General features: G+C 37.1%; 100 protein-coding genes, 1 pseudogene, 2 riboswitches and 1 other annotated feature (2 of these 104 cut by a window edge). Of the genes and pseudogenes, 82 read left to right on the forward strand and 19 right to left on the reverse strand.

Going from position 1 to position 115,343, the window contains the following annotated elements:
* Positions 1 to 160, forward strand: partial view of a transaldolase gene (locus ACSBRB_RS00375; protein ID WP_107391642.1) — the 3' portion only. It extends 560 nt beyond the left edge of the window; 160 of the gene's 720 nt are visible here — the last part of the coding sequence; its start codon lies beyond the left edge, outside the window; it ends in the stop codon at positions 158 to 160.
* A 234-nt stretch (positions 161 to 394) separates the two neighbouring features.
* A complete protein-coding gene (locus tag ACSBRB_RS00380; protein ID WP_435031110.1) occupies positions 395 to 850 on the forward strand; it encodes a hypothetical protein in 456 nt (151 codons plus the stop codon).
* Between the two features lie 8 nt (positions 851 to 858).
* On the opposite strand, the gene ACSBRB_RS00385 is transcribed toward ACSBRB_RS00380, so the two are convergent.
* Complete coding sequence (locus ACSBRB_RS00385; protein ID WP_435031111.1) at positions 859 to 1,296, reverse strand: competence protein ComK; 438 nt, start codon at positions 1,294 to 1,296, stop codon at positions 859 to 861.
* A gap of 1 nt (position 1,297) precedes the next feature.
* Positions 1,298 to 1,864 carry a sigma-70 family RNA polymerase sigma factor gene (locus ACSBRB_RS00390; protein ID WP_435031112.1) on the reverse strand — a complete coding sequence of 189 codons (567 nt, stop codon included), beginning with the start codon at positions 1,862 to 1,864 and terminating at the stop codon, positions 1,298 to 1,300.
* Positions 1,865 to 2,001: 137 nt separating this feature from the next.
* Between ACSBRB_RS00390 and ACSBRB_RS00395 the strand changes: the two genes are divergently transcribed.
* The 7 genes from ACSBRB_RS00395 to ribH all read left to right on the forward strand — a co-directional run bounded on the left by ACSBRB_RS00395 (position 2,002) and on the right by ribH (position 8,905).
* Positions 2,002 to 2,226: a hypothetical protein gene (locus tag ACSBRB_RS00395; protein WP_435031113.1), complete on the forward strand. Its 225-nt coding sequence runs from the start codon at positions 2,002 to 2,004 to the stop codon at positions 2,224 to 2,226.
* Between the two features lie 264 nt (positions 2,227 to 2,490).
* Entirely contained in the window at positions 2,491 to 3,336 is an 846-nt protein-coding gene (gene sagB / locus ACSBRB_RS00400) for a peptidoglycan release complex glucosaminidase SagB (protein WP_435031114.1), read from the forward strand.
* 235 nt (positions 3,337 to 3,571) lie between these two features.
* Positions 3,572 to 5,056 (forward strand): FAD/NAD(P)-binding protein, encoded by a 1,485-nt coding sequence (locus ACSBRB_RS00405; protein WP_435031115.1) that lies wholly within the window; start codon positions 3,572 to 3,574, stop codon positions 5,054 to 5,056.
* A 169-nt stretch (positions 5,057 to 5,225) separates the two neighbouring features.
* Positions 5,226 to 5,361, forward strand: a riboswitch (FMN riboswitch).
* 149 nt (positions 5,362 to 5,510) lie between these two features.
* Complete coding sequence (gene ribD, locus ACSBRB_RS00410; RefSeq protein WP_435031116.1) at positions 5,511 to 6,551, forward strand: bifunctional diaminohydroxyphosphoribosylaminopyrimidine deaminase/5-amino-6-(5-phosphoribosylamino)uracil reductase RibD; 1,041 nt, start codon at positions 5,511 to 5,513, stop codon at positions 6,549 to 6,551.
* A 6-nt stretch (positions 6,552 to 6,557) separates the two neighbouring features.
* Complete coding sequence (locus ACSBRB_RS00415) at positions 6,558 to 7,202, forward strand: riboflavin synthase (RefSeq protein ID WP_435031117.1); 645 nt, start codon at positions 6,558 to 6,560, stop codon at positions 7,200 to 7,202.
* Between the two features lie 11 nt (positions 7,203 to 7,213).
* Positions 7,214 to 8,425, forward strand: coding sequence for a 3,4-dihydroxy-2-butanone-4-phosphate synthase (gene ribB, locus ACSBRB_RS00420; RefSeq protein WP_435031118.1), 1,212 nt, complete (start codon positions 7,214 to 7,216; stop codon positions 8,423 to 8,425).
* A gap of 12 nt (positions 8,426 to 8,437) precedes the next feature.
* Positions 8,438 to 8,905 (forward strand): 6,7-dimethyl-8-ribityllumazine synthase, encoded by a 468-nt coding sequence (gene ribH, locus ACSBRB_RS00425; RefSeq protein ID WP_435031119.1) that lies wholly within the window; start codon positions 8,438 to 8,440, stop codon positions 8,903 to 8,905.
* A 93-nt stretch (positions 8,906 to 8,998) separates the two neighbouring features.
* Here ribH and ACSBRB_RS00430 read toward each other — a convergent pair whose 3' ends face one another.
* Entirely contained in the window at positions 8,999 to 9,997 is a 999-nt protein-coding gene (locus ACSBRB_RS00430; protein WP_435031120.1) for a proline dehydrogenase family protein, read from the reverse strand.
* A 283-nt stretch (positions 9,998 to 10,280) separates the two neighbouring features.
* Here ACSBRB_RS00430 and ACSBRB_RS00435 point away from each other — a divergent pair, with 283 nt between their 5' ends.
* From ACSBRB_RS00435 to ACSBRB_RS00445, 3 genes are all read left to right on the forward strand, one after another.
* Complete coding sequence (locus tag ACSBRB_RS00435) at positions 10,281 to 11,108, forward strand: alpha/beta fold hydrolase (protein WP_435031774.1); 828 nt, start codon at positions 10,281 to 10,283, stop codon at positions 11,106 to 11,108.
* Positions 11,109 to 11,426: 318 nt separating this feature from the next.
* Positions 11,427 to 12,389: an L-lactate dehydrogenase gene (locus ACSBRB_RS00440; protein WP_435031121.1), complete on the forward strand. Its 963-nt coding sequence runs from the start codon at positions 11,427 to 11,429 to the stop codon at positions 12,387 to 12,389.
* Positions 12,390 to 12,449: 60 nt separating this feature from the next.
* The gene (locus tag ACSBRB_RS00445) at positions 12,450 to 12,851 is read left to right on the forward strand and encodes a transcriptional regulator, SarA/Rot family (RefSeq protein WP_435031122.1); all 402 of its coding nucleotides are present in this window, start codon (positions 12,450 to 12,452) and stop codon (positions 12,849 to 12,851) included.
* Between the two features lie 117 nt (positions 12,852 to 12,968).
* On the opposite strand, the gene mnmM is transcribed toward ACSBRB_RS00445, so the two are convergent.
* Together mnmM and mnmL are read right to left on the reverse strand one after the other, a co-directional pair.
* Positions 12,969 to 13,529, reverse strand: coding sequence for a tRNA 5-(aminomethyl)-2-thiouridylate-methyltransferase MnmM (gene mnmM / locus ACSBRB_RS00450; protein ID WP_435031123.1), 561 nt, complete (start codon positions 13,527 to 13,529; stop codon positions 12,969 to 12,971).
* Complete coding sequence (gene mnmL / locus ACSBRB_RS00455; RefSeq protein WP_435031124.1) at positions 13,526 to 14,479, reverse strand: tRNA modification radical SAM protein MnmL/YtqA; 954 nt, start codon at positions 14,477 to 14,479, stop codon at positions 13,526 to 13,528. Before mnmL ends, mnmM begins: the two co-directional genes overlap by 4 nt.
* A 107-nt stretch (positions 14,480 to 14,586) precedes the next feature.
* Between mnmL and ACSBRB_RS00460 the strand changes: the two genes are divergently transcribed.
* The 4 genes from ACSBRB_RS00460 (at position 14,587) to ACSBRB_RS00475 (ending at position 19,263) form a co-directional block, all read left to right on the forward strand.
* Positions 14,587 to 15,765 carry an MDR family MFS transporter gene (locus tag ACSBRB_RS00460; RefSeq protein WP_435031125.1) on the forward strand — a complete coding sequence of 393 codons (1,179 nt, stop codon included), beginning with the start codon at positions 14,587 to 14,589 and terminating at the stop codon, positions 15,763 to 15,765.
* 305 nt (positions 15,766 to 16,070) lie between these two features.
* On the forward strand, positions 16,071 to 18,485 hold the full coding sequence (gene leuS, locus ACSBRB_RS00465; RefSeq protein WP_435031126.1) for a leucine--tRNA ligase: 2,415 nt from the start codon (positions 16,071 to 16,073) through the stop codon (positions 18,483 to 18,485).
* 19 nt (positions 18,486 to 18,504) lie between these two features.
* Entirely contained in the window at positions 18,505 to 18,816 is a 312-nt protein-coding gene (locus tag ACSBRB_RS00470) for a rhodanese-like domain-containing protein (protein WP_435031127.1), read from the forward strand.
* Positions 18,817 to 19,056: 240 nt separating this feature from the next.
* Complete coding sequence (locus ACSBRB_RS00475) at positions 19,057 to 19,263, forward strand: hypothetical protein (protein WP_435031128.1); 207 nt, start codon at positions 19,057 to 19,059, stop codon at positions 19,261 to 19,263.
* Positions 19,264 to 19,313: 50 nt separating this feature from the next.
* Here the strand turns inward: ACSBRB_RS00475 and ACSBRB_RS00480 are convergent, their stop codons facing one another.
* Positions 19,314 to 20,591 carry a BaiN/RdsA family NAD(P)/FAD-dependent oxidoreductase gene (locus ACSBRB_RS00480; protein WP_435031775.1) on the reverse strand — a complete coding sequence of 426 codons (1,278 nt, stop codon included), beginning with the start codon at positions 20,589 to 20,591 and terminating at the stop codon, positions 19,314 to 19,316.
* Between the two features lie 394 nt (positions 20,592 to 20,985).
* Here ACSBRB_RS00480 and ACSBRB_RS00485 point away from each other — a divergent pair, with 394 nt between their 5' ends.
* From ACSBRB_RS00485 to ACSBRB_RS00520, 8 genes are all read left to right on the forward strand, one after another.
* Positions 20,986 to 22,626, forward strand: a complete 1,641-nt coding sequence (locus ACSBRB_RS00485; RefSeq protein WP_435031129.1) for a putative polysaccharide biosynthesis protein — start codon at positions 20,986 to 20,988, stop codon at positions 22,624 to 22,626.
* Entirely contained in the window at positions 22,623 to 23,321 is a 699-nt protein-coding gene (locus tag ACSBRB_RS00490; protein ID WP_435031130.1) for a pseudouridine synthase, read from the forward strand. Before ACSBRB_RS00485 ends, ACSBRB_RS00490 begins: the two co-directional genes overlap by 4 nt.
* Positions 23,322 to 23,336: 15 nt before the next feature.
* Positions 23,337 to 23,738 carry a YtxH domain-containing protein gene (locus tag ACSBRB_RS00495; RefSeq protein WP_435031131.1) on the forward strand — a complete coding sequence of 134 codons (402 nt, stop codon included), beginning with the start codon at positions 23,337 to 23,339 and terminating at the stop codon, positions 23,736 to 23,738.
* A 325-nt stretch (positions 23,739 to 24,063) separates the two neighbouring features.
* Entirely contained in the window at positions 24,064 to 25,482 is a 1,419-nt protein-coding gene (gene pepV / locus ACSBRB_RS00500; protein ID WP_435031132.1) for a dipeptidase PepV, read from the forward strand.
* Between the two features lie 3 nt (positions 25,483 to 25,485).
* Positions 25,486 to 26,337: a D-amino-acid transaminase gene (gene dat / locus ACSBRB_RS00505; protein ID WP_435031133.1), complete on the forward strand. Its 852-nt coding sequence runs from the start codon at positions 25,486 to 25,488 to the stop codon at positions 26,335 to 26,337.
* 445 nt (positions 26,338 to 26,782) lie between these two features.
* Entirely contained in the window at positions 26,783 to 27,574 is a 792-nt protein-coding gene (locus ACSBRB_RS00510; protein ID WP_435031776.1) for a phosphotransferase, read from the forward strand.
* Between the two features lie 16 nt (positions 27,575 to 27,590).
* Positions 27,591 to 28,229: a tRNA (guanosine(46)-N7)-methyltransferase TrmB gene (gene trmB / locus ACSBRB_RS00515; protein ID WP_435031134.1), complete on the forward strand. Its 639-nt coding sequence runs from the start codon at positions 27,591 to 27,593 to the stop codon at positions 28,227 to 28,229.
* A gap of 155 nt (positions 28,230 to 28,384) precedes the next feature.
* Positions 28,385 to 29,215, forward strand: coding sequence for a YtnP family quorum-quenching lactonase (locus ACSBRB_RS00520; RefSeq protein WP_435031135.1), 831 nt, complete (start codon positions 28,385 to 28,387; stop codon positions 29,213 to 29,215).
* Between the two features lie 56 nt (positions 29,216 to 29,271).
* On the opposite strand, the gene ACSBRB_RS00525 is transcribed toward ACSBRB_RS00520, so the two are convergent.
* On the reverse strand, positions 29,272 to 29,601 hold the full coding sequence (locus tag ACSBRB_RS00525; RefSeq protein WP_435031136.1) for a hypothetical protein: 330 nt from the start codon (positions 29,599 to 29,601) through the stop codon (positions 29,272 to 29,274).
* A 79-nt stretch (positions 29,602 to 29,680) separates the two neighbouring features.
* Between ACSBRB_RS00525 and ACSBRB_RS00530 the strand changes: the two genes are divergently transcribed.
* From ACSBRB_RS00530 to ccpA, 10 genes are all read left to right on the forward strand, one after another.
* Entirely contained in the window at positions 29,681 to 30,760 is a 1,080-nt protein-coding gene (locus ACSBRB_RS00530; RefSeq protein ID WP_435031137.1) for a M42 family metallopeptidase, read from the forward strand.
* A gap of 12 nt (positions 30,761 to 30,772) precedes the next feature.
* Positions 30,773 to 31,081 carry a thioredoxin family protein gene (locus tag ACSBRB_RS00535; RefSeq protein ID WP_435031138.1) on the forward strand — a complete coding sequence of 103 codons (309 nt, stop codon included), beginning with the start codon at positions 30,773 to 30,775 and terminating at the stop codon, positions 31,079 to 31,081.
* A gap of 129 nt (positions 31,082 to 31,210) precedes the next feature.
* On the forward strand, positions 31,211 to 32,086 hold the full coding sequence (locus tag ACSBRB_RS00540) for a DUF1444 domain-containing protein (protein ID WP_435031139.1): 876 nt from the start codon (positions 31,211 to 31,213) through the stop codon (positions 32,084 to 32,086).
* Between the two features lie 12 nt (positions 32,087 to 32,098).
* Positions 32,099 to 32,698, forward strand: a complete 600-nt coding sequence (gene ytpR / locus ACSBRB_RS00545; protein ID WP_435031140.1) for a YtpR family tRNA-binding protein — start codon at positions 32,099 to 32,101, stop codon at positions 32,696 to 32,698.
* Positions 32,699 to 32,716: 18 nt separating this feature from the next.
* On the forward strand, positions 32,717 to 36,484 hold the full coding sequence (locus tag ACSBRB_RS00550) for a DNA translocase FtsK (RefSeq protein ID WP_435031141.1): 3,768 nt from the start codon (positions 32,717 to 32,719) through the stop codon (positions 36,482 to 36,484).
* A 23-nt stretch (positions 36,485 to 36,507) separates the two neighbouring features.
* On the forward strand, positions 36,508 to 37,821 hold the full coding sequence (gene murC, locus ACSBRB_RS00555; RefSeq protein ID WP_435031142.1) for a UDP-N-acetylmuramate--L-alanine ligase: 1,314 nt from the start codon (positions 36,508 to 36,510) through the stop codon (positions 37,819 to 37,821).
* Between the two features lie 67 nt (positions 37,822 to 37,888).
* Entirely contained in the window at positions 37,889 to 38,383 is a 495-nt protein-coding gene (locus tag ACSBRB_RS00560) for a DUF948 domain-containing protein (protein ID WP_435031143.1), read from the forward strand.
* A gap of 72 nt (positions 38,384 to 38,455) precedes the next feature.
* Entirely contained in the window at positions 38,456 to 39,814 is a 1,359-nt protein-coding gene (locus ACSBRB_RS00565; RefSeq protein WP_435031144.1) for a prolipoprotein diacylglyceryl transferase, read from the forward strand.
* Positions 39,815 to 40,143: 329 nt separating this feature from the next.
* On the forward strand, positions 40,144 to 41,235 hold the full coding sequence (locus ACSBRB_RS00570; protein ID WP_435031145.1) for a bifunctional 3-deoxy-7-phosphoheptulonate synthase/chorismate mutase: 1,092 nt from the start codon (positions 40,144 to 40,146) through the stop codon (positions 41,233 to 41,235).
* Positions 41,236 to 41,454: 219 nt separating this feature from the next.
* Positions 41,455 to 42,447 (forward strand): catabolite control protein A, encoded by a 993-nt coding sequence (gene ccpA, locus ACSBRB_RS00575; RefSeq protein WP_435031146.1) that lies wholly within the window; start codon positions 41,455 to 41,457, stop codon positions 42,445 to 42,447.
* Positions 42,448 to 42,504: 57 nt separating this feature from the next.
* Here ccpA and ACSBRB_RS00580 read toward each other — a convergent pair whose 3' ends face one another.
* Together ACSBRB_RS00580 and ACSBRB_RS00585 are read right to left on the reverse strand one after the other, a co-directional pair.
* Positions 42,505 to 43,662 carry an acetoin utilization protein AcuC gene (locus ACSBRB_RS00580; protein WP_435031147.1) on the reverse strand — a complete coding sequence of 386 codons (1,158 nt, stop codon included), beginning with the start codon at positions 43,660 to 43,662 and terminating at the stop codon, positions 42,505 to 42,507.
* A 13-nt stretch (positions 43,663 to 43,675) separates the two neighbouring features.
* A complete protein-coding gene (locus ACSBRB_RS00585) occupies positions 43,676 to 44,308 on the reverse strand; it encodes a GNAT family N-acetyltransferase (protein WP_435031148.1) in 633 nt (210 codons plus the stop codon).
* A gap of 268 nt (positions 44,309 to 44,576) precedes the next feature.
* Between ACSBRB_RS00585 and acsA the strand changes: the two are divergent.
* The 3 genes and pseudogenes from acsA to tyrS all read left to right on the forward strand — a co-directional run bounded on the left by acsA (position 44,577) and on the right by tyrS (position 50,030).
* A pseudogene (acsA, locus tag ACSBRB_RS00590) lies at positions 44,577 to 46,288 on the forward strand (acetate--CoA ligase).
* Between the two features lie 333 nt (positions 46,289 to 46,621).
* A complete protein-coding gene (locus ACSBRB_RS00595; protein ID WP_059107133.1) occupies positions 46,622 to 48,289 on the forward strand; it encodes a formate--tetrahydrofolate ligase in 1,668 nt (555 codons plus the stop codon).
* A 478-nt stretch (positions 48,290 to 48,767) separates the two neighbouring features.
* Complete coding sequence (gene tyrS, locus ACSBRB_RS00600; RefSeq protein WP_435031149.1) at positions 48,768 to 50,030, forward strand: tyrosine--tRNA ligase; 1,263 nt, start codon at positions 48,768 to 48,770, stop codon at positions 50,028 to 50,030.
* A gap of 68 nt (positions 50,031 to 50,098) precedes the next feature.
* Here tyrS and ACSBRB_RS00605 read toward each other — a convergent pair whose 3' ends face one another.
* On the reverse strand, positions 50,099 to 51,331 hold the full coding sequence (locus tag ACSBRB_RS00605) for a S1C family serine protease (RefSeq protein ID WP_435031777.1): 1,233 nt from the start codon (positions 51,329 to 51,331) through the stop codon (positions 50,099 to 50,101).
* 227 nt (positions 51,332 to 51,558) lie between these two features.
* Here ACSBRB_RS00605 and ACSBRB_RS00610 point away from each other — a divergent pair, with 227 nt between their 5' ends.
* The 4 genes from ACSBRB_RS00610 (at position 51,559) to ACSBRB_RS00625 (ending at position 55,520) form a co-directional block, all read left to right on the forward strand.
* Positions 51,559 to 52,182: a lysophospholipid acyltransferase family protein gene (locus tag ACSBRB_RS00610; RefSeq protein ID WP_435031150.1), complete on the forward strand. Its 624-nt coding sequence runs from the start codon at positions 51,559 to 51,561 to the stop codon at positions 52,180 to 52,182.
* A 228-nt stretch (positions 52,183 to 52,410) separates the two neighbouring features.
* Complete coding sequence (gene nagE, locus ACSBRB_RS00615) at positions 52,411 to 53,901, forward strand: N-acetylglucosamine-specific PTS transporter subunit IIBC (protein ID WP_435031151.1); 1,491 nt, start codon at positions 52,411 to 52,413, stop codon at positions 53,899 to 53,901.
* Between the two features lie 97 nt (positions 53,902 to 53,998).
* The gene (locus ACSBRB_RS00620; RefSeq protein ID WP_435031152.1) at positions 53,999 to 55,120 is read left to right on the forward strand and encodes an HAD family hydrolase; all 1,122 of its coding nucleotides are present in this window, start codon (positions 53,999 to 54,001) and stop codon (positions 55,118 to 55,120) included.
* A 142-nt stretch (positions 55,121 to 55,262) separates the two neighbouring features.
* Positions 55,263 to 55,520 (forward strand): DUF3923 family protein, encoded by a 258-nt coding sequence (locus tag ACSBRB_RS00625; protein WP_435031153.1) that lies wholly within the window; start codon positions 55,263 to 55,265, stop codon positions 55,518 to 55,520.
* 268 nt (positions 55,521 to 55,788) lie between these two features.
* Here ACSBRB_RS00625 and serA read toward each other — a convergent pair whose 3' ends face one another.
* From serA to ACSBRB_RS00640, 3 genes are all read right to left on the reverse strand, one after another.
* Positions 55,789 to 57,384 (reverse strand): phosphoglycerate dehydrogenase, encoded by a 1,596-nt coding sequence (gene serA / locus ACSBRB_RS00630; protein WP_435031154.1) that lies wholly within the window; start codon positions 57,382 to 57,384, stop codon positions 55,789 to 55,791.
* Positions 57,377 to 58,537: a pyridoxal-phosphate-dependent aminotransferase family protein gene (locus ACSBRB_RS00635; RefSeq protein WP_435031155.1), complete on the reverse strand. Its 1,161-nt coding sequence runs from the start codon at positions 58,535 to 58,537 to the stop codon at positions 57,377 to 57,379. Before ACSBRB_RS00635 ends, serA begins: the two co-directional genes overlap by 8 nt.
* A gap of 165 nt (positions 58,538 to 58,702) precedes the next feature.
* Positions 58,703 to 59,146 (reverse strand): SACOL1771 family peroxiredoxin, encoded by a 444-nt coding sequence (locus ACSBRB_RS00640; protein WP_435031156.1) that lies wholly within the window; start codon positions 59,144 to 59,146, stop codon positions 58,703 to 58,705.
* Positions 59,147 to 59,227: 81 nt separating this feature from the next.
* On the opposite strand from ACSBRB_RS00640, the gene ACSBRB_RS00645 reads away from it, so the two are divergent.
* Complete coding sequence (locus tag ACSBRB_RS00645; RefSeq protein ID WP_435031157.1) at positions 59,228 to 59,974, forward strand: glycerophosphodiester phosphodiesterase; 747 nt, start codon at positions 59,228 to 59,230, stop codon at positions 59,972 to 59,974.
* 49 nt (positions 59,975 to 60,023) lie between these two features.
* On the opposite strand, the gene rpsD is transcribed toward ACSBRB_RS00645, so the two are convergent.
* Both rpsD and ACSBRB_RS00655 read right to left on the reverse strand, forming a co-directional pair.
* On the reverse strand, positions 60,024 to 60,626 hold the full coding sequence (rpsD, locus tag ACSBRB_RS00650) for a 30S ribosomal protein S4 (RefSeq protein WP_059107143.1): 603 nt from the start codon (positions 60,624 to 60,626) through the stop codon (positions 60,024 to 60,026).
* A 271-nt stretch (positions 60,627 to 60,897) separates the two neighbouring features.
* Entirely contained in the window at positions 60,898 to 61,353 is a 456-nt protein-coding gene (locus tag ACSBRB_RS00655; RefSeq protein ID WP_435031158.1) for a GAF domain-containing protein, read from the reverse strand.
* Between the two features lie 379 nt (positions 61,354 to 61,732).
* Here ACSBRB_RS00655 and ezrA point away from each other — a divergent pair, with 379 nt between their 5' ends.
* The 9 genes from ezrA (at position 61,733) to ACSBRB_RS00700 (ending at position 71,683) form a co-directional block, all read left to right on the forward strand.
* The gene (gene ezrA / locus ACSBRB_RS00660; protein WP_435031159.1) at positions 61,733 to 63,433 is read left to right on the forward strand and encodes a septation ring formation regulator EzrA; all 1,701 of its coding nucleotides are present in this window, start codon (positions 61,733 to 61,735) and stop codon (positions 63,431 to 63,433) included.
* A 235-nt stretch (positions 63,434 to 63,668) separates the two neighbouring features.
* Positions 63,669 to 64,808: a cysteine desulfurase family protein gene (locus ACSBRB_RS00665; protein ID WP_435031160.1), complete on the forward strand. Its 1,140-nt coding sequence runs from the start codon at positions 63,669 to 63,671 to the stop codon at positions 64,806 to 64,808.
* On the forward strand, positions 64,805 to 66,028 hold the full coding sequence (gene thiI, locus ACSBRB_RS00670; RefSeq protein ID WP_435031161.1) for a tRNA uracil 4-sulfurtransferase ThiI: 1,224 nt from the start codon (positions 64,805 to 64,807) through the stop codon (positions 66,026 to 66,028). The genes ACSBRB_RS00665 and thiI overlap by 4 nt, the downstream gene beginning before the upstream one ends.
* A 170-nt stretch (positions 66,029 to 66,198) precedes the next feature.
* The gene (locus ACSBRB_RS00675) at positions 66,199 to 66,969 is read left to right on the forward strand and encodes a TSUP family transporter (RefSeq protein WP_435031162.1); all 771 of its coding nucleotides are present in this window, start codon (positions 66,199 to 66,201) and stop codon (positions 66,967 to 66,969) included.
* 216 nt (positions 66,970 to 67,185) lie between these two features.
* On the forward strand, positions 67,186 to 68,160 hold the full coding sequence (gene sppA, locus ACSBRB_RS00680; protein ID WP_435031163.1) for a signal peptide peptidase SppA: 975 nt from the start codon (positions 67,186 to 67,188) through the stop codon (positions 68,158 to 68,160).
* Between the two features lie 9 nt (positions 68,161 to 68,169).
* Positions 68,170 to 68,724: an RDD family protein gene (locus ACSBRB_RS00685; protein WP_435031164.1), complete on the forward strand. Its 555-nt coding sequence runs from the start codon at positions 68,170 to 68,172 to the stop codon at positions 68,722 to 68,724.
* A 98-nt stretch (positions 68,725 to 68,822) separates the two neighbouring features.
* Entirely contained in the window at positions 68,823 to 69,317 is a 495-nt protein-coding gene (gene tpx / locus ACSBRB_RS00690) for a thiol peroxidase (protein WP_435031165.1), read from the forward strand.
* A 135-nt stretch (positions 69,318 to 69,452) separates the two neighbouring features.
* Entirely contained in the window at positions 69,453 to 70,400 is a 948-nt protein-coding gene (locus ACSBRB_RS00695) for a class I SAM-dependent methyltransferase (protein WP_435031166.1), read from the forward strand.
* Between the two features lie 83 nt (positions 70,401 to 70,483).
* Positions 70,484 to 71,683, forward strand: coding sequence for an acetate kinase (locus tag ACSBRB_RS00700; protein WP_059107152.1), 1,200 nt, complete (start codon positions 70,484 to 70,486; stop codon positions 71,681 to 71,683).
* A gap of 259 nt (positions 71,684 to 71,942) precedes the next feature.
* Here ACSBRB_RS00700 and ACSBRB_RS00705 read toward each other — a convergent pair whose 3' ends face one another.
* Positions 71,943 to 72,446, reverse strand: coding sequence for a universal stress protein (locus tag ACSBRB_RS00705; protein ID WP_435031167.1), 504 nt, complete (start codon positions 72,444 to 72,446; stop codon positions 71,943 to 71,945).
* A gap of 140 nt (positions 72,447 to 72,586) precedes the next feature.
* On the opposite strand from ACSBRB_RS00705, the gene ald reads away from it, so the two are divergent.
* Entirely contained in the window at positions 72,587 to 73,702 is a 1,116-nt protein-coding gene (gene ald, locus ACSBRB_RS00710; protein ID WP_435031168.1) for an alanine dehydrogenase, read from the forward strand.
* Between the two features lie 89 nt (positions 73,703 to 73,791).
* Here ald and ACSBRB_RS00715 read toward each other — a convergent pair whose 3' ends face one another.
* Positions 73,792 to 74,844: a M24 family metallopeptidase gene (locus ACSBRB_RS00715; RefSeq protein ID WP_435031169.1), complete on the reverse strand. Its 1,053-nt coding sequence runs from the start codon at positions 74,842 to 74,844 to the stop codon at positions 73,792 to 73,794.
* A 174-nt stretch (positions 74,845 to 75,018) separates the two neighbouring features.
* Between ACSBRB_RS00715 and ACSBRB_RS00720 the strand changes: the two genes are divergently transcribed.
* A complete protein-coding gene (locus ACSBRB_RS00720; protein ID WP_435031170.1) occupies positions 75,019 to 75,708 on the forward strand; it encodes a metal-dependent hydrolase in 690 nt (229 codons plus the stop codon).
* A gap of 118 nt (positions 75,709 to 75,826) precedes the next feature.
* On the opposite strand, the gene ACSBRB_RS00725 is transcribed toward ACSBRB_RS00720, so the two are convergent.
* Positions 75,827 to 76,240 (reverse strand): universal stress protein, encoded by a 414-nt coding sequence (locus ACSBRB_RS00725; RefSeq protein ID WP_435031171.1) that lies wholly within the window; start codon positions 76,238 to 76,240, stop codon positions 75,827 to 75,829.
* 213 nt (positions 76,241 to 76,453) lie between these two features.
* On the opposite strand from ACSBRB_RS00725, the gene ACSBRB_RS00730 reads away from it, so the two are divergent.
* The 7 genes from ACSBRB_RS00730 (at position 76,454) to pyk (ending at position 87,206) form a co-directional block, all read left to right on the forward strand.
* Positions 76,454 to 77,746 carry a DRTGG domain-containing protein gene (locus tag ACSBRB_RS00730; RefSeq protein ID WP_435031172.1) on the forward strand — a complete coding sequence of 431 codons (1,293 nt, stop codon included), beginning with the start codon at positions 76,454 to 76,456 and terminating at the stop codon, positions 77,744 to 77,746.
* 42 nt (positions 77,747 to 77,788) lie between these two features.
* Positions 77,789 to 78,724 carry a DHH family phosphoesterase gene (locus tag ACSBRB_RS00735; protein ID WP_435031173.1) on the forward strand — a complete coding sequence of 312 codons (936 nt, stop codon included), beginning with the start codon at positions 77,789 to 77,791 and terminating at the stop codon, positions 78,722 to 78,724.
* A gap of 24 nt (positions 78,725 to 78,748) precedes the next feature.
* A complete protein-coding gene (locus ACSBRB_RS00740; protein WP_435031174.1) occupies positions 78,749 to 81,940 on the forward strand; it encodes a DNA polymerase III subunit alpha in 3,192 nt (1,063 codons plus the stop codon).
* Between the two features lie 331 nt (positions 81,941 to 82,271).
* Positions 82,272 to 83,138 (forward strand): acetyl-CoA carboxylase, carboxyltransferase subunit beta, encoded by an 867-nt coding sequence (accD, locus tag ACSBRB_RS00745; RefSeq protein WP_059107161.1) that lies wholly within the window; start codon positions 82,272 to 82,274, stop codon positions 83,136 to 83,138.
* Positions 83,131 to 84,081 carry an acetyl-CoA carboxylase carboxyltransferase subunit alpha gene (locus ACSBRB_RS00750; protein WP_435031175.1) on the forward strand — a complete coding sequence of 317 codons (951 nt, stop codon included), beginning with the start codon at positions 83,131 to 83,133 and terminating at the stop codon, positions 84,079 to 84,081. Before accD ends, ACSBRB_RS00750 begins: the two co-directional genes overlap by 8 nt.
* A gap of 375 nt (positions 84,082 to 84,456) precedes the next feature.
* Positions 84,457 to 85,425 carry a 6-phosphofructokinase gene (pfkA, locus tag ACSBRB_RS00755; protein WP_435031176.1) on the forward strand — a complete coding sequence of 323 codons (969 nt, stop codon included), beginning with the start codon at positions 84,457 to 84,459 and terminating at the stop codon, positions 85,423 to 85,425.
* Positions 85,426 to 85,445: 20 nt separating this feature from the next.
* Positions 85,446 to 87,206, forward strand: a complete 1,761-nt coding sequence (gene pyk / locus ACSBRB_RS00760; protein ID WP_435031177.1) for a pyruvate kinase — start codon at positions 85,446 to 85,448, stop codon at positions 87,204 to 87,206.
* A gap of 67 nt (positions 87,207 to 87,273) precedes the next feature.
* Here pyk and ACSBRB_RS00765 read toward each other — a convergent pair whose 3' ends face one another.
* Positions 87,274 to 88,638 carry an amino acid permease gene (locus ACSBRB_RS00765; RefSeq protein WP_435031178.1) on the reverse strand — a complete coding sequence of 455 codons (1,365 nt, stop codon included), beginning with the start codon at positions 88,636 to 88,638 and terminating at the stop codon, positions 87,274 to 87,276.
* Between the two features lie 503 nt (positions 88,639 to 89,141).
* On the opposite strand from ACSBRB_RS00765, the gene ACSBRB_RS00770 reads away from it, so the two are divergent.
* The 22 genes from ACSBRB_RS00770 to hemA all read left to right on the forward strand — a co-directional run.
* Entirely contained in the window at positions 89,142 to 90,260 is a 1,119-nt protein-coding gene (locus tag ACSBRB_RS00770) for a citrate synthase (RefSeq protein WP_435031179.1), read from the forward strand.
* A gap of 51 nt (positions 90,261 to 90,311) precedes the next feature.
* Positions 90,312 to 91,583 (forward strand): NADP-dependent isocitrate dehydrogenase, encoded by a 1,272-nt coding sequence (icd, locus tag ACSBRB_RS00775; protein WP_435031180.1) that lies wholly within the window; start codon positions 90,312 to 90,314, stop codon positions 91,581 to 91,583.
* 269 nt (positions 91,584 to 91,852) lie between these two features.
* Entirely contained in the window at positions 91,853 to 92,563 is a 711-nt protein-coding gene (locus tag ACSBRB_RS00780; protein ID WP_059107168.1) for a response regulator transcription factor, read from the forward strand.
* Complete coding sequence (gene pnpS, locus ACSBRB_RS00785; protein WP_435031181.1) at positions 92,563 to 94,251, forward strand: two-component system histidine kinase PnpS; 1,689 nt, start codon at positions 92,563 to 92,565, stop codon at positions 94,249 to 94,251. Before ACSBRB_RS00780 ends, pnpS begins: the two co-directional genes overlap by 1 nt.
* A gap of 158 nt (positions 94,252 to 94,409) precedes the next feature.
* Positions 94,410 to 97,040, forward strand: coding sequence for a DNA polymerase I (polA, locus tag ACSBRB_RS00790; RefSeq protein ID WP_435031182.1), 2,631 nt, complete (start codon positions 94,410 to 94,412; stop codon positions 97,038 to 97,040).
* A 15-nt stretch (positions 97,041 to 97,055) separates the two neighbouring features.
* Positions 97,056 to 97,928: a bifunctional DNA-formamidopyrimidine glycosylase/DNA-(apurinic or apyrimidinic site) lyase gene (gene mutM / locus ACSBRB_RS00795; RefSeq protein ID WP_435031183.1), complete on the forward strand. Its 873-nt coding sequence runs from the start codon at positions 97,056 to 97,058 to the stop codon at positions 97,926 to 97,928.
* A 15-nt stretch (positions 97,929 to 97,943) separates the two neighbouring features.
* Positions 97,944 to 98,579 (forward strand): dephospho-CoA kinase, encoded by a 636-nt coding sequence (gene coaE / locus ACSBRB_RS00800; RefSeq protein ID WP_435031184.1) that lies wholly within the window; start codon positions 97,944 to 97,946, stop codon positions 98,577 to 98,579.
* A 166-nt stretch (positions 98,580 to 98,745) separates the two neighbouring features.
* On the forward strand, positions 98,746 to 99,777 hold the full coding sequence (locus ACSBRB_RS00805; protein ID WP_435031185.1) for a glyceraldehyde-3-phosphate dehydrogenase: 1,032 nt from the start codon (positions 98,746 to 98,748) through the stop codon (positions 99,775 to 99,777).
* A gap of 504 nt (positions 99,778 to 100,281) precedes the next feature.
* The gene (nrdR, locus tag ACSBRB_RS00810) at positions 100,282 to 100,752 is read left to right on the forward strand and encodes a transcriptional regulator NrdR (RefSeq protein ID WP_435031186.1); all 471 of its coding nucleotides are present in this window, start codon (positions 100,282 to 100,284) and stop codon (positions 100,750 to 100,752) included.
* Positions 100,753 to 102,162, forward strand: coding sequence for a replicative helicase loading/DNA remodeling protein DnaB (gene dnaB, locus ACSBRB_RS00815; RefSeq protein ID WP_435031187.1), 1,410 nt, complete (start codon positions 100,753 to 100,755; stop codon positions 102,160 to 102,162).
* 7 nt (positions 102,163 to 102,169) lie between these two features.
* Positions 102,170 to 103,093: a primosomal protein DnaI gene (gene dnaI / locus ACSBRB_RS00820; RefSeq protein WP_435031188.1), complete on the forward strand. Its 924-nt coding sequence runs from the start codon at positions 102,170 to 102,172 to the stop codon at positions 103,091 to 103,093.
* Between the two features lie 352 nt (positions 103,094 to 103,445).
* Positions 103,446 to 105,386, forward strand: coding sequence for a threonine--tRNA ligase (thrS, locus tag ACSBRB_RS00825; RefSeq protein ID WP_435031189.1), 1,941 nt, complete (start codon positions 103,446 to 103,448; stop codon positions 105,384 to 105,386).
* A gap of 66 nt (positions 105,387 to 105,452) precedes the next feature.
* Positions 105,453 to 105,625: riboswitch (Lysine riboswitch) on the forward strand.
* Between the two features lie 193 nt (positions 105,626 to 105,818).
* Positions 105,819 to 107,324: an amino acid permease gene (locus ACSBRB_RS00830; RefSeq protein WP_435031190.1), complete on the forward strand. Its 1,506-nt coding sequence runs from the start codon at positions 105,819 to 105,821 to the stop codon at positions 107,322 to 107,324.
* A gap of 61 nt (positions 107,325 to 107,385) precedes the next feature.
* Positions 107,386 to 107,515: a sequence feature (ribosomal protein L20 leader region), on the forward strand.
* 22 nt (positions 107,516 to 107,537) lie between these two features.
* Positions 107,538 to 108,065 carry a translation initiation factor IF-3 gene (gene infC, locus ACSBRB_RS00835; protein ID WP_083498176.1) on the forward strand — a complete coding sequence of 176 codons (528 nt, stop codon included), beginning with the start codon at positions 107,538 to 107,540 and terminating at the stop codon, positions 108,063 to 108,065.
* Between the two features lie 26 nt (positions 108,066 to 108,091).
* Complete coding sequence (gene rpmI / locus ACSBRB_RS00840; protein WP_059107180.1) at positions 108,092 to 108,292, forward strand: 50S ribosomal protein L35; 201 nt, start codon at positions 108,092 to 108,094, stop codon at positions 108,290 to 108,292.
* 83 nt (positions 108,293 to 108,375) lie between these two features.
* Positions 108,376 to 108,732, forward strand: coding sequence for a 50S ribosomal protein L20 (rplT, locus tag ACSBRB_RS00845; RefSeq protein WP_059107181.1), 357 nt, complete (start codon positions 108,376 to 108,378; stop codon positions 108,730 to 108,732).
* A 127-nt stretch (positions 108,733 to 108,859) separates the two neighbouring features.
* Entirely contained in the window at positions 108,860 to 109,471 is a 612-nt protein-coding gene (locus ACSBRB_RS00850; RefSeq protein ID WP_435031191.1) for an NUDIX domain-containing protein, read from the forward strand.
* A gap of 10 nt (positions 109,472 to 109,481) precedes the next feature.
* Complete coding sequence (locus tag ACSBRB_RS00855) at positions 109,482 to 110,417, forward strand: hypothetical protein (protein ID WP_435031192.1); 936 nt, start codon at positions 109,482 to 109,484, stop codon at positions 110,415 to 110,417.
* 134 nt (positions 110,418 to 110,551) lie between these two features.
* Complete coding sequence (gene tig / locus ACSBRB_RS00860; protein WP_435031193.1) at positions 110,552 to 111,862, forward strand: trigger factor; 1,311 nt, start codon at positions 110,552 to 110,554, stop codon at positions 111,860 to 111,862.
* A 175-nt stretch (positions 111,863 to 112,037) separates the two neighbouring features.
* Complete coding sequence (gene clpX, locus ACSBRB_RS00865; RefSeq protein WP_107391565.1) at positions 112,038 to 113,303, forward strand: ATP-dependent Clp protease ATP-binding subunit ClpX; 1,266 nt, start codon at positions 112,038 to 112,040, stop codon at positions 113,301 to 113,303.
* A 571-nt stretch (positions 113,304 to 113,874) separates the two neighbouring features.
* Positions 113,875 to 114,462, forward strand: coding sequence for a ribosome biogenesis GTP-binding protein YihA/YsxC (gene yihA / locus ACSBRB_RS00870; RefSeq protein WP_435031194.1), 588 nt, complete (start codon positions 113,875 to 113,877; stop codon positions 114,460 to 114,462).
* A 161-nt stretch (positions 114,463 to 114,623) separates the two neighbouring features.
* A protein-coding gene (hemA, locus tag ACSBRB_RS00875) for a glutamyl-tRNA reductase (protein WP_435031195.1) crosses the window boundary here: on the forward strand, positions 114,624 to 115,343 show its 5' portion. The gene runs 636 nt beyond the window's last position; 720 of the gene's 1,356 nt are visible here — the first part of the coding sequence; its start codon is at positions 114,624 to 114,626; its stop codon lies beyond the right edge, outside the window.

Below are 115,343 nucleotides of genomic sequence, written 5' to 3' on the forward strand. Positions count from 1 at the left end.
GATTCAAGCGGATGAAATTGGTGCAGATATCATTACATGTCCTGCAGACGTTGTTAAAAAAGTAAACAATAATCTTGGTAAAGATATTAATGAATTATCTGTTGATACAGTGAAAGGCTTTGCGAAAGATATCCAAGCTTCAGGTCTTTCTATTCTGTAAAATACCTATTAGTTAAAAAGTAAGACATAATGAAAGAGGGGACGAGCCAAAGGATGTTGAACTCGTCTCCTCTTTTTACATACGTGATACAATTGTGTTGCTTGTAAAACAGCAGTTTTAACTTCATTAAATAGAACCAAATCCAACAACTCATAGAGAACCATTGCGTGATGGTTTGACTTTAGCTATCATTTAAACATGTAGATAGGGTTAAAATAAAAGGAGCAAAGATATATGTCATTAGACACATTTAAACAACAAGTCCGCAAACAACTATGGTTTTTGAATAAGAAAGAAAAAGCACAACTAGAGTCAGTTTTCAGCAACTTAGAACAATCCTCTACAGAGATAGATATGAAAAAACCCATCCGTTTCGCTAATTCATTTTTAAAAACATATGTCTTTAAAGAAAAACAGCCTTCTACAGGTCAATTCTTTCTATTATTGTTCTGTATGATATTTGTTTACGTGATACTTCTCGGATTATTTCTATTTGGGTTACTCACAAGTTTGGCAGCAGTGCAATCCTTTGTAAATCCTGAGGTGCAGCGTTCAATGCTTGTCGTTATCCTAACATTGATCGGTGCAATCTTGTTGATTGTGCTTAGTATTTTCTTTATTAAACAACTCACGGGTTATTTCACGAAAAAATTATTGGAATATAAAATGAATCGTTTAAGACATGAGTAATGGTTTAACTAAATGAAACAGTGGAGTTTAATGAAGTGGATGAGTGCGATGCTTTCTTTCCATTTTCTATATATCAATGTGTAAGGTTCATCAATCATTAGCGTATGCGCGTTCACGAAGTGTATTTTCGTGCGGTCGCCGTGATGCTCAATATGATGGATATTAATCGCATTCACATAATATTGAATCGTAGCACGTTGGGGTTTGAGTGGCAGTAATACAAGTTGATCACAGACATAAAGTGGGACGCGTTTATTGATGTTAAGTAGGCGTTTCGGCGTTTCTCGCTGTAATTTAATATCTCGTAAGTATAGTTTTAAAATGGAATTCAGTACATGGGGTAAGGTGCGTGTGCTGAATTCTTTTTTATCTGGCCACTGTATCATCGTTTGGCTATTGGAATCTGTTGAGGTTTGTAGATAGAGTAAATCATGATACTGATGCAAGTTATACCTCCTGTGATTGAAGAAATTGAAGATATTTCCTCTTAATGGCTTGCTTATAATATTTGATCGAACTAATAGAACAGCCGAGTTTGTGCGCAATTTCTTTATGGGTATAACCGGCTAATTTTAACCGCAAAACGTGACGTTCGCGTGAGTTCAACTGTCTCAAAAATTGAACATAACATAATGAAGTTTCCGATGACTGCAAATCAGTCGTCATGGTTCTGTGCGTCAATTCTTGAGCAATCATTTCGTTATGATTAGACTGGGTTGATTGTTTACGGAATAGGTCGATGAGGTGAAAATTTAAGCGGGTAAAAAGATATTGCGGAAGTGAGTTAGATTTTTGAGGATGATAATGTTGAAGTAGTTCCCAAAATTTAATAAGCAGTTGTTGATAATACTCGTCATAATTATAGTTGATTCTATATTTTTTTAGCAAGTAATGTATGATTTTGTGATGCTTTTCATAGTAATATTCGAAATTCATTGCATGACTCCAAAAGTTGCATATACAACGTGTATTTCCGGATATCTTCAATTTACTCGATAGGCTGATTAATTTCATTTGCCAAATGAAGCCATAAGGTGTTAAATAGTAATGATAGATATTGTATTTAAGATGGAATATAAATGCTTTGAGGACCTAATAACAAGATTCGACATAATAGCATAACTTACCTAAAAAAGGTTAAGGAGGTAATTATGGATTACGCACACTTGAATTTAGAACATTTCTTCGCGCGACACGACGATTTAGATGCGATCAAAGATAAATCAGACTTCGTTATGATTAATAATGTGTCCAAAGAAATGTTTTATCGTGAAGGAGATACAGAAGGCCACATAGACTTAACACCTTACTTTTACAGAAATAAATCACAAGCTGTCAGTTTTATCATGATGGACTACCATAAAAATCAAGAGTAATGAAATTACAGTTTCATTACTTTTTTTTAATGAATTGGTAACAAGCAAGGGATTAAATTGTACTGGTAAACGTTTAATGTTAAACTTTAAAATCAGATAGTATAAACTATACATAATCATGACTTAAATTAATGCAGGATAGACGTGAAATCAAGTTGAAGCATTGTTATTACGGGCATAACAAGCACTGAGTTGATCACGATGATATAGACTTAATGAAGGTTCATCCTCAGTTAATTTAAAACAAACCTAGAGGTGTAAGATATGACAAAACGTAAGAAAGGCACAGTGTTATCGATTATAGGCTTGTTTATTGTCTTAATTGTTGTCGCAGGTATTGCTTTTTCTATGCTATCTGATCAAATTTTCTTTAAGGAAGTCAATAAAGAAGAACGTGTCGATCATTTAGATGTTTCTCTAGAAAAAGCTTCTAAGAAACAAATTGACAATTATACAAGTCAACAAGTGTCTAATAAAAACAATAATTGGCGTGATGCTTCATCTAATGAGATCAAAGCTGCCATGGATAGTAAACGTTTTATAGATGATGATAAACAGAAATATCAATTTTTAGAATTAGATAAATATCAAGGTATTGATAAGAATCGTATCAAACGCATGTTAATTGATAATGAAACACTGTTAGAACATGCGGACGAATTTGTGAAAGCAGCGAAACAAGAGCATGTGAATGAGGTTTACTTAATTTCACACGCGTTACTTGAAACAGGTTCTGCAAGCAGTGAACTCGCTAATGGAGTTGACGTAGATGGTAAGAAATATTATAACTTCTTCGGTGTCGGCGCGTTAGATAAAGACCCAGTCGGCACAGGTGCAGATTATGCGAAAAAACATGGTTGGGATACACCACAAAAAGCCATCACTGGCGGTGCTCATTTCATCCATAACCATTTCTTATCTTCAAAAGATCAAAACACACTTTATGGTATGCGTTGGAACCCTGAGAATCCAGGTGAACACCAATATGCGACAGATATTAAATGGGCAGAAAGTAATGCTGGTTTAATGGCTGATTTCTACAAAGAAATGAAAACTGAAGGTAAATACTTCAAATATTACGTATACAAAGATGATAAGGAACATCAATAATCATTACCTTTGAGAGACCTCGTCATTGTGTTTAATCATTAAGATTAAGTACAGTAACGAGGTTTTTTGGTCTGAAAATAGATCTAAATTTCTTTGAGTGTTTTTCAAAGACTGATGAAAGATTGGAAGATTAAAATCACATGCAATGATATCTGAAAGAAGGCTAAGGCTCTGTTTTAAAAATGCTTGAAAGTGTTATATAGAAAGAGGTAATAGGAAATTAAGGGGGGATAGCATGCGCATCGCAATCGTAGGTAGTGGAACAGCAGGAGTCAGTGTGCTAAAAGAATTAGTGAAGTACCCTGCATTTAACGAAATGGAAGTTGATCTTTACGATAATCCGACAAATATGGGGCAAGGCGTCCCATTTCAAGATGATAGTGACCAGCTGCTCATCAATTTACCAGCTGATCAAATGTCTCTCAATATCGATCATCCCCAAGAGTTTTACGAATGGGCTAATTCACAAAATCATAACACAATGGGTGAAGATAAATATTTGCCACGTTATGTGTTTGGTCATTACATGAGAGACTATCTAGAACATTATGACAAAGTGTTTGATCATGTCCACGTAATCAAAAAAGAAGTAACCGAGATTTATGTCGATGAACCTGTAGGCGAAACACAGTTTACATATCATGTATGTACGTCAACGGATATGAGAAGTTGCAAAGAATACGAGGTCGTATTTCTAACGATAGGAACATTATCCTATCACGATCCTTATCACTTAAAAGGAAAGCAAGGTTTTATAGCTTCGCCGTATCCTACATATAAAACGTTAGATAAAGTGAATGGTAATGATCGTATTGCGATCGTAGGTACAGGGCTAGCAAGTTTGGATGTCATTCGACACGTCATCGTAAACCATGAACAATTACCTATACGCGTCGTCAGTCGAAATGGTGCATTTCCTAGTGTGCGTGGACATATGCCTAAAGTCACGTTCCACCATATGACGCCCGAAGCTTTTAATGAGATTAAGCATCAAAACTTCGGGAATGTCCCACTTGATAAAGCGTTAGAGTTATTCTTAGCGGATTGCAAAGACTATGATGTTCCAGTTAATGAAATGATTCATCGAAAACAAGGAGATTATATAACTGATTTGACTTACGATTTGGAACGTCCAGACGTATTAGGACGCTTTCAAAGCTTGTTAGAACATGCGAAAGAGAATATGAACTGGATATGGAATAGTTTGAGTCATCAAGATCAAGTGCAGTTTTTAAAACGCTATCACAAAATCTTGAAAGCCAATTCTAATCCTATGCCACCTGAGACAGCGAAGTTATTGATACAACTTATACAAGATGGCAAACTCGACGTCTCAGGTGGATTGAGTCATATTGCTCACGAAGATGGACATTATGTAATGACATTTGAAGATGAGGACAAAGCGGAAGAACATTACGACATCATTATTAATGCGACAGGTTCCAAAACACAGCTGAAAGATTTAGATCATGATGATCAACTCGTCATCAATTTAGAAAACAGACAATTGATTCAAGCGCATCCGCTAGGTGGTATCCAAATCGTACCTGAAACGAATCAAGTCGTCAGCCCACGTTTTGGTACTTTACAACATATGTATGCGATTGGACAACTGACGAATGGTGTTAATCAGTCACGTAACGGTGTAAATATGTTAGTGAAACAAGCAGTGAGTATTGTCGAACATTTAATGCAGGAATATGACACAGTGAAATTATGAGAAAAGTGCAGCGTCGAAAATTCACTTTGACGTTGCTTTATTATGTTCCATTGTTCTTGTTTGTTGCGAAAGCTTAAAACACTAAAAATTTGTTTTTTCAAAAGGTCTATAGTAGTATGAGTTTTGTAACGAGCAGTTACTTGACTCAAATAACTATAACAATTTTATACAATTCTTTCGGGGCAGGGTGTAATTCCCAACCGGCAGTAAATCAAGCCTGCGACCTGCGCTTATATCTTTTAAGCGTGGCTGATCTAGTGAAAATCTAGAGCCGACAGTGAAAGTCTGGATGGGAGAAAGAATGACGAACATATTAAAAAACACGTTTGATCGTGTTTATTTGGCATACTTAAATTTAAGCCGATATGAAGTGAATTTATCACTTTTATACTGTTATATAATCCCGCACCCGAAACCTAATCGTTTCGGGTGTTTTTGTTTAAGAGGTGATTTTTTGAGTCAATATTTATCCTATGCCATTCAGTTAGCACAAATGGTCGAGGGACAAACTGGTATTAATCCGCCAGTGGGAGCTGTCGTCGTCAAAGATGGCAGAATCATTGGGTTAGGTGCACATTTGAAACAAGGCGATAAACACGCAGAAGTACAAGCATTAGATATGGGACAGTCATCTGCGAAAGATGCTACGATTTATATCTCATTAGAACCTTGTACTCATTATGGTTCAACACCGCCTTGTGTGAATAAAATTATCGATTGCGGTATAGCAAAAGTCGTTTATGCTGTGAAGGATACGACATTACCTTCAGAAGGTGATGAAATTTTAATGCAAGCTGGAATCGAAGTCGAACATCGACCTATGCCAGAAGCGGAGACATTATATCAAGATTTCTTTCAAGCTAAACGACAATCGATGCCACAAGTGACAGTGAAAGTATCTTGTAGCTTAGATGGAAAGCAAGCTACAGATGAAGATCAGAGTCAATGGATTACAAATCAAGCCGTTAAACAGGATGTGTTTCAACTCCGCCATCAGCATGATGCTGTATTAACAGGCAGAGGTACAGTAGAAGCAGACAATCCACAATATACGACACGGTTTGAAAATGGCAAAGATCCAGTGAGAGTGATTTTGTCACGAAGTGGTGAAATTGATTTTGAACTCGATATGTTCAAACAGTCACAACCGATTTGGATTTATACTGAAAACAAACAACTCAGAACAGACCTTGGTCATGTTACAGTGATTCATTTAGAAACATGCCAAGTTGAAACAATATTAAAAGATTTATACGAACGCGGGATTGGTCGCTTACTTGTCGAAGCGGGCCCACGCGTAACTTCTGAATTTCTTCAACATCATTCTTTCAATGAACTCATCCTTTATTATGCCCCGAAATTAATTGGTGGTTCTGGTAAGCATCAATTTTACCAAACGACTGATGTATTGAATTTATCCAATATTCCAGAATTAGAAATTGTTGATACAACGTTACTTGAGCAAAATATTAAATTACAGTTGCGAAAGAAGTGAGCGCACATGTTTACAGGTATCGTTGAAGAAGTAGGTACAGTCAAACAAATACGTACAGAACAATCCGTGATGACACTCACAATTCAGTGCGAGTTAATCTTAGAAGATATGCACGTAGGTGATTCCATCAGTGTGAACGGCGCATGTTTAACCGTCGTGGACTTCACTCAACATACATTTTCTGTTCAAGTCATTCACGGTACAGAAGATAAGACCTATTTAAACACTTTATCAGAAGGTGCCAAAGTGAATTTAGAACGTGCTATGCACGCACAAGGTCGCTTTGGAGGACACTTTGTATTAGGTCATGTGGACGAAGTCGGTCGCATTATCCACATTAGGAAAAATAGTAATTCAACTATTCTCACAATCACGGCTTCACCAAAACTTATCAAACAGTTAGTGCCACAAGGGTCTATCGCAGTGGATGGCGTCAGTTTAACGATATTTTCGCTTTATGAAAATGCGTTTGATATTCATCTTATTCCTGAAACGCGTCACGCGACTATTTTAAATGATAAGCAACGTAACGGACACGTCCATTTAGAAATAGATATGCTTTTTAAATACGTTGATCGTTTGATGACACAACAACCTGAAGGTAAGCAAACAACATTAACGCAGGATAAACTTCAATCATTAGGTTTCTAGGAGGCATGACAATGCAATTTGATCATATTGATACAGCAATAGAAGCATTGAAACAAGGAGAGATCGTTATCGTAGTAGATGATGAAGATAGAGAAAATGAAGGCGACCTTGTCGCGATAACGGAATTTATGAAAGATGATGCGATTAATTTTATGGCTAAATATGGACGAGGATTAATATGCGCGCCAATCAGTCGTTCAATCGCGTCTCAATTACAGTTATCTCCGATGATCGAACATAATACAGACGCTTACGGAACTTGTTTTACTGTTAGCGTCGATCACAAAGCAACCACAACAGGTATTAGTGCACATGAACGTACGCTGACAGCACGACAACTGATAGATCCTTTAAGCACAAGCGATGACTTTCATAAACCAGGTCATTTGTTCCCACTCATCGCCTACGATGACGGCGTTTTAGCTCGTACGGGTCATACAGAAGCTTCAATAGACCTCGCAAAATTAGCTGGCGCGAAACCAGCTGCTGTCATTTGCGAAATTATGAACGATGATGGAACGATGGCTAAAGGTGATGACTTACAACGTTTTAAGGAAACACATCAGTTACCTATGATTACGATTGAAGACCTTGTTCAGTATCGTCAGAAACATGAAAAGGAGCTTGAACAAAGCGAAGATCGTACGTCTTCCATAGAAGCGAAAGCCAAAGTAAAAATGCCTACAGAATTTGGTCAATTTGATATGTATGGCTTTACTAGTCGTCAAAACGGTAACGAAATCGTAGCTATTGTCAAAGGACCAATTGAGGAAACTGCGAATGTGAGAATCCATTCATCTTGCTTAACAGGTGATATTTTCCATAGTGAGCGTTGTGATTGCGGTGAACAACTCCATGCTGCATTAAAATATATTAATAAACACGGTGGTATGGTTATTTATTTACCTCAAGAAGGGCGCGGTATCGGACTCATCAATAAATTAAAAGCCTATGAATTAATCGAACAAGGTTATGACACCGTGACTGCCAATCATGCATTAGGATTCAAAGATGATTTGAGAGAATATCATGAAGCGGTTGATATACTCAAATATTTTGGTGTAAAACATGTCAATTTACTCAGTAATAATCCGAGAAAATTTGAAGGATTAACGCAAGAAGGCATTGATATAAACCAACGTATTGAATTAATTGTGCCAGTGAATGAACACAGTGCACATTACATGACGACTAAAAAAGAAAAAATGGGTCATTTAATATAGGAGGCAAAACAAATGAACTTTGAAGGCAATTTAGTAGGAACAAATTTAAAAATCGGGATTGTTGTCAGTCGTTTTAATGACTTTATAACTAATCGTTTATTAGAAGGTGCAAAAGATACACTGATTCGACATGGTGTAGACGAAACACACATTGATGTCGCTTATGTACCTGGTGCGTTTGAAATTCCATTACTTGCGAGAAAATTAGTACAAAAAGGAAGTTATGATGCGGTCATCACATTAGGTTGTGTGATCCGAGGTTCTACATCTCATTATGATTATGTATGTAATGAAGTTTCAAAAGGTGTGGCAAAAGCAAATGAACTCAGCGATACACCTGTCATTTTCGGTATTGTTACAACTGAAAATATTGAACAAGCAGTGGAACGTGCCGGTACGAAAGCAGGCAATAAAGGTGCAGATGCAGCAGTAAGCGCGATCGAAATGGCTAATTTAATGCGCACCATTGATGAACAATAATCAAAATTAACCCGTCTTAAGGCTTTGAGGTTCCTAACCTTTAATAAGGTAATGGATCTCGATCTTTAAGACGGGCTTTTCATTTAATAAATTTTATTTTCCACGTTTAGATAGATATTTTAGCGCTAATCCGGCTACAACTAATGAACCGGTAAAGAGACTCGCTTTTTTCACAAACTGTGGTTTAATGAATTCTTTAATGGCTAAGTTGATGTTTTGCGGTCGTTCGGCAAGTCTACGCATGAAGTAACCGAACCAATCGTCTCCATATGGGACATAAATACAGAATTGGTAACCTTCTTTCGCAATCGCTTCAGCGAGTTCAGAGCGGAAACCATACAACATTTGGAATTCAAAACGATCTCGTTCGATCTTGTTGTCTCTTACAAACTGTTTAACATGATTGATGATGCGATCATCGTGTGTCGCAATCGATGTCAGGTGTTTCGCATTTTTTAATCGTTTTTCAACAAGATGGATATAATTCTTATCAATTTCTTCTTTTGTTTGATATGCAATATCTTCTTCCTCTTTATATGCACCTTTAACCATGCGTAACCGTAACTCTGGATATTTATCGACTAGTGCATCTGCTTTATATAAGTAAGCTTGAATCACCGTACCCACATTTTTAAATTCACCTTTAAGTCGATCCAGTGTTTGTGTGATGGTAAATAAGCTATCATATTTTTCCGTATCGATATTGATATGCATATTGTCATACTCGTGTGCTTTTAATAAGATTTCTCTTAAGTTGTCATAGGCGAGTTCGATATCAAATTCTGCACCGAGCTGACTGAGTTTGACTGACATATGTGCGTCTAACTGATGATCATAAATGGCAGCCATAATTTCTAAAATTTGTTCTTTAGCTTTAAGTGCTTCCCCTTTAGTGGCTACAAATTCGCCCAAATTGTCGACTGTCACGCGAATGCCTTTAGCGTTTAACGTTTCAATCGTTTCGAGTAGTTTTGGAATTTTGTTACCAGCAACCACCTTATTTGCACCTAAGACTGGGCCTATGTTTTTAGCTGCATTGTTTAAAAATGTATTATTAGACAATGCGATGAAAAAATCTTTAACAATCGGCATATATATTCCTCCCATTCCGCAAGTGTATGATATTATTCATTAGTGTATCACGAAATGAATCGTTAAGAAAACGTTTACAAGAAGAATAGTTACACTTAAACGCCATACTTTCATTAAAAAGTCACAAATTTTAATAATAAATTTAAGGGAATGAGTGATTGTAACGAAGCAATTAATGTTACGTAATATTTATTTTATTCAACAGTATTAACAATGGTAAAAGGTTAAACAATTTTGATACAATATAGAATATAATTCGATGGAAGAAAGGATCGTCGTAAAAATGTGGAAGTGGGAAACAGAGAGCCAAGCTAAAGGGATTATCGTCATTGCACATAACTTACTAGAACATACAGGAAGATATGCTTATGTGATTACGATGTTGCGCCGTAATGGTTATCATGTGATCATGGGTGATCTACCAGGTCAAGGCCAAACCTCTCGTTCTAATAAAGGACAAATAGAAGAATTTAAAGTATATCATGAAAGTTTATTAGAGTGGTTAAGAATCGCAAATGAATATAAATTGCCTACCTATATTTTAGGTGTTGGCTTAGGCGGTCTCATTGCATTAAATCTGTTAGAAAAAGTTGAACTTCCTATTGAAGGATTACTATTAATTTCACCGTTATTAGAATTTAAAAATTCTCAAAAGACGCGCAAAGATAAAATCGCTTCAAACGTCGGTCGTGTCGCTAAGGATACACGGTTTAAGCTAGGAATTACAGCAGAAGATTTAACGCGTAATCCTGAAATTATTCAAGAAACAAATGAAGATAAGATGATGTTACACAAAGTAACTTATAGCTGGTATAAAGAAGTCGTAGAAACGATGCGTGAAACCGTCCAACACTTAACTGATATTAAACCATTACCGATCTTATTGATGGGCGGTAGTGAAGATAAAGTAGCGGATACGAGCGCTATGCGATTGGTTAAAGATAAAGTGAATACCGATGAATTGTACTTTAAAATGTGGCAAGGACTATATCATGAGATTCACAATGAGCCTGAACGTAACGAAGTGATGCGATATATACTCGCATTTTTAAATAATAGTGCAAACAGTATTGGCTTTGTCGTCGAAGATGAAAATCAAGTTTCCGAATAACAGACGTGCTATCGTAAATCAGTAAGGCATAATAGCTGAAACATTTGAGAAAAGTAAATAATGATGGTTATCCAAATGAGGTTGGTTCATAGACCAGCCTCATTTTTTATTTAACAGAAGGGAAGTTCTCAGTTTGTTTAGTTAAGTGAGCTCAAAAATACATTTATAGCCGTGTCTATGACACACGTTAAAGTGTAAAATAAATTTGTGATTATTTTCACAAATAATATTGTAGGTTGGCGAGATATCTGTTATATTTAATTTGTGAAAAAACTTCACAATAAAATATAGGTTTCAGCACATGAGGAGTGTACAAACATGAAGAAGAAAATAAGTAATAAAGTGGTTTTAGTAGGTGATGGTGCTGTCGGTTCAAGTTACGCATTTGCGATGGTCGCATTAGGCGTAGTAGATGAACTCTTCATACTTGATCTTGATGAGAAGAAAGTCAAAGGTGATGTGATGGATTTAAATCACGGTGCACCTTATGGTTCTTCAACTGTAAAGGTCAAAGCGGGCACATATGAAGACTGTTCAGATGCCGATGTCGTAGTTATCACTGCAGGTGCTGCACAAAAACCAGGAGAAACGCGTTTAGATCTCGTTGAGAAAAACACTAAAATTTTTAAAGATATCGTGTCTCAAATTATGACGACAGGCTTCGATGGTATTTTTCTTATCGCGACGAATCCAGTTGATATTTTAAGTTATGTAACACAAAAAGTCTCTGGTTTGCCTAAAGAAAAAGTGATCGGTTCAGGTACAATCTTAGATACAGCGCGTTTCAAATACGAACTCGCAGAAGAATTTGGGGTTGCACCGGGTAGTGTCCATGGTCAAATTATTGGAGAGCATGGTGATTCGGAACTCGCTGTATGGTCTCAAGCGAATATCGCCGGTCAATCACTTTATGATTTATTGAAGGAACATCCAGAAAAAGAGAAACGTATTGAGGAAATTTTCGTAAATACTCGAGATGCTGCTTATGACATTATCCAAGCGAAAGGCGCAACATACTATGGTATTGCGATGGGACTCGTACACATCTCTAAAGCAATTTTCCGCAATCAAAATCTCATATTAACTATTTCTAGTTTACTTGAAGGTGAATATGGTCATGAAGATGTTTATATCGGTGTGCCAACTCAAGTAAACAGAGAAGGGGCTGCTAGAGTCTACGAAACACCACTTAACGACGAAGAAAAGGCTTTATTTGCGAGTTCTGTTAATGTATTAAAAGATATGCAAGATAAAATACATGATATTATCGCTGATAAATAGAACTGTCATCTTCATTATTTAGATCAATCATCTTACAAAGGGGAAAGAAGAACGAGGCATATGAAAAGTGACATCATTCAATCTGTTGATAACATTCTCTCACTGGAAGCTATGTTATTAAATATAGAATATATTTTCGATCGTGTGAATGAGAAGTATCAATTGAGTAAAGAAGAGATACTGATATTATTAAATTTATGGCACAAAGGGCCGATGACATTAAAAGAAATGGATCAATATGTATCGATTAAAACATATAAACGAACAACGATATATCATCGTCTCGTGAAAAATAAATGGATTTATAAAGAACGTCCTACTGGAGACGAAAGAGTAGTAAAGATTTATTTTAATCCGTTACAACAAGCGAAACAAATCGAGCTAATCGAATTTATTACTAAAGAAGTTTCACACCAACGCAATCAGCTCATACAAGCTTACCAATCATTCATACAGTTATAATGAATCACACGATAAAAATCAAGACAGTCCACTCAAGTTGAGCAGACTGTCTTTTTATTTGGTATTCATTTTTATCGACCGTTTTAATTCAATTTTTCTTAATGAAAATGCGTTGTTTTATCGCTTTTCTATCGCACAAATAAATGGAGGGTTATTTTGTTGATTGATGAATTCATACTGTAAAACATGTGCGCGTTGTTGATCGAGTTGTTTTAAGTAATTCAACAGTGCATCGCGTTCGACCTTTCCTTCTTCATGACCATGATAAATGACGAGCACGATGATGCCTTCTGTTGCGAGTAGGTCGAAGATTGATTCAATCGCTTGAATCGTACTTTCTGGCTTCGTCACAATGGATTTATCTCCTTTAGGCAAGTAGCCTAAATTAAAGATAGCAGCATCGATATGACCGACATGCTCAGCATCAATATACTGTTTCACTTCACTGTGGCTCGCATGGATTGTTTGAACATTTGAATAGGCTTCAGTACGTTGATTGGTTGCTTCAATCGCTGCTTGTTGAATATCAAAACCGTACACGTGGCCATCAGGAACGCTTTCTGCTAAAAAAGCAGTATCAAAGCCATTCCCGCACGTTGCATCGATGACGATGCTGTCAGGACTAATATGCGTTTGAATCAAAGTTTTAGCAAAGGTTAGGATGCGTTCAAGTTTCATGATTTCACTTTGCTTTCAAACTTTTTACCTTGATAAGAATTGCGGCGTGCGAGTTCGTCATCGATTGCATTGAGGACTTCCCATTTATTGACACTCCACATAGGTCCAATCATTAAATCAATCGGACCATCACCTGTAATACGATGGATAATCATCTCAGGAGGTAACACTTCCAATTGATCACAGACTAAATTGGTGTAGTCTTCTTGAGACATGAATTGCAGCATGCCTTTTTCATAATGTTTAACCATAGGGGTTCCTTTAAGCAGATGCATGAGATGGATTTTAATACCTTGTACATCCATTTGTGCTACAGTTTCGGCGGTTTCCATCATCATATCGTAATCCTCACCAGGCAAGCCATTAATGATATGTGTACAAACATTAATATTGTGTTTACGTAGTTTAGCGACCCCATCATAATAGGTTTGCATATCATGTGCACGATTAATAAGGTCAGATGTTTTTTGATGTACCGTTTGAAGACCGAGCTCAACCCATAGATAGGTTCTTTCGTTTAAATCAGCTAAATATTCGACGACATCATCGGGTAAGCAGTCGGGTCTTGTACCAATCGATAAACCTACGACGCCATCCTCTTTCAATGCCGGTTCGAATTTTTCTTTTAATACTTCTACAGGTGCGTGTGTATTCGTAAAGGCTTGGAAATAAGCGATATATTTACCTTCATGCCATTTTTCATGCATGCGATCTTTAATTTGTTGAAATTGAACTTCAATCGGATCCGCACGATTACCAGCAAAGTCACCACTGCCTGCAGCTGAACAGAATGTACAACCACCATGCGCAACGGTACCATCACGGTTTGGACAGTCGAAACCGCCATCGAGTGCTACTTTAAAAATCTTTTGGCCGAATTTATTTTTCAAATGATAATTCCAAGTATGATAACGTTTGTTTTCAAATGCGTAGGGAAAATATTGCCCCATAAAACATTTTCCTTTCTTAATTCTTTATAGTTACAGATTTTAACACAGCTTAATGTTATAGTGTTTAGAGTAAACCATGAAAAAATAGAAAAGGGGGAGCTTTAAGCATGAACATACCTAAATCAGTGTGGTGGCTCGTTATTGGTATGGCGTTAAATATCACAGGCGCGAGTTTCTTGTGGCCATTAAATACGATATACATGAATGAAGTGTTACATAAAAGTTTAACTATGGCTGGTATTGTATTGATGATCAATTCTGCTGGTATGGTCGTAGGTAACTTATTAGGTGGCACTCTTTTTGATAAACTCGGCGGTTATCGTACGATTTTAATTGGGACATTTACATGCTTAGCGAGTACTACATTACTGAACTTCTTCCACGGCTGGCCCTGGTATGCGGTGTGGCTCGTCTGCTTAGGTTTTGGTGGCGGTATTATCGTACCTGCTATATATGCGATGGCTGGTGCAGTGTGGCCAAATGGGGGAAGACAAACATTTAATGCCATTTACTTAGCACAAAACATTGGGGTTTCTATCGGTGCAGCTGCAGGTGGTTTCGTCGCAGAATTCAGTTTTAATTTCATTTTCATGGCTAATCTTGTGATGTATATTTTATTTGCGATTGTATCGATTACACAATTTAATTTAAAAATTGATATTAAAGTGAAACCGAGTGAAACATTAGGGCTTTTCTCACGTGAAAATATGCCACGATTTATTTCACTCCTCTTGTTATGTGTCATGTTTAGTATTTGTTGGATTACCTATATTCAATGGGAAACAACGATTGCATCATTCACACAAGAAATTGATATTTCAATGGGACAATACAGTTTACTTTGGACAGTGAACGGTATTTTAATCTTAGTTGCCCAACCATTAATCCAACCTGTGATCCGTTTATTAAAAGGTGACTTGAAGAAACAAATGCTTGTCGGCGTCTTGATCTTCATGTTATCTTTCTTCGTCACAAGTTTTGCCCAACAATTTAGTATCTTTATGGTAGGTATGATCATTCTTACATTTGGTGAAATGTTCGTTTGGCCAGCCATACCTACCATTGCTAGCAAATTGGCACCTAGAGGAAAAGAAGGACAATTCCAAGGCTATGTCAATTCTGCATCAACAGTAGGGAAAGCACTTGGACCATTCATCGGTGGTGTGATCGTAGATACTTTTGACATGTCTGCCATGTTCATCAGTATGATCGGCTTATTAGCCATTTCACTTGTCTTCTTAGGCGTCTTTGATAAAGTACTTCCAAGAGAGAAAAAAGAAGAATAACTTTTAAGCTAAACGCAAATACTTTTTAAGACCTTACTTGAAAATTTGAATCAATTCCAATATGATAGAAATAAATAGGAGTAGTAACTTAACTACATTTCTACAGAGAGTTAGCGTAGGTGCGAGCTAATGTTATTGTATTAAGTGAACTTACCGACAATACATTATGAATGAACAAACATCTCAACTATTTAATAGAGAGCACGTAAGCGTGAATGAGGGTGGTACCGCGGCAAATGTCGTCCCTTTGTGAACAAGTGTTAAATAGTTTGAGATGTTTTTTTCTGAAAAGGAGGAGCAAGTCAGTGAGTTATAATCACAAAGAAGTGGAACAAAAATGGCAACAATATTGGGAAGAACATAAGACATTTAAAGCTTCTGACAATCTCGGTCAAAAGAAATTTTATGCACTTGATATGTTCCCATATCCTTCTGGTGCTGGCTTACATGTGGGTCACCCTGAAGGTTATACAGCAACAGATATCATCTCTCGTTATAAACGTATGCAAGGCTACAACGTGTTGCATCCAATGGGTTGGGACGCGTTCGGTTTACCAGCTGAACAATATGCGTTAGATACAGGAAATAATCCAAGAGAATTCACAAAACAAAACATCGAGACATTTAAACGCCAAATTAAAGAACTTGGTTTCAGCTATGATTGGGATAGAGAAATCAATACAACAGATCCTGAATACTACAAATGGACACAATGGATTTTTATCCAGTTGTATAATAAAGGTTTAGCGTATGTAGATGAAGTTGCGGTTAACTGGTGCCCTGCGTTAGGTACAGTATTATCTAACGAAGAAGTGGTTGATGGTGTTTCTGAACGTGGCGGTCATCCTGTATACCGTCGTCCGATGAAACAATGGGTACTTAAAATTACTGAATATGCAGATCGTTTACTTGAAGATTTAGATGACTTAGATTGGCCAGAATCTATTAAAGATATGCAGCGTAACTGGATTGGCCGTTCAGAAGGCGCGAAAGTTAAATTCAGTGTCGAAGGCCACGATGCCCAAATAGAAGTCTTTACCACTAGACCTGATACGATCTTTGGTACAACGTTCTTAGTCTTAAGTCCTGAACATTCTTTAGTAAATGAAATTACAACTGATGAACAAGCTGAAGCGGTGAAAGCTTATCAAGAAGAAGCTGCTAAGAAATCAGATTTAGAGCGTACAGGTTTAGCTAAAGAAAAATCAGGTGTATTTACGGGCGCTTATGCCGTGAATCCATTGAGCGGTGAAAACATTCCAGTGTGGATCGCAGACTATGTATTATCTACATATGGTACAGGCGCAGTCATGGCCGTTCCTGCTGGAGATGAACGAGACTATGAATTTGCGAAAGCATTTGATTTACCAATTAAAGCAATCATTGAAGACAGTGATTTATCTGAAACTGCGTATACAGGTGATGGCGCGCATATCAATTCAGGTCAATTAGATGGCTTACATAATGACGAAGCAATTCAAAAAGCGATCGAGTTATTAGAAGAGAGCGGCGCAGGTCAACACGAAGTGAACTACAAACTCAGAGATTGGCTCTTTAGTCGTCAAAGATATTGGGGTGAACCGATTCCAATCATTCATTGGGAAGATGGTACGATGACGACAGTACCTGAAGATGAATTACCATTACTCTTACCTGAAACAGATGAAATCAAGCCTTCTGGTACAGGTGAATCACCATTAGCGAATATCGATGAGTTTGTAAATGTAGTGGATGAAGAAACAGGTATGAAAGGCCGTCGTGAAACAAATACGATGCCACAATGGGCAGGCAGCTGTTGGTACTACTTAAGATATATTGATCCACATAATGAAAATATGATTGCAGATCAAGAAAAACTTAAACATTGGCTTCCTGTTGACTTATATATTGGTGGAGTCGAGCATGCTGTGTTACATTTATTATACGCTCGATTTTGGCACAAAGTATTATACGATTTAGGCGTCGTGCCGACGAAAGAACCATTCCAACGACTTTATAATCAAGGTATGATTCTTGGTGAAGGTAATGAAAAAATGAGTAAATCTAAAGGCAATGTGATCAATCCTGACGACATCGTCCAATCTCACGGTGCTGACACATTACGTCTTTACGAAATGTTCATGGGCCCACTTGATGCAGCAATTGCATGGAGTGAAAAAGGTCTAGACGGATCAAGACGTTTCTTAGATCGCGTTTGGCGTCTACTCATCAATGAAGATGGTACATTAACAGACAAAGTGGTTGATGACAATGATGAATCACTCGATAAAAGTTATCATCAAACCGTGAAAAAAGTCACTGAAGACTTTGATACGTTGAGCTTCAATACTGCTATCAGCCAATTGATGGTCTTCATTAACGACTGCTATAAAGCAGATCAATTGTACCGTCCATACATGGAAGGTTTCGTGAAAATGTTAGCACCAATCGCACCACATATTGGTGAAGAATTATGGTCACGATTAGGTCACACAGAAACGATTACTTATGAACCTTGGCCATCCTACGATGAATCATTACTCGTGGATGATGAAATTGAAATCGTCGTGCAAGTGAATGGTAAAGTACGTGCGAAAGCTCAAGTACCGAAAGACATTTCGAAAGAAGACATGCAAGAAATTGCTTTAGCCAATGATCACGTGAAAGCTTCACTTGAAGGTAAAGACGTTAAAAAAGTCATCGCTGTGCCACAAAAACTTGTTAACATTGTTGCAAAATAATTCAGGAGGAGATTGTGTTATGAAATCTATTTCAATTGACGAATTAAAAACTAAAATTTTAGATTCTAATCCGGTTAATATCGTGGATGTTCGCTCAAAAGAAGAAACTGCGATGGGTATCATTCCAGGAGTTGAAACAATCCCTAGTGATGAAATTGAAGATAACTTAAATCACTTCAATGAAAACGATACTTACTACATCATCTGCAAAAAAGGCGGAAGAAGTGCCCAAGTTGTTAAAAACTTAGAATCTCAAGGTATCGACGCTGTCAACGTTGAAGGCGGCATGGATGCTTGGGGCGACGAAGGATTACAAATCGATAGCATCTAAGCAGTTGCTAGAGAAATATAACGTCTGAAGTTCAAAAGCCGATTGAAATGTAAAAGTTTCAATCGGCTTTTTTATGTGGACTAAATGATTTGATCAGACTGATGAGTTTATTTAATTTAGCCTATTGTAAATTTATAAAAACTTTCCATTATAAATGAAGTTATGATATTTTATAAATAGAGTTAATTCAAATTTGAAATATTTTAAAACCAAAAATTGCATTCAAAGGGGATTGTGCTTATGAAGGACATCATATTATTTCTTGGATTTATTATCATATGTGTCGCAGCAGGTGATTTAGTGTATCACTTCTTCATAATTATGCCATTGAGTTCGAATATTTGGATCGCTAGAATAGGCGGTATGATCGGCGCGGGATTAACCGGATTGATTGTCTATCAATGTTATCAAAAATGGTTGAAAGCAAAATTGAAAACAAAACAGTGACATAAAAAACAAGGTTAGAACATGTGCGTTCTAACCTTGTTTTTGTTTGATTACGTTTCTAAATTTTTATCTTCTATCTTAAACTGCCCTGCGTTTTGGCCTGCAACGTGGCCTGTGACGAGTGCACTAGTAATATTATAGCCACCAGTGTAACCGTGAATATCAAGCACTTCGCCACTGAAAAATAAACCAGGTACGAATTTAGACATCATTGTTTTCGGTTGGATTTCTTTTAACTGTACGCCGCCGCCAGTAACGAAGGCTTTGTCTATAGGCAATGTACCATTAACAGTAAACGTAAATGATTTCAATAATGTCACGAGCTGTGTGATTTGATTGTTTGAAATGTGATGTCCTGTTGTTTCGTTATCAATATCAGCTTGTTCTAACAGGAATAATAAATAACGTTCTTCGATTAAACCATGCAAACTGTTTTTAACGGCTTTGTCTGGATGTTGTTGGATGCGTTGGCGTATATCTTGTTCGACCTCATGTTGTTTCAATTCTGGAAAGACGTCGAGCTGCATTTGAATGTGGCTACGTTTCTGATTCTTTTGTTCTTTATAGACAAATTGACTACAACGTAATGTTGCTGGGCCACTAATACCGAAGTGAGTGAACAGCATATCCATTTGGTGTGTAATACGTGGTTTGCCGTTTTTCTTCAACACTGATAGAGCGACATCTTTTAAACTTAATCCTTTCAATCGTTTACTCGTAATAAAAGGTTCATCCGAAGTAATAGGGACCTCGGTAGGGAAGAGTTCAGTAATCGTATGATCAAAGTGTTCAGCGAATTTGTAACCATCGCCTGTTGAACCGGTTTGAGGCACGCTCGTACCTCCAGTCGCAATGACAACAGTTTGAGCTTCTACGGTTTGATCTGTATCTAATGTCACAATGAAATGTTGGTTCTCATATTTAATAGATTGTACCGTCGTTTTTTCTTTCACTTCTACATGATTTTCATCAAGTGTTCGTGTCAGTGCATCAACGACGTCTTGGGATTTGTTTGAAACAGGAAACATCCGTCCGTGATCTTCTTCTTTTAATTTCACACCTCTAGATTCGAAAAAAGCGATGATGGATTCATTATCAAAAACGGAGAATGGACTATAGAGGAATTTACCATTCCCTGGAATATTTTTAATGATTTCAGCATAAGGTAGACGATTCGTAACATTGCAGCGTCCACCGCCTGAGATTTTCAATTTTCGACCGAGTCCTTTTTTCTTTTCAATTAATAATACACGGTGATCATTTTCACTAGCCGCAACAGCTGCCATTAAACCACTGGGGCCACCACCGATGACTATGGTTTGATACATCATTGATTATTTTCCTTTCATTGTATCGCTTATGTATATTAAATTTAATTGTTTTACTAGGTATTAATCAGTAAAAACCTTTATTCGCTATGTTAAAACCATAACAAGAATAACTTAAGTCCATGTTAAACACAAGCTACGGAAGACTGCACTCCAAATGATTCAACAAGTTGTCGTTAAACCGTTTGAAATTGAAAGAATGAGTGATAGAATAAGAGCTTGAAATTTTATTTGTGAGCTTTAACACAAAGCCTTTAATAAAGCAAAATTTAAAAAGACATTCGCAAATACGACAAAAGCATGAAATGTAGTAACATTATTTTGCTAAATTGCACTGATATCGTTAATATTAACGGTGTGTGGATATAAATTACATAAAGATAGGAAGATAGGAATGAGTGAAAGTAAAGCTTTAGTACGCGGGACCTTTTTGATCACGCTCAGTATTTTAATTACTAAAATCTTAGGCGTTCTCTATGTTATCCCTTTTTATTCAATCATGGGGAATGAAACGAACTTAGCGCCGTTCAACTATGCTTATACACCTTACAATATCGCAATTGCGGTTGCGACAGCAGGTGTACCGTTAGCTGCTTCTAAATATGTAGCTAAATACAATGCGATAGGGGCATACAGTGTCAGTCAGAAGCTGTATCGGTCAAGCTTCATCGTTATGACCGTCACAGGTATTATTGGTTTTGCTATATTATTCTTCTTAGCACCAACAATCGCGACATTTACATTAGCGCAAGAGGGACAAAGTCAAGCAGGCGCATGGTCTGTTGATGAAGTGACTTGGATTATTAGAATCATCAGTACGGTCATTATATTTATTCCATTGCTTGCGACATGGCGTGGGGTGTTCCAAGGTTATGAATCTATGGGACCTACCGCTGTTTCAGAAGTCACAGAGCAAATCGCTCGTATTTTATTCATTTTAATCGGTAGTTACTTAGTCCTTTATGTATTCGATGGGGACATCCTTACAGCAAATGGTATTGCAGTATTTGGTGCTGCTATCGGTGCCATCGTTGCATTGCTCACATTATGGTATTATTGGCGAAAACGAAAAAACAATATCCAAACGATGGTCGCATCCGATTCAACTGGCATCACGGTCGGTTACGGAAAAATGTATAAAGAAATCATTTCTTACAGTATTCCATTCGTCATTGTCAGCTTGAACTTCCCATTATTTAACTTAGTCGACCAATTTACACATAACTACGCATTAGGCCTAGCCAATGTACCGCAAGCGTTACACGACGGTTTCTTCTCAATGTTGAACTTTACAACAAACAAAATCGTGATGATTCCAACGTCACTTGCTGCTGGTTTTGCGGTCAGCTTAGTACCATTCATTACGAAAACATTTGAAGAAGGTCGCTTAAAAGAAATGCACAGTCAAATCCGCGTTTCACTAGGCGTGTTAATGTATATCACTGTCCCTGCTGCGTTAGGCATTATGGCGCTCGCATATCCTTTATATACAGTCTTTTATTCTGCTAATACAGACGGTAGTACATTACTATTCTATTATGCACCCGTCTCTATCTTAATCGGATTGTTGAGTGTTACAGCCTCTATGTTACAAGGTATTGATAAACAGAAATTAACTGTGTTCATTATTTTAAGTGCTGTCGTTATCAAAGTGGTCATTAACGTACCATTGATTTACGTACTTCATACACCAGGTGCGGTGTTAAGTACAGCGATTGCATTACTCTTTGCAAACATTTGTAATTTAGTAGTGATCAAAAAACATGCCAAATTCAATTATTCAGAAACATGGATGCATTTTGCTAAAATATTCTTCTACGGTTTATTGATGATGGTCATTGTAGAAGGTGTAAGTTTCGGCTTAGAATATTTCTTATCTCCAGCTTCTAAAGTCGGTTCATTAATCATCTTAGTTATCGGCGTGTTAATCGGTGTAGCCGTTTATGGCGGCATTACACTTAAAACACGTTTAGCTGACGAATTTTTAGGGGATATACCTGGCAAAATCAGAGATAAATTAGGATTTTTAAAATGAGACTAGATAAATTTTTAGCCAACATGGGTGTAGGTACGCGAACTGAAGTAAAACAATGTTTAAAAAAAGGTCAAGTGACTGTTAACGATCAACTTCAAAAATCGCCAAAACTTCAAATTAATCCTGAAGATGATGTGATTTGTGTGAAGGGAGAACAAGTGACTTATACGGATTACGTCTATTTAATGTTAAACAAACCGCAAGATGTAATTTCAGCTACGGAAGACACACAACACCGTACTGTCATCGAGCTCATCCCTGAGTATCAACATCTGTCGTTATTTCCAGTAGGGCGTCTAGATAGAGATGCAGAAGGCTTATTATTGATTACGAATGATGGGCAGTTCAATCACGATATTATGAGTCCAGGTAAACATGTAGCGAAGACATATGAAGTTACTTCTAAGCATCCGATTACAGATGAAGACATCCAACGTTTTAGCGATGGACTCGAATTAAGTGACGGTGAGACGCGACCAGCGAAGTTAGAAAAAACGGATACGGACCTCAAATCATTTGTCACGCTTTACGAAGGAAGGTATCATCAAGTTAAGCGTATGTTTCATGCCATAGATAATGAAGTCACTGCGTTGAAACGTGTACGTATCGGTCAATTAGAATTAGATCCTGATTTGGAACCAGGTTCATATAGATATTTAACAGATCAAGATCTAGATTTAATTTTTAAAAATTAAAAAGAAGGTGTAAGCATGAGTAAATTATTTAGAGCAGTATTAGGAATCGGTGGTGCAGCAGCTGCAGTCATCCTTTCACGTAAAGGAAATAGAGACAAATTAAAAGCAGAATATGATAAATATAAAGAAGACCCAGAATCCTATAAACAAAACGCAAAAGAACTTGCCAATCAAATCGGTTCAAATGCGACAGAAACGTTTAAAGAAGTGAAACAAGATGCCTCTAAAGTAAAAGAAGATCCTAAGGGCTTTTTAAAAGAACAAAAAGCACGTCTGACTGAGACGGATTCAAAAGAAGAGGAGCATATTGAAGAAGCGCGTTTTACCGACGAAGGTGCGGCAGATCCTTCAAACAATTTACGCGTGATTACAGAAGAAGAATTGAAAAAGAACCAACGCAATCACGAAGAAAAATAAATAAACTCACATTTGTAGAGCCAAGATTACTGATGCTTAAAATGAAGCACAGTATCTTGGCTCTTTTCTGTCCACAATAAGCACATTTTTCACATCGATTCGTGACGTAAAATTTTTTTAAAATGAAAGCCTTTTATCTCCAGCCTTTTATTAGACAATAAAATTGAAAAATTGCTAAAGTAGAAACCACGTGATATATATCACAAATACTGATGTATCAGTCTCTGACATAATTTTAAAATAATTCCGGCTTCTTGCTGTAGTTTATGAGAAACTTCGTGTAAAATGTAGTGTAAATAACTCTAGAAGAAAGAAGTGATTCAGGGTGTGGAAAGAAAAAGTTCAAGCATACGAACAACAAATGATTGATGACCTGAAAGGATTATTATCAATCGAAAGTGTCAGAGACGATAGTAAAGCGACAACTGATTACCCTGTCGGACCTGGTCCAAGAGAGGCGTTAGAATACATGTATCAACTCGCTGAACGCGATGGCTTTGCTACGCATGACGTAGATCATATTGCAGGTCGCATCGAAGTAGGACAAGGAGAAGACGTCTTCGGTATACTTTGTCACGTTGATGTCGTGCCTGCTGGAGATGGTTGGGATTCTGATCCGTTTGATCCAGTTGTCACAGATGACCGTATTGTCGCACGTGGTACGTTAGATGACAAAGGTCCTACAATCGCCGCCTATTACGCTGTGAAAATATTAAACGATATGAACGTCAACTGGAAGAAACGTTTACATATCATCATTGGTACTGACGAAGAATCTGACTGGAAATGTACAAATCGTTATTTTGAAACTGAAGAAATGCCAGAACTCGGTTTCGCTCCTGATGCTGAATTCCCAGCGATCCACGGAGAAAAAGGATTAACTACATTTGATGTCATTCAAAAACACCGTGAAGAAGTTTTAGATGAACCTGAGTATGAACTTTATACATTCGAATCAGGAGAACGCTATAATATGGTGCCAGATGAAGCGGTCGCTCGTCTATTTGTAAAAGAAAATATGACTGACGTCGTCCAAAATTTCGAACAATTTTTAACTGAACATAAATTAGAAGGTTCAAATATTGTAGATCGTGGCATCTTAGAATTGAGAGTACAAGGTAAAGCGGTGCACGCGATGAATCCTTCTATCGGCGTTAATGCAGGATTATATCTATTACATTTCTTAGCAACGCTCAATTTAGATAAAACAGCAACTCAATTTGTTGAATTCAGTGAAAAATATTTATTCGAATCTCATTTCGGTGAAAAATTAGGTATGAAATTCCATACAGATACAATGGGAGACGTTACAACAAATGTTGGTGTGATTCAATATGATCATAAAGATGGAGAAAGTAAATTTGGTATTAATTTACGTTATCCTGAAGGTTTCGATTTTGATGAAGCAATCCAACGTTTTAGCAAAGAATCTGAAGAACTAGGCTTTGACATCACTATCGGTGAACATAAAGTGCCGCACTATGTAGATAAAAACGATCCATTTGTACAAACATTGGTTCAAGCTTACCGTAATCAAACAGGTGATGAAACAGAACCGTATACCATTGGCGGTGGCACATATGCGCGTAATTTAGAAAAAGGTGTTGCGTTCGGTGCGATGTTTGAGGATTCTGAGGACTTAATGCATCAGAAAAATGAATATATAACTAAAAAACAATTATTTAATGCGACAAGTATTTACTTAGAAGCATTATATGAACTCTGTGTTGAAAAGGATGAATGAGGTATGACAATTAAAGTTTTAATCAATGAACAGATTGTCGATGAACAAGATGCGACAATCCCATACAATGATCGCGGTTTCACATTTGGTGATGGTATTTATGAATATATCCGCGTTTATGATAACCATCTATTTACAGCAAAACCTCACTTAGAACGATTAGTTAGAAGTGCAGATGAAATTGGACTAGATTTGAAATATTCAGTAGAAGATCTAACTGAATTGATCAAAGAACTGATTGCTGCTAATCACATTTCAAATGGTGGTGTTTACCTCCAAATCACACGTGGTGCAGCGCCGAGAGATCATGCATTTCCTACGCCAGCTGTAGAACCGAACTTAATGGCTTTTTGTAAGAGCTATGATCGTCCATTTAAAGATTTAGAAAATGGCGTCCAAGCTGTAACGACGGAAGATATTCGTTGGTTAAGATGTGATATTAAAAGCCTAAATCTACTCGGTAACGTATTAGCGAAAGAGTACGCAGTGAAATACAACGCAGCAGAAGCTATTCAACACCGAGGAGAAACGGTTACTGAAGGTTCTTCAAGTAACGTATATGCTGTGAAAGATGGTGCGATTTACACACATCCAATCAACCAGTTTATTTTAAATGGAATAACACGTAGAGTGATTAAAGAAATTGCTGAAGCACGTAATATTCCGTTTAAAGAAGAAACATTTACTGTTGATTTCTTAAAACAAGCAGATGAAATTATTATTTCTAGTACATCTGTCGAAGTGATGCCAGTAATTAATTTAGATGGTGAAGTCGTAGGCGATGGTAATGTAGGACCTATTACGAAGCAATTACAAGCTGGTTTCGTCGAATATATCGAACAGCAAAACGCTTAAAAATTTTTGAAATATACGACTGAAAACACTTATTTAACTGTAAATATGCTATAATAAATTTTGAGCCGATTTTTAAGATTAATAGTAAAAACAGAAAGTAAAATGTGTCATTTTGTTTGTCTTTTGCGGTTGAAAAATAGCCATAAACATTATAGAATTTTCTATGAGATATGGTGATTTATTAAAAAATGTGGTCACCGCGTGAGACTGAAAATAAAAATGAATTCATATAAAATATGAATTATCCGTTATAACAAAAATGATACTATTACTTAGACAACATACGAGTTAAAGTGTGAATCCTTATACTGATACGGGACAACCTCAAAAAGTGCGTGTTGAGGGGGATCAGTATCAAGGCGTATATTTTCCAGAAATTTGTTATATATGGCTCTTGAAAACCACTTTCTAGAGCCATTTTCTAATTGAAAGTGAGGTGTACATGTTGGAGCAGTTTTATCAATTGGGTTGGACGCTTGATTCTGCTGGAGGCGCTTCTGGTGAGGCTTATATGGCTGAGCAAGATGGCCAAAAATTATTTTTAAAACGTAATTCAAATCCATTTATTGCAGCGTTATCCGCAGAAGGAATCGTACCTAAGTTAGTTTGGACAAAAAGAATAGAAACTGGAGAAGTTGTAACTGCCCAACATTGGAAAAATGGCAGAGAACTTACTTTCAACGAAATGCAGCAACGACGTGTAGCCAATTTATTGAAAAAAATCCATAGCTCTAGGACGTTATTAAATATGTTAAAACGCATGGAAATGGAACCTATTACACCAGAAATCATGTTGCGTAAGATTAATGCTTCATTATCAAGAGATGTGATGACGCATTACACTGTACGCAAAGCGTTAAATTATCTAGAAGACCATATGCCTCAGCTTGATTCCCGTTTTTATACTGTTGTTCACGGAGACGTCAATCACAACAATTGGTTGCTTTCTGATCACGATGAACTTTATCTCGTCGATTGGGAAGACGCGATGATTGCCGATCCAGCGATTGATTTAGGCATGCTACTGTATACGTATGTACCTGAAGACAAATGGGAACATTGGCTAGATATTTATGGCATTAAAAATACATTAGATCTACAGAAACGGATGAAATGGTATACAGTCATTCAAGCCATTGGTGTCGTGCAGTGGTATGAAGAGCAAAAACGTTATAAAGATATGAACCACTGGCTCGAATTTTTACATCAAGTCATGCACCATAACCAGTTTATTTAAGGAGTTTAAAGACGAGATGAGAATGAGACACAAACCTTGGGCGAAAGATTATTTACAATCACGTCCAGACATTGTTGATCTTGACAGAACACATGCGAAACGATTAGATGAATGGTTTGAAAAGGATCAACCCATTTACATTGAAATTGGTTCTGGAACGGGACAATTTATTACAACATTAGCTGCCCAACATCCAGAAATTAATTTTATTTCATTTGAACGTGAAAAGGATGTTATGGTCAAAGTGCTCGATAAAGTGATTGATCAACAATTGACTAACATCAAATTGATTTGTGATGACGCAGAAGTGCTCACAGATTATTTCCTACCTCATCAAGTCGATCGCATCTATTTAAACTTTTCTGATCCTTGGCCAAAACGCCGCCATACAAAACGTCGTTTAACGTATCATACATTTTTAGAACGTTATCAAACGATTTTAAAAGAAGAAGGCGAAATCCATTTCAAAACGGATAATAGAGGATTGTTTGCTTATAGTTTAGAAAGCATGTCTCAGTTTGGCATGTATTTCACTAAAATCAATTTAAACCTTCATGACGAAGATGATGAAGATAATATCGAAACTGAATATGAACGAAAATTTTCCGAAAAAGGTTCAAGAATCTATCGCATGGAAGCGAAGTTTCATCAATAAGCGTTGCTCATTCCGAGTAACGCTTTTTATTGTTAAGAGAACGAGGTAGTGTTAAACAGAGATATTCTGTGATGCTATAACACTAGAAAATTTACGTTTGATCATAACTGTATTAACATAATGAGTGAATGTTATGAAAATGGAGGATAAACGATATGAAAATTGGTGCATTTGAAGTGAATCACCTTAATGGTGGTATCGTGAAGATGGACGGTGGTGCGATGTTTGGGCCAGTCCCTAAACCGCTATGGAGTTCGAAATATGAAGGGAACGATAAAAACCAAGTTGCTACGCCGACGAATCCTATATTAATTCAAACGGGTGATCAAAATATCTTAATCGATACTGGGATTGGTAATGGCAAACTAACTGAGAAACAATTGCGTAACTATGGCGTTGATTACGAAAGCCATTTAGAGGAAGAGCTAAAACGCTTTGACCTTACGCCTGAAGATATCGATTTAGTGCTCATGACGCACTTACATTTTGATCATGCAGCTGGTTTAACAGATAGTGAGGGGAACACGGTTTTTACGAACGCGACGTATTACATTCAACAAGATGAGTGGCATGAATTCCAAAGCCCGAATATTAGAACCAAATCGACGTACTGGCCTAAAAATATGGGAGATTATAAAAATCAAGTCATCTTGTTCAAAGATACGATTGAACCTTACCCAGGTATTGTGATGCATCATACAGGGGGACATAGTTATGGTCATGCGATGATTACCATTGAGAGCGAAGGGGATAAAGCCGTTCACTTTGCAGATATCTTCCCAACTGTAGCTCATAGAAATCCATTGTGGGTCACTGCATATGATGACTATCCAATGCAATCAATTGAGGAAAAAGAACGCCTCATACCGTATTACATTCACGAAGATTATTGGTTCTTGTTCTATCATGATAAAGATTATTTTGCCGTGAAATTTGATCCAAAAGATCGAAAATCTATTACTGAAGCGATAAAACGCGATCAATAAGAGGAAATGTACCATTTTGTTAGTGAACGAACTGTTTTTTAATACGTTCTATCGTACTATGAAAGTTCTATAATATCTAAAACATCACCTTTTTTGGCATCAAGATAAATATCATAATTTTTGAAAACGTGGTTGCGAGATGTCGTGATACCGCCTTGATATGCTTCATACTGTATACCGTCTTTCGTGTATATCACGGGTTCATTTAAAATATAACTACCTGCTGTTTTCATAAAGTACGTTTTCACTTGTTCAATGAGTTTATTTGGATCTTTGTAGCGTGGCATAGTGATGAGCTTATAGACACAGTAACTGCCTAACATGGCTGTACCAACAGCTGCGGCTGCAGTGGCTGCAATCAAACTACTTTTTTTAAAGGACAACATTTCAACGACCTCCATAGTATTCTTATTAGTAGTTTACCATATTGAAGATGATATAATAACTATTGAGAGGTGAAGCACGTTGAAAATAGACTTTGAGAAAACAAAAGAAAGAATGAAAGCATTAACTGAAATGCATGGTGCACCAGGATTTGAAGGAGATGTGCGTGCATATCTTAAAGATGCCATGGCACCTTACGTTGATGATTTCGTTGATAATAGAATGGGCGGCTTTTACGGCGTTAAACGTTCAGGAAAAGCAGATGCGAAACGTGTACTAGTCGCTGCACACATGGATGAAGTCGGCTTTATGGTCACTCAAATTACAGAAAATGGTATGATTAAATTTACAAATTTAGGTGGCGTTGCTAATGACATTTGGCAAGGCCAACGATTAAAAGTAAAAACACGACACAACGATATCATTTCAGGTGTGGTTGCCAATATTCCTAAACACTTTAGAACAGGCAATGAAGGCGCACCTAAGATAGAAGACTTAATGTTAGATATAGGTAGCACGTCTGAAGAAGAAGTGAGAGCTAGAGGAATCGAAATTGGTGATTCTATTGTACCTGACACACCATTTACTCAACTTTCTGAGCATCGCTTTGCAGGAAAAGCTTGGGATAATCGTTATGGTTGTGTTATCGCTATTGAATTACTAGAATTATTGCAAGATGTTCAATTAGATGTGGATCTATATGTCGGTGCAAATGTACAAGAAGAGGTTGGTTTACGTGGTGCTCAAGCTGCAGCTGAACTCGTGGACCCTGATCTTGCATTTGTAGTCGATTGCTCTCCAGCAAATGATATGAAAGGAGCGCAAAATCTTTCAGGTCAACTAGGGGAGGGGACTTTATTACGTATCAAAGACGGTACGATGATATTGAAACCAACATTTAGAGACTATCTATTATCACTTGCAGACAAACACGATATTAATTATCAATATTATATTTCCCCAGGTGGAACAGATGGTGGAGAAATTCACAAAGCCAAAATTGGTATTCCAACTGCAGTGATTGGTGTATGTGCGCGTTATATCCACAGCACCGATGCTGTGTTCGATGTGAACGATTACCAAGCAGCACGTGAAATGCTATATCAAGCAATCACACAATTAGATGATCAACAAATAGAACATTTACAATATGATATGTAGAGGTGAAATGGGATGAAAACATTAGAAAATGAAGCACAATTTGATGAATTAGCTCAAGGACAAACGGTCTTTCTCTTCACAGCGGATTGGTGTCCTGATTGTAAAGTAATCGAACCAGATTTACCAAAACTTGAAGACAAATATACACAGTATCAATTCGTAAGTGTCGATAGAGATCAATTTATCGACTTATGTGCAAAACACGATATCATGGGAATTCCAAGCTTCCTAGTGTTTAAAGATGGCAAACAAATCGGTAGTTATATTGGAAAAGAACGCAAATCTATTGAACAAATTGATTCATTCTTAGCTGATTTATAATTGATTCAATGCCATTTACGTCATAGGTCAATTTTTTAAAAATATAAGCCCTTACAACATATGTTTTTCTGTTCGTAAGGGCTTATTTATTGTAAACTGAATTAAGGCACGTAAATAGGAGTGTTATATATGAATGTCTTTCAAATGAGGGATAAACTTAAAGACCGGGTAAGTCATCTGGATGTGAAATTCAGTTTCAATGTAGATGAGGAAACATTACGCATTTATCGATCAGATAACGGTCAAGGTGTAACGATTAAATTACAATCTATTGTGGCAAAATATAACGATGATCAAAAAAGTATTATCGACGAAATCGTTTATTATGTAGAAGAAGCCATTCAACAAATGGGACGTGAACCAATCACGAGTATCGACGATATTAAAGTGATGCCGGTTATGCGTGCACCTAGCTTTAGTAAAGAAAATAAAGAAGGTCATGCCTTAGTGATTGATTCCCATACAGCAGAAACTAATATCTATTACGCATTGGATTTAGGTAAGTCATATCGATTAATTACTGAACCGATGTTAGAGGAATTAAACATCAGCCGTCAGCAACTTAAAGAGATGGCTTTGTTTAACGTGCGGAAGTTAGAAAATAGCTATAAGACAGATGAAGTGAGAGGAAATATCTTTTACTTTGTAAATACCAATGATGGGTATGATGCGAGTCGCATTTTAAACATAGCCTTTTTAAATGAGATGGAAGCACAGTGTACAGGCGAAATGCTGGTTGCTGTTCCTCATCAAGATGTGCTGATTATTGCTGATATTAGAAATAAAACGGGTTATGATGTCATGGCACATTTGACGATGGAATTCTTTACGAATGGATTAGTACCGATCACATCACTCTCATTTGGTTATGAAAAAGGCCATTTAGAACCTATATTCATTCTCGGTAAAAATAATAAGCAAAAGCGTAATCCTGATGTGATACAACGCTTAGAAGCTACACGCCGTTCTTATGAAAATGAACAAAAAGATAAAGATAATGAGTAAGGAGTTTGAATCATGAATTTATTTTATAATAAAGAAGCGGTTGGAGATGTCGCATTTTTACAATTAGAACCTGCAGAAGGTCCGTTTCAATATGAAAAACAAGGTGACGTCGTAGAAATAAAAAAAGATGATCAGATCTTAGGTTATAATATCTTTAATCTTTCTAGCTATGTGACGCTTGAAGGTAACGGTCATATTCAATTGGACGAAGCAACCGTCGATGCATTACAAAAAGCAATTAAAGATAATGGATTCACAAATGAACTAGATGTGGATTTATCACCTAAATTTTTCGTAGGGTACGTGACTACAAAAGAAAAACATCCTAATGCCGATAAACTTAGCATTTTAAGCGTAGATGTCGGTGACGAATCACTACAAATTGTTTGTGGTGCACCTAATATCGACCAAGGACAAAAGGTCGTAGTCGCTAAAGTGGGCGCTGTCATGCCAAGTGGTACGGTTATTAAAGATGCAAAATTACGCGGTGTACCATCAAGCGGCATGGTATGTTCTATGAAAGAATTAGATTTACCAAACGCACCACAAGAAAAAGGAATTATGGTCTTGTCAGATGATTACGAAGTAGGACAAGCATTTTTCGAAGCATAAAAAGGAGGTAAAGAAAGTATGAGCTGGTTTGACAAGCTATTTGGAGAAGATAATGAATCCAACGATAAACCTGTCAATAAAAGACAGCAACGACGCGAAAAAATCGAGCGTCAACAAAAACAAGACTCATTACTTTCTCAACATAACGATATTTACAGTAGACCTAGAGGACGCTTCAGATTCCCAATTCAAATCAATACAGAAGAGTCATCCGAAAAAAGTGATGATAAACATATTGATTATGCAGAGACATCTGATATCCCAACATATAACCAAGAGGATACGCATGAACCAAATCGTCAAACGGCACACAGACGGCGTCATCGTCGTATGAATCAACCTCAAGGTCAATCTAGTGAGTCAAGTCGTTCAGATCGATCAGAAGGTGAACAAGAGACACCTCGTTACGAACGTCCTACTTCTCAAGAACGTCGTACACGTCATCGTACAACAACTGATCAGTCCAAACGAGAAACGAAAGGAAAACGTTCAACCCCAGACAGTTCACCACTCACACGTGAATTCAGAGTGTCTGATGTACCTTCATCCGTGTTTGGTAATAGAAAACGTAGAAAAATTGAAAACGGCGTTATTCCACCAGCTGAAGACAACGACGATGATCAATCAACGTCATATAACGAAACGGCGCAAACTGATAAACAACGCGAGGGCTTAGAAAGTGATGCGGCACGTAATTATACTGATAATCGAAATCGTGAAGTAGATCAGGATGAACAAACCGTTACGCATCAAAGTAACGATGCTGAATCACGAAGCGCCCAACAGACAGAACACAAACCCCAAGAGACACAATCTGAAACACCGTCTTATTCTAAACAAGATAATACAATCAATATAGAAAATATCTATGCTTCACAAATCGTCGAAGAAATCAGACGTGAACGCGAACGTAAGATCTTACAAAAACGTCAGTTCAAAAAGGCGTTACAACAAAAACGTGAAGAACATAATAAGACGAACGAAGATGGCATCCAAAAAGCAATTGATGAAATGTATGCCAAACAAGCGAAAAATCTCACTGGAGAAAGTTCATTAGATAAAGCAGGTACTGAAGACAATCAACAATCAGAGTCAGACTCAAATCATCAAGCTGATACGACACAAGATCAACCAACAACACAATATCGCTATGAAGAAGTCAATTTAGACGATGTACATACCTCTTCAACAACCGATCGAGAAATCGTAAGTGACGTTGAGAATGAAGATGGATCTGAAGGAGACAAACAACCCGAAATCGAAACAGAAGCCAAAGATTCAAATCATCAATTAGATATGGTAACAGAAGAACCAACGACATCTGAGGATTCAGAGGAAACTAATGCATCACAAGATTATCAAGATGAAACGTCTTCAGAGTTTGAAACAGATGAAGCTGAGGACGTAGATGAAGCCGAAATCTCAGATGCGCAATATCGAGAAATCACTTCTGATGACCATGAATCAACATCAGAAGCTGACTCATCAAACTATTCAACAGCTGATGAAGAAGCACAAACAGAACTGCACATGGAAACGGATGAAGACCAAGAAGAAGCAACATCCGGTGACAATGAAACACCTGAAACAGATTCACAAATATCAGACGAAACATCAGCTGAAAATGTGCAAATAGAAGCTGGAAATAGTAAAGACGTATCTGACTCTGAAACTACAGAAGCGGATGTAACCGAAACAGTAGACGATCAATCTGTAGCACAAAGTGATAAAAGTGATGAGACTGATCAATCTACTTCTGAATTAACGCAATCACAACAATCTGAAGAAGATAAAGATGAAGCGAGCGAGTCTTCAGATACACAAATTGTAGCTTCTGATGATTCCACATTAGAAAAACAAAATGACCAAGATGATAATACAAACGAACAAACGCATGATGAGTCTACAGCAAAATCACCTATTCAAAAAGGTAGTAAACCATTCAATGTGGTCATGACACCATCAGATAAAAAACGCATGTTAGACGCGAAAAAAGCGCAGGTTCAAGCAAACAGACAAACTGAATCATCAAACAACTCCATAACGCAAAGTGAGTCATCAAACGATGAATCTAACGGTACGGTATCAACAGAAACTAATAACGCAAGTTCAACTTCTGGATTAGATAGTGAAACTGAGTCATCTCATGACACTGAACAAGAAACAGAAGCGTATAATGAAGCTGAAGTTACACAAGCAGAATCAACTGAATCTTCATCACAACGAACTGCTGCGCAAACTTCACCGAGTCAACGCATGCATTTTAATGACCGTCCTTCACGTCCGGCACAAAATCAAAATGAAGTGAATGTAACATCTCGTCAAGATAATCAACAACAAAATGAAGGATCAACAATCACACAAGCTGAACCGATGAAATCAATCCGTAAAGGCCCTAACATCAATCTTCCTAAATTAGATTTATTAGAAGAGCCAGAAGCACATGAGGTCGATGAAGCATGGATTGAAGAGAAAAAACAACAGTTAAATGATTCATTCTATTACTTCAATGTACCGGCAGAAGTTCAAAATGTAACTGTAGGACCAAGTGTCACACGTTTTGAATTATCAGTCGAAAAAGGTGTCAAAGTGTCTCGTATCACTAATTTACAAGATGACTTGAAAATGGCACTCGCAGCCAAAGATATTCGCATTGAAGCACCTATTCCTGGAACGAGCTTAGTCGGTATTGAGGTGCCAAACCAAGATGCGACGAAAGTCAATTTACGTTCCATCATTGAGTCTCAATCCTTTAAAAACGCACAGTCTAAATTAACTGTCGCAATGGGATTGCGTATTAATAATGAACCATTATTGATGGATATCGCGAAAACACCTCACGCACTCATAGCTGGGGCGACAGGATCAGGTAAATCAGTTTGTATCAACAGTATTTTAATTTCATTACTATACAAAAACCATCCAGAAGAATTAAGATTGTTACTCATCGATCCTAAGATGGTAGAACTCGCACCATACAATGATCTTCCACACCTTATCTCACCCGTGATAACTGATGTGAAAGCAGCGACACAAAGTCTGAAATGGGCAGTAGAAGAAATGGAACGTCGTTATAAATTATTTGCGAACTACCATGTGCGTAATATTACTGCTTTTAACAAAAAAGCGAATTACGAAGACAGAATGCCGAAAATCGTCATCGTCATTGATGAGCTTGCAGATCTCATGATGATGGCGCCACAAGATGTTGAACAATCCATTGCACGAATTGCACAAAAAGCACGTGCATGTGGTATTCATATGCTTGTCGCAACGCAACGGCCATCTGTTAACGTCATCACAGGTCTTATTAAAGCGAACATTCCTACACGTATCGCCTTCATGGTGTCTTCAAGTGTTGACTCTAGAACGATCTTAGATAATGGTGGTGCAGAACGCTTACTTGGATATGGTGATATGCTTTATCTTGGAAGCGGTATGAATAAACCTATACGTGTACAAGGTTCCTTTGTTTCGGATGATGAAATAGATAAAGTGGTTGATTTCATAAAACAACAACGTGAACCACAATACCTATTCGAAGAAAAAGAATTGTTGAAGAAAACTGAAGGCCAAGCGAAAGATGACTTATTTGATGATGTATGTCGCTTTATGGTTAAAGAAGGACATATTTCGACATCACTCATTCAACGACATTTCCAAATTGGATATAATCGCGCAGCTAGAATTGTTGATCAGTTAGAAGAACTCGGTTATATTTCAGAGGCAAATGGTTCTAAACCGAGAGATGTTTACATCACTGAATCTGATTTAGACGATATTTAAATATAGAAAGAGGGAATTAAACTATGACGCATTATCATTTTGTCGGTATCAAAGGTGCAGGGATGAGTTCACTCGCACAGATTATGCACGATTTAGGAAATGAAGTACAAGGTTCAGATATAGATAAATATGTATTTACTCAAAAAGCACTGCTCAATAAAGGTATTAAAATCTTACCTTTTGATGCTGACAATATTCAAGAAGGTATGGTTGTGGTGCAAGGTAATGCATTCTCTGATGACCATGAAGAAATTAAACCTGCACATGAATTAAACCTAGAGGTAATCCGTTACCATGATTTCCTTGGACAAGTGATCGATCAATATACATCTGTCGCTGTGACAGGTGCACATGGTAAAACGTCAACAACTGGTTTGTTATCTCATGTGATGAATGGAGATAAAAAAACATCATTCCTCATTGGTGATGGTACAGGTTTAGGTATTCCTGCAAGTGATTATTTCGCTTTTGAAGCATGCGAATATCGCCGCCATTTCTTAAGTTATAATCCTGATTATGCCATCATGACGAATATTGATTTTGACCACCCAGATTACTTCGAAGATATCAATGATGTGTTTAACGCATTCCAAGAAATGGCTTCTAATGTGAAAAAAGCAATTATTGCCTGGGGCGGTGACGATCACTTACGTCAAATCGCAGCAGATGTACCTATCTACTATTACGGTTTAGATCAATCTAATGATGTGTATGCAGACAACCTTCAAATCAGTGAATTAGGCACACAGTTTGATGTCTATGTTAAAGGTGAATACTTTGATACGTTCCGTTCACCACAATTTGGTGACCACAACATTTTAAACAGCTTAGCCGTCATCACGGTATGCTACTTAGAAGATATGGATGTCAAAAACATTAAAGACGCCTTAGAAACATTCGGTGGTGTGAAACGTCGCTTTAATGAAACGAAATTAAACAACCAAATCCTTGTTGATGATTATGCGCACCATCCTAGAGAAATCAACGCGACAATTGAAACTGCAAGAAAAAAATATCCGAATAAAGAAGTCGTAGCTGTGTTCCAACCGCACACATTTTCAAGAACTAAAGCGTTCCTAGATGAATTTGCTGAAAGCTTAAACAGAGCGGATCACGTATTCTTATGTGAAATTTTCGGTTCAATTCGTGAGAACACAGGGGAACTTACAATTCAAGACTTACTTAATAAGATTGAAAATGCTAAACTGATAGATGAACACAACACAAACATTTTAGAATCTTATCGTAACGCTGTTATTTTATTTATGGGCGCTGGAGATATCCAGCAAATTCAACGCGCATATATGGAAAATATGGAAGCTACTACCGAATTCTAGGATGTTTATGTTAGAATAAGTTGGGTATTTAATTTAAATAACATATGTTTATTAGGAGGCGTTTTTAATGGATTGGATTTTACCAATTGCAGGAATCATAGCAGCGGTTGCTTTTTTAATACTATGTATCGGTATTGTCGTTGTTTTATTTTCTGTGAAGAAAAACTTAGACCACGTGGCTAAAACACTTGACGGTGTTGAGGGACAAGTACAAGGTATTACACGTGAATCAACAGACTTATTACACAAAGTGAATCGTTTAACTGAAGATATTCAAGATAAAGTAGAACGTTTAAATTCAGTTGTGGGTGCTGTTAAAGGTATAGGTAATTCTGTACAAAATTTAAACGGCTCAGTAGATCGTGTAACTAACTCTATTACGCACAATATTTCTCAAAACGAAGATAAAATTTCTCAAGTTGTTCAATGGTCAAATGTTGCAATGGAAATTGCTGACAAATGGCAAAACAGAAAAAATCGTAGAGGAAGTGCAAACTACAAAGCTAATAGTGTAGCAAATGATGCAAATCATAGTTATACGACGCAAGTAGACAATAAATAATACTTAACTCAAATGCACTTAAATGAGGTTTCAAACTTTGTTTAAGTGCATTTGTTATAGGAGGTTGTTATTATGGCACATTACAATAAAGACGAACATGATCGCAATGTGGATACGAACGATATCTCATCATACTTAGAAACATATTTTCACCGTGATTTTGTCTATGGCTTTTTAATTGGGACAGCCATTGGATCAGTGATTGGTTTAGTGACTACGCTCAAATCAAAATCAAAAGCAGATGCATCGAACCAAGCACCTGAATTTAATTCTAAAGTAATTGAACAAAGTAATCGTGAAAAAGCGATTGCCCAACAAAACGTTGAGGAAATCAATCGTTTAATCGATAAAGCGAACGAAGAAAGTAAGCATCTTGATGCTACGGATGCGACAGCAGAGCAACAAGCTATTCAAGCAGAAAGTTCAGAACACGGTTTAGCTACACCTGCACCTGAGCCACAACCTGAGCAAAAATCTGAGCCAACCAATGATTTAACATCAGATAGTAATAGTGATACATCCGTTGAACATATTGATGAATCAGCAACACCAACTTCTAAAGAAATGACAGCGCAACAAGATGCTATCCAAGAAGAAGCACATGATTCAAATGATGCACAAGAAGATGAAAAAAATGCAGACACAAATACATCTGCTGGCATTGCACAAGCAGCGAAAGATAAACACCAAGCGTTAGCAAATGACGACAATGTTAAAAGTAATACAGAGAATCTTTTAGCTGAAGAGAAACCACAACAAGCAGAAAAAGATCAAAAAGCCCCCAACTTAGTTACGGGTTCATCACAAAAAGATGCTTCAGAAGGTCTTGCACAAGCAGCAAAAGGGAAACAACAAGCGTTAGCAAATGACGACAATGTTAAAAGCAATACAGAGAATCTTCTCGCTGAAGAAAAAACACAACAAGCTCAAAAAGACCAAAAAGCACCAAACTTAGTGACACCAACTGCAAAAGAAACAGCTGAACAAGAGGGAGACGTTGAAGGCGACACATCAGTGGAACATATTGATGAGTCAGCGAATCCAACTTCTAAAGAATTGCAAGCGCAACAAGGTGCCATTCAAGAAGAGGCTGAAATTCAAGATGAATCAGAAGAAAATAATGAACCAGCAAACGCTACACATGAATTCACAACTGAAGGTATTGCACAAGCAGCGAAAGATAAACAACAAGCATTAGCGGATGATGATACAGTTAAAAGCAATACAGCTAATCTTTTACATGAAGAAAAACCAAATCAAACACATACAGATTATCAAGTACCCCATCTTGTGACGCAATCAGATGAAGACGACTTAGCTGATGTGAAAGCACATTCTAGTGATGAAACACCGATTTATAAAAAGAACAAACCAACGCAACAAGGTGAAAAATCAGAAGGTAAAATAGAGAAAAAATCTTTTGATGAATAATTAAACGGATAATAAGACAAATTAAAGACCGATATTTGATTGTTCTCTTTTAAACAGGCCAACTGTTAACCATGAGTCCAGTTAAATATTGGTCTTTTTAGTGTGGATTATAGCTATGTTTTAACGAAAAATTACACGCATTAAAAAAGATAAAAAGGCTTCCAATATACAGAAAATTCAGTTAAAATAGTCACTATGTTTCTCTCTTAAAGACTAACAGCGGTGTCGCTTGAATCAAAAGTATCAAATTGTTAGAATTGATATAAATAAGTATTTTATCACTTTAAAGCGAAACAAAATCATAAATTAAGAGCGTTGGGGTGACGAACATGACAGACAAAATACAGACATATAGAGAAGAAATTGTAGAAATAAACAACGAAATTTTAAAATTATTAACTAAACGTGGTGAAGTTGCGCAAAAAATTGGTGAAGAAAAGCGCAAACAGGGTACGGTAATCTATGACCCACAAAGAGAAAAAGAAATGATTAATGATCTCGTAGAAAAAAATGAAGGACCATTTAATGATAATGTCATCAAACAGTTATTTAAAGAAATCTTCAAAGCTTCTACAGACTTACAAAAATCAGAGAACGAAAAGCATTTATATGTTTCACGTAAATTGAAACCTGAAGATACTATTGTACAGTTTGAGAATGGTGCGAAAATCGGTGATGGACAAAAATCATTTGTCTTCGGTCCTTGTTCTGTAGAATCTCAGGAACAAGTGGATGAAGTCGCAGCAAACTTACATCAAAAAGGTGAGAAATTCATTCGAGGTGGGGCATTTAAACCACGTACATCTCCTTACGATTTCCAAGGCTTAGGTGAAGAAGGGCTACAAATATTAAAAAATACAAAAGATCGCTATGATTTGAATATCGTGAGTGAAATCGTCAATCCTGCTCACTTTGAAATGGCCGATCAGTACGTTGATGTATTCCAGATCGGTGCGAGAAATATGCAGAACTTTGAATTATTGAAAGAAGCAGGCAGAACACGTAAACCAGTCTTATTAAAACGTGGATTATCTGCGACTATAGACGAATTTGTCTACGCAGCTGAGTATATTGCTTCTCAAGGTAATAACAATATCATTTTGTGTGAACGCGGTATCCGTACGTATGAAAAAGCAACACGTAATACGTTAGATATTTCAGCTGTACCTATTCTAAAACAAGGTACGCATTTACCAGTGATGGTCGACGTGACGCACAGTACCGGATGTAAAGACATTATGATTCCAACAGCAAAAGCAGGTTTAGCAGTCGGTGCAGACGGTATCATGGCAGAGATTCATCCAGATCCTACTGTCGCATTAAGTGATAATGCACAACAAATGGATCTAGACGAATTTGAAACATTCTATAATGAAATAAAACCGTTAGCCGAAATGTATAACGAAGGTAAAATAAACTGACATTCAGTTAAAAGATGTATACCATAAAATGAATTACTATTTATCGCTTTATATGTTGCGATATCCTATTTAATTTGATTTTTAAGTTAACTTATTTTTATGACATCATTTTGACATTGTAAACAAAATAATTTTACTCATATAAAATTTATGGTACACTTTGAAAATAATATGAAAGCTTATATTTAAACCTTATAAAGCGGTTACAAGGAGGAAATCATGACTGTTACGATCTATGATGTGGCAAGAGAAGCTCGTGTTTCAATGGCGACTGTATCTCGTGTAGTCAATGGTAATCAGAACGTGAAACCAGAGACACGAGATAAAGTAAATGAAATCATAAAAAAATTAAATTATAGACCTAATGCGGTTGCACGTGGTTTAGCAAGTAAACGTACAACGACAGTAGGTGTGATTATTCCAGATATTTCTAATGTCTATTACTCACAACTTGCAAGAGGTTTAGAAGATATCGCAACGATGTACAAATATTATACAATTATTTCTAATTCTGATAACGATCCTGCTAAAGAAAAAGAAATATTTAATAATCTATTAAGTAAACAAGTTGATGGTATCATCTTCTTAGGTGGTACAATTTCTAAAGAAATGAAAGAAGATATCAATCGCACACCTATTCCAGTCGTTGTATCTGGTACAAATGGTAAAGATGATGGTGTCGCTTCAGTCAATATAGACTTTAAATCAGCAGCTGAAGAAGTCACACAACAATTGATAGATAGCGGAGCCAAAAACTTTGCATTTGTCGGCGGCGATTATTCTAAAAAAGCACAAGAAGAAGTATTGGAAGGCTTGAAAAATGTACTATCTCAATCTAACTTAGAACTCAAAGATAGTATGATCTTTAGCGGTAGTGAGATGTATAAAGACGGTATCCGTGCATATGAAGTGTTACAATCTGAAAAACCAGATGCAGTCTTATCTATCAGTGATGAACAAGCCATCGGTTTACTTCATAGTGCACAAGATAATAACGTAAAAGTGCCAGAAGACTTACAGGTCGTAAGCTTCAACAATACACGCCTTGTCGAAATGGTACGACCTAAATTATCTAGTGTCATCCAACCATTATACGATATCGGTGCGGTAGGCATGCGCTTACTTACGAAATTTATGAATGATGAAGAAGTGGAAGAACCGAACGTCATTTTACCACACCACATTGAATACCGTGGTACAACTAAAAAATAACATGAAAGACATTTATTAAAGGGCCACAATGGTGGTTACTTTAATAAATGTCTTTTTTTATTTAAACCAACTGATGACTTGGTTGGCATGTCTTAAATTCGTTTCGGTAATGGCTTCAGCACGTGGTAAGTATGGAAAGCCATGTTTGCCATCTTCCCAAACGGTTGGCAGTGGGTTAGGCGCATAGTGTTGCCACTTGCGTATCCATTCCTTGGAGATTGGCCCATGTTGAATGGGTTCATCGATTAATGCTAAAAACACGTGACTCCAAGCTCGAGGTACGACTTCCCATATGTTATAGCCGCCGCCTCCCATCATCATCACTTTGCCATCAGTATACATATCTGCTAAATCTTTGATAATGTAAGGTATTTGATAAAGGGCTTCAAGTGTACAACATAAATGTGTCAGCGGATCTAAATAATGAATATCTACCCCATGGACACTGAGTATAATGTCAGGCTGAAAGCTTTCGACAACAGGAGTAATTGATCGTTTAAAAACGTCTAAAAACGATGCATCTTCGGTATAAGGTTCTAATGGAATATTGACCGCATAGCCAAATCCTGTTTCATCTCCACGTTCTGTATAATGGCCAGTACCAGGATATAAATATTTACCGGTTTCGTGAATGGAATAACTCAGTACTTGATTATCTGCATAGAAACTCCATTGTGTTCCATCACCATGATGCGCATCTGTATCAATGACAAGGACACGCGCATCATAATTTTGAGTCAGATAACGTGCGGTGACAGCGATATCATTATAGATACAAAAGCCATTCGCTTTACCTGGCAAACTGTGATGTAAACCACCACCGAGGTGACAACCATTAGTGACTTCTCCTTGCATGATTTTGTCTGTGAGCTCGAGCGCACCTCCCACAATTCTCGCGCTATGCAAATGCATTCTGCGAAACGGGACCGTGTCTTCACCCCCAAGACCGTATTTTACTGCTTCGTTATCGTTTAAAATGCCGTGAGACGCGTGACGAATCGCCTGTATATAATCATACGTATGAATGAGTGCTAATTCATCATCCGTCGCAATCCTAGGCTTGATGATATGTGACGCTGTTAAAAAGCCCGAGTCTTGCAACAGCTCTGTCGTGAGTTTCAATCGCATCTGGTTAAAAGGATGATCATTACTAAAACGATAGCGCAAAATATCTTTCGAATAAACATACCCTGTAGTTTGTGAACTAAGATTCATAATAAGTCACTCCTTAAAAGAAAAAGCGATTCATAAAGCGTATATCATCAAAAGCTTGTTGTTGATCTAGTGTGATCCGTGAACCAATACGCGCCATGAGACAGTTAGCAGGGTGGCTCATAATTTCAGGATCATCTGTCGCAAAGATTTCTAAGCCCCCATGTGACATTAAGTTCTGCATGAGTTTTTTATATTCAAAAACATCTAACTTTGAATGCTTCAAATCCCAATGCCAATAATATTCTGTCGTCAGCACAATATAATCCTCATATTCATCTCCCGCCATACTCAACCGGATTAATTCACTACCTAAATGTAACGAGCGATAAGGTAGACTGATTTCAATCGCTCCAAGTTCGATGAGATAGGGAAGGTTTCCGGTTGACCATCGTTCTATTTCATCTGGATAGTGAAATGTGACATAGCCTACGATATGTTGGTCGTGATGTAAGACATAAATGCGTCCTTCTTCTAGATCACTGATTTCTTTCAAAGCTTCAAACTGTTCTTCATAAGGTCGAAATGCATTGAGTTTGTCATCAAATGTCATCGTATTCAATTGTGAGGAGGGTACAGGTCCTTCGATAATGAACGATTGTTGTTCGATTGTGTAGTTCTGGTGCTGATAGGTTTTAACATGTTCCATAAGATTCACCTCTTTTTTGCTGTGGTCTCAAGTGATGTTCTACTTTAATCATCATTGTGTATGCTATTTGTTACCGCCAAGCGTATGGTATGAAAGGATAAAGCGTATATTAGAGAAAACGTTTTCATTAATTATCTTTATTATACTCGAAAATCTATCAGCACGCCCACGCTTCGAAAATATTTTTAATAATATTTTGAAAATTGTAAAAAGATTGGTTATAATACCACTTAAGAAAGCGTTTTCATTTTGAAAAGGGGGCAATAAAATGAAAGTTGAAGTTTATAAAGGGGTCAAGGAGATTTCAATCTTAAAGATTACGAGCAAACGTATCAAGATTTCGATTGGAACGAGGTAGAAAAAGCATTTTCCTGGCATGAAACTGGCAAAGTGAATATGGCATATGAATGTATCGATCGCCATGTGGATAATGGTAAAGGCGACAAAGTAGCTTTAAAGTATAAAGACGAACGAAGAGAAGAATCATATACATTTAAAGATTTACAACAGCTATCGAACCGTGCTGCGAATGTGTTGAAAGATAAAGTCAATGTGGAAAAAGGTGATCGGGTATTCATCTTTATGCCACGTACACCTGAGCTATATATAACTTTGCTAGGTACATTGAAAATTGGGGCTATCGTGGGTCCGTTATTTGAGGCATTTATGGAAAAAGCGGTGACAGATCGATTGTCCGATAGTGAAGCCAAAGTCGTTATCACGACGAACAGTTTGTTATCAAGAATACCAAAAGATCAATTACCTCATCTGGAATCGATTGTCGTCGTGGATGATGACGTAGATGCATCATATGTAGACTTTAAGCAAGAACTCGAAGCGGCGTCAGATACGTTCGATATAGAATGGTTAAATCTCGATGATGGTTTGATTTTACATTATACATCGGGTTCGACAGGACAACCTAAAGGTGTATTACATGTTCAAAAAGCGATGTTACTCCATTATATTTCTGGTCGTTACGTGCTTGATTTACAAGATGACGATATTTATTGGTGTACGGCTGATCCAGGTTGGGTCACAGGGACATCATACGGTGTTTTTAGTCCATGGCTAAATGGCGCAACGAACTGTATTGCAGGGGGAAGATTTTATCCTGAGATCTGGTATAAGATGATTGAAACATTTAACGTAACAATTTGGTATACAGCACCAACTGCATTGCGTATGTTAATGAGTGCTGGTGATGATATCGTGCACAAGTACGATTTATCTTCATTAAGAAGTATCTTATCTGTGGGTGAACCGCTAAATCCTGAAGTGATTAAATGGGCGAAACATGTCTACGGTAAACGTGTGTTAGATACTTGGTGGATGACCGAAACGGGTGGTCACATGATTGTGAATTATCCTTCCATGGATATCAAACTGGGTTCAATGGGTAAACCGTTGCCAGGTATTGAAGCTGCAATTGTGGATGATCAAGGAAATGAACTAGAACCCAATCGCATGGGTAATTTAGCGCTTAAAAAAGGTTGGCCGAGTATGATGCACGCCATTTGGCATAATCCAGCTAAATATGAATCTTACTTTATTGGCGACTGGTACGTATCAGGTGACTCAGCTTACAAAGATGAAGATGGTTATTTCTGGTTCCAAGGTCGTGTTGATGACGTCATAATGACAGCGGGCGAGCGTGTCGGTCCGTTTGAGGTAGAATCCAAACTCGTAGAACATGCGGCCGTTGCTGAAGCTGGGGTTATCGGGAAGCCAGATCCTATTCGTGGTGAAATTATTAAAGCGTTTATTGCGCTCAAATCTGGCTATGAACCTTCAGACGAATTAAAAGAAGATATTCGTAAGTTCGTCAAAGAAGGACTCGCAGGTCATGCGGCGCCTCGAGAAATAGAATTTAAAGATAAATTACCGAAAACGCGTTCAGGTAAAATTATGCGTCGCGTACTGAAAGCTTGGGAATTAGATTTACCAGCAGGTGATTTAAGTACGATTGATGATGACTGAGTATGTATCAATGCTAAAGTATGACATTTAAATTAAAAATGATGAAGTTCACGTTGAAAATATAATTTGGCGTGAGCTTTTTTCATTTTCAATAGCATCTATTAACAAAATTTTTTCAGAAAAAATAAATCCCATCATGCTGCGAAATATTTTTATATTCAACACGAAAATGTAACAAATGTAACTTAAAAGTTGAAAGCGCTAACTTAAATATTAGACAATATATAATCAGTTGGTTAATATAACAGTGTAGGGTTTGTAACATCAGATCGTTGAGTTACACAAAATGTTACATCGTCTACTACATAATTAAATTAAAAGGGGCGAATCTAATTGGCACAATTATCTGACTTAGATATTGCAAATCAATCAACGTTAAAACCTATCGGAGAAATTGCTGAAGCTGCAGGTATCCCTGCGGACGCGTTAGAACAATATGGACATTACAAAGCTAAGATCGATATTAACAAGATCGAAGAAAAAGGGGAAAAAGGTAAAGTTGTACTTGTAAGTGCAATGAGCCCAACGCCAGCTGGTGAAGGTAAATCAACTGTAACAGTTGGTCTATCAGATGCTTTCCATGAATTGAAAAAAAACGTGATGGTTGCTTTACGTGAACCGGCTTTAGGACCAACTTTCGGTATCAAAGGTGGCGCAACTGGTGGTGGTTATGCCCAAGTCCTACCAATGGAAGATATCAACTTACACTTTAACGGTGACTTCCATGCCATTACTACAGCAAACAATGCACTTTCAGCATTTATCGATAACCACATTCATCAAGGTAACGAATTAGGTATCGATCAACGACGTATTGAATGGAAACGTGTATTAGACATGAACGACCGTGCTTTACGTCAAGTCGTTGTAGGTTTAGGTGGACCAACTAAAGGTGTTCCACGCGAAGATGGTTTCAACATTACAGTTGCATCAGAAATTATGGCCATCCTTTGCTTAGCTAATAACCTTAAAGATTTAAAACAAAAAATTGCCAAAATTACAATTGGTTACACAAGAGACCGTAAACCGGTAACTGTAGCTGACTTAAAAGTTGAAGGCGCATTAGCTATGATCCTTAAAGACGCTATCAAACCAAACTTAGTACAATCAATCGAAGGTACACCAGCACTAGTACACGGTGGACCATTCGCAAACATTGCACATGGTTGTAACTCAATTCTCGCAACTGAAACAGCTAGAAAATTAGCTGACATCGTTGTAACAGAAGCTGGATTTGGTTCTGATTTAGGTGCCGAAAAATTCATCGATATCAAAGCTCGTGAAGCAGGCTTCGAACCTTCAGCAGTCGTTATTGTTGCAACAATTCGTGCTATGAAAATGCATGGCGGTGTAGCAAAAGATGACTTGAAAGAAGAAAATGTTGAAGCGGTTAAAAAAGGTATCGTAAACCTTGAACGCCACGTTAACAATATTAAAAAATACGGTTTAGAACCTGTTATTGCATTAAACGCATTTGTTCACGATACTGAAGCTGAACAAGAATTCGTAGAACAATGGGCTAAAGAAAACGGCGTACGCCTTGCATTAACAGAAGTTTGGGAAAAAGGTGGTAAAGGCGGTATTGACTTAGCTAAAGAAGTATTAGAAGTCATCGACCAACCACAAGAATTCCACCAATTATATGATTTAGACTTACCATTAGAAGAAAAAATCGAAAAAATCGTTAAAGAAATTTACGGTGGTAGCAAAGTAACATTTACTTCAAAAGCCCAAAAACAATTAAAACAATTTAAAGATAATGGCTGGGATAACTATCCAGTATGTATGGCTAAAACACAATACTCATTCACTGATGATGCATCCGTACTTGGTGCACCAGAAGACTTTGAAATCACTATTCGTGAACTTGAAGCGAAAACAGGTGCTGGTTTCATCGTTGCCTTAACAGGTGCAATCATGACAATGCCTGGTCTTCCTAAAAAACCAGCTGCATTAAACATGGATGTTACTGATGATGGCCATGCAGTCGGCTTATTCTAATAAGCAATACTCTTTGTTTAACGCCTGAATAAACAAATCAATTCAAATGACACACAAGACGCCAATTTCCGTTCCAATTGGGATGGGGATTGGTGTTTTTTTGTTCTTATACTGAGGTGTAAAGTCCCGTCGTTTAGATGAGACATCTAATATAAGTTGACTTTCACATGCATTTTCATTATAATAATATGCAATTAGATATGGATTTTGAATTAAAGGACAAGTAGCATGATAGATTGTTTCAGAGAGTTAGTGGTCGCTGTGAACTAACACAAGATATGATGTGAATCCACCTTTTTCGCACTGTTTCGCGTAATTCAACGTTTGAGTTAATGAACGTATCATTAATAGAGTAATTATATTTAAGTAGTATGGTGGTACCGTGCAATCGCACCCTTACGTATTTGGCGTAAGGGTGTTTTTTATTGAAAATATACATAACGCACCATATTTTAAAGACGAAAGAGGAGGAATTGTAATGACAAACGCATTATTAGAAGATTTGAAATGGCGTGGGCTCGTTTATCAACAAACGGATGAAGCAGGTATCGAAAAACTATTAGATAATGAACAAGTAACATTATACTGTGGGGCTGACCCCACAGCTGATAGTTTACACATCGGACACTTGCTCCCATTCTTAACATTAAGACGCTTCCAAGAACATGGTCATCGTCCAGTCGTACTCATTGGTGGAGGTACCGGTATGATTGGTGATCCATCTGGTAAATCAGAAGAGCGTAAATTACTGAATGAAGCACAAATCGAGCAAAATGTTCAAGGTATTGCAGAACAAATGCATCGTTTGTTTGAATTTGATACAGAAAAAGGTGCTCAACTCGTTAATAATAAAGATTGGTTAGGTCAAATTTCTCTCATTGATTTCTTACGAGATTATGGTAAACATGTCGGAGTTAACTACATGTTAGCGAAAGATTCTATTCAAACACGTCTAGAAAATGGAATTTCATTTACTGAGTTTACGTATACGATTTTACAAGCTATCGACTTTGGTCATTTAAACCGTGAATTAAACTGTAAGATTCAAATTGGTGGCTCTGATCAATGGGGTAACATCACAACAGGTATTGAATTAATGCGTCGTATGTACGGTCAAACAGAAGCATATGGCTTTACGATTCCACTCGTTGTTAAAGCAGATGGTAAGAAATTTGGTAAAACAGAGGGTGGTGCAGTTTGGTTAGACCCTGAGAAAACAAGTCCATATGAATTTTACCAATTCTGGATTAACGTATCTGATGACGATGTGATTAAATTCTTGAAATACTTCACATTCTTAAGTCATGACGAAATAGATCGCTTAGAACAATCATTACAAGAAGCACCTCACTTACGTGAAGCACAAAAAGCATTAGCAGAAGATGTCACACGCTTTATTCATGGTCAAGACGCGTTGGATGATGCGATTCGTATTTCTGATGCATTATTCAAAGGTGATTTAAAATCATTATCCGCTGATGAATTGAAAGCTGGATTTAAAGATGTACCACAAGTTGAACTCAGTCTAGAAACAACAAACTTAGTCGATGCGATTGTAGAAACTGGTATTTCATCTTCTAAACGTCAAGCACGTGAAGATATTAATAACGGTGCCATTTATATTAACGGTGAGCGCCAACAAGATTTAAAATATGAATTATCTGAGGAAGATAAAATCGAAGGTGAATTTACGATCATTCGCCGTGGTAAGAAAAAATACTTCATGGTGAATTATAAATAATCAATGAGATATAGAAAGAGGAGTGAAAGCGATTTGGCTTTCACTCCTCTTTTTGTATGACAGATATATTATTCAAATAGGCTGTCGCTACTTTGTTCTTCACTTTCATCGTTGTTAGAAGACTGTTGTTCTTTTAATTCTACATCGATGTTTTGTGTATCTCCTTCACGATCTACAGTTAATTGAACAGTATCTCCTGGTTTTTTATTATCGTAAAGGTAAGAACGTAAGTCTGTATCTTCTTTGACTTTTTTGCCATCAATTTTTGTGATGACGTCACCTTTTTTAAGGTCATTGTTGCCGTCGACTTCAACGACATAGAGTCCTTCTTTTTCTTTAATGTCTAATTGATCTTTGTACGCATCAGGAATTTCATCTAAGTTGAGTAAACCAATGCCGATAGAAGGGCGCGTGATTTTACCATTTTCAACGAGTTGTTTGATGGTTTCTTTCACTTCGTTACTAGGAATTGCAAAACCGATACCTTCGACTTGTTCACTGGCAATTTTCATTGAGTTAATACCAACGAGGTTACCGTTAATATCGATTAACGCACCACCAGAGTTACCAGGGTTGATCGCTGCATCTGTTTGTAGCACGTTAACTTTATTGTTTCCTTCTGATGTATTCGTATCGATTGTACGTTCATTCGCTGAGATAATACCAGAAGTTACAGAATTTGCGAATTCTAAACCGAGTGGGTTACCCATTGCGAAGACGCTATCACCTGTTTTAACTTTAGATGAATCTGCGAAGTTAATAGCTTTGGTACCTTTTGTATCTTTGATTTTCAATACTGCAATATCAGTTAGGGCGTCTTTACCGATTAATTTCGCATCGACTTGTTTAGAATTATGAAGTTGAACAGTGATTTCATTCGCACCATCAATCACGTGGTTATTCGTCACGATATAAGCAGAGCCGTTATTTTTTTGATAAACGACACCTGAACCTGTACCTGCTTCTTCAGATTTCGATGTTTTGCCGCGAAGTAAATCTTCTAAGCTATTCGCTTTTTGCTTATTGATGACACCAACAATCGCAGGGGAGACATCATTGATCATTTCGTTTACTGAATCATAGTTGTCACTTTGACCATCTAATGTATTGCCGCCTTTACTATTCGTTGTTTGTTGAACTTCTGAACCGCCACTATTCAAGAATTTATTATCAACGAGTTTACCTATGCCCATGACGAGGAGGGCACCTAGGATGCCGGCGATTAAAGCGACAAGGATGGTTTTGAACCAAGGAAATTTAGGTTTACGTTCAGTCATATCTTCGTTTAGATTACGGTGCATTTCAGTATCGTAATCAGACTGATCTTGTTGCTCTTGGTTAGTGTTATACTCAGTCATGCTTTTCCTCCTTATAAAATTTTCTATATTCCATATTATCTATGTTTTTTAGGTTGAATGCTAGTAATCTACTGTACAACTTTGGACTGAATTTAAATTGTGCTTGTACCACCATGACGTAAATGATAGAATTTATAATTGATTATTAAGTAAACGAAGTAGGTGAAAGCATGTATAAATTTATCAGTTCGTTATTATACTTCTACTTACGAACATTAGGTAAAGGATTAATTGTTAAAGGTAAAGAACATATCCCAGAACACAATAAATATGTTGTCACTTGTACGCATGAAAGTTACAACGAAGTGGTTATGTTAGGTCTTGCACTATATCCGAATGAAATTCACTATATGGCTAAAAAAGAATTGTTCCAAAACAAATTTTTCGGTGATTTCTTAAAATCATTAAATGCTTTTCCAGTCGACCGTGAAAATCCTGGACCAAGTACATTAAAACAACCGATTAAATTATTGAAAGATAATAAAACAGTCGGTATTTTCCCAACGGGACACCGCACTAAAGGTAATGAAGAAGCACCGCTCAAACGAGGAGCAGTCACAATCGCAATGCTTTCTGGCTCACCAATCTTACCAGCGGCTTACGTGGGTCCTAAACATATTATGGGACTCATTACAGGCCAAGCAATGATTAAATTCGGTGAACCGATTGAAACGAAATCTTTACCTAAATCAATGAAACGTAATGAAAAATTAGAATATCTTACTAAAGAACTTGAAAAACGGACGAAACAATTACAAGCGGATCTCAAACAATACAATATTACAAATGACTGATAAATCATGATTGAAACCGAAATGGATGCTTTAGACATACCTGTTTCGGTTTCTTTTATTTTCAATGTTTTAATCTTCATTTTTAAAAAATCTAGTTAAAAAACTAAAAGATATATTTTACTAAATAAAATATGGTATTATAGAAAAGGTTTGATTTTAACAAAACGCTTACATAATTAAAATAATAGATAAAAATTAAATTTCTACATAAAGAAAAGAGGGAATTATATGTTTGCTTTCTTACAACGGCTAGGTAGATCATTGATGCTGCCTGTTGCGATATTACCTGCTGCCGCAATAATTGTGGGGATCGGTAACGGACTCAATGCATTAAACCTATGGCCGACAGTGGCGGAATTCTTCTCCACTGCAGGGACCACTATTCTAGACCAATTAGGTATTCTATTTGCGATTGGTGTCGCATTAGGAATGGCTAAGAAAAATGATGGGTCTGTAGCCTTAGCAGCGACTTTAGGTTACTTTTTAACTACTGTGGTCTTAGGTCCTGAAAAATTAGCACCGATCATCGGCATGAAACCAGAAAACGTTGATGCCGCTTTTGAACAAATGAATAACGCGAATGTGTTCGTCGGATTGCTAGTCGGATTAATCGCAGCATTTACATACAATAAATTTAGTGAAACTGAATTACCAATGGCGTTGTCATTCTTTAGTGGTAAACGTTTAGTACCGATTATGACGGCGTTCTTTTGTTTATTCTTAATCGTCGTATTACTCTTTGTTTGGCCACCGGTTTACAATGCGATTGTCGCATTTGGTAAATGGATCATTGACTTTGGGGCAGTCGGAGCCTTCTTATATGGCTTCTTCAACCGGTTATTGATTCCTACAGGTCTCCATCACGCACTTAATGCGGTCTTTTGGTTTGATCTTGCAGGTATTAATGACATTGCGAAATTCCAAACAGGTGATGGTGCCATCAAAGGGATTACTGGACGTTATCAAGCTGGTTTCTTCCCAGTCATGATGTTTGGTATACCAGCTGCAGCATTAGCGATGTATCATACTGCAGAATCGAAACAGAAAAAACGCGTGTACGGCTTAATGCTCGCGGGTGCGATATCTGCATTCTTAGTCGGTGTGACTGAACCAATCGAGTTTGCCTTTATGTTTGTTGCACCAGTATTATTTGTGATTCACGCATTATTAACTGGACTCTCGCTCTTCATCGCTGCGCTATTGCGCTGGACAGCAGGATTCTCGTTTAGTGCAGGATTATTAGATGGATTACTGTCATTAATCAATCCAAATGCGAACCATCCTTGGATGTTGTTTGTCCAAGGTATCGTATTCTTCGTCATTTATTATGTCGTTTTCCGCGTAGCGATTAAGTTACTCAACTTAAATACACCGGGACGCGGCACAAACTTATTAGCTGATCCTGTGGAAGATGCAGAGATTACAAATGCTCCAAACAATGAGCAAGGTTCTAAAAGTGTCAGCAAATATCATCAAACAGCGAGCCAAATTTTAGATGGTTTAGGAGGCGAGGAAAACATCACGACACTCACGAATTGTGCAACGAGATTACGGATGGAACTTGACGATAATTCAATCATTGATGAAGAGAAAATTAAATCAGCTGGTGCAGTGGGCGTGACGAAAAGTGGTAAACATAGTACTCAAGTCGTTATCGGCACTCATGTCCAACAAGTGGCTGATGAAATCGAAAAAATGATGGATGATAAAAACGTATAATGTAACGTGCGCAAGTGACGATGGTCATTTGCGCTTTTTTATGAGTCATATTACTATTACGTTAAGTATACTTAATTAGAAAAAAGAGGTGACAACGGTGAAATCTATATTATTTGATGTCGATGGGGTGTTTTTAAGTGAAGCACGATGCTTTGATGTTTCAGCATTAACAGTTTATGAACTATTAATGAGTGAAGATTATTTAGGTTTGAATCCAACAGTGAAATTCGAGTCATTATCAGATGCGGAGATCCAAACGATACGTGCACGTGTTTTTCAAGATGATCAAATTTTAAATCGGTTAAAATCATTAGGATTGAATTCAAATTGGGATATGGTATTTATCATCACAGCGCTACATCTGATACACATATTACAATCATTACCGTACAGTCAGTGGCAAGCTTTGTTAACAGAAGAACCAATCACACCAGAAATGCTACAATCAGTGGGTAAAGCGGCATCTAACTCTCGTTTGGACTTTGAAATGCCTTTACACTTCCTTCAACATGTCTCTCCAGGCAAGATGAATGTCTATCAGGATTTAATTCATTATGCGAGTGAACAATTAAGTGTTGATATGTCTTCACTATTTGAGCTCAAAGGCCCATTATGGCAGTTGACTCAATCCATATATCAAGAATGGTATCTCGGTCATGAATTGTTTGCGGAGGCTGAACATCAAACACCTCGTACGACATTTAAACAAGGTTATATTTATCATGAAACAGTGTTAAAACCCGTCGAAGAACTGCAACAATTGTTAAAGGATTTATCTGAAGCCCACTATCAACTCGCTGTTGCTACAGGTCGCCCGAGAACTGAAACAATCGTACCGTTTGAGACATTAGGATTAAAGAGATTTTTCGATGATGCACATATCGTGACAGCTTCAGAAGTCTTAACCGCTGAATCAAAGTATCCTGAGCTTAAACCTCTTGGTAAACCGAATCCATTTAGTTATTTAGCCACACTAGACGGTAATCACATTGATCAATACCATCATTACGCTACAGACCAATCGGATCGTGTGAATAAAGACGATGTTTTTATCGTTGGGGATTCACTCGCTGATTTATTGAGTGCAAAAACGATTGGAGCTACATTTATAGGTCCATTAACCGGATTAAAAGGGGCTGAGGCAAAAGAAGAATTAGAAGCACATGGTGCAGATTATATCGTGAACGATGTGTGCGACATAAGAGACATATTATTATAAATATCTACTTTAATTCATGGCTAATTTAAAGTAAAAGGACAGCTAAACTAAATTAAAATTCAAGTTCTGATATTATATTTAAAATTTAAATGGATTTATGTTTAAATTAATGTAATAGAAAAACTAAAAAGGGGATATTACAATGAAATTTTCATGGATATTTTGGTGGATATTGAATGCTTTTAGGTTAATTTTGTTTAGTGCTGGTACAATTTTTGTTTGGACAAGAAGTGTTGATGGTGGGGGTGTAACTCAAACTTTTGACGCAAAATTAATTTCTTTTATAGTTTTGTTAGTTGCCTTTATATTTCCATTAATTGTTCAAATTATTTGGATGATTGTCAACATTGTTATAAGCAAAACCGAAAAGAAACAGCTAAGAACCAAAGTCCAAAGTTAATAGCAACCTTTTTTAGTAGTAGAGAGTTTTAACGTTGAATTTATTTTAATTGCTTACGAACTCACTATATTGATTGTAATATTTAGAAATTCTTAATGAGTTTATCAATCAGTTATAATTATTTTGCTAGAAAAATAATTTGATTATCTTTTTGACTTTTTATTTTTAAATTCTTGTTCAGAAGATTATTATTCATTTAAATCATTGAAAAGGTCCCTGCTTAGACATAAAAACTCTAAGCAGGGACCTTTTATATTACAACTTAAGTTTAAGAAGGATTCATATATACGGAGTGTATCGTTTTAAATCCTTGGACTTCATACAATTTTTCGATGATATCTGATTCAACAGCTGAATCGAGTGATAGGATCATGAAAGCATCGCCACCTTTGTCTGCGCGACCCACGTGCATATTACCGATATTGATATCGTGCTCTCCTAAGATCTGGCCTGTTTGTCCAATGATGCCAGGTTGATCGGTATGATGAATGACGAGTTGATAGCGTCCTGGTTTAAAGTCAATCGCATAGTCATTTATACGCACGATTCTTGGTCCATATCCTTTGACGACAGTGGCAGCCAAACTGATCGAATGGTGCTCTGTATAGAGGGTTAATTCAATTGCATTTTGAAAGGGAGTTTGAGTCGCATCTTTTTCAATATTAAATTTCACACCTTGTTCGTTTAACAGAACGAGTGCATTGATTAAGTTAACACGTGTACCTAAATCTTGTTGTAGTACCGTTTTGACAAGTGTTCGTGTAAGGATGCTTGTATCTTCTTCAGCAATCGTACCGCGATACGTTAAATGTAGTTCACGTGGCGCTTCGTCGATGAGTTGCACAGCAAATTGAGCGATGGTTTCACTAATCGAAACGAAAGGTTGTAAGTGCGCATCGATTTCACCGATAGACATTTTAGGTGCATTGACGGCGTTTCGAATCGTTCCTTGTTCAAACAATGCGATGATTTCATGTGATACAGCGTCAGCCACTTTTTCTTCAGCTTCTACTGTAGATGCCCCTAGATGTGGAGTCACGATGACTTTGTCATGTTTTGTGAGTGGAGAAGCGGTGGCAGGTTCATTTTCAAAAACATCGATCGCTGCTCGAGCGATGAGCGCTTCATCTAGTGCTTGTACTAAATCTTGTTCGTTAATGATACCTCCACGTGCTACATTAATAATCTGCAAAGTTGGTTTTGCGTGTTCGAAAAATGGATAATCTATGATTCCTCTTGTTTTAGCGGTTAAAGGTGTATGCACAGTGACAAAGTCTGCCTCTCGTGCGATTTCAGCCATAGTACTTCTTTCGATACCTAATTCCTGCGCTTTTTCCTCAGATAAATATGGATCGTGCGCTAAAATATGCATGCCGAAACTTTGTGCGCGTTTGGCGACACCTAACCCAATCCGTCCTGTACCGATAATACCTAACGTTTTGTTATACAGTTCTGTCCCTTTAAATGCTTTTCTGTTCCATTCACCCGATTGTAATGAATGGTGTGCTTTAGGGATATGTCGCGCCATGGATAGTAACATCGCCATTGAGTGTTCGGTTGCTGAAATGGTATTACCTTCAGGCGCATTAATCACGATGATGCCGTGTTTCGTCGCTTCATCAAGATCGATATTATCTACACCGACGCCCGCTCGTGCGATGACTTTAAGCTTTGTAGCTGCTTGGATGATTGCAGCAGTGACTTGTGTTTGGCTTCTGACGATTAATCCTTCATATTCTGGGATTGTTTCGATGAGTTCTGCTTCAGTTAACTGTGTATGAATCTCTACTTCAAACTGCTCGTGCTGAAGTAATGGAGATAGACCTTCTGTTGATACTGCATCTGCGACTAATATTTTATACATGTTGACTTAATACCTCCATAAAGGCTATTGTGCCTTTACCTATATAATTGGTTTTTCTATGATCGGAGAGGATGATTTCTAGAGCTGCGACTGCTTGTAAAATGTCGAACGGCGTCACTTGTCCTAAGTGGCCTAAACGTAATATTTTGCCTTTTAACTGACCTTGACCACCTGCAATGACAATGTTGAAACGTGAATCAAGTTCATATTTAATCGTAGCGAGCTCTTCAGCATTTTTCGGTATAAAAGCAGTCACGGTAGGGGAAGCATCTTCTTCTACGACGAGTAATTCTAAATCTAAGGCGATCAGCGCTTGGCGCAAGCAATCTCTGACAAGATAGTGACGTTTAATTACTTCTTCAAAGCCTTCATCTTGAATCATTGATGCATAGGCGAGAATACCTTGGAAGAGTGAGATGTTAGGTGTGAATGGTGTAAAGTGGTCATTGAGTGAAGAAATATAACGATTTAAATAAAGGTAAAAACTCGGAGTTTGTACATTTTCAAATCGTTGTAAAGCACGATCGTTATAAGCTACGAAGGCAAGACCAGGCGGTAACATCAGTGCTTTTTGGCTACCTGAGACAAGAACATCAATGTTATCTCGTGACATATTCGCATCCACGGCACCAATACTACTGACGCCATCTACGATAAAATAAATATTTTTATCATATTGATGGAGCGCATGTCCGAGTTGATGAATAGGATGTAGTACTGCGGTAGAGATTTCACAATATTGGCAAAATACTGCTTTGATAGATACGCTTAAAGCGTCGATAAAGGCTAGTAAATCGTCGACATCAACAGCTTCTCCCCATGTCACGTCGTAAATATGTGCGTTCTTGTAATACGTTTCTGCGATTTGTTTGAAACGATAACCAAATGCACCAGAAACGACGACAACAAAGTGGTCTTCTGCTTCAACCGTGTTTAACATTGCTGCTTCTAATACACTCGTTCCACTTGAAGTGAGTATGAGTACAGGATGTTCAGTGCCGAATACAGGCATGAGTGCACGTGAGGCTTCATCGGCGAGGGTTTCAAATTCAGCGGTACGATGCCCAATCATGGGTTGTTGCATCGCTTGTAAGATCGGTTGCGGTACTGGCGTGGGTCCAGGGGTTAATAAATATCTATGGTTCAAACTCATGTTTAACCATCTCCCAATGTTATAATTTTTATATTATAACTAATTTTCTGAAACTAATAAAGTGCTAAGGACGTCTTTTTATAAAATAAGCTACTTTTCAATGAACTCATATCTATGATTATCCCCGAAACGGTACATTTCGTCTCGAGGATGAGTATAGATAGATTAGTTTTGAAGCGATGGTTCGATATTCACCTCTACATTACCACGGATGGCATTTGAAATCATACAGTTACGATCTGCCAATTGTAATAATTTTGAAAGTTTATCTTTTAATTTTGGTACTTGATCTTCATCAATTTGAATTTCTGGATAATGTGTAATCTCCACCATTTTAAATTTACCTTTATCCAATGAGGCGCGACCTATAGAATGTTGAGTGATTTGGATATCATTAAATCCAGAGCGTTCTAAAACTGCAGCGAGTGAAATGATATAACACGTAGAAGCTGCTGCGACGAGCATTTCGTCTGGATTCGTACCCACGCCTTGTCCACCTAATCCAGATGGAATGGAAATCTGTTCGTCTAAAACGTCTCCATTGAGTTGACCGACTGATTCTCGACCACCTTGCCACTGTGTCGTTACTTTAAAATCGTGTTGAGCCATAAATTTTTTCCCTCCTTGAAAGAGATATGATAAGTTAAGTTTAGTTAATAGCGATGAAGAAATAAAGGGAGAAGGTGCAGCATGTCTAAAAATTATACGGTGATTGCACATCGAGGGTTATCAGTGCGTTATCCTGAAAATACGATGCCTGCTTTTCGAGCGGCGATTGAGTTAGGGATAGAGCGTGTAGAAATCGATTTACATATGACAATAGATCATCAACTCGTCGTGATGCATGATGATAGTGTTAACCGTACATCTAATGGTTCCGGAAAAATAAAAGATTTTACACTAGAAGAATTAAAGCAATTAGATGTAGGCGCATGGAAGAATCAACGTTTTGAAGGTGAACGTATACCTACGTTTGAAGCAGTGTTGGAACTCTTTAAACATAGACCTGAAGCATTACTCATAGAGTTAAAAAAGCCAAGACAATATCCAGGTATAGAAAAAGCGGTGTTAGCAGCGTTAGATCACTTTAGTTATCAGCGTAATCAAGCGATCATTCAATCATTTGATATCAAAAGTATGCAATTGATGGCTGCATGTCAACAAACGTATCCGATAGGGGTATTAATCAGTAAAAAGTTGTTTTGGAATCGACAACCTCGTTTTAAAGACATTGCGAACTTTGCAGATTATGTGAATCCAAACTATGAATTGGTGACGCATTCATTTGTGTCACGTGCTCATGCTGAAGGGTTAACAGTCTATCCTTACACGGTGAATTCGCCTGAAGATGAAATGAGATTACGTGAAGTCGGTGTCGATGGGGTAATTAGTGACGTGCCAGAACAGCTTGATTCATGGAGTCATATTGAAGCATAAAAAAACACCAACATATCGCAATGATATGTTGGTGAGGAAGTGAAACACATTATCTTGAGTAGTACTCAACGATAAGTTGTTCATTGATTTCAGCTGGTAATTCACTACGTTCTGGCATACGGATGAATTTACCTTGTAAGTTATCAGCATCGAATTCTAAGTATTCAGGAACATAGTTACTGATTTCTACTGATTCTTTGATAATATCAAGGTTTTGTGATTTTTCACGTACTGAAATTGTTTGACCAGGTTTTAATGAGTAAGATGGGATGTCTACACGTTTGCCATCTACTTCGATGTGACCGTGGTTAACTAATTGACGTGCTTGACGACGTGTACGTGCTAAACCTAATGAATAAACAACAGCATCTAAACGAGTTGCAAGTAATGCCATGAAGTTTTCACCATGAACACCGCCTTGTTTACCTGCTTCTTCGAATGTGTTGCGGAATTGTCTTTCAGTTACGCCATATAAATAACGTAATTTTTGTTTTTCACGTAATTGTAAACCATACTCAGATAATTTTTTACGTTGGTTAGGTCCATGTTGACCTGGTGCGTAAGGGCGTTTTTCTAATTCTTTACCAGTGCCGCTTAAAGAAATGCCTAAGCGACGTGATTTTTTCCAGCTTGAGCCTCTAAATGTTGCCATAGATAAGCTCCTCCTTTTCTTTTTCTTGTTATGAAAAAACAAAAAAGAGGGTTGTATGCTTACATTGGATATGTTGTTTTGTGTGTCCTCGCCTCATAGCAATGGTTACACGGCACGTCCGCATCGGGAACAACATAGCGCCAATGAATATACAACAGCTATTTTCGTTTATTCACACAAAGTACATTGTACTGTTATTTCCGTTATGTGTCAATGCATTTTTGCATTTAAATATTGAAGAAGATTTAGAATGAAATAATCATGATTTACTTTAACGATTCAATTGCGCTTCGAGTATAGCAACAACGGTTTCTAAACCTTGCTTATCAGTTTCATTAAACCGATTTTTAACAGGGGCATCGATATCTAATACACCGATGATTTCATTATGTTGGTGGATAGGAATCACGATTTCAGATTGACTGTTGGCATCACAAGCAATGTGTCCAGGGAATTGATGCACATCTTTAACGACCTGCGTCTCATTTTGACTTGCTGCAGTGCCACATACGCCACTACCTAATGCTATATGCATACATGCTGGGTGACCCTGGAACGGTCCGAGGATTAACTCACCATTATCGACTAGATAAAACCCAACCCAATTTACTTCATCTAAATTATCATTAATGAGTGCAGAAGCGTTGCTCAATATTGTGATTAAATTTGTTTCATCTTCAATTAAACTTTTAAGCTGTTTTTGTAGTAAATTATAATTTGTCTCCATAGACGATACCTCTTCTCATTTTTTGTTCATTATATAGAGTGTATCCGACTGAAGCAATCAAAATTGTTCATATTAAAGCAGTATAAAAGATCACTAGAATGGGTATGATGAATAATAAGTGTCAATGTTTTGTTGTGAAGTTGAACTGTAGTTTTGTGAAGTTGAACATGTTTTACATAAACAGAGTTGTCCACGTCACACTCCTAATACATGAATACAATGTTCACTTATGAGCATCCCTATTTATAAGTATATTTGAGTAGCGTAAGAAAATTCATCACAGAAAGAGAAATATTCATAATAATTAAATCATTTTCTATTTAAATAAAAGGGTGATTTACGTTATAATGAGGGATGATAAACTAGGAGGAGAGAATTTATGGTACTGTATATTATTTTAGCAATTATTATCATTATATTAATTGCTGTGGGTGTATTATTTTATATGCGCTCGAATAAGAGCCAAATCATAGAAAAAGCAGAGACACGTAAAACAGAAGTAGCCCAACTACCGTATGAAGATAGCGTGTCCCGTCTGTCTGAATTAGAACTTACTGGTGAAATCCAAGAAAAACATGATCAATTTAAACAATTGACATTAGAAAGTGAAACACAATACTTAGCTCCTGTAGAGGAAAAACTTCATGATGCTGAAACATATTTAGACAAATTCAAATTCTCTCAAGCACAGTCAGAGGTTGATGAGGCTCACGAATTAATGGATAAATATGAAGCAAATTATCGCCAGATTAATGAAGAGATTGATGAAATCTTAACAATTAATCAAAATAGCGATCAACTCTACGAACAATCCAAAACACAATACCGTGAAATGAAACGCGATGTGTTAGCGAACCGTCATCAGTATGGGGAAGCGGCAGAACCACTTGAAGAAGAAATTGATGGTTTAGAACCTGAGCTAGAACAATATGAATCACTTAAAGAAGAAGGAAATTACTTAGAAGCACATGAACATATCAAAAATCTTAAAAACGATATGACTTATTTAAGAAAAGATATGTCAGAAATTCCTTCTCTAATCAAAGAAGCTCAAAAAGAATTACCGGGTCAATTCCAAGATTTAAAATATGGATGCAGAGACTTGAAAGTTGAAGGCTATGATTTAGATCACGTTAAAATCGACAGCACATTACAAACCTTGAAGACAGACTTAAGCTTCGTTGAACCGATGATCAGTCGATTAGAACTCGATGAAGCGGACAGTAAACTCAATAGCATCAACGATCGTTTAGATGAAATGTATGACCTTATCGAACATGAAGTCAACGCTAAAAATACAGTAGAAGAAACAAAAGAAACAATTACGGATAATCTCTTCAGAGCGAAAGAAATGAATTATACGCTACAAACTGAAATTGATTATGTACGTGAAAACTATTACATCGATGAAAATGATTTACAAAACGTACGTCAATTTGAAAATGAAATTCAAAATCTCATCTCTGTATACGATGAAATACTGAAAGAAACGGCTAAATCAGCGGTGCGTTATAGCGAGGTTGAAGATAATCTCGAATACATTAAAGAGCATGTTGATGTCATTAATGATAAACAAGAAAAATTACAAAATCATCTCATCCAATTACGTGAAGATGAATCTGAAGCAGAAGACAGCTTATTACGTATTCAAAGTAAAAAAGAAGAAGTTTATCGTAAATTGTTAGGTTCTAATCTACCGAGCGTACCTGAACGCTTTATCATCATGAAAAATGAAATTGATTATGAAGTGAGAGAAATCAACAAGAAATTTGATGTACGTCCGCTTCATGTCCAACAATTAAAAGATAAAGTGTCTAAAGCAGTCGTTCAAATGAATAAATTTGAAGAGGAAGCAACGGATGTATTAGTCAATGCAGCTTATGCTGAAAAACTCATCCAATATGGTAACCGTTACCGCAAAGATTATTCTTCAGTAGATAAAAGTTTAAACGAAGCTGAACGTCTATTTAAAAATAATCGTTATAAACGTTCAATTGAAATTGCCGAACAAGCATTGGAAAACGTTGAACCTGGTGTGACAAAAGATATTGAGGCACAAGTAACAGAATCACAATCATAAAACAGCGAGAATATCGTTAGTAATAGTTAAAGCCTTCTCAGGTTTCACAGTTGAATGGAACCTTGAGAAGGCGTTTTTTTTTTTACGATTTTATCACTTTGTCAGTTTGCCCCTTTTGTTTCGGGAGGCATATAGCGTATAATACTATATTGTCTATAAATCAGAATATAGAAATAAGCACGCGTGAGCGATTCACCGTATGTTATGATTAAACGGAATAGAAGAGGTGAGTTAAGTGATATATTTAGACAACGCAGCGACAACGAAACCTAACCACTCTGTGTTAGAAACGTTTATTAAAGCAAACGAAGCTGTGTATTTTAACCCAAACAGTCCTCACAAAGCAGGGTTACAAGGTGAGCAATTATTACAACGCGCTAAAAACCAAATTACGGAGCTATTCGATATCACTTCAGAATTTGATTTAATTTTCACTAGTGGGGCCACTGAATCTAATAATTTAGCTATTAAAGGCATCGCATATAAAAAGAAAGAAGTAGCGGATGAAATTATCACATCGGTATTAGAACATCCTTCTGTGCTAGAAGTTGTGCGATCACTCGAAGATGAAGGCTTTACTGTTAAATATGTTAACGTGACCGAAGATGGACGCATTGATACTGACCATCTCGCATCATTAATGACAGACTGCGTGGGACTTGTGACATGTATGCATGTGAATAATATTATGGGTCAAGTTCAACCTGTAGAAAAAGTCTCTGAGATCGTCCAACAATATCCAAAAGCACATTTGCACGTAGATGCCGTACAAGCGATTGGGAAAGTACCGCTTTACTTTAATCATGTCGATAGTTTGAGTCTCAGCGGACATAAATTCCATGGTTTGAAAGGTCAAGGTTTATTATTTGTACGTAATTTACATCAATTGACACCGATCATTCATGGCGGGGGCCAAGAATATGGCTTAAGAAGCGGTACAGTGAATCTTCCGATGAATGTGGCGGTAGTTAAAGCGTTAAAACACGCTGTCCAAGATACAGAAACGACAAATGAAAAATTAGCTTATTTTAACCAAAGTTTACGTGAATTTATTCAACAATATCCTGGTGTTTACATCAATTCACCGAAAGATGCTGCGCCGCATATTTTAAATATCAGCTTTCGAGGGGTCAAAGGTGAAGTGCTCGTCAATGCATTTTCAAAATACGATATTATGATATCAACAACGAGCGCATGTGCTTCTAAGAAAGCAACACTTAATGAGGTTTTACTTGCCATGAATGTGGATAAAACACGAATTGAAGGTAGTATTAGAATTTCTATGAGTAGTGAAACTTCAGAAGAGGATATAGAAGCATTCAAAACTCAATTCGAAAATGTTTATGAAGAAGTTAAGGAGTTGTTAGTAAAATGATATATGATCATATCCTTGTGCGATATGGTGAATTGACATTAAAAGGTGCGAACCGAAAAACGTTCGTCAGTCAATTACGATCTAATACAAAAAAAGCACTTATGCCGTTACAAGGGTATAAAGTGAATGCCAATCGCGACAGAATGTATATTGAGCTCGAACAAGATGCACCCCTTGATGAAATGCTTGATCGTTTATCAGGTGTCTTCGGCATTCGTTCAATCAGCCCAGTACTAAAAATTGATAAAACACTCGAAGCTGCAAACCAACAAGCGATTGCATTTGCGCAAAATTATGCGCAAGGCGATTCATTTAAAATTGAAGTGAAACGCTCTGATAAACAATTCCCAATGGAAACCTTTGAACTGCAACGCGATATTGGGGAAGCGGTATTAAAAAATACTTCCGGTATTCACGTAGATGTGAAACATCCTGATCATACGATTAAGGTTGAGGTGCGACTCGATGCCATTTATGTGTACGATCAAATTATCGAAGGTGCAGGTGGTTTACCTGTGGGCACAGGTGGTAAGACGTTGCTTATGCTTTCTGGCGGTATCGATTCACCGGTTGCTGGCATGGAAGTCATGCGTCGCGGTGTCACAGTAGAGGCAATTCATTTTCACAGTCCACCATTTACAAGTGATAAAGCGAAAGAGAAAGTCATTGAACTGACGCGTATTTTAGCTAGTCGTGTCGGTACAATTAAATTACACATTGTGCCGTTTACGGAATTACAAAAACAAGTAAACAAGGTCGTTCATGAACGTTATACGATGACTTCTACACGTCGCATGATGATGCGTGTGGCGGATAAACTCGTCCATCGCATTGGTGCAGATGCGATTGTGAATGGTGAAAACCTCGGTCAAGTTGCGAGTCAGACACTAAAAAGTATGTATGCGATTAATCATGTGACATCAACGCCTGTGTTACGACCATTATTGACATTAGATAAAGAAGAAATTGTGAAAAAAGCGAAAGCGATTGGCACGTACGAAACCTCTATTCAACCATTTGAAGATTGCTGTACGATCTTCACACCGAAAAATCCGGTGACTGAACCTAACTTTGAAAAGGTTGAACAATATGAAAGTGGTTATGATTTTGAAGAAATGATTGAACGTGCAGTGGACGGTGTGGAAACACTCACAATTACGAAAGATTATCAAAGTGACAAAGATCGCGAAACAGATGCATTAGCAGACGATCTTTTTTAATCTTGCTTAGAAAGACAATCATATTGAGATAAATAGAAGCATGTAAACATCAGATGCCAACATATCGGTTCGCTCTCTGACGATATGTTGGCTTGTTTTATATCGACGGTATGAATTATCGAAAAGTTTGATCAACATGAACGGTTTAAACAGAAAGGGTGGATGGGAATATGGAATGGGATTTGACTTTAATATTGATTGTCATAGCGTTTGGCTTTTTAGCTGCGTTTATCGATGCGGTGGTAGGAGGTGGCGGTCTCATTTCTATTCCTGCCCTGTTATCGATAGGCTTGCCACCAGCAGTTGCATTAGGAACCAATAAACTAGCAAGTTCGTTTGGCTCACTCACAAGTGCACTACGTTTCTTAAGAGCTGGACATGTAGATATCAAAATCGTCTTACGCCTTGTACCTCTTATATTTATATTATCAATAGGGGGTGCAACTTTAGCGACGATGTTACCGTCTCAACTGTTAAAACCTATCGTAATCGTTGTCTTAACGCTTGTACTCATTTATACGTTATTTAAAAAAGAGTGGGGAAATGTACGTACGTTTCAACGTCTTACGATTGTAAAGGCAGTCATTTTTGCTGCACTACTGGGATTAATCGGTTTTTATGATGGCTTTTTAGGTGGTGGAACAGGTTCGTTTATGCTGTTTGTCCTTTTGATGTTTGGTTTTGACTTTCTTAGTGCAGCAGGGAATGCCAAGGTTCTAAACTTCGCCTCTAATATTGGAGCGCTATTACTATTTATGGTTTTAGGACAAGTGGACTACCTATATGGCCTTGTAATGGCTGCAAGTATGGTAGTAGGTTCATTCGTAGGTGCGCAATTTGCGATCAGTAAAGGCGTCGGTTATGTAAAAGCCTTGTTTGTTATCGTGACGTTGTTATTGATTATAAAAAATACATATGACTATGTGATGCAGATGCTTTAAAGGGAATGACATCTATATAAGCTGGAACTCAAATTGTGGTTCAATCCACGTTTGAGTTTTTATTTAGTAAAAGTGTAAAACGCTTACATGGATATTTCATATGTCTTCAGATAAAAGAGTTCGGTATATTATATTTTTTTAATAGATGGTATACAGTGGTTTATCAATTGTGTTTAAATAAGGACAACAAAGCAAATTTCCAGAAGAGGTGAGTTTATGTCGAACAAGAGAATCATAGCCCTTGTGTTAGCAGTTGTGATAGTCATCGGTGGCATTGTGATGAGTTCTATTTCTGCAATCGTCTCGAATGCGATTACAGAAGCAGATACATATATGTATGGGGAAGTACCAGAAAAAGAAGGAGATCCAACGCAACGTATTGCCCATCTTTCATTAGAGGGAGAAATCGTCGAGGGAGGCGGCGGTTTCATGGGCGATGGCTATAATCATACAGAATTTCTAGAACAACTTGATAATGTGAAAAATGATGAGACGGTTAAAGGGGTGTTATTAACGGTCGATACGCCAGGAGGTAGTACATACGCAAGTGATGAAATCTACCAAAAGATCAAAGAAATTAAGCATAAAGGCAAAAAGATTTATGTACAGATGAAAACAATGGCCGCTTCAGGTGGTTACTATATTTCAGCACCTGCAGATAAAATATACGCTGGACCACAAACAACCACAGGTTCAATCGGTGTCATCATGAGTAATACGGATTACACTGGCTTACAAGAAAAATTAGGCATTAAAGAAAATGTGTTTAAATCCGGTGAACATGAAGATATATTAAGTAGTTCAAGAAAGATGACACAAGAAGAGAGAAACATCATGCAGTCAATTATTGATGATAGTTTTGATCGCTTTGTGAATATCGTAAAAGATGGCCGAAATATGAATGAGAAAAAGGTACGCGAACTCGCTGACGGTAGAGTTTATACTGCACAGCAAGCGAAATCTAATGGTCTAATTGATGAAATAGGCTATGAAGATGATGTCATTAAAGGATTAAGTAAAGAGATTAAAGTAGAACAACCAGAAGTATTTGAATACGATGCTTCAGGCAGTTTCTTCACACTATTTAATGTAAAATCTACTGTGCAGGGTCTTAAAGCAGATGTTAAAGCAATTAAAAGCGTCATCACGAACGACACCCAAGCGAAACCCATGTACCTTTATGAAGGATAGGTGATTGAGATGGTAGAAATTTATAATGGTGAGCAATATATTCAGCAACCAGCGGAAACACTTGCATCAAACCGTGAAGATTCGAAACAAGCACAGCTCAACCATGATGCCTTAGCTAAACAATTGTATGCAGGGTTTGGTATTCGATTATTGAGTTATCTCATTGACATTTTGGTGCTCTTTGGCATTAAAAGTATCATTCTAACACCCATTTATCATTTTACGCACATTGATGAGGCAGAGATATTCATTCCATATCTAGGTGTAGATCACATCTTAGATGCACTCGTTTTCTATTTATATTTTGTATTAATGACGAAATACTTTAAACAAACACTAGGGAAAATGATTTGCAATATTCGAGTTGAACGCATAGATCGCCAACGGTTAACATGGTCTGATGTCTTATTTAGAGAATGGATTGGCAGAATTATTAGTGGCCTATTTTTAAATTTACCTTATCTAGTGATCGCCTTTACTCAAAAACACAGAGGTATACATGACTATGTTGCGGATACGGTTGTGATCAGAAATAAATTAGAACATCTTTTCTATATGAAGTAATGTCATGTCGCATGAAGTGTCATGAGTTTAAAATCAAGGGCCCACCATGTATAATACAACTGTATTAAGCATCAAGTATAAAATGGAGGCATCACATTATGACTGAAATTACATTTAAGAACGATCCAATGACATTGGCAGGAAATGAGGTCGAAGAGGGACAACAAGCACCTGATTTCACTGTATTAGATAACGATTTAAATGAGGTATCATTATCAGATTATAAAGGTAAGAAAAAATTAATTAGCGTCGTACCTTCTATAGACACATGGGTTTGCGACCAACAAACACGTCAATTTAATGAACAAGCAGCTGAAGAAGACGGTGTCGTACTTACGATTTCTGTCGACCTACCATTTGCTCAAAAAAGATGGTGCGCTTCAAGTGGTTTAGATAACGTCATCACATTGAGCGATCATCGTGATTTATCATTTGGTAAAGCATATGGTGTTGTGATGGAAGACTTAAGATTGCTTGCACGTTCAGTATTTGTAGTTGATGCAAATGATCAAATCGTCTACAAACAAATCGTAGCTGAAGGTACAGATTTCCCTGATTTTGAATCTGCACTTTCTGCTTATCGCAATGCATAATTGAATTAAAGATCATTTCACGTATAGTCAGTATTTTTGACAATATATTAGTGACTGTCCATAATTATTTAGGCAATTGGTATAAGGAAACCTCAACCTAACGATTATGGACAGTTTTTTAGAAAGGAACGTTACATGGCACAAGAACAAACGATAATGGAACAGTTATTTAAAGTTTTAGAGGATAAAGCTAAAACTTTACATGAAGAAAATGGGCAAAGTTTAATTGAGAACCTTGGTCTTGCGATGGAAGATGTTTATCGCAACCAACGTGATTTACTTGAACAAGCAACGATGCAAGACAGAAGAAAAGCATTTCAGTTTGCTTATTTGAGCATTTTACAACAAGAAGAAGTGCAGGCGAATCATCAGATTACACCTGATTCTATCGGATTAATCTTAGGCTTTTTAGTGAAACAATTTGTCGGAGATCCAGAATCTCTCCAAGTCGCTGATATTGCGAGTGGGGCAGGCCATCTCAGTGCAACAATCCACGAGATTATTACAGATACAACGTTAATGCACCACCTTGTCGAAGTAGACCCTGTGCTTTCTCGCGTCAGTGTACATTTAGCAAACTTCTTAGAAATCCCATTTGATGTTTATCCTCAAGATGCGATTCAACCGTTACCTTTTGAGGATGCAGATGTCGTGATCGGTGACTTACCTATTGGCTACTATCCATTAGATGAACGTAGCCATGAAATGAACCTCGGATTTGATGAAGGTCATAGTTATGCACATTATTTATTAATTGAACAAGCACTTGATGCATTGAAACCATCTGGTTATGCATTTTTAATCGTGCCAAGTAATATTTTTGAAGGAGAACATGTGAAACAGTTGCAAAATTATATTGCTACAGAAGCTGAAATGCAAGCCTTCTTAAATTTACCAACAACCTTATTTAAAAACGAAAAAGCGCGTAAATCGATTTTAATTTTACAACGTAAAGAACCGAAAGTTACTAAACCTGTGGAAGTTTTACTCGCAAATATTCCAGACTTTAAAAACCCACAACAATTCCAAGCATTCTTACAAGATTTAAACCAATGGATCGACACAAATCATCCAAAAAATTAAACTGTAACACTCTTGAAATCGCTCTGTATTAATGATTAAATAGAATTGTATAACAAATATAGGAAATTGGAGGCCAATAGCTTATGTCAAAATTAATTTTGGCGATTAACGCAGGTAGTTCTTCTCTTAAATTTCAACTTATTGAAATGCCAGAAGAAAAGTTAATCACTAAGGGTTTAGTTGAACGAATCGGATTAAAAGATTCTGTATTTACAATCGAAGTAAATGGGGAAAAAATTAAAGAAGTTAACGATTTAGATAATCACGAAGAAGCGGTCAATATCATGTTAGATAGCTTCCAAAAACATGGTATTATCGATAGCATTTACGATATTGATGGTACAGGACACCGCGTTGTGCACGGTGGTGAAATCTTCCCAACATCTGCTGTTGTCACAGATGAAGTTGAAGAAAAAATTGAGTCTCTTAGCGAATTAGCACCGTTGCATAACCCTGCAAACTTAATGGGTATCCGTGCGTTCAGAAAATTACTTCCAGACATTCCACATGTCGCTGTATTCGATACATCATTCCACCAAACAATGCCAGAAAAAGCTTATTTATACAGCTTACCTTATCAATACTATAAAGATTATGGTATCCGTAAATATGGTTTCCATGGTACAAGTCATAAATATGTATCTCAACGCGCAGCTGAAATCTTAGATAAACCAATTGAAGAATTACGTATTATCTCTTGCCACATCGGTAATGGGGCTTCAATTGCTGCAATCGACGGTGGTAAATCTGTAGATACTTCTATGGGCTTCACACCATTAGCAGGTGTAACAATGGGTACACGTTCAGGTAACATCGACCCAGCGTTAATTCCATTTATTATGGAAAAAACAGGTAAAACAGCTGAAGAAGTGTTAAACATTTTAAATAAAGAATCTGGTTTACTTGGTATTTCAGGTACTTCAAGTGACTTACGAGATATCAGTGAAGAAGCGGCAGAAGGTCATGAACGTGCACAACTCGCACTTGACGTTTTTGCGAGCCGTATCCATAAATACATCGGTTCTTATGCGACACGTATGCACGGTGTAGATGTCATCATCTTCACTGCAGGTATTGGTGAAAACTCAGACGAAGTCAGAGCTAAAGTGCTTGAAGGTCTAGAATTCATGGGCGTTTACTGGGATGTTAAGAAAAATGAAACAATCAGTGGTGAAGGATTCATTAACTATCCGCATTCACCAGTTAAAGTCATGGTTATTCCAACAAATGAAGAAGTCATGATTGCTCGTGATGTTGTTGATTTCGGTGAACTTCACGACTAATCTTTAAACTATTCATCTTAATGTATCTTTAAAATAAAAGTCACTCAATCATTTGAAAGTATGATTGAGTGGCTTTTTTGCTTTTCACCATTTATGGTGGGTTAATGGCAATATATTAAGCAGTATTCAATGGCTTGCTTACCGACTACTTATGGTTAATCATTTTAAGGTCTACCATCTTGATGCTAGCTTAAGTCTAAAATAGATGAACATAAAAAACGCACAGACAGTGATTGCCTGTGCGCGAAATATATCATCATTAGTTTGCTAAATATTTAGATTTAAGATCCTCTGTAGCTACTTTAGGTTCAAAGTCATTCGGCATTTCTTCAGTACGTACCACGAGCACATCGCAAGCTGAATGGCGTACGATTGCTTCAGATACTGAGCCGACGATAAAGCGTTCTACCGCGTTTAAACCAGATGTACCACACATGATTAAGTCGGCACCGACATCAACAGCGATTTTCTTAGGAATAATAGCTTTCGGTGAACCGAATTCAAGGAGTGTAGATACGTCTTTCACACCTGCTTCGATTGCTGTTTCTTTATAACCTTGTAATAAGTTCTCAGAGAAATCTTTAGAGCGTTCAGTAAATTGTGCATCATACACTTCGTAAGATGCATATGTTCTAGTATCAATGACATTGACGATTGTCAGTTTGGCTTCGTTACGTTTAGCCACTTCTACGGCTTTAAAAAACGCCCATTCTGCTTCGTTTGAACCATCGATTGCGATAAGTATGTTTTTGTAAGTAGTCATCACAATTCCCCCTTATCTTTTCACCTCTATTATACCATCATTTACAGAATATTTATATAAATCTTTAATAGTTAAATGTTACAACTTTGTGATTGCGCTTTCACCGTATACGCGTTACTATAAGCATGGAGGTGGATGGAATGATTATAGGTATTCCAAAAGAAATCAAAAATAATGAAAATAGAGTGGGTTTATCTCCTAGTGGTGTACATGCACTAGTTGATGAAGGACACACTGTCTATGTTGAAAAATCAGCAGGTCTAGGTTCATATTTTGAAGATGAGGATTACACTGACGCAGGTGCTGAAATTGTTGATAGCACCAAAGATGTCTGGGATGTAGATATGGTCATCAAAGTTAAAGAACCATTGGAAGAAGAGTTTGACTATTTCAAAGAAGGACTTATCTTATTTACATATTTGCACTTAGCAAACGAAGATAAACTGACTAAAGCGTTAATGGATAAGAAAGTCGTTGCAATTGCTTATGAAACAGTGCAACTCTCAGACAATTCATTACCATTACTCACACCTATGAGTGAAGTAGCTGGACGCATGGCTGCGCAAATTGGTGCAGAGTTCTTACAAAAATATAAAGGCGGCTTAGGTATCTTACTCAGTGGCGTGCCCGGTGTAGATAAAGGTAAAGTGACTATTATCGGTGGTGGCCAAGCAGGTACGAATGCAGCGAAAATTGCTTTAGGTTTAGGTGCAGACGTTACAATTCTTGATGTTAACCCTAAACGCTTACAAGAACTTGAAGATTTATTTGGTGGACGCGTACATACTATCATGTCTAATCCACTTAATATCGAAGACTGTGTCAAACAAAGTGACTTAGTCATCGGTGCTGTGTTAATTCCAGGCGCCAAAGCACCAAGCCTTGTTACAAAAGATATGGTTAAAGAAATGAAAGAAGGGGCAGTCGTTGTCGATATTGCCATCGACCAAGGTGGTATCTTTGAAACAACAGATAAAATCACAACACACGATGACCCTACTTATACAAGACACGGCGTACTTCATTACGCAGTAGCGAATATGCCAGGTGCTGTACCACGTACTTCAACTATCGCGTTAAATAATGCGACATTACCTTATGCGATCCAAATCGCAAATAAAGGTTACGAAAAAGCATTAAAAGAAAGTGAACCACTAGCTAAAGGGTTAAATACTTTTGATGGTAAATTAACAAACGAAGCTGTGGGTGAAGCTTTAGATATAGATTACACTAGTGTTGACGACGTCTTAAAATAATAACGAGATTGTCGTGAACGTAAACGAAAATGGTTTCTAATCGACATAGATCGGTTAGAAACCATTTTTTATATCATTTGAAAGATATTTTATTTTTCATATTGTGTGAGCACTTGATTGCCATCTTCAGTGACTAAAATATCGTCTTCGATACGAACACCAGCAACACCAGGCACATAGATACCAGGTTCAACTGTGACTACCATACCTGCTTCAAATTGATTTTCATTGGTACTAGAAACATCTTGGTATTCGTGTTCTTCTAATCCTAGACCATGACCTAAGCGATGAGTGAAGTATTCACCATAGCCAGCATCTCCGATAATATCTCTCGCAATACGGTCAATGTCTTTGATTGTTACACCAGGTTTAATCGCTTGGATTGCTTGTTGTTCCGCTTCAAGCACTGTGCGATAAATGGATTGTGCTTCGTCGCTCGGTGTACCAAAGCGAACTGTACGCGTCATGTCACTGCAGTAATTTTCGTAAACGACACCTAAGTCGAATAATACGTATTCATCTTGTTTGAGTTGTCTATCTCCAGGTGTACCATGTGGTGATGCAGCGTGATCACCAAATAATACCATCGTATCAAAGCTCATTTCATTTACACCGTATGCTTTGATTTCGTATTCGATGTGATTCACAACTTCTCTTTCTGTGACACCTTCTTTGAGATAATCAACGCCGATTTGAATACAACGATCTGCAAGCGCACAAGCTTGTTGGATTTTTTCGATTTCCTCAGCAGATTTTACATTACGTAATTCTTTTATAGTGAGGTCGATATCACCAAATTCTGTTACTCCAAACGTTTCAGTTAATTCACGTTGACGTTTTAACGTTAAGTGTTCCGCTTCAACTAATAATTTTGAAAATGACTGCGGTGCTTTTTCTAATCCATTTTCAGTGTCTAAATAACCGACGATATCTCCTTCAAAAGGTGATTGTTTCACTTCTTCAACTTCAAGTTGAGGACAGTAAAGGACTTGTTGACCATCAGCTTTAATGAGTAATGCAAGTAAACGCTCGTGGGGCTCACTTAAATAACCTGTGAGATAAAAGATGTTGAGCGGGGTAGTGATCCAAGCTGCGTCAGCTTGTTGTCGTTTGATTTCATTGATAATTTGTTCTGTCTTCATGTTTACTCCTCCTGCAATACAATGTTATGCATACTAGTTTAGGGTACTTTGCATGTAAATTCAAAAATGTGTTGCTATTTTGTCAATTTTATTATTTTATCTTAAAACGTGGTGTTATAATCGACGTTGGATGTGGTATAAGGAAACGAACGCTATATAAGGGGAGGACGTTATATGAAATTATCATTTCATGGTCAATCAACGTTTTATTTTGAAGCAAATGGAAAGAAAGTCATCGTGGATCCATTCATTTCAGGGAACGTTAAATCGGATCTAAATGCAGACGAGCTTGCTGTAGATTATATTATTTTAACGCATGGTCATGGAGATCATTTTGGAGATACTGTGGAATTAGCGCAACGAAATGACGCATTAGTCATTGGCTCAGCTGAGCTTGCTGATTATCTAACAACGTACAAAGGATTAGAACAAGTGAGACCGATGAATATTGGCGGTAAAGCCGAATTTGATTTTGGTTCAGTAAAATATGTACAAGCCTTCCACAGTTCTAGCTTAACACACGAAAATGGTATTCCTGTTTACTTAGGTATGCCAATGGGTCTTATTTTAGAGGTAGAAGGTACTACGATTTATCATACTGGTGATACAGGTCTATTTAGTGATATGAAACTCATTGCTGATAGACATCCGGTTGATATTTGCTTCATTCCGATTGGTGACAACTTTACGATGGGAATCGATGATGCAAGTTATGCGATTAATAACTTTATTAAACCGCGTATCACTGTGCCCATCCACTACAATACATTCCCATTGATTGAACAAGATCCGGAAGCATTCAAAGTAGAAGTTAATGTGGGTGAAGTTCAAATACTTGAACCCGGTGATGAAGTGAAGCTTTAAGCAGACTTTAGAAAATGAGAAGCACAAATAAATCAACATAAAAAATGCACTCTGTTCAGTTAGACAGTAATGTCTGATGAATTAAGAGTGCATTTTAAGTATGAATTACGTTGTTTTATTATTTAACAATGAGAACAGGAATGCGCGCACGTTTAGCCACTTTGTGACTGACGCTACCGAGTACAAATTTTTGGCTGTTATCTGCTTTACGGTTGCTGAGTACGACAATTTCGAATTCACCACTGTTTGCGCGTTTAACTAATTCTTCTTTCTCATTACCACGTACGATTTCTTCTTCGTATTTAATGCCATATTCGTCTAAGGTTTGACGTGTTTTTTCAAGTCCGTTGTGACGTTTTTGTTTAAGCGTTTCCAAATTCACGCCTGATTTAACGGATGCTTGGACGTCTTGCTGACCAATTGTATTCAAGATTCTTACTACAGTATCTTCACCCGCAAGTTTTGAAATTTCTGCTAAGGCTTTGTCATTTTTTAATTGTGTATCTACCCCTAATAAAATTGATTTATACATAAGCCAGACCTCCTTTACTTCATTTTAGTAAATAACCGTCTAATATTGCAATAGAATTTAAAATTTTTACTAATAAAATAGTTGTTATTTTAAAATATTTCAATGGTCGTAGTAAAAATGACAGATTCAAAATCGATAATAAATGTTATTTCGTTTTTTGCTTTATAGGCGTTATAATTGACTAAAACGTGTCTAATGGGTGAGGTAGAGAGAATGACGAAACATGAGCAGATTTTAAGTTATATAGAGTCCTTAAAAGTAGGAAGCAAAATCTCGGTACGTAAAATTGCTAAAGATTTAGCTGTCTCAGAGGGGACTGCTTATCGTGCGATTAAAGATGCTGGACAGATGGGATTAGTCACTGCGATTGATCGTGTAGGCACGGTGCGTATAGAGAAAAATTCACGTGAGAAAATCGAACAATTGACTTATGGTGAAATCGTCAAGATGATAGACGGAGAAGTGCTCGGCGGTAAGAAAGGGTTGAGCAAGACACTGACCAAATTTGCGATTGGCGCTATGGAACTGAAAGATGTCGTTAAATATTTGAGTGAACATACATTATTGATCGTCGGTAACCGTGAAGATGTCCAAATGGAAGCACTCAAACGAGGTAGCGCGGTATTGATTAGTGGTGGCTTTGGCACACCTAAAGAAATCATTAAATATGCAGATGCGCATGAGTTACCGATTATTTCATCTAATTATGATTCGTATTTAGTCGCAAATCATATTAACCGTGCCATGTACAATCAACAAATACGTAAAGAAATTCTTATCGTGGAAGACATTGTGAAACCTGTCGATGAACAAACCGTCGTTTATGAAAATATGACGCTTGAAGATTATAAACAGAACGCAAGTCAAACCGGTCATTCTAGGTTTCCGGTCATTGATAATGATTGGCATTTAGTAGGCATCATCACGAGTAAAGAAATCATCAAAATGTCTAATGACGATAAAATCGCGGACTTCATGACAAAACCACCCATTAAAGTTCAAAATTCAACGACGGTTGCGAACTGTGCGCATATGATGATTTGGGAAGGTATAGAGCTTTTACCGGTGACGACTTCTTCGAAAAAATTAATCGGTGTCATCACGCGGAAAGATGTTTTGACTGCTATGCATTTACAAGGTAAACAACCACAGGTCGGGGAAACGATTAATGATCAAATTGCAAAACACATCACAGTAACACAAGAAGGACTCAAAGTACAGTTTACGCCGATGTTGATGGATCAATATGGCTTATTGAGTAAAGCGGTCTTCGTTGCAATTATTGAAGAAGCGGTACGCATTCATTTACGCAAAACGAAAAAGCTAGAAATCCTGATTGAAAGTTTATATATCATTTACCTCAAAGCAGTACAAATTGAATCGGATATCGATGTGCAATGCGATATGTTAAACGTCGGTAGAAATTTTGCTAAACTGGAAGTGACTATGACAAGTAAGAATCAAAAAGTGGCTAAAGCAATGATTATGTGTCAGTTAATAGATTAAATTTAAATAGGGATTGTTAACGCAAGAAAGGATGAACGAACTATGGAAGCACAATTTAATGAAATTATGGATGTGATTGAATCTTATGAAACAATTATTATTCATCGTCATGTGAGACCTGATCCAGATGCCTATGGGTCACAATTAGGTTTGAAAGCGTATCTCTCACTCAAATTCCCAGAGAAATCTATTTATGCAGTGGGTGAAACCGAACCTTCGCTTGATTTTATCGGAAGCGTAGATGATATCGATGATTCAACTTATGAGGATGCACTTGTAATCGTTTGTGATACTGCGAATGGGCCAAGAGTGAGTGATCAGCGCTATGTGAATGGCGATAAATTGATTAAAATTGATCACCATCCTGCCGTAGATCAATATGGTGACTTGAATTATGTAAGTACAGAAGCCTCTTCTGCTTCAGAAATTATTTGTGATATGATTGCCCATTTTAATGATTTTTCAATCATTGACGGTTCCGTTGCACGTTTATTATATTTAGGCATTGTTGGTGACACAGGTCGCTTCTTATTCAATAACACAACACCTCATACGATGTCTGCAGCGGCAACATTGTTAGAATATGACTTTAATCATAATGCTGAGTTGAATCAATTGGCTGAAAAAGATCCTAAACTGTTGCCGTTCCAAGGTTATATTTTACAAAACTTTGAACTCGACGAAAGTGGATTCTGTCAAGTTGTGATTACGAAAGACATTCTTGAACAATATGGTCTTGCATCGAATGAAGCTGCGCTATTTGTGAACACAGTTGCAGATATAAAAGGTTTAAAAGTATGGGTATTTGCGGTGGATGAAGGTACAGAAATACGCTGTCGCATCCGTTCTAAAGATATAGTCATTAATGATGTAGCGAGTGATTTTGGTGGCGGTGGCCATCCAAATGCGTCTGGTGCTTCTGTAGATGATTGGGATACATTCAAACAACTCGCACAAGCACTGAAACAAAAAATATAATTACGAGCATAGGAGGATTAGAGCATGGTAGTGCATTTGAATATTCACAGTGCGTATGACTTATTGCATTCTAGTTTACGTATCAAAGATGTCGTAGCTAAAGCTGCAAATGAAGGCTATACGGCGCTTGCTCTTACGGACCAGAATGTGTTGTTCGGTGTGCCTCAGTTCTATGATGCTTGTGTTGATGCGAATATTCATCCTATGCTTGGCATGTCTGTGACATTAACAGATGACTTGCGACAAGTGGAGACCGTGTTATTAGCTCAAAATAATACTGCTTTACAGCACTTATATCAACTATCTTCAAAATTAAATCTAGCTGGGAAGGAAGAAACACCCGTTAGCTGGTTAATGTCCTATCAAGAAGATTTAATCATCATATTTAAAAATATTGAAGCAGACGATGAAGCATTGATTCAACAATTTGCTGAACATCCTCATATTTACGTGAATCATGAGAGTGAAGTCACGTTTCAGCTGCCACAAGTATGGGCAGAAACAGCACGTTATCTTGAAGCTAATGATTACGATACCATCGCTGCGTTACAAGCTATTCATAATAATGACAAACTAGATTTAGTCAATGAAGCACCGAATCTCGATGAACATTTTAAATCACAAGGAGAACTCAATCAGTTAGATTTGCCAGAAAACGTGTGGCAACACAACTCAGAAGTGGCTGAATTATGCCAAGCTACTATAGAATATCATCAGGATTTATTGCCTAATTTTAAAACACCGGATGGTAGCGCATCGAAAGATTATTTATGGCAGTTATTGCAACAACAATTGGTAGCATTCGGGTTAAACAATGAAAAATATAAAGCACGCTTGAGTCATGAATTTAATATCATTACAGATATGGGATTTGAAGATTACTTCCTCATTGTAAGTGATTTAATTCATTACGCTAAAACACACGATGTGATGGTAGGACCAGGACGTGGTTCTTCTGCAGGATCACTCGTCAGTTATTTATTAGGTATCACGACGATAGATCCGATTCGCTACAATTTGTTATTTGAGCGTTTCCTCAATCCAGAACGTGTGACCATGCCGGATATAGATATTGACTTTGAAGATACGAAACGTGAAAAAGTGATTCAATATGTCCAACAAAAATACGGGGATCAACACGTTTCAGGTATCGTTACGTTTGGACATTTGTTAGCACGAGCTGTGGCACGAGATGTAGGACGCATTATGGGCTTTGATGATACGACACTCAATGAAATGAGCTCACTGATTCCACATCGATTAGGAATCACGTTAGATCAGGCTTATGAGCAAGATGACTTTCAAGCTTTCGTTCATCGTAATCACCGACACGAAAAATGGTTTGAAATATGTAAGAAATTAGAAGGGCTTCCGCGTAATACTTCAACCCACGCTGCAGGGATTATTATCAATGATCAGCCGCTCGAACAGTTCATTCCATTAACATCTGGAGATAACGGTTTGTTGACCCAATGGACGATGACAGAGGCAGAACGACTAGGCTTACTTAAGATTGACTTTTTAGGCTTACGTAATCTATCTATTATTCATCAAATTACGAAACAGCTTAAGAAGGATTTAAACATAGACATCGATATTGAACAAATTTCATTAGATGATCCAAAAGTATTTAAATTATTGTCTCGTGGAGATACGACGGGTGTTTTCCAACTTGAATCTGATGGCATTCGAAACGTACTTAAACGGCTTCAGCCTGAACATTTTGAAGATATTGTGGCGGTCACATCACTTTATCGACCTGGTCCAATGGAAGAAATACCGACCTATATCGCTCGGAGACATGACCCTTCTAAAGTCGAATACCTCCATCCAGATCTCGAACCGATTTTAAAATCAACATATGGCGTTATTATCTATCAAGAACAAATTATGCAGATAGCGAGTCAGTTCGCTGGATTTAGTTACGGTGAAGCGGATATTTTACGCAGAGCGATGAGTAAGAAAAATCGTGAAGTGTTAGAAAGTGAACGCAAACATTTTATCGAAGGTGCGGTCGAACGGAATTATCCAGAACAAGTGAGTAAGCAAATCTTTGATTTAATCTTAAAATTCGCAGATTATGGTTTTGCGCGTGCACACGCTGTCAGCTATTCAAAAATTGCGTACATCATGGCTTACTTAAAAGTGCATTATCCACATTATTTTTATGCGAATATTTTAAGTAACGTCATCGGCAATGATAAAAAAACAGCGATGATGATTGATGAAGCAAAACAACAACGTTTACGTATTTTGCCACCACACATCAACGAAAGTCACTGGTTTTATAAGGCGACAAAATCTGGGATTTATCTCTCACTCGGTGCGGTAAAAGGCATTGGTTATCAGAGTGTAAAATTAATCGTCGAAGAACGCCGTCAACATGGTCACTTTAAAGATTTCTTTGACTTTGCACGACGCATTCCGAAACGTATTAAATCACGTAAGTTGCTCGAGTCACTTATTTTAGTCGGTGCGTTTTATTGCTTTAAACAAAATAGAGCCACGTTACTCCGTGCAATTGACCAGGTATTGGATGATGTTTCTGATGTGGAACAAGATATGACGATCTTTGATGTGCTCACACCTAAAGCGACATACGAAGAGCAAGAAGAATTATCTGATAAGCAATTGAGTGAATACGAAAAAGAACACTTAGGTTTTTATATTACAAAACACCCCGTTGAAAAAGCATTTGATAAACTACAGTATTTGGGGATCTTTAAACTGTCTAATGCGAAAAACAACCAACCGATTTTTGCTCAAATCGATGATGTGAGACGGATACGTACGAAGAATGGTCAAAACATGGCGTTTATCGTGTTGAATGATGGACAGCATGTATTAGATTGTGTCGTTTTCCCTGATCAATTCAAACGGTATGAATTGTTATTGAAAACGGAACAGCAAGTAATTGCGAAGGGAAAATTTGAAATGCGTAACAATAAGAAACAATTAATCGTTCAACAGCTTCAAGATGAAGAAACCTTTGAAAATGAAAAATTCGAGCGTGCACAACAAATTATTATTAGAAAAAATAGTCCGAATGAAGCACAATCTGAATTATTAACAGACGAAACGACTAACGTCTTACCGGTGAATTATTATGATGAGTCACAAGGACGGATGGCGCATATTGGCAATCTACAACACGATCCACAAATAATGTTGAAATTTATTAAGTTATTTTCACCAAGAGATATAAGAATTATTTAACTTTTACAGTATATGAAATTATGGTATAGTAAACTGATGGTTATATCATACTGTCAGTTTACAATTTTTTGTATGATGACATGACTTGATAGATAAAAAATGTTTTTCTATAATGCATATATCTTTTTATTACATTAATTTGACGTTGTATAGCTATATCACACTGCTTGATAGATTGATGTAATAAAAACATATACGTTTAAATTTGTATAATAAATCAATTGACTCTAATCATGCTTATAAATGAGTGAAATATATGATTGTGCGATGCATGATTGTTAAGCTATTGAATAAATGAACTTTAACTCAACGGATATGTGGAGGTTGACTTATGTTTAAAGATTTTTTTAACAGAAGTAGTAAAAAGAAAAAATACGTCACTGTTTCTGACTCAAAACAAAATGAAGTGCCTGCGGGTATCATGACGAAATGTCCTAAATGTAAAAAAATAATGTATACGAAAGAACTCGCTGAAAATTTAAATGTGTGCTTCAATTGTGATCACCACATTGCATTGTCAGCGTATAAACGTATCGAAGCAATTTCTGATGAAGGCACGTTTAAGGAGTTTGACAAAGGGATGACCTCTGCAAATCCATTAGATTTTCCTGGTTACGAAGAAAAAATTCATAAAGACCAATCAAAAACAGAACTGAATGAAGCAGTTGTAACAGGCACTGCGGAACTTGAAGGCGTGCCATTTGGTGTAGCTGTGATGGATGCACGCTTTAGAATGGGTAGTATGGGTTCTGTTGTCGGCGAGAAAATTTGCCGCATTATCGAACATTGTACAGAACAACGTTTACCATTTATCTTATTCTCAGCGAGTGGTGGCGCAAGAATGCAAGAAGGTATCATTTCATTAATGCAAATGGCTAAGACCAGCGTCTCCCTTAAAAAACATGCGGAAGCGGGCTTGCTTTATATTTCTTATTTAACTAATCCTACAACAGGAGGCGTTTCAGCAAGTTTTGCATCCGTCGGTGATATCAATATCAGTGAACCGAAAGCGTTGATTGGCTTTGCGGGACGCCGTGTCATCGAACAAACTATCAATGAAAAATTACCAGATGATTTCCAAACGGCAGAGTTTTTACTCGAACACGGTCAGTTAGATAAAGTGGTTCATCGTAAAGAAATGAAAAATACGTTAGCTAATATTTTAAAAATGCACCAAGAGGTGAAAGACAATGCTTGAGTTTGAAAAGCCATTATTTGAAATCCGCCATAAAATCGATGCACTCAAAGAATCTCAGCAAAAAAATGATGTGGACTTACAAGACGAAATTGATATGCTAGAAGCGTCTTTAGATCGTGAAACAGAAAAAGTGTATACGAATTTAAAACCATGGGACCGTGTGCAACTAGCGCGACTTCAAGAGCGTCCAACGACATTAGATTATATTCCGTATATTTTTGATTCATTTATTGAATTACATGGGGATCGCAATTATAGAGATGACCCTGCGATGATCGGAGGCATCGGTTACCTTAATGGTCAACCTGTCACAGTTGTCGGACAACAACGTGGTAAAGATACGAAGGATAATATTTATCGCAACTTCGGAATGGCACACCCTGAAGGTTATCGTAAAGCGCTTCGATTGATGAAACAAGCTGAGAAATTTAACCGTCCGATTTTTACTTTTATAGATACTAAAGGTGCGTACCCTGGTAAAGCTGCTGAAGAACGCGGACAAAGTGAATCCATAGCGACAAACTTAGTTGAAATGGCAGACTTATCTGTACCCGTGATTTCTATTGTCATCGGTGAAGGCGGTAGTGGTGGTGCATTAGGTTTAGGTATCGCAAACCGCATTATCATGTTAGAAAATAGTACGTATTCTGTTATCTCTCCTGAAGGCGCTGCAGCCTTACTTTGGAAAGATAGTAACCTAGCTAAAATCGCTGCGGAAACGATGAAAATCACGGCGGAAGATCTCTATCAAATGGGTATCGTTGATCATGTCATTAATGAGCCACTTGGTGGTGCGCATCATGATATTGAAACACAAGCTGAACGAATCAAAACACAATTTGAAACGCAATTAAGTGAGTTAACAAACATGAGTGGAGAAGCATTAGTAGAAGATCGTTATGAAAAATTCCGTAATATTGGAGAATACAACGAACCAAAATAAAATGATGAAAAAGTACGTGTTGTATTGATGTTGAAAATACAACACGTTTTTTATGTAAAAAGAAATGTCATGTCTAAAGATTTTGTACTTTAATGTCATTATTGCCCCTTTAATGGAATAAGTGTAAAAATATAGGGAATAAGTAAAAAAATACTTTGACTTTTTAATATTCTAAGGTGTAAAAGGTTTGCTTTACTACTGTTGAAACCGCTTAACAACGGCTTTAAAATGTGATTTTTATAACAAGCAATCGCGCGACACGACGCTTTTTATTAATGAAACGTTTTCATTGATTTTAAGCCCAATTTTAATAGCAAAGGCTAACAAAGTGTGGTATTTTTAGAGTAAGAAAACAAGGCAGAAAGGTATGACGTCATGAAAAAAATTGCGGTTTTAACAAGTGGTGGAGATGCACCCGGAATGAATGCAGCTGTTCGTGCAGTTGTACGTAAAGCGATTTATAACAACGTCGAAGTATATGGTATCTTTCAGGGTTATCAAGGTTTAGTCAATGATGAAATTGAAAAGCTTGAACTCGGTTCAGTAGGGGATACAATTCAACGCGGAGGAACTTTTCTTTATTCTGCACGGTGTCCAGAATTTAAAGAGGTATCTGTACGTCAAAAAGGAATAGAGAACTTGAAAAAAAGAGGGATTGAAGGTTTAGTCGTTATCGGTGGTGATGGGAGCTACCGAGGTGCACAACGCATCAGTGAAGAATGTAAAGAAATCCAAACGATTGGTGTACCTGGCACCATTGATAATGATATCAATGGTACGGATTTCACGATTGGGTTTGATACAGCGCTCAATACCATTATTGAATCAGTCGATAAAATCCGTGATACAGCTTCAAGTCATGCTCGTACTTTTATCATAGAAGTGATGGGGCGTGACTGCGGTGATTTAGCACTTTGGGCAGGCATGTCAGTCGGTGCAGAAACAATCATCGTACCAGAAATGAGTGTCGATATACGTGAAATTGCAGAACGTATAGAAAGTGGCATTAAACGTGGTAAGAAACACTCTATTATCATCGTTGCAGAAGGTTGTATGTCAGGCCAAGCATGTGCGGATGAACTACTGAAATACATCAATGTTGATGCACGTGTATCTGTGTTAGGTCACATTCAACGTGGTGGTAGTCCAACAGGTAACGACCGTGTGCTTGCTTCTCGCTTAGGTGGTTTTGCAGTAGACTTACTACTCAAAGGTGAAACAGCACAAGGTGTGGGCATCAAAGACAATCAACTCGTAAGTACGCCATTTGATGACATTTTCACTGCGAACGATCATAAATTTAACCACAAGATGTATGAACTGACTAAAGAATTATCTATATAAATATTGGGAGGCTTTTTAGAATGAGAAAAACAAAAATTGTTTGTACGATTGGACCAGCTTCTGAATCAGAAGAAATGTTAGAAAAACTAATGAAAGCTGGTATGAATGTCGCTCGTTTAAACTTTTCACACGGTGACCATGATGAGCATAAAACGCGTATCGATCGTATCCGCAAAATTTCCAAAAAATTAGGTCAAACTGTAGCTATTTTACTCGATACAAAAGGACCTGAAATTCGTACACATAATATGCAAAATGGTGCGATTGAGTTAGAAAAAGGCTCCGAAGTCACAGTGAGTATGACAGAAGTTGAAGGCACGAAAGATAAATTCTCAGTGACTTATAATCATCTGATTAACGACGTAGATAAAGGTTCCTATATTTTACTAGATGACGGATTAATCGAACTACAAGTTAAAGACATCGATCACGATAAAGGCGAAGTCTTATGTGATGTGTTAAATACTGGCGGATTGAAAAATAAAAAAGGTGTTAACCTACCTGGCGTTAAAGTCAGTTTACCAGGTATTACAGATAAAGATGCCGATGACATTCGTTTCGGTATCCGTGAAGGTATTGATTTCATCGCCGCTAGTTTCGTACGTCGTCCAAGTGACGTGTTAGATATTCGTAAATTATTAGAAGAAGAAAATAATACAAATATCAGCATTATTCCTAAAATTGAAAACCAAGAAGGTATCGATAATATTAAAGAAATTTTAGAGGTATCTGACGGATTAATGGTTGCCCGTGGTGATATGGGTGTTGAAATTCCACCTGAATCTGTACCAATGGTTCAAAAAGATTTAATCAGACAATGTAATAAATTAGGGAAACCAGTCATTACAGCAACACAAATGTTAGATTCAATGCAACGTAACCCTCGTGCGACAAGAGCGGAAGCAAGTGACGTGGCCAATGCGATTTATGACGGCACAGATGCAGTCATGTTATCTGGTGAAACGGCAGCTGGACAATATCCAATTGAAGCAGTTAAAACCATGCGCAATATAGCGGTCTCTGCTGAAGCAGCTCAAGATTACAAAAAATTATTAAATGACCGCACGAAACTTGTCGAAACTTCACTTGTTAATGCGATTGGTGTTTCTGTAGCACACACAGCATTAAACTTAAATGTTGAAGTGATCGTAGCTGCAACAGAAAGTGGATCAACTGCACGTACGATTTCTAAATACCGTCCTAAATCTGACATCATTGCAGTGACACCAAGTGTAGAAACTGCGCGTCAATGTGCCTTAGTATGGGGCATTCATCCAGTTATCAAAGAAGGACGTAAAACAACAGACGAATTATTAAACAATGCGGTTGCGACAGCTGTTGAAACAGAACGCGTTAAAAACGGTGACCTCATCATCATTACTGCAGGTGTACCAACAGGTGAACAAGGTACAACTAACATGATGAAACTCCACTTAGTGGGTGATGAAATCGCTGCAGGTCAAGGTGTCGGTCGAACATCTGTCGTAGGTCACACAGTCATTGCTAAAGATGCTAGTGATTTAGAAGGTAAAGATCTTTCAGATTCTATCATCGTGACAACTTCTGTAGACGAAACACTTGTCCCTTACATTGAAAAAGCAGTGGGCTTAGTTACAGAGGAAAATGGCTTAACTTCACCAAGTGCAATTATAGGGTTAGAAAAAGGTATCCCTACAGTTGTGGGCGTCGATAATGCGACATCTATTTTTGATGAAGGTATCCTTGTCACTGTTGATGCAAACCAAGGTAAAGTATTCGAAGGTTATGCGAACGTTCTTTAATACTTGCATAAAAAGTAATAAACACATAAAAAGAGGCTAGGACTTCAATAAGTCCTAGCCTTTTCTTTTAGTTATCCAATTGCTGTTTTACTTTTCTATATCGCCAATACATAAGTGCTAATATGATAAACCATATTGGGGTAAGGAAGATCGCAATACGTGTTGTCTCGTTAATAAACAGTAATATAAATACAGTTAGGAAGAAACCTAACACAACATATGCCATTCCTTTACCACCTGGTAATTTATAAATCGCTTGTTGATGCTCATCTGGATGCTGACTTGCATAACGAATATATGCAATCGTGATTAAAGCCCATACAAATAAGAACAGGACGGTAGAAATCGTTGTGATATAGGAGAATACGAGTGTTGCATTCGGTATGATGTAATTGAGCAATGCTGCAATAAGTAACATCATCGAAGAAACAATAATCGCGACGTTTGGCACACCGTGTTTATTTTTAGATTTAAAAATAGGTGGTGCCTGGTCTTCATTCGCCAAACCGAATAGCATTCGGCTGTTTGAGAAAATACCACTATTACATGAGGATGCCGCTGCCGTTAATACGACGAAATTAATGACACCTGCTGCAAATGGAATACCGATCAGTGAGAAAAGTCTTACAAATGGACTTTCTTCAGGATCTAATTTTTCCCAAGGAATGATTGACATTATGACGAACAGTGAACCGACATAAAATATAAGTACACGTAAAGGCACACTGTTGATGGCTTTGGGGATTGTTTTTCTTGGATCTTGTGTTTCTCCAGCTGTGACACCGATGAGTTCAACCCCTACAAATGAAAATGTAGCCATTTGGAAGGACATCAAGAAACCACTGAGACCTTTCGGAAATACACCGTGGTCATAAAGGTTAGACACGGATGCTTTACCAAAAGTGGTTTCGTAAGCCATGAGTATCATAATAATACCGACCACAATCAGTGCGAGAATTGTAACAATTTTGATGATAGAGAACCAAAATTCTAATTCACCAAACATTTTCGCACTTAATAAGTTCAATGACATCAATACTAAGACACAGAATAATGCGCTGATCCAGTTCGGTATGTTTGGAAACCAAAAACTGACGTATTTGGCTACGGCTGTCACTTCTGCCATGCCGGTAATGACCCAGCAGAACCAGTATGTCCAGCCAGTTACGAATCCAGCGAACGGACCTATGTAAGCATTTGTGACGTCGGCAAATGATTTAAAACCTGTATTCTCAACCATGATTTCACCGAGTCCATGCATGAACATAAAGAGCATAAACCCGATAATAATATAGGTTAATAATATAGAGGGACCTGTTAAAGCAATGGTTTGCCCAGCCCCTAAAAAGAGTCCTGTTCCAATCGCTCCTCCAATTGCAATCAATTGGACGTGTCGGCTACTGAGCTCTCTTTGTAATTGTTGTTTTGCCATATATCAAGACTCCTTTTTCTATATACAACATTATGCTATTGAAAAAAGGATATGACAAGAACGAATATTCGTATCGTGTAAAATTTATACTTGTGTTAGCATTATGAATCGTTATCACATTTAATAAATAATTAAAAATTTCAGATAATTGAAATGAATCCGATTTCAAAGTAAGATAAGATTATACAAAATGTGACTAAAGGGGAAAGTATTAGGGATGGACATATCATTTTGTATACGTTTTTAAATCAGTTGTGCTGAGCCAAACTTGAATAAAAATAAGATTGTTTAGGAGAAGCTTCATTCTTACATCAATGTTTGCGACAGTCACGCTGACAATCATAAAAGAGATCGAACTATAATCTGTTTTCACCTCATGGTATGATTATGAGTAAGACACAGATGAAACAACTGCGTTATTACATATAGATTGCGATACAAACATATAAGTGGAAAGTAGTAATGTATCTGTTTCATTACGAAAGAGTAAAGGGGAAATTGATATGGCAGAACTTAAAAAAGGGTTAGAAGGTGTCATTGCAGCTGAAACAAAAGTGAGTTCAATCATCGATAGTCAATTAACATATGCGGGTTATGCTATAGATGATTTAGCGGAAAATGCTGAATTTGAAGAGATTATTTTCTTATTGTGGCACTATCGCTTACCTAATAAAGAAGAACTAAATGAATTAAAAGAAAAGCTATTTAATTATATGACGTTAAATCCTCGTGTATACAGTCATTTTGAAGAATATGCGACTGATAATGTGCATCCGATGACGGCATTAAGAACATCTGTATCATACATTGCACATTTCGATCCAAATGCTGAAGATGAAGAAGACAAAGAAAAGTTAGAACGCGCCATTCGTATTCAAGCGAAAATTGCGTCGTTAGTCACAGCATTTGCAAGAGTTAGAGAAGGCAAAGAGCCTGTTAAACCAAGCAAAGACTTAAATTATGCTGGTAACTTCTTGTATATGTTAAGAGGAGAATTGCCTGATGATATCGAAGTAGAAGCGTTTAATAAGGCACTTGTATTACATGCTGACCATGAATTAAATGCCTCAGCGTTCACTGCGCGTTGTGCGGTTTCCTCTTTATCAGATATGTACTCTGGTATCGTTGCTGCAGTGGGCTCACTCAAAGGGCCATTACACGGTGGTGCGAATGAACGTGTGATGAATATGCTCTCAGAAGTTAAATCTATCGATGAAGTGGAAGCATATATTGATAACAAAATAGAAAATAAAGAAAAAATTATGGGATTTGGGCACCGTGTGTATAAAGACGGAGACCCAAGAGCGAAATACTTAAAAGAGATGAGTCGTAAAATTACAGAAGAAACAGGCCAGAAACAACTATTTGATATCTCAGTCAAAATAGCAGAACAAATGAAAGAGAAAAAAGGACTCATTGCGAATGTAGACTTCTACAGTGCAACGGTCTATCACAGCTTGAATATCCCACATGATCTGTTCACACCTATTTTCGCAGTAAGTCGAACAGCCGGTTGGATTGCTCATATTTTTGAACAATATAGAGACAATCGCATCATGCGACCACGTGCGAAATATATCGGTGAGAAAGACCGCAAGTATGTTCCAATTGAAGAACGTTAAATCATTCAAACAATAAATCACGATTAATAATCGAGTTGGAGGTTATACATTATGGCAGGTAGCAAGATTGAACGAGCAAATGAAGGATTATTAAATGTACCAAACGATCCTATTATTCCATTTATTATCGGTGATGGTATTGGACCAGATATTTGGAAAGCGGCACGACGTGTGATCGATGCAGCTGTAGAAAAAGCATACAATGGTGAGAAACAAATTGTGTGGAAAGAAATTTTAGCAGGTCAAAAAGCATATGATACGACAAATGAATGGCTTCCAAATGAAACGTTAGAAGCGATTAAAGAATACTTGATCGCCATTAAAGGGCCGTTAACAACCCCAATTGGCGGTGGTATTCGTTCTCTAAATGTAGCATTACGTCAAGAGTTAGATTTATTTACGTGCTTAAGACCTGTACGTTGGTTTAAAGGTGTTCCATCTCCTGTTAAGCATCCAGAAAAAACAGATATGGTCATTTTCCGTGAAAATACTGAAGATATTTACGCAGGAATCGAATACAAAGAAGGTACTGAGGAAGTTAAGAAAGTGATCGATTTCTTAGAAAATGAAATGGGCGCAAAAAATATCAGATTCCCTGAAACATCTGGTATCGGTATTAAACCCGTTTCAAAAGAAGGGACAGAACGTTTAGTACGCGCAGCCATACAATATGCCATAGATAATAACCGTAAATCTGTAACTCTCGTGCATAAAGGTAACATTATGAAATTTACAGAAGGTGCTTTCAAACAGTGGGGTTATGACGTAGCTCAAAACGAATTTGGGGATCACGTCTTTACATGGCAACAATATGATGAAATAGTTGAAAGAGAAGGTAAAGACGAAGCGAATAAAGCGCAAGAAGCAGCCGTAAATGAAGGGAAAATTATCATAAAAGATTCCATCGCAGATATCTTTTTACAACAAATTTTAACACGACCTGAAGACCATGACGTGGTCGCAACAATGAACTTAAACGGCGATTATATTTCTGACGCATTAGCGGCACAAGTCGGTGGTATCGGTATTGCGCCAGGTGCGAACATTAATTACGAAACAGGACATGCCATCTTTGAAGCAACCCATGGTACAGCGCCAAAATACGCAGGATTAAATAAAGTCAATCCTTCATCTGAATTGTTAAGTGCTGTATTGATGTTAGAACATATTGGTTGGCAAGAAGCAGCGGATCTCATTTCTGAATCTGTAGAAAAAACAATTACATCTAAAGTTGTAACGTATGACTTCGCTCGTATGTTAGAAGGCGCAACAGAAGTTTCTACTTCTGAGTTTGCGGATGAACTCATTAAAAATTTAGATTAACTCAAGTGAAGGCGTACATTAAAATTTAATATCATTAATTTAAGGAGAGCTTATGGCAAATGATAGATAAAACATGTGAAAGGTTTTACCACGTTTGACGGAGCTCTCTTTTTCGTCCATCTATTGAGGTTTTATTAAAGTAGGATGTGCTAGGTATTTTAAAAACATTGCGATACTGTAAAAATTATGTAAATCTAATTTAAGTTATGTTATTTTTATTTGAAATTACGTTATAATTAACATTGTAAACATAAAGATGGAGGTACATTATGTCACAAAGAGTTCTAGTTGTTGATGATGAACAATCAATCGTAACGTTACTTAAATATAATTTAGAACAAGCGGGCTACGTCGTTGATGTAGCATATGATGGCGTCGCTGCATTAAACAAAGTTAACACTGTTCATCCTGATTTAATTGTGTTAGACGTTATGTTACCTGAAAAAGATGGTATCGAAGTATGTAAAAGCATTCGTTCTGATAGAAATTTAGTGCCAATTTTAATGTTAACCGCTAAAGATGATGAATTCGATCGTGTTTTAGGATTAGAACTAGGGGCAGATGATTATATGACAAAACCATTTTCTCCAAGAGAAGTGGTTGCACGTGTCAAAGCCATTCTCAGACGTTCATCTATGGTGAGTGAACCGGAACAAGAAGAAACGGATGACAACGACATTATTATTGGATCTATTCGTATCAGACCAGAATATTTTGAAGTATATCGCGATGGAGAACTCTTAGAATTAACGCCGAAAGAATTTGAATTGTTGCTCTATCTTATTGAGCGACAAGGCCGCGTAATCACACGTGAACATATGTTAAATTCTGTTTGGAATTATGAATTTGCTGGTGACTCTCGTATCGTAGATGTGCATATCAGTCACTTAAGAGATAAATTAGAAGAAAATCCTAAACAACCGAAATTAATTAAGACCGTCCGCGGTTTAGGATATAAATTGGAGCGTCCTAAAGCTTAATGCTCAAATTTCATCAACGACTCTTAATACTTTTATGTACAATTACCATTGGGAGTTTCATAGGTTTAGGTTTAATCATTTCGCACGTGGTCTTTGAGACGATGACCTCAAATCAAGAAACAGATCTAGATCACGAAGCCGAACATTTTATCAATTTATATCACGACGATAAAGAACAATTAATTCAGTCCAATGCTAAATCTGAACATTTAACCGTCATTATTAAAGAAGATGACAATACCATTTATAGTGTGAACAATGGAGTGGATGTGAATCACAGTATTTATAATGAAGCGAATCCTTCCAATCTTACCTATGATAAATACCAAGGCGATCGTCGATTTACATACAAACATCAGTATGATGGCAAAGATATCATATTGAGTGGTATCAACAATGGGATTATTGATTTACAAGTTCAAATATGGAAATACATTTCTCTCATTTGCTTGTTTGTATTAATCATCATTTTCTTCGTCGTGCGCAGTATCAATCGGACTTACATTAGACCAATCAACGAAGTCACTTATGCGACGAATTTATTAGCGGATGGATATTATCATGTCCGCGTACCAGAAAGTAACGTGAAAGAGCCGAAAGATTTATTTGTGACAACCAACGAATTAGCTCGTAAATTACAACGTTTGAACCATAAACAAAAATTACAATCTAACCGTTTGAAAACGACGCTTAAAAACATTCCAAGTTCCGTATTAATGATCGATCGATACGGTAAAATTGTCGTAGCTAACCAGTCCTATTATGATGTTTTTACTCCTGAAATGGAGATTATCGAACGGAGTTACACTGATATTTTAGATATGGATTTACAAACCATTGTCACACAAGCGTTCCAAACGGAAAAACCGATTTACGAACAAATTGAACTTCGATTTAATGAAGTGCATGACAAGTACTTTGACACGTCTTGTGTGCCGATTTTATCTAAATCTAAGAAAAATCTTTATGGTATGGTGCTCGTGTTACATGACATTACCAACTTGAAAAAATTCGAAAATCTTCGTAGAGAATTTGTGGCTAATGTCTCTCACGAATTGAAAACACCGATTACCTCTATTAAAGGATTTGCCGAAACACTGTTAGATGGCGCAAAAGAAGATACCGAATCACTCGATATGTTCTTAAATATCATTTTAAAAGAATCTAATCGTATCGAGACCCTCGTGTTAGATTTACTTGATCTTTCACATATCGAACAACAAACTGAATTGGAAACTGAACCCGTTGATTTATCAGGTATCGCTGAATCACAGATTCAAAATTTATCTACGAAAGCCGAACAAAAAGACATTGAACTCATCAATGAAATTGATCCGAATGTCATTATCGATGGAGAACAAGGCAAAGTGACGCAAGTTGTCGTTAACTTACTTGCGAATGCGATAAACTATTCTCCTAAAGGTAAAGAAGTTATAGTTCGTGTGTTCAATGATCATAAAAAGCATATTCTTGAGGTACAGGACTATGGTATTGGTATTAGTCCCGAAGATCAAAAACATATTTTCGAACGATTTTATCGTGTAGATAAAGCGAGAAGTAGAGATTCTGGTGGTACAGGTCTTGGACTTTCGATTACGAAACATGTCGTTGAAGCCCATCATGGACGTATCAATGTAGATAGTGAACTCGGGGAAGGTTCAACATTTAGAGTGACTTTCTTCGACTAATCATACAGACCCTGCACACTTTTAACCAACAAAGTGTGGAGGGGTTTATTTTATGCTTACTCACATGCAAAATCGGAATTGCATACCACAGCGAATGAGTTCGGCTCAATTACAAGATGTGATAAAATAGGATACAAATAGCACTGGAGGTTGAGACATTGAGTAAATTAGTATTAATAGATGGTAATAGTTTAAGTTTCCGTGCTTTTTATGCATTACCATTACTTCAAAATAAAGCAGGTATCCATACGAATGCGATTTATGGTTTTGCAATGCTATTAGAAAAAATCATGAAAGAAGAGCAACCGGATCATTTCTTAGTCGCATTTGATGCGGGTAAAACAACTTTCAGACATGAAACTTACAGTGATTATAAAGGTGGCCGTCAAAAAACACCGCCAGAATTAAGTGAACAGTTACCCTATGTGAGACAATTGTTAGATGCTTATCATATTAAACATTATGAATTAGACAATTATGAAGCGGATGATATTATTGGTACATTGAGTAAACAAGCGAATGAAGCGGGTATGGAAACCATTATTGTGACAGGGGACCGAGATTTAACTCAACTCGCAACAGACAAAGTAACGATTTATTACACTAAAAAAGGCGTGACTGATGTCGATCATTACACACCGGAATTTATTGCGGAAAAATATCAAGGACTTGAACCGAAACAAATCATCGATATGAAAGGATTGATGGGTGATAGTTCTGATAACATTCCTGGTGTTGCGGGCGTAGGTGAAAAGACTGCAATCAAACTGTTGAAACAATACGATACAGTAGAAGGTGTATATGACCATATAGACGATGTGTCAGGTAAAAAATTAAAAGAAAAATTAGAGCAAGCAAAAGATGATGCGTTTATGAGTAAACAGCTTGCGACAATTAATTGTGAAAGTCCAATTGAGGTTTCAGTTAAAGATGCGAAATTACCTGAGGATACCGATGATTCCGATAAAATTGCGCTATTCCAAAAATTAGAATTCAAGCAATTGATTGCAAATTTAGATGTAGAAAATGATGACAGCGAAGTAGAAGAAAAAGAAATAGAAGTCTCTACTGATATTGAAGATATTGACTTTTCAACATTGTCTGAAGCGGTCATTCATTTTGAAAATGAAGATAGTAATTACTTAAAAGCTGATATATTAAAATTTGGAATCTACGATGGGACACATTACGTCGTTATCGATGCCAAACAAGTTCCATTACATTCCGCATTAGTCAACTGGTTAGCAGATGAAAATACGGAAAAAGTCGTTTATGACGCGAAGAAAACTTATGCACTTGCTGCACGTCTAGATATTGACATTAATGGCATTACGTTTGACGCCATGCTTGCGAGCTACTTGATTGATCCTTCGCATACAATAGAAGATGTGCATTCTGTGATGACGGAATATCAACAAAACTACGTTCGTTCAGACGTCCAAATTTATGGCAAAGGAAAAAAACGTCAAATCCCTGAAGATGATCAATTGAACTACCATGTTGCAACCATATTAGAAAGTGTTGATCAATCTCAACCTCGTATGCTAGAAATCTTAGAATCTCATAATCAACGTGCTTTACTCACGGATCTTGAATTACCACTTGCACGTATTTTGAGTAAGATGGAAGTGCGCGGTATTTATACAGATGTCACAGATTTACAAGATATGGAAACTGAAATTCAACAAAAATTAGACCGACTCATTGCTCAAATCCATGAAGCGGCTGGTGAAACATTTAATATTAATTCACCTAAACAATTAGGTGTGGTATTATTTGAAAAACTGAAATTACCAGTTATTAAAAAAACGAAAACAGGTTATTCTACAGCCGTTGATGTATTAGAAAAATTACAAGGTGAGCATCCGATCATTGATGATATTTTAGAATATCGTACATTATCTAAATTGCAATCTACGTATATCGAAGGTTTACAAAAAGATATTGGAGAAGATGAACGTATTCATACGCGTTTCAACCAAACGTTAGCGCAAACAGGTCGTTTATCCTCTGTCGATCCAAATCTACAAAACATCCCGATGCGTTTAGAAGAAGGCCGTAAAATTCGTCGCGCATTCAAACCGTCACATGAAGATAGCGTCATTCTTTCTGCGGATTATTCTCAGATTGAATTACGTGTACTGGCGCACATTACGCAGGATGAAAGTATGAAACGTGCCTTTAACGCAGATCAAGATATTCATAGTGCAACAGCAGTAAAAGTGTTCGGCGTAGAAAGCGATGATGTGGATAGTCTTATGCGTCGCCAAGCGAAAGCAGTCAACTTCGGTATTGTGTATGGTATTAGTGATTATGGTTTGAGCCAAAACCTTGGTATTACACGTAAGGAAGCAAAACGCTTTATTGATGACTATTTAAATAGCTTTCCAAAAGTGAAAGAATATATGGATAACATCGTTAAAGAAGCGAAAGCACAGGGCTATGTAGAGACATTGTTACATCGTCGTAGATATATCCCAGATATCACGAGTCGTAATTTTAACCTACGTAGTTTCGCCGAACGTATTGCGATGAATACACCAATACAAGGTAGTGCGGCCGATATTATTAAACTTGCGATGGTCAACTATGATCGTGAAGTGCAAGACACAGATTTCCATGCAGAATTGTTACTTCAAGTGCACGACGAATTAATATTTGAAGTACCTAAAGATGAGGTTGACGCTTTTAGTGAGTTCATCACAGACGTCATGGATCATGCATTAGATCTCGATGTACCGTTAGAAGTAGAATCTAGTTACGGTGATACATGGTACGATGCCAAATAGAAAGAAGGTGTAGGTATGCCTGAACTTCCTGAAGTTGAACATGTTAAACGAGGCATACAACCATTTATCGAAGGGGAAACGATAACACATGTCGTGTTCTCTGATAAAGTTGCAGAAGGTAAAGCGTCAGGTCGTGAAACGATTATTAAAGGAAGCACACTCAACGATTTTAAACATTACACAGAAGGCTATACGATTGAGCGTGTAACAAGATTGAGTAAATACATTACCTTCAATATTCGTAAAGCTGATGAAGAACGGATACTTGTGAGCCATCTCGGTATGGCAGGTGGCTTCTTTATCGTGTCACAACTCGAAGACATCAGCGTGCCGAATTATCGCAAACACTGGCACGTGATTTTCGAATTAAGTAATGGTATGAAGCTCGTTTATTCTGATATTAGACGCTTTGGAGAAATACGAAATATCTCAGATTACGATGCATATCCATCATTATTAGAGATCGCACCAGATCCATTTGATGAGGATGCTTATCCGCATTATCTTGAATGTTTTAATCAAAAATTTTACCAAAATAAACCGGTGAAACAGTTTATACTTGATCATCGCGTTGTAGCTGGATGTGGTAATATTTATGCTTGTGAAGCGTTATTTGAAAGTGGCATAGATCCTGCACAGCTTGTTAAAGACCTTACACACAATGAACAAGAGCGCTTGTTTCAACATGTTCGAAATGTGTTGGAAAAGGGTATAAAATACGGAGGTACCAGCATTTCAGATTATAGACATGCAGATGGTGCGGCTGGTACGATGCAGTTACACTTAAATGTTTATAAGCAAAAGGTATGTCACAATTGTGGTTCACCGATTGAAACTAAAATTGTTGCAGGACGTAATAGTCATTATTGTCCGGCATGCCAACGATAAAGAAAGAGGGAAATTATGCCAAAAGTCATTGGATTAACTGGCGGTATCGCATCAGGTAAATCAACGGTTTCAGAGTTACTGACCGCTTATGGATTTAAAATCGTCGATGCGGATATTGCTTCTCGAAAAGCAGTAGCTAAAGGAACGAAAGGCTTAGAACAAGTGCGTGAAGCGTTTGGAGATGAAGCGATTCAACCCGATGGTGAAATGGACAGACAATATGTCGGAGATATCGTTTTTAACCAACCAGAAAAACGCATTGAATTAAATCAAATTGTTCATCCCATTGTCCGTCAGATCATGGATGAAGAGAAAGAGAAATATCTGGCACAAGGGCACAACGTCATCATGGATATTCCGCTTCTATTTGAAAATGAACTCCAAGATACGGTAGACGAAGTATGGCTCGTGTATACGTCTGAAAGTATTCAAATCGATCGCTTGATGGAGCGAAATGATATGTCTGTGGAAGATGCGAAGGCACGTGTCTATAGTCAAATCTCAATCGATAAGAAAAGCCGTATGGCAGACCATGTGATCGACAATCTGGATTCAAAACTGCAATTAAAACAAAATCTAGAGAAACTGTTGATTGAACAAGGCTTTATTGAAGCTTACGATCCAGAAAATGATGACGATACTAATTCGTAAAATAAATGAATAAAAATAGATATTAGTCTTTGGGAGTTAATGTTATTTAAAGCAATAACTTCCAAAGACTTTTTTTAAATAAATTTGCGTAATCGCTTTCATATTTCGTTGTTTATGTTATACTCAACTTATAAAAGTATAACACAAATGATGAGGGGTGCTTTAAATGGCAACAAATATTGCAATTAACGGAATGGGACGTATTGGGCGAATGGTGTTGAGAATCGCATTGAAAAAAGAAGATCTAAACATCGTTGCTATTAATGCGAGTTATCCACCAGAAACGATTGCTCATTTAGTTAATTACGATACGACGCATGGTAGATACGATAAAAAGGTTGAAGCAACTGAAACTGGAATCAAAGTAGATGGACACGAAATTAAACTAGTTTCTGATCGTAATCCAGAAAATTTACCATGGAAAACGCTCGGTATAGACCTTGTAATTGATGCCACAGGAGTATTTAATCACGGGGATAAAGCACAAGCACATATAGATGCAGGTGCGAAAAAAGTATTACTCACTGGACCATCTAAAGGCGGACATGTACAAATGGTTGTTAAAGGTGTCAACAATGACCAATTAGATTTAGATACATACGATATCTTTAGCAATGCATCTTGTACGACGAACTGTATTGGTCCTGTAGCGAAAGTGTTAAATGATACATTTGGCATTGAAAATGGTCTCATGACAACAGTTCATGCGATTACAAATGATCAAAAAAACATTGACAATCCACACAAAGATTTACGTCGTGCTCGTTCATGTAACGAAAGTATTATTCCAACTTCTACAGGTGCAGCAAAAGCACTAAAAGAAGTCATGCCAGAACTCGAAGGTAAACTTCACGGTTTAGCATTACGTGTACCCACGAAAAATGTATCTCTCGTCGATCTCGTTGTCGATTTAAAACAAGATGTTACAGTAGAAGAAGTGAACCAAGCATTTAAAGCCCATGACTTACAAGGTGTCATTGATACAGTGGATGAACCACTTGTTTCAGTAGACTTCAATACTGACCCTCATTCAGCCATTGTGGATACATTGAGTACAATGCAAATGGGTAGCCGCAAAGTAAAAGTCATTGCTTGGTATGACAATGAATGGGGTTACTCAAACCGAGTTGTAGAGATTGCGCAACAAATCGGTGAGCAATTAGAAACCAAACAAACGACAACAGCACAATCATTTTAAGTCAGACTAAAAGTTCAAACTAAACAAGATACTAAATGTGTAAGACTGGGAAATTAATTCCCGGTCTTTTGTTTTGCGAAATAAAGTCAGAAAAGAAGCTCAAGCTAAAAAGGTGAAGTTAACGGCACTTGTTGGGTGTCTTCTTATTCTAATTGACTATACTTTAAGAGATGTGAGGTTTTATAGTATAATAGATGATAATTCAAACTGACAGACCAATTGTAGTTCATGTGTGATAGTGCATTGATTATGCCTCATATTAGGTTGAAACTCTCATTTTAACATGTCTATGAAAGTAATCTCATAGCTACGAAATCAACACAGTTTATTAGATAAATATAGAGTATGAATTATGGAGGAAAGGAGCAAAATACACAAATCATCAAGTGTAAGACAATGTTATTGATTAGAACATTGTCTTATAGCAGGGGATGTAAGAAGATTATCGGAAAGCAAAATATTTTATTTCCTGTAATAATTGCTATTTGTGTATGAGTGATAGATATGAAATGTCCGAAATGTAATGCTACAAATTCTCGTGTTGTTGATTCAAGACATGCAGACGAAGTGAATGCGATTAGACGTAGAAGAGAATGTGAATTATGTGGGACACGATTTACCACATTCGAACATATTGAGAAACGCCCACTGATCGTGGTGAAAAAAGATGGCACTAGAGAACAATTTTTACGTGAAAAAATATTAAATGGATTAGTGCGTTCATGTGAGAAGCGACCAGTCCGTTATGAACAGTTAGAAGAAATTACGAACAGTGTTGAATGGGGATTAAGAGACGGAGGCCAAGCAGAGGTTTCTTCTCGAGAAATCGGAGAACTCGTCATGAATCTATTGATGGAAGTCGATCAAGTATCTTATGTGAGATTTGCTTCAGTATATAAAGAATTTAAAGATATTGATCAATTATTAAGCTCAATGCAAGGTATGCTGTCACAAGAAAATCGGAGTGATTCATAAATGGGTTTACAGTCATATGACTACGGATTAAGACCGCATGATCATTTCAAAGTGTTACGTCACTTTATTTTTACGCAACAACATTTAGATATTTTAAATCGATTATTTACGCCGCTCATCGGTGCGCAAGCGACTGGCTTATATATTTATTTAGACCAGTTTAAAGATACACCAAAAGAAACGGTCATGACGCATTACGTCATCATGAATGAGTTGAAAACGAACTTATCAGAGTTTCGCCAAGCGATGGATTTATTAGAAGGGATCGGACTTGTAAAGACATTTGTAAAACACGATGAAAATCAATCCTCATTTGTTTACCAATTGGTTCAACCTCCAACAGCAAGTCAATTTTTTAATGATCCAATGCTCTCTGTTTATTTATATAGTGAAGTGAGTAAACAGCGTTACTTACAATTGAAAGCATATTTTGAAGAAACAGATGTCTTTGATTTATCACAGTATCAGGAAACAACACGTAAATACACAGATGTTTTTTCTATCCCACGTGATAAAGATGTGCCGGATTCACAACTTGTAAGACGAGATGAAACATATGATGGAGTTGATCTCAGTCACGTACAATTCGATTTTGAACAGTTATATGATTTGTTGCAATCGCACTTTATTAGTACGAATATCGTGACTAAAGAAGCTAAAAACTTAATCATTCAACTTGCGACGCTGTATGGTTTAACGCCAGAAGATATGAAGCGGATTATTTTAAAATCCATCACGAGCGCACAGGAATTATCCTTTGAAGAATTGAGAAAGCATGCACGTTCTTATTACTTGATGGAACATGAACAGCACCTACCTCGCTTACAAGCAAAACATGAACACCAGTCAATACAATCAAATGATTCGAAAGCTGACGGATCTCACGAGCAAGATGATGAAAACATGTCAATGCAACAATATATGAAGTTGTTAGATGAAACGAGTCCGATTGATATGCTCGTATCATGGTCTGATTCAGAACCGACAGTGAGTCAAAAAGCACTCGTTGAAGAATTAGTAGAACAACAAAAGCTATCATTTGGCGTGACCAATGTGCTCTTACAATACGTAATGCTTAAAAACGATTACCGTTTACCGAAAGACTATATAAGAGAAATCGCGTCAAATTGGAAAAAATTGGAATTTGAAACAGCTTCGCAAGCCTATGAGCATATCATGAAGCAAAAAGAAAATAGTCAAAAACGAAAAGCTAACAAGTCATCGTATACTCAAAGACCGAAGAAAATTGTTTCTCGCGAGATGACACCGAAATGGTTGCAAGAGCGCCATCAATCTGACAATAATAAAGAGCAACAAGGTACACAAATGTCGGAAGAAGAAACAGCCCAATTTGAAAAAGAAAAAGCTGCATTAGCTAAAAGACTTCGACAACGACGGAAGGAGGACTGAGTTTTAAATGCAACAATTCAACGATATCATGGGGCCTTCCCGTGATTTACAAAAACGCATTGAGAAGATTAAAAGAGATGTTGTCAACGATCCAGATGTGAAACAATTTCTCGAAGATCATCGTGCAGAACTCACCAATGCGATGATTGATGAAGATTTAAATGTCTTACAAGAATATAAAGATCAACAAAAACATTATGATGGTCATGCATTTAAAGATTGTCCGAATTTCGTAAAAGGTCATGTGCCTGAGCTTTATGTTGATCAAAATCATATCAAAATTCGTTATCTTCCGTGTCCATGTAAAATAAAGCACGATGAAGAAAAACAACAAGCTAGCATGATTACGTCTCATTTTATGCAACAAGATACACTTAACGCTCGACTGGAAGATATTTACATGAGTGACCGGAATCGGGTGGATATTATTGGAGCTGCTGAACAATTTTGCCAGGCAATGACGTCCGAAAATCCACCTAAAAAGGGATTTTATTTATATGGCCCATTCGGTACAGGTAAATCATTTATCCTTGGTGCGATCGCAAATGAACTAAAATATGACAATATCCATTCAACACTTGTATATTTGCCAGAATTGATTCGCACACTGAAAAGCAGTTTTAAAGATGGGACATTTGAAATTAAATTACAAAGTGTACGTGAAGCGAACATTCTCATGTTAGATGATATAGGGGCCGAAGAAACGACACCATGGGTCAGAGATGAAGTGCTCGGGCCGTTGTTACACTATCGTATGATTCATGAACTCCCAACGTTTTTCAGCTCAAACATGGATTTAACTGAACTGGAACATCATCTATCTGTGACACGTGAAGGTGCAGAGCTTACAAAGGCTGCGCGTATATTAGAACGCATAAAAGTGTTAGCCAAACCGTATTATCTTGAAGGAAAAAATCATCGAGAAGATTGAATTTTATGCGACAAGGTGTATAATATAATTAAATCTTAATCAAAGTGAACGTATGTGAGGACACAATTCAAGATTGTCGTAATATCCAGAGAGCTAACGTCAGCTGCAAGTTTAGCTATTACGCACTTGAGTTACTCCCTCATGATATAGTATTTGTAATGAATACTCGGCTCAAGACCGTTATCTTAGAAAGAGCAAAGCATATCGACATGCTCCCGGGCATGCGTATGCTTAAAATTAGGGTGGTACCGCGAAGACCTCGCCCCTGTGATGGGAGTGAGGTCTTTTTTATTTGTTCAAATGAGGAATACGATGACTTTGATAAGTGATGCTAAATAGGAGGATATCAGTGATGGATCAAATTAATATTCAGTTTCCAGATGGTAATACAAAGGCCTTTGATCAAGGCACAACAACTGAAGATATCGCACAATCAATCAGTCCTGGATTACGTAAAAAAGCAGTTGCAGGTAAATTTAATGGCAAAATGGTAGATTTAACACGTCCACTTGAAGAAGATGGTTCTATTGAAATCGTCACTCCTGGTAGCGATGAAGCACTTGAAGTGTTGCGTCATTCTACTGCTCATCTCATGGCACAAGCGTTAAAACGCCTATACGGAGATGTAAAATTTGGTGTAGGTCCTGTCATCGATGGTGGATTCTACTACGATTTCGATGTAGAACAAAATATTTCTTCAGATGATTTCGACCAAATCGAAAAAACAATGAAAAAAATTGTAGATGAAAATCATAAAATCGAACGTAAAGTTGTATCACGTGAAGAAGCTAAAGATTTCTTCAAAGATGACCCTTATAAATTAGAGTTGATTGATGCCATTCCAGAAGATGAAAACGTCACACTTTATACTCAAGGTGAGTTTACAGACTTATGCCATGGCGTCCACGTGCCGTCAACATCTAAAATAAAAGAGTTTAAATTGTTATCTACTGCAGGTGCATACTGGCGCGGTGATAGTGACAATAAAATGTTACAACGTATCTACGGTACTGCATTCTTTGACAAAAAAGATCTTAAAGCACACCTAAATATGTTGGCAGAACGCAAAGAACGTGACCACCGTAGAATCGGTAAAGAATTAGAATTGTTTACGACAAACCCATTAGTAGGTGCCGGTTTACCGCTTTGGTTACCAAACGGTGCAACGATTCGTCGTGAAATTGAACGTTATATTGTCGATAAAGAAGTAAGTATGGGTTATGATCATGTTTATACACCTATCATGGCAAACGTTGATTTATACAAAACATCAGGCCACTGGGATCACTATCAAGAAGATATGTTCCCTCCAATGAGCTTAGATGAAAATGAAAACATGGTACTTAGACCAATGAACTGTCCTCACCATATGATGGTTTATGCGAACAAACCACACTCATATCGTGAATTACCAATCCGCATTGCTGAACTCGGTACAATGCATCGATATGAAGCAAGTGGTGCGGTTTCAGGTCTACAACGTGTGAGAGGTATGACATTAAATGATGCCCACATTTTCGTAAGACCTGACCAAATCAAAGAAGAGTTTAAACGCGTGGTAAACTTAATCTTAGATGTATACGAGGACTTTGGCTTTGAAAATTACAGTTTCCGTCTCAGCTATCGTGATCCTGAAGATAAAGATAAATATTATGATGACGATGACATGTGGAATAAAGCGGAAGCGATGTTAAAAGAAGCGGTTGATGAACTCGGCTTAGCTTATGAAGAAGCCATCGGTGAAGCCGCATTCTATGGTCCTAAACTCGACGTACAAGTACAAACAGCGATGGGTAAAGAAGAAACACTCTCTACAGCACAACTCGACTTCTTATTACCACAAAAATTCGATTTAACTTATATCGGTCAAGATGGAGAACACCATCGTCCAGTGGTCATCCATCGTGGTGTTGTATCTACAATGGAACGTTTCGTCGCATTCTTAACAGAAGAAACAAAAGGGGCGTTCCCTACATGGCTAGCACCAAAACAAGTTGAAATTATTCCAGTTAATGTTGATCTTCATTATGACTATGCACGTACGATTCTCGATGAATTAAAATCTCGCGGTGTCCGTGTTGAAATCGACGATCGTAATGAAAAAATGGGTTATAAAATTAGAGAAGCACAAATGCAAAAAATCCCTTATCAACTTGTCGTAGGTGATAAAGAGGTTGAAAACCAAGAAGTCAACGTTAGAAAATACGGTTCCAAAGATCAAGAAACAGTGGAAAAAGACGAGTTCATCTGGAATTTAATCGATGAAATTCGCTTGAAAAAACAAAGATCATAAAGTGATGCTTGAAACATCAGTATGATTCATGTATATTTATATTTAAGCATTTAAAAATTATTGAAAATAAGAGTTAGAGGTCGCGTCTTTAATGAGTAACACCATAGCTGTCTAATGGGACAGATGCTATCGTGGTGAAAGGTAAAGATGCCGAAATGAACATTAGCCATTACTAATGTTTGTTGGGGCAGTATTCGAAAGAAACTGAACTGTCACATATGTGATGTGCTACCGAATACAAATCATCTAAATGGTTGCATATCAAAAAGGTATGCAACCATTTTTGATTTTGCTTAAACACTGTTTGTCAGAGCTTATATGGTTACATTAGAATCACTCATCGCTTTTGAGTCATGTGAAGTTAAGACAAGCAACTGTAGTGATAAACATATTAGTCGTTCCCCTCTATGTAGGAAAGGATAGGAAACTTCTATGGGAAATCAAAATAATGCTAACAACGATGTACAACGGGGTCTGAAAGATCGACACATATCGATGATTGCCATTGGTGGCTGTATCGGTACAGGTCTCTTTATGACCTCTGGTGGAGCGATACATGATGCCGGTGCCTTAGGTGCATTACTCGGTTATGCAATCATCGGTGCCATGGTGTTCTTCTTAATGACGTCACTCGGTGAAATGGCAACGTATTTACCAGTGTCAGGATCATTTAGTACGTATGCAACACGCTTTGTCGATCCATCACTTGGGTTCGCACTCGGTTGGAACTATTGGTTTAACTGGGTTATTACAGTCGCTGCAGACGTGACCATCGCTGCACAGATTATTCAGTATTGGTCACCGACGCAAGCGATTCCGGCTTGGATATGGAGTCTCATTTTCTTAGTTATCATCTTTGCACTGAACGCTTTATCTGTTCGTGTGTATGGTGAAAGTGAGTTCTGGTTTGCGCTGATTAAAGTGGTCACTGTGATTGTCTTTATTGTGATCGGGTTGTTAACCATTCTCGGTATTATGGGTGGAGGATATGTCGGCTTTGATACCTTCACTAAAGGAGAAGGTCCGATACTCGGTGATGGCTTAGGCGGAAGCTTACTCTCTATCTTAGGTGTATTCTTAATCGCTGGATTCTCATTCCAAGGGACAGAGTTAATTGGTATTACAGCAGGTGAATCAGAAAATCCTGAACGTGCTGTACCGAAAGCGATTAAACAAGTGTTCTGGAGAATCTTATTATTCTACGTGTTAGCGATTTTCGTCATCGGTATGTTAATACCTTATGATAGTCCAGCTCTTATGGGCGGTGAAGAGGATGTTGCGACATCACCATTTACTTTAGTATTTGAACATGCAGGTATCGCATTTGCTGCTTCTATCATGAACGCAGTCATCTTAACTTCCGTGTTGTCTGCAGGTAACTCTGGTATGTATGCATCAACGCGTATGTTGTATTCAATGAGTAAAGACAAACTTGCTTTCTCTGCTTTTGGTAAAACAAACAAAAGTGGGGTACCTTACATTTCACTTATCGTAACTGGAGCAATTGTCGTAGGTATCTTCTTCTTACAACATATTAGTGGTGATGCTTATGAATACATTGTTGCGGCAAGTGGTATGACAGGCTTCATTGCTTGGGTTGGTATAGCGATCAGCCACTACAGATTTAGACGTGCATTTAGTAAACAAAACTACGATAAATCTAAATTGAAATATAAAGCCAAATGGTTCCCATTCGGGCCGATCTTTGCAGGTATCCTATGTGTGCTAGTCATTATCGGTCAAGATGTTGACTTTATCCAATCCGGTGATTTTAATCTCAATCGCTTTATCATGACATATATGGGTATACCGATATTCTTAATCTTCTTCTTCTATCATAAAATACGTTACAAAACTAAAATGATTCCATTAGAAGAAGTTGATTTAAGACAAGATTTCAAAATGGATGAAGTGAAACATCATGAGAATCAAAAATAATATTGAAAAGTATTGACTTATAGGACGTAAGTTGCTAAGATTGTTCTTGTTGAATACGAAACGAACCAAGTAGAAGCACCCGCTTCTCACCTGTAGCGACGCCATAGAGCAGTTGGCAGGTTACTACGACATGGAACAATCATGTATGAAAGAGAGCGGGTAGCGTATGCTATCCGCTCTTTTGCTTGGGATAATTTCGTAAAAATCTTGGAGGTGTCAACCATAGCAAAAGATCAAACTCAAGTAAATGAGAAAATTCGCGCAAAAGAGATTCGTTTAATCGGCCAAGATGGCGAACAAATTGGTGTTAAATCTAAACGTGAAGCGCTAGAAATGGCAGAACGCGTTGAGCTCGACGTTGTCGTCGTTGCTCCAAATGCAAAACCACCTGTTGCAAGAATTATGGATTACGGTAAATACAAATTCGAACAACAGAAAAAAGAAAAAGAAATGAAAAAGAAACAAAAAACAATCAACGTTAAAGAAATTCGCTTAAGTCCAACAATTGAAGATCACGACTTCAATACAAAATTGAAAAATGGTCGTAAATTCTTGTCTAAAGGCGATAAATGTAAAGTTTCTATTCGTTTCAGAGGACGTGCAATCACTCATAAAGAAATCGGTCAACGCGTATTAGAACGTTTTGCCGAAGAAACTAAAGATATTGCAACCGTTGAGCAAAAACCTAAAATGGACGGGCGCCAAATGTTCATCATGCTTGCGCCACAAAACGAAAAATAAACAATTAATCGTAGGAGGAAATTATCATGCCTAAAATGAAAACACACCGTGGAGCTGCTAAACGTGTTAAAAGAACTGGTTCAGGTCAATTAAAACGTTCAAGAGCTTTCACATCTCACTTATTTGCAAATAAAAACACAAAACAAAAACGTAAATTACGTAAAGCTAAATTAGTTAGCAAATCAGATATGAAACGCGTTAAATCATTATTAGCTTATAAAAAATAAGTGAAGTTATTCGATTAAATCTAACGATAGTCTATTTCGTAAAGACATAATATAAGGAACACATATACAAGGAGGAATTCTTTATGCCACGAGTTAAAGGTGGAACAGTAACAAAAGCGCGTCGTAAAAAAACGATCAAATTAGCAAAAGGTTACTTTGGTGCAAAACGCACTTTATATAAAGTAGCAAAACAACAAGTCATGAAATCAGGTCAATATGCATTCCGTGACCGCCGTCAAAGAAAACGTGATTTCCGTAAATTATGGATCACACGTATCAATGCAGCTGCACGTCAACACGACATCAGCTACTCACGTTTAATGAACGGCTTAAAACAAGCTGGTATCGATATCAACCGTAAAATGCTTTCAGAAATCGCTATTTCAGACGATAAAGCATTCGGCGAATTAGTATCAAAAGCTAAAGAAGCTTTAAAATAAGGTAAGATAAAACGCTTGGGTTTAGCCCAAGCGTTTTTTATTGCAGTGATTCCACTATCACGATTATTTTAAAACTTTATGCACTTTTGATAAAATAATTAAGAAGTCACAAGAAAAGGAGATTATTATGTCGAAATTTGATGAACAAATTATCGTAGTACCAAGAAAGACCGTTTTCGATGATGAAAAGCATCATTTTAACGGCTTTTTAGCTGAAGATCAGTCTCAAGCACAAGCTATTTATGAAACACTATCACAATACGAAGTTAAACGTCGTGGTGATATGGAAGAAGATCCAAGTTACAAACAATTAATCTCCTATTGTTTATTGGAAAATGAAAAAGGTGAAATCCTAGTTTATGATCGCTTATCTGGTGGCGGAGAAGCAAGACTACACGGACAATCTTCAATTGGTGTCGGTGGTCATATGAATGATGTGCCAGATGCTTCTTCAATTAATGAAGCTTTCCGCACGAATGCGCAACGTGAATTAAACGAAGAAGTGGGACTCAGCGATGAACATGCACAAGATCTTGAATACATTGGTTTTATAAACGATGATACCAACGAAGTAGGACAAGTGCATTTAGGTGTTGTTTTTAAAATCAAAGTCTCAAGCGACGATGTAGAAGCAAAAGAAACTGACACATTGAAAATAGCATGGAAATCTTACGATGATATTAATAATTATGATGATTTTGAAACATGGAGTGCGCTAATTTTGGAAGCACTAGCATAGGAGTGTGTCAATGTCTGATATAATTCCATTTCCACAATCTAAAAACAAATTAATTAGAGATATTAAACGTGCGTATCAACAGGAAGATTATGAAGCGATGTATCAATTGATAGAAACATACGAATCACAATTCGAGATGGATGAACAACTATCCCTCATGAAGTGTTCCATGTTATATCAGTTGGGTTATTATTTAGAACTTAGAGAAGAAGTCATTATTTTACTACAACAAGGGCATCGTAACTATGATGAATTAATTATTTACTATGTCAAAAGTTTAAATGGATTAGGACAATATTATGAGACTGTGCAAGTCATCAATCAAGTCATTGATGAAGTTAATAATCATCGCACACGAATGGAGTTACTTCCTATTAAAGATTATGCACAAGGTAAACTTGAACAGTCACATCAAGCAGCCGTTCAATCTTTAGAACAATTTGATCAACTCAGTGACGAACAGCAAGTTCATGCATTACTTAATTTACTTGATAGCGGTCAATTCCAGTATCAATCAACAATGATCAATCTTATCCATTCGATTGAGCTCGCACCAAATGTCCTTTCTCTTATGCTAGAGTATTTACAAAAAGCCCAATGTAATGACACAATTAAAATAGAAAAATTAGGTCATACTATAGACATCATCCCGAGTGAACTGCCAGATATAGAGCATTATAGTCTACAGACTGAAATTGCGCCAAGGGTATTGAAAGAACTTGGTGATGCTCTCGGAGCTCTACAAGATCCAATCACCGATGTGTTTGCCATACATGCCATTCATCTTTATCCGCTAGACCTTGAAGCAAAGGCTCCGATTGAGGTCTGGGTTGAGGCGTACAAAAATTATTTCCAAGCCATGATTGGATTGGAAAGTTTAGATGAGTCAAATGAAATCATCCCTATACTTCAGCAAATTGATTCACAATTAAGTGATCTGATTTAGGGTATATAAATGAAAAGAGTTATGAGTAAACGTCATCGAACACGAGACGAACGCTAGGTTTGTGTAGTTTGGTCTCCTATGCTATAATGATGAGGTTGAAAAATAAAATAGGTTAATCATGGAGGTTTTTATACATGACAGCAACATGGGAAAAACAGGAAGGCAACGAAGGCGTACTATCAGTTACAGTTCCTGCAGAAGAAGTAGATAAAGCGCTTGATAAAGCATTTAAAAAAGTAGTTAAACAAGTGAACGTACCTGGTTTCCGTAAAGGTAAAGTACCTCGCCAAATCTTCGAACAACGTTTTGGCGTTGAAGCATTATATCAAGATGCAGTTGATTTATTACTACCAGAAGCATACGGTAATGCCATCGATGAAACTGGCATTAAACCAGTCGCTCAACCTGAAATCAATATCACTCAAATCGAAAAAGGTAACGACATGAAATTCGAAGCAACTGTTGTCGTTGAACCTGAAGTAGAATTAGGTGACTACAAAGGTCTTGAAATTGAAAAACAAAGTACTGAAGTGACTGACGAAGAAGTACAACAACAAATTGATAACCAACTTAACAATTTAGCTGATATGGTTGTTAAAGAAGATGGACAAGTCGAAGAAGGCGACACAGTTAACATCGACTTTGACGGCTATGTAGATGGTGAACAATTTGAAGGTGGCCAAGCAGATGGCTACGACCTAGAAATTGGCTCAGGCATGTTCATCCCTGGTTTCGAAGATCAACTTGTAGGAGCTAAAGCTGGGGAAGAATTAGACGTAAACGTTACTTTCCCAGAAGAATATCATGCAGAAGAATTAGCTGGTAAAGAAGCTACATTCAAAACAAAAGTCAACGATATCAAATATAAAGATATGCCAGAATTAGACGATGAAATCGCTAACGAATTAGATTCAGATGCTGATTCAGTAGATGAATACAAAGAAAACTTACGTAATCATCTAGCTGAACATAAAGCAACAGATGTAGAAAATACACAAAAAGAAGAAGCGATTACTAAAGCAACTGACAATGCAACTGTAGACATTCCAGATGCAATGATCGAAACAGAAACAAATCGCATGCTTCAAGAGTTTGCTCAACGTCTTCAACAACAAGGCCTTAACTTAGAAACTTATTTCCAACTTTCAGGCCAAAACGAAGATCAACTTAAAGAACAAATGAAAGACGATGCACACGAACGTGTGAAAACAAACTTAACATTAACTGCTATCGCAAATGCTGAAAATATTGAAGCATCTGATGAAGATATTGATAGTGAACTCGATAAAATGAGTCAACAATTCAACATTTCAGTTGAAGACATCAAAAAAACACTAGGTAATACTGATATCATTAAAAATGATGTTAGAATTCAAAAAGTGATCGATTTCTTAGTTGATGAGGCTAAATTAGTAGAATCATCTGAAGCTAACAAAGAAGAATAATAATTATCAATATTACTCAAAACATACCTAAGTAATATAAATAATCTATGAATAAGTAGCAGATGCATTTAAGTAATGTATCTGCTACACTACTTTATGCATAACATTTGTGGAAGCTACTATTTGCATATTAAAATACTATCTAGTATAGTCTTTACGGAATAGGGGTGTAAAAATGTTCAAATTCAATGAAGATGAAGAAAACCTAAAATGTTCTTTCTGCGGTAAGGATCAAGACCAAGTTAAAAAACTTGTAGCAGGAAGTGGCGTATATATTTGTAATGAATGTATTGAATTATGTTCTGAGATTGTAGAAGAAGAACTCGCACAATCTCAACCTGAAGAATTAGAAGAATTACCGACTCCTAAAGAAATCATGGATCATTTGAATGACTATGTGATAGGGCAAGAAAAAGCTAAAAAATCATTAGCTGTAGCGGTATACAATCACTACAAACGTATCCAACAACTTGGACCTAATAATGAAGATGATGTTGAATTACAAAAAAGTAATATCGCACTCATTGGACCTACTGGTAGTGGTAAAACATTACTTGCACAAACACTTGCAAAAACACTTAATGTTCCATTTGCAATTGCAGATGCGACAAGTTTAACAGAAGCAGGTTATGTCGGTGATGACGTAGAAAATATCCTTCTCCGTTTAATACAGGCTGCTGATTTTGATATAGATAAAGCTGAAAAAGGTATTATCTATGTCGATGAAATTGATAAAGTAGCTCGTAAATCTGAAAATACATCGATTACTCGTGATGTCTCTGGTGAAGGGGTACAACAAGCATTGCTTAAAATCTTAGAAGGCACAACCGCTAGTGTACCGCCTCAAGGTGGCAGAAAACATCCGAACCAAGAGTTGATTCAAATTGATACGACAAACATTCTATTTATCTTAGGTGGGGCATTCGATGGTATCGATGAAGTCATCAAACGCCGTTTAGGTGAAAAAGTGATTGGCTTCTCAAGTAATGAAGCAGATAAATATGATGAAGATGCAATTTTAGAACAAATTCGTCCAGAAGATCTTCAATCTTATGGTTTAATTCCTGAATTTATCGGTCGTGTACCAATCGTCGCAAACTTAGAAACATTGGATGTCAGTGCATTGAAAAATATCTTAACACAACCTAAAAATGCACTGGTTAAACAATATACTAAGATGTTAGAACTTGACGATGTCGAATTAGAATTTACGGATGAAGCGCTCACTGCAATTAGTGATAAAGCTATCGAACGTAAAACAGGTGCTCGTGGTCTTCGTTCTATCATAGAAGAAGCATTGATCGATATTATGTATGATATTCCTTCATCTGATGGTGTCGTAAAAGTCATCATTACGGGTGATACAATCAGTGAAGAAAAAGAACCTGAATTGTATGACAGTGAAGGTAACTTAGTGAATTCAACTCAGACTTCTGCTTAATCGATGACTTTAATTAAATAGTTCGTCATGTTGAACATCCTTCTAACAAAAGCTTTGAAAGTATATGTATAGAAGGATGTTTTTATTTGGCTCTCCATCATGGATGGCGGGTTAATATCAATATATATTAAGTGGTTTTCTAGAGATTGCTTACCTATCCTCGCTTTCCTAGGCGCCTCACTTGGGAGAGGGACAGAAATCTTGTAGAAAGATTTCGTTGTACCACCCCTGCAAGGCTGAGTAGGATTGAAAAAGCTCAACTGAGTGCATCTTCAATCCAGTCAGCTACTGCCAACTAATTTTGGCTAATAAATAACACTTTAAATTACTACATGTATTTGGCCAAAATGGATTTTCAGTTTCGGCTAGATGCCTCAGGAGTCTCGGACGGTGATGCAATCTTATTTAGCTACCTTATCCACGTTTTATGCCACGATTCTTTTTCTCTCCTCGTTTTTTAAATATATATATAATATTATTTAAAACCGTATGTGTTTTGGAGAAATTATTTCATTCTAATGGACTTTATAATATAATAGAACAGCTATCATGTGAAAGAGAGGGTCGAATAATGAAAATAAATCCAAATAATATAGAGCTTTTAATCAGTGCGGTAAAACAAGAACAATATCCAGAAACAGGATTGAGTGAAGTTGCATTGAGTGGACGTTCCAATGTGGGGAAATCTACTTTTATTAATAGTATGATCGGACGTAAAAATATGGCTCGCACCTCTCAACAACCTGGTAAGACACAGACGCTCAATTTTTATGATATCGATCAACAACTTGTCTTTGTCGATGTGCCGGGCTATGGTTATGCAAAGGTAAGCAAAAGCCAACGTGAAGCATTCGGCAAAATGATTGAACAATATTTAACGACAAGAACCTCATTGAAGCTTGTCATACAATTGGTTGATTTGAGGCATAATCCTACAGAAGATGATCGATTAATGTATGATTATCTCAAATATTACGAAATACCTACACTTGTGGTTGCTACTAAAGAAGACAAAATCGCAAAAGGAAAGGTTCAAAAAAATTTATCACGCATCCAACGTGAATTAGAAATGGAGCCTGAAGATCAAATTATCAGTTATTCTTCGATAAAAAATAACAAGCAACAGCGAATTTGGGATCTCATTGAACCTTATTTATAATGATTTTAATATTGGAAAGGATAAATCATTTTTTTGGTGCATTTATGGCAAAATTTTGACTGTAGATTATAATTCTTCTAAATTAATCGGGCAAGTTGCTTAAATGTGGCCATATATATGTTATACTTGCATTATTGTAATATTTATGGAGGGCGTTATAAATGCATTTAATCGCGGTAAGTATCAATCAGCGAACAGCCGATGTAGCACTTAGAGAACAAGTTGCTTTTAACAATGATGCTAAACGTTCAGCCAATGTTGATTTATTCGAGACAAAATCTATCTTAGAAAATGTCATATTATCAACTTGCAATCGCACAGAAGTATACGCGGTAGTCGATCAGATTCATACTGGTCGTTACTACATTCAAAGATTTTTAGCGCGTAAGTTTGGTTTTGAAGTCGATGACATTAAATCTTTTTCAGAAGTCAAAGTGGGGGACGACGCTGTAGAACATCTATTTCGCGTCATAACTGGATTAGATTCAATTGTACTTGGTGAAACACAAATTCTTGGCCAAATGAGAGATGCTTTCTTCATGGCACAAGAAGAGCAAACCACAGGTACAATCTTTAATCATCTTTTCAAACAAGCGATTACTTTTGCGAAAAAAGCACATAATGAAACGGATATTGCTGATAATGCAGTGAGCGTATCTTATGCTGCGGTTGAACTTGCTAAAAAAGTGTTTGGCAAATTAGCTCATAAAAAAGTACTTATTATTGGTGCGGGGGATATGAGTGAACTTTCACTATTAAATTTACAGGGTTCAGATGTAACTGATATTACTGTCGTTAATCGCACAGTAGCCAATGCGCAGCGATTAGCCGACAAATATCATGTTGCATATGACTCCTTAGAATCACTACCAACTTTATTA

Source organism: Staphylococcus auricularis (assembly GCF_051172115.1).
Lineage (GTDB): Bacteria > Bacillota > Bacilli > Staphylococcales > Staphylococcaceae > Staphylococcus > Staphylococcus auricularis_A.

What these genes read in the sequence shown, in the direction of transcription:
- ACSBRB_RS00380 (WP_435031110.1), top strand. Translation starts at nt 395, where the DNA reads ATGTCATTAGACACATTTAAACAACAAGTCCGCAAACAACTATGGTTT.
- ACSBRB_RS00390 (WP_435031112.1), bottom strand. Translation starts at nt 1,864, where the DNA reads ATGAAATTAATCAGCCTATCGAGTAAATTGAAGATATCCGGAAATACA.
- ACSBRB_RS00395 (WP_435031113.1), top strand. Translation starts at nt 2,002, where the DNA reads ATGGATTACGCACACTTGAATTTAGAACATTTCTTCGCGCGACACGAC.
- sagB (WP_435031114.1), top strand. Translation starts at nt 2,491, where the DNA reads ATGACAAAACGTAAGAAAGGCACAGTGTTATCGATTATAGGCTTGTTT.
- ACSBRB_RS00405 (WP_435031115.1), top strand. Translation starts at nt 3,572, where the DNA reads ATGCGCATCGCAATCGTAGGTAGTGGAACAGCAGGAGTCAGTGTGCTA.
- ACSBRB_RS00415 (WP_435031117.1), top strand. Translation starts at nt 6,558, where the DNA reads ATGTTTACAGGTATCGTTGAAGAAGTAGGTACAGTCAAACAAATACGT.
- ribB (WP_435031118.1), top strand. Translation starts at nt 7,214, where the DNA reads ATGCAATTTGATCATATTGATACAGCAATAGAAGCATTGAAACAAGGA.
- ribH (WP_435031119.1), top strand. Translation starts at nt 8,438, where the DNA reads ATGAACTTTGAAGGCAATTTAGTAGGAACAAATTTAAAAATCGGGATT.
- ACSBRB_RS00430 (WP_435031120.1), bottom strand. Translation starts at nt 9,997, where the DNA reads ATGCCGATTGTTAAAGATTTTTTCATCGCATTGTCTAATAATACATTT.
- ACSBRB_RS00435 (WP_435031774.1), top strand. Translation starts at nt 10,281, where the DNA reads ATGTGGAAGTGGGAAACAGAGAGCCAAGCTAAAGGGATTATCGTCATT.
- ACSBRB_RS00440 (WP_435031121.1), top strand. Translation starts at nt 11,427, where the DNA reads ATGAAGAAGAAAATAAGTAATAAAGTGGTTTTAGTAGGTGATGGTGCT.
- ACSBRB_RS00445 (WP_435031122.1), top strand. Translation starts at nt 12,450, where the DNA reads ATGAAAAGTGACATCATTCAATCTGTTGATAACATTCTCTCACTGGAA.
- mnmM (WP_435031123.1), bottom strand. Translation starts at nt 13,529, where the DNA reads ATGAAACTTGAACGCATCCTAACCTTTGCTAAAACTTTGATTCAAACG.
- mnmL (WP_435031124.1), bottom strand. Translation starts at nt 14,479, where the DNA reads ATGGGGCAATATTTTCCCTACGCATTTGAAAACAAACGTTATCATACT.
- ACSBRB_RS00460 (WP_435031125.1), top strand. Translation starts at nt 14,587, where the DNA reads ATGAACATACCTAAATCAGTGTGGTGGCTCGTTATTGGTATGGCGTTA.
- ACSBRB_RS00470 (WP_435031127.1), top strand. Translation starts at nt 18,505, where the DNA reads ATGAAATCTATTTCAATTGACGAATTAAAAACTAAAATTTTAGATTCT.
- ACSBRB_RS00475 (WP_435031128.1), top strand. Translation starts at nt 19,057, where the DNA reads ATGAAGGACATCATATTATTTCTTGGATTTATTATCATATGTGTCGCA.
- ACSBRB_RS00480 (WP_435031775.1), bottom strand. Translation starts at nt 20,591, where the DNA reads ATGTATCAAACCATAGTCATCGGTGGTGGCCCCAGTGGTTTAATGGCA.
- ACSBRB_RS00485 (WP_435031129.1), top strand. Translation starts at nt 20,986, where the DNA reads ATGAGTGAAAGTAAAGCTTTAGTACGCGGGACCTTTTTGATCACGCTC.
- ACSBRB_RS00490 (WP_435031130.1), top strand. Translation starts at nt 22,623, where the DNA reads ATGAGACTAGATAAATTTTTAGCCAACATGGGTGTAGGTACGCGAACT.
- ACSBRB_RS00495 (WP_435031131.1), top strand. Translation starts at nt 23,337, where the DNA reads ATGAGTAAATTATTTAGAGCAGTATTAGGAATCGGTGGTGCAGCAGCT.
- dat (WP_435031133.1), top strand. Translation starts at nt 25,486, where the DNA reads ATGACAATTAAAGTTTTAATCAATGAACAGATTGTCGATGAACAAGAT.
- trmB (WP_435031134.1), top strand. Translation starts at nt 27,591, where the DNA reads ATGAGAATGAGACACAAACCTTGGGCGAAAGATTATTTACAATCACGT.
- ACSBRB_RS00520 (WP_435031135.1), top strand. Translation starts at nt 28,385, where the DNA reads ATGAAAATTGGTGCATTTGAAGTGAATCACCTTAATGGTGGTATCGTG.
- ACSBRB_RS00525 (WP_435031136.1), bottom strand. Translation starts at nt 29,601, where the DNA reads ATGTTGTCCTTTAAAAAAAGTAGTTTGATTGCAGCCACTGCAGCCGCA.
- ACSBRB_RS00535 (WP_435031138.1), top strand. Translation starts at nt 30,773, where the DNA reads ATGAAAACATTAGAAAATGAAGCACAATTTGATGAATTAGCTCAAGGA.
- ACSBRB_RS00540 (WP_435031139.1), top strand. Translation starts at nt 31,211, where the DNA reads ATGAATGTCTTTCAAATGAGGGATAAACTTAAAGACCGGGTAAGTCAT.
- ytpR (WP_435031140.1), top strand. Translation starts at nt 32,099, where the DNA reads ATGAATTTATTTTATAATAAAGAAGCGGTTGGAGATGTCGCATTTTTA.
- ACSBRB_RS00550 (WP_435031141.1), top strand. Translation starts at nt 32,717, where the DNA reads ATGAGCTGGTTTGACAAGCTATTTGGAGAAGATAATGAATCCAACGAT.
- murC (WP_435031142.1), top strand. Translation starts at nt 36,508, where the DNA reads ATGACGCATTATCATTTTGTCGGTATCAAAGGTGCAGGGATGAGTTCA.
- ACSBRB_RS00560 (WP_435031143.1), top strand. Translation starts at nt 37,889, where the DNA reads ATGGATTGGATTTTACCAATTGCAGGAATCATAGCAGCGGTTGCTTTT.
- ACSBRB_RS00565 (WP_435031144.1), top strand. Translation starts at nt 38,456, where the DNA reads ATGGCACATTACAATAAAGACGAACATGATCGCAATGTGGATACGAAC.
- ACSBRB_RS00570 (WP_435031145.1), top strand. Translation starts at nt 40,144, where the DNA reads ATGACAGACAAAATACAGACATATAGAGAAGAAATTGTAGAAATAAAC.
- ccpA (WP_435031146.1), top strand. Translation starts at nt 41,455, where the DNA reads ATGACTGTTACGATCTATGATGTGGCAAGAGAAGCTCGTGTTTCAATG.
- ACSBRB_RS00580 (WP_435031147.1), bottom strand. Translation starts at nt 43,662, where the DNA reads ATGAATCTTAGTTCACAAACTACAGGGTATGTTTATTCGAAAGATATT.
- ACSBRB_RS00585 (WP_435031148.1), bottom strand. Translation starts at nt 44,308, where the DNA reads ATGGAACATGTTAAAACCTATCAGCACCAGAACTACACAATCGAACAA.
- tyrS (WP_435031149.1), top strand. Translation starts at nt 48,768, where the DNA reads ATGACAAACGCATTATTAGAAGATTTGAAATGGCGTGGGCTCGTTTAT.
- ACSBRB_RS00605 (WP_435031777.1), bottom strand. Translation starts at nt 51,331, where the DNA reads ATGCACCGTAATCTAAACGAAGATATGACTGAACGTAAACCTAAATTT.
- ACSBRB_RS00610 (WP_435031150.1), top strand. Translation starts at nt 51,559, where the DNA reads ATGTATAAATTTATCAGTTCGTTATTATACTTCTACTTACGAACATTA.
- nagE (WP_435031151.1), top strand. Translation starts at nt 52,411, where the DNA reads ATGTTTGCTTTCTTACAACGGCTAGGTAGATCATTGATGCTGCCTGTT.
- ACSBRB_RS00625 (WP_435031153.1), top strand. Translation starts at nt 55,263, where the DNA reads ATGAAATTTTCATGGATATTTTGGTGGATATTGAATGCTTTTAGGTTA.
- serA (WP_435031154.1), bottom strand. Translation starts at nt 57,384, where the DNA reads ATGTATAAAATATTAGTCGCAGATGCAGTATCAACAGAAGGTCTATCT.
- ACSBRB_RS00635 (WP_435031155.1), bottom strand. Translation starts at nt 58,537, where the DNA reads ATGAGTTTGAACCATAGATATTTATTAACCCCTGGACCCACGCCAGTA.
- ACSBRB_RS00640 (WP_435031156.1), bottom strand. Translation starts at nt 59,146, where the DNA reads ATGGCTCAACACGATTTTAAAGTAACGACACAGTGGCAAGGTGGTCGA.
- ACSBRB_RS00645 (WP_435031157.1), top strand. Translation starts at nt 59,228, where the DNA reads ATGTCTAAAAATTATACGGTGATTGCACATCGAGGGTTATCAGTGCGT.
- rpsD (WP_059107143.1), bottom strand. Translation starts at nt 60,626, where the DNA reads ATGGCAACATTTAGAGGCTCAAGCTGGAAAAAATCACGTCGCTTAGGC.
- ACSBRB_RS00655 (WP_435031158.1), bottom strand. Translation starts at nt 61,353, where the DNA reads ATGGAGACAAATTATAATTTACTACAAAAACAGCTTAAAAGTTTAATT.
- ezrA (WP_435031159.1), top strand. Translation starts at nt 61,733, where the DNA reads ATGGTACTGTATATTATTTTAGCAATTATTATCATTATATTAATTGCT.
- thiI (WP_435031161.1), top strand. Translation starts at nt 64,805, where the DNA reads ATGATATATGATCATATCCTTGTGCGATATGGTGAATTGACATTAAAA.
- ACSBRB_RS00675 (WP_435031162.1), top strand. Translation starts at nt 66,199, where the DNA reads ATGGAATGGGATTTGACTTTAATATTGATTGTCATAGCGTTTGGCTTT.
- sppA (WP_435031163.1), top strand. Translation starts at nt 67,186, where the DNA reads ATGTCGAACAAGAGAATCATAGCCCTTGTGTTAGCAGTTGTGATAGTC.
- ACSBRB_RS00685 (WP_435031164.1), top strand. Translation starts at nt 68,170, where the DNA reads ATGGTAGAAATTTATAATGGTGAGCAATATATTCAGCAACCAGCGGAA.
- tpx (WP_435031165.1), top strand. Translation starts at nt 68,823, where the DNA reads ATGACTGAAATTACATTTAAGAACGATCCAATGACATTGGCAGGAAAT.
- ACSBRB_RS00695 (WP_435031166.1), top strand. Translation starts at nt 69,453, where the DNA reads ATGGCACAAGAACAAACGATAATGGAACAGTTATTTAAAGTTTTAGAG.
- ACSBRB_RS00700 (WP_059107152.1), top strand. Translation starts at nt 70,484, where the DNA reads ATGTCAAAATTAATTTTGGCGATTAACGCAGGTAGTTCTTCTCTTAAA.
- ACSBRB_RS00705 (WP_435031167.1), bottom strand. Translation starts at nt 72,446, where the DNA reads ATGACTACTTACAAAAACATACTTATCGCAATCGATGGTTCAAACGAA.
- ald (WP_435031168.1), top strand. Translation starts at nt 72,587, where the DNA reads ATGATTATAGGTATTCCAAAAGAAATCAAAAATAATGAAAATAGAGTG.
- ACSBRB_RS00715 (WP_435031169.1), bottom strand. Translation starts at nt 74,844, where the DNA reads ATGAAGACAGAACAAATTATCAATGAAATCAAACGACAACAAGCTGAC.
- ACSBRB_RS00720 (WP_435031170.1), top strand. Translation starts at nt 75,019, where the DNA reads ATGAAATTATCATTTCATGGTCAATCAACGTTTTATTTTGAAGCAAAT.
- ACSBRB_RS00725 (WP_435031171.1), bottom strand. Translation starts at nt 76,240, where the DNA reads ATGTATAAATCAATTTTATTAGGGGTAGATACACAATTAAAAAATGAC.
- ACSBRB_RS00730 (WP_435031172.1), top strand. Translation starts at nt 76,454, where the DNA reads ATGACGAAACATGAGCAGATTTTAAGTTATATAGAGTCCTTAAAAGTA.
- ACSBRB_RS00735 (WP_435031173.1), top strand. Translation starts at nt 77,789, where the DNA reads ATGGAAGCACAATTTAATGAAATTATGGATGTGATTGAATCTTATGAA.
- ACSBRB_RS00740 (WP_435031174.1), top strand. Translation starts at nt 78,749, where the DNA reads ATGGTAGTGCATTTGAATATTCACAGTGCGTATGACTTATTGCATTCT.
- accD (WP_059107161.1), top strand. Translation starts at nt 82,272, where the DNA reads ATGTTTAAAGATTTTTTTAACAGAAGTAGTAAAAAGAAAAAATACGTC.
- ACSBRB_RS00750 (WP_435031175.1), top strand. Translation starts at nt 83,131, where the DNA reads ATGCTTGAGTTTGAAAAGCCATTATTTGAAATCCGCCATAAAATCGAT.
- pfkA (WP_435031176.1), top strand. Translation starts at nt 84,457, where the DNA reads ATGAAAAAAATTGCGGTTTTAACAAGTGGTGGAGATGCACCCGGAATG.
- pyk (WP_435031177.1), top strand. Translation starts at nt 85,446, where the DNA reads ATGAGAAAAACAAAAATTGTTTGTACGATTGGACCAGCTTCTGAATCA.
- ACSBRB_RS00765 (WP_435031178.1), bottom strand. Translation starts at nt 88,638, where the DNA reads ATGGCAAAACAACAATTACAAAGAGAGCTCAGTAGCCGACACGTCCAA.
- ACSBRB_RS00770 (WP_435031179.1), top strand. Translation starts at nt 89,142, where the DNA reads ATGGCAGAACTTAAAAAAGGGTTAGAAGGTGTCATTGCAGCTGAAACA.
- icd (WP_435031180.1), top strand. Translation starts at nt 90,312, where the DNA reads ATGGCAGGTAGCAAGATTGAACGAGCAAATGAAGGATTATTAAATGTA.
- ACSBRB_RS00780 (WP_059107168.1), top strand. Translation starts at nt 91,853, where the DNA reads ATGTCACAAAGAGTTCTAGTTGTTGATGATGAACAATCAATCGTAACG.
- pnpS (WP_435031181.1), top strand. Translation starts at nt 92,563, where the DNA reads ATGCTCAAATTTCATCAACGACTCTTAATACTTTTATGTACAATTACC.
- mutM (WP_435031183.1), top strand. Translation starts at nt 97,056, where the DNA reads ATGCCTGAACTTCCTGAAGTTGAACATGTTAAACGAGGCATACAACCA.
- coaE (WP_435031184.1), top strand. Translation starts at nt 97,944, where the DNA reads ATGCCAAAAGTCATTGGATTAACTGGCGGTATCGCATCAGGTAAATCA.
- ACSBRB_RS00805 (WP_435031185.1), top strand. Translation starts at nt 98,746, where the DNA reads ATGGCAACAAATATTGCAATTAACGGAATGGGACGTATTGGGCGAATG.
- nrdR (WP_435031186.1), top strand. Translation starts at nt 100,282, where the DNA reads ATGAAATGTCCGAAATGTAATGCTACAAATTCTCGTGTTGTTGATTCA.
- dnaB (WP_435031187.1), top strand. Translation starts at nt 100,753, where the DNA reads ATGGGTTTACAGTCATATGACTACGGATTAAGACCGCATGATCATTTC.
- dnaI (WP_435031188.1), top strand. Translation starts at nt 102,170, where the DNA reads ATGCAACAATTCAACGATATCATGGGGCCTTCCCGTGATTTACAAAAA.
- thrS (WP_435031189.1), top strand. Translation starts at nt 103,446, where the DNA reads ATGGATCAAATTAATATTCAGTTTCCAGATGGTAATACAAAGGCCTTT.
- ACSBRB_RS00830 (WP_435031190.1), top strand. Translation starts at nt 105,819, where the DNA reads ATGGGAAATCAAAATAATGCTAACAACGATGTACAACGGGGTCTGAAA.
- rpmI (WP_059107180.1), top strand. Translation starts at nt 108,092, where the DNA reads ATGCCTAAAATGAAAACACACCGTGGAGCTGCTAAACGTGTTAAAAGA.
- rplT (WP_059107181.1), top strand. Translation starts at nt 108,376, where the DNA reads ATGCCACGAGTTAAAGGTGGAACAGTAACAAAAGCGCGTCGTAAAAAA.
- ACSBRB_RS00850 (WP_435031191.1), top strand. Translation starts at nt 108,860, where the DNA reads ATGTCGAAATTTGATGAACAAATTATCGTAGTACCAAGAAAGACCGTT.
- ACSBRB_RS00855 (WP_435031192.1), top strand. Translation starts at nt 109,482, where the DNA reads ATGTCTGATATAATTCCATTTCCACAATCTAAAAACAAATTAATTAGA.
- tig (WP_435031193.1), top strand. Translation starts at nt 110,552, where the DNA reads ATGACAGCAACATGGGAAAAACAGGAAGGCAACGAAGGCGTACTATCA.
- clpX (WP_107391565.1), top strand. Translation starts at nt 112,038, where the DNA reads ATGTTCAAATTCAATGAAGATGAAGAAAACCTAAAATGTTCTTTCTGC.
- yihA (WP_435031194.1), top strand. Translation starts at nt 113,875, where the DNA reads ATGAAAATAAATCCAAATAATATAGAGCTTTTAATCAGTGCGGTAAAA.